This window comes from Streptomyces sp. NPDC088124, assembly GCF_040685895.1.
Classification (GTDB): domain Bacteria; phylum Actinomycetota; class Actinomycetes; order Streptomycetales; family Streptomycetaceae; genus Streptomyces.
In genome coordinates this window covers 56,921-151,927 of sequence record NZ_JBFBJB010000020.1, presented here as the reverse complement: position 1 = coordinate 151,927, position 95,007 = coordinate 56,921, and the positions used below count along the sequence as shown (strand labels likewise).

Annotated in this window: 73 protein-coding genes, 2 tRNA genes, 3 pseudogenes and 1 riboswitch (1 of these 79 running past the window's edge); of the genes and pseudogenes, 29 read left to right on the top strand and 49 right to left on the bottom strand. The window is 71.1% G+C overall.

What is annotated here, in order from left to right:
• The 4 genes from AB0P17_RS18680 to AB0P17_RS18665 all read left to right on the top strand — a co-directional run.
• A partial coding sequence (locus AB0P17_RS18680) for a LamG domain-containing protein (protein ID WP_365812230.1) occupies positions 1-1,782 on the top strand: 1,782 nt, incomplete at its 5' end.
• A 134-nt stretch (positions 1,783-1,916) separates the two neighbouring features.
• Positions 1,917-8,984 carry a polymorphic toxin-type HINT domain-containing protein gene (locus tag AB0P17_RS18675; RefSeq protein WP_365812228.1) on the top strand — a complete coding sequence of 2,356 codons (7,068 nt, stop codon included), beginning with the start codon at positions 1,917-1,919 and terminating at the stop codon, positions 8,982-8,984.
• A 16-nt stretch (positions 8,985-9,000) separates the two neighbouring features.
• Positions 9,001-9,468 (top strand): DUF4265 domain-containing protein, encoded by a 468-nt coding sequence (locus AB0P17_RS18670; RefSeq protein WP_365812252.1) that lies wholly within the window; start codon positions 9,001-9,003, stop codon positions 9,466-9,468.
• 127 nt (positions 9,469-9,595) lie between these two features.
• On the top strand, positions 9,596-10,084 hold the full coding sequence (locus AB0P17_RS18665) for a hypothetical protein (RefSeq protein WP_365812226.1): 489 nt from the start codon (positions 9,596-9,598) through the stop codon (positions 10,082-10,084).
• A 628-nt stretch (positions 10,085-10,712) separates the two neighbouring features.
• Here the strand turns inward: AB0P17_RS18665 and AB0P17_RS18660 are convergent.
• The 3 genes and pseudogenes from AB0P17_RS18660 to AB0P17_RS18650 form a co-directional block, all read right to left on the bottom strand.
• Positions 10,713-10,931 (bottom strand): annotated as a pseudogene (locus AB0P17_RS18660) (tyrosine-type recombinase/integrase); the annotation flags it as partial.
• Positions 10,932-11,126: 195 nt separating this feature from the next.
• Positions 11,127-11,318: a hypothetical protein gene (locus AB0P17_RS18655; RefSeq protein WP_365812224.1), complete on the bottom strand. Its 192-nt coding sequence runs from the start codon at positions 11,316-11,318 to the stop codon at positions 11,127-11,129.
• 11 nt (positions 11,319-11,329) lie between these two features.
• Complete coding sequence (locus tag AB0P17_RS18650; protein ID WP_365812222.1) at positions 11,330-12,181, bottom strand: helix-turn-helix transcriptional regulator; 852 nt, start codon at positions 12,179-12,181, stop codon at positions 11,330-11,332.
• 254 nt (positions 12,182-12,435) lie between these two features.
• On the opposite strand from AB0P17_RS18650, the gene AB0P17_RS18645 reads away from it, so the two are divergent.
• The gene (locus AB0P17_RS18645; RefSeq protein ID WP_365812220.1) at positions 12,436-12,960 is read left to right on the top strand and encodes an ATP-binding protein; all 525 of its coding nucleotides are present in this window, start codon (positions 12,436-12,438) and stop codon (positions 12,958-12,960) included.
• A gap of 19 nt (positions 12,961-12,979) precedes the next feature.
• Here AB0P17_RS18645 and AB0P17_RS18640 read toward each other — a convergent pair whose 3' ends face one another.
• From AB0P17_RS18640 to AB0P17_RS18625, 4 genes are all read right to left on the bottom strand, one after another.
• Entirely contained in the window at positions 12,980-14,521 is a 1,542-nt protein-coding gene (locus AB0P17_RS18640) for a glycoside hydrolase family 3 protein (RefSeq protein ID WP_365812219.1), read from the bottom strand.
• Positions 14,522-14,529: 8 nt separating this feature from the next.
• Positions 14,530-15,387: a carbohydrate ABC transporter permease gene (locus tag AB0P17_RS18635; RefSeq protein WP_365812250.1), complete on the bottom strand. Its 858-nt coding sequence runs from the start codon at positions 15,385-15,387 to the stop codon at positions 14,530-14,532.
• Between the two features lie 20 nt (positions 15,388-15,407).
• Entirely contained in the window at positions 15,408-16,424 is a 1,017-nt protein-coding gene (locus AB0P17_RS18630) for a sugar ABC transporter permease (protein ID WP_365812217.1), read from the bottom strand.
• A gap of 109 nt (positions 16,425-16,533) precedes the next feature.
• Positions 16,534-17,817, bottom strand: a complete 1,284-nt coding sequence (locus tag AB0P17_RS18625) for an extracellular solute-binding protein (protein WP_365812215.1) — start codon at positions 17,815-17,817, stop codon at positions 16,534-16,536.
• A gap of 248 nt (positions 17,818-18,065) precedes the next feature.
• Between AB0P17_RS18625 and AB0P17_RS18620 the strand changes: the two genes are divergently transcribed.
• The 6 genes from AB0P17_RS18620 to AB0P17_RS18595 all read left to right on the top strand — a co-directional run bounded on the left by AB0P17_RS18620 (position 18,066) and on the right by AB0P17_RS18595 (position 25,882).
• Positions 18,066-18,830, top strand: a complete 765-nt coding sequence (locus tag AB0P17_RS18620) for a GntR family transcriptional regulator (protein ID WP_329829689.1) — start codon at positions 18,066-18,068, stop codon at positions 18,828-18,830.
• A gap of 179 nt (positions 18,831-19,009) precedes the next feature.
• Entirely contained in the window at positions 19,010-21,259 is a 2,250-nt protein-coding gene (locus AB0P17_RS18615; protein ID WP_365812214.1) for a carbon starvation CstA family protein, read from the top strand.
• Positions 21,256-21,492 carry a YbdD/YjiX family protein gene (locus AB0P17_RS18610; RefSeq protein WP_365812212.1) on the top strand — a complete coding sequence of 79 codons (237 nt, stop codon included), beginning with the start codon at positions 21,256-21,258 and terminating at the stop codon, positions 21,490-21,492. Before AB0P17_RS18615 ends, AB0P17_RS18610 begins: the two co-directional genes overlap by 4 nt.
• Positions 21,493-21,608: 116 nt before the next feature.
• Complete coding sequence (locus AB0P17_RS18605; RefSeq protein ID WP_365812210.1) at positions 21,609-22,133, top strand: GNAT family N-acetyltransferase; 525 nt, start codon at positions 21,609-21,611, stop codon at positions 22,131-22,133.
• Positions 22,134-22,142: 9 nt separating this feature from the next.
• A riboswitch (cobalamin riboswitch) is annotated at positions 22,143-22,311 on the top strand.
• Positions 22,312-22,457: 146 nt separating this feature from the next.
• Complete coding sequence (locus AB0P17_RS18600; protein WP_365812208.1) at positions 22,458-24,872, top strand: ribonucleoside-diphosphate reductase subunit alpha; 2,415 nt, start codon at positions 22,458-22,460, stop codon at positions 24,870-24,872.
• The gene (locus AB0P17_RS18595) at positions 24,872-25,882 is read left to right on the top strand and encodes a ribonucleotide-diphosphate reductase subunit beta (protein ID WP_365812206.1); all 1,011 of its coding nucleotides are present in this window, start codon (positions 24,872-24,874) and stop codon (positions 25,880-25,882) included. The genes AB0P17_RS18600 and AB0P17_RS18595 overlap by 1 nt, the downstream gene beginning before the upstream one ends.
• Positions 25,883-26,498: 616 nt before the next feature.
• Here AB0P17_RS18595 and AB0P17_RS18590 read toward each other — a convergent pair.
• The 4 genes from AB0P17_RS18590 to AB0P17_RS18575 form a co-directional block, all read right to left on the bottom strand.
• Positions 26,499-27,248: an SDR family oxidoreductase gene (locus AB0P17_RS18590; RefSeq protein ID WP_365812204.1), complete on the bottom strand. Its 750-nt coding sequence runs from the start codon at positions 27,246-27,248 to the stop codon at positions 26,499-26,501.
• Positions 27,249-27,375: 127 nt separating this feature from the next.
• Positions 27,376-27,975 carry a DinB family protein gene (locus tag AB0P17_RS18585; RefSeq protein ID WP_365812202.1) on the bottom strand — a complete coding sequence of 200 codons (600 nt, stop codon included), beginning with the start codon at positions 27,973-27,975 and terminating at the stop codon, positions 27,376-27,378.
• Positions 27,976-28,064: 89 nt separating this feature from the next.
• Complete coding sequence (locus AB0P17_RS18580; protein ID WP_365812200.1) at positions 28,065-28,943, bottom strand: LLM class flavin-dependent oxidoreductase; 879 nt, start codon at positions 28,941-28,943, stop codon at positions 28,065-28,067.
• 78 nt (positions 28,944-29,021) lie between these two features.
• The gene (locus AB0P17_RS18575; protein ID WP_365812198.1) at positions 29,022-30,041 is read right to left on the bottom strand and encodes an aldo/keto reductase; all 1,020 of its coding nucleotides are present in this window, start codon (positions 30,039-30,041) and stop codon (positions 29,022-29,024) included.
• A gap of 410 nt (positions 30,042-30,451) precedes the next feature.
• On the opposite strand from AB0P17_RS18575, the gene AB0P17_RS18570 reads away from it, so the two are divergent.
• Both AB0P17_RS18570 and AB0P17_RS18565 read left to right on the top strand, forming a co-directional pair.
• Complete coding sequence (locus AB0P17_RS18570; protein ID WP_365812248.1) at positions 30,452-30,967, top strand: TetR/AcrR family transcriptional regulator; 516 nt, start codon at positions 30,452-30,454, stop codon at positions 30,965-30,967.
• Positions 30,968-31,088: 121 nt separating this feature from the next.
• Complete coding sequence (locus AB0P17_RS18565; protein WP_365812196.1) at positions 31,089-32,219, top strand: hypothetical protein; 1,131 nt, start codon at positions 31,089-31,091, stop codon at positions 32,217-32,219.
• Positions 32,220-32,333: 114 nt separating this feature from the next.
• Here AB0P17_RS18565 and AB0P17_RS18560 read toward each other — a convergent pair whose 3' ends face one another.
• The 3 genes from AB0P17_RS18560 to prcB all read right to left on the bottom strand — a co-directional run bounded on the left by AB0P17_RS18560 (position 32,334) and on the right by prcB (position 35,170).
• Positions 32,334-33,323, bottom strand: coding sequence for a GNAT family N-acetyltransferase (locus AB0P17_RS18560; protein WP_365812194.1), 990 nt, complete (start codon positions 33,321-33,323; stop codon positions 32,334-32,336).
• Positions 33,320-34,225, bottom strand: a complete 906-nt coding sequence (locus tag AB0P17_RS18555) for a phosphotransferase (RefSeq protein ID WP_365812192.1) — start codon at positions 34,223-34,225, stop codon at positions 33,320-33,322. Before AB0P17_RS18555 ends, AB0P17_RS18560 begins: the two co-directional genes overlap by 4 nt.
• Before the next feature lie 90 nt (positions 34,226-34,315).
• Positions 34,316-35,170 (bottom strand): proteasome subunit beta, encoded by an 855-nt coding sequence (gene prcB / locus AB0P17_RS18550; protein WP_365812190.1) that lies wholly within the window; start codon positions 35,168-35,170, stop codon positions 34,316-34,318.
• Between the two features lie 572 nt (positions 35,171-35,742).
• On the opposite strand from prcB, the gene AB0P17_RS18545 reads away from it, so the two are divergent.
• On the top strand, positions 35,743-36,708 hold the full coding sequence (locus tag AB0P17_RS18545) for a helix-turn-helix domain-containing protein (RefSeq protein WP_365812188.1): 966 nt from the start codon (positions 35,743-35,745) through the stop codon (positions 36,706-36,708).
• Positions 36,709-36,968: 260 nt separating this feature from the next.
• Positions 36,969-39,185, top strand: a complete 2,217-nt coding sequence (locus tag AB0P17_RS18540; RefSeq protein WP_365812186.1) for a transglycosylase domain-containing protein — start codon at positions 36,969-36,971, stop codon at positions 39,183-39,185.
• On the opposite strand, the gene def is transcribed toward AB0P17_RS18540, so the two are convergent.
• The 8 genes and pseudogenes from def to AB0P17_RS18500 all read right to left on the bottom strand — a co-directional run bounded on the left by def (position 39,161) and on the right by AB0P17_RS18500 (position 47,363).
• Positions 39,161-39,817, bottom strand: coding sequence for a peptide deformylase (gene def, locus AB0P17_RS18535; protein WP_365812184.1), 657 nt, complete (start codon positions 39,815-39,817; stop codon positions 39,161-39,163). The genes AB0P17_RS18540 and def overlap by 25 nt on opposite strands.
• Before the next feature lie 269 nt (positions 39,818-40,086).
• Positions 40,087-41,091, bottom strand: a complete 1,005-nt coding sequence (locus tag AB0P17_RS18530) for a hypothetical protein (RefSeq protein ID WP_365812182.1) — start codon at positions 41,089-41,091, stop codon at positions 40,087-40,089.
• A 107-nt stretch (positions 41,092-41,198) separates the two neighbouring features.
• Positions 41,199-42,497 carry an HD domain-containing protein gene (locus AB0P17_RS18525; RefSeq protein WP_365812181.1) on the bottom strand — a complete coding sequence of 433 codons (1,299 nt, stop codon included), beginning with the start codon at positions 42,495-42,497 and terminating at the stop codon, positions 41,199-41,201.
• Positions 42,498-42,877: 380 nt separating this feature from the next.
• A pseudogene (locus tag AB0P17_RS18520) lies at positions 42,878-44,188 on the bottom strand (HD-GYP domain-containing protein); the annotation flags it as partial.
• A gap of 250 nt (positions 44,189-44,438) precedes the next feature.
• A complete protein-coding gene (gene rsrA / locus AB0P17_RS18515) occupies positions 44,439-44,795 on the bottom strand; it encodes a mycothiol system anti-sigma-R factor (RefSeq protein ID WP_365812179.1) in 357 nt (118 codons plus the stop codon).
• Positions 44,792-45,451 carry a sigma-70 family RNA polymerase sigma factor gene (locus tag AB0P17_RS18510; RefSeq protein WP_365812177.1) on the bottom strand — a complete coding sequence of 220 codons (660 nt, stop codon included), beginning with the start codon at positions 45,449-45,451 and terminating at the stop codon, positions 44,792-44,794. Before AB0P17_RS18510 ends, rsrA begins: the two co-directional genes overlap by 4 nt.
• A 249-nt stretch (positions 45,452-45,700) precedes the next feature.
• Positions 45,701-46,408, bottom strand: coding sequence for an alpha/beta family hydrolase (locus tag AB0P17_RS18505; protein WP_365812246.1), 708 nt, complete (start codon positions 46,406-46,408; stop codon positions 45,701-45,703).
• 139 nt (positions 46,409-46,547) lie between these two features.
• Positions 46,548-47,363, bottom strand: a complete 816-nt coding sequence (locus AB0P17_RS18500) for an SOS response-associated peptidase (RefSeq protein WP_365812175.1) — start codon at positions 47,361-47,363, stop codon at positions 46,548-46,550.
• A gap of 149 nt (positions 47,364-47,512) precedes the next feature.
• On the opposite strand from AB0P17_RS18500, the gene AB0P17_RS18495 reads away from it, so the two are divergent.
• The 4 genes from AB0P17_RS18495 to AB0P17_RS18480 all read left to right on the top strand — a co-directional run bounded on the left by AB0P17_RS18495 (position 47,513) and on the right by AB0P17_RS18480 (position 51,296).
• Positions 47,513-48,226: a M50 family metallopeptidase gene (locus AB0P17_RS18495; RefSeq protein ID WP_365812244.1), complete on the top strand. Its 714-nt coding sequence runs from the start codon at positions 47,513-47,515 to the stop codon at positions 48,224-48,226.
• 167 nt (positions 48,227-48,393) lie between these two features.
• Positions 48,394-49,743, top strand: coding sequence for a 3-phosphoshikimate 1-carboxyvinyltransferase (gene aroA / locus AB0P17_RS18490; RefSeq protein WP_365812173.1), 1,350 nt, complete (start codon positions 48,394-48,396; stop codon positions 49,741-49,743).
• Between the two features lie 4 nt (positions 49,744-49,747).
• Entirely contained in the window at positions 49,748-50,758 is a 1,011-nt protein-coding gene (gene rsgA / locus AB0P17_RS18485) for a ribosome small subunit-dependent GTPase A (protein ID WP_365812241.1), read from the top strand.
• Between the two features lie 214 nt (positions 50,759-50,972).
• Entirely contained in the window at positions 50,973-51,296 is a 324-nt protein-coding gene (locus tag AB0P17_RS18480) for a multidrug efflux SMR transporter (RefSeq protein ID WP_365812171.1), read from the top strand.
• Here the strand turns inward: AB0P17_RS18480 and AB0P17_RS18475 are convergent.
• Entirely contained in the window at positions 51,262-51,999 is a 738-nt protein-coding gene (locus tag AB0P17_RS18475; RefSeq protein ID WP_365812169.1) for a TetR/AcrR family transcriptional regulator, read from the bottom strand. The genes AB0P17_RS18480 and AB0P17_RS18475 overlap by 35 nt on opposite strands.
• 138 nt (positions 52,000-52,137) lie before the next feature.
• Between AB0P17_RS18475 and hisN the strand changes: the two genes are divergently transcribed.
• Positions 52,138-52,938, top strand: a complete 801-nt coding sequence (gene hisN / locus AB0P17_RS18470) for a histidinol-phosphatase (RefSeq protein ID WP_365812167.1) — start codon at positions 52,138-52,140, stop codon at positions 52,936-52,938.
• Between the two features lie 193 nt (positions 52,939-53,131).
• The gene (locus AB0P17_RS18465; RefSeq protein WP_365812165.1) at positions 53,132-53,533 is read left to right on the top strand and encodes a CBS domain-containing protein; all 402 of its coding nucleotides are present in this window, start codon (positions 53,132-53,134) and stop codon (positions 53,531-53,533) included.
• Positions 53,534-53,620: 87 nt separating this feature from the next.
• Here AB0P17_RS18465 and AB0P17_RS18460 read toward each other — a convergent pair.
• From AB0P17_RS18460 to AB0P17_RS18445, 4 genes are all read right to left on the bottom strand, one after another.
• Positions 53,621-53,694 (bottom strand) — tRNA-Met (locus AB0P17_RS18460).
• A 78-nt stretch (positions 53,695-53,772) separates the two neighbouring features.
• A complete protein-coding gene (locus AB0P17_RS18455; RefSeq protein WP_365812163.1) occupies positions 53,773-55,815 on the bottom strand; it encodes a tetratricopeptide repeat protein in 2,043 nt (680 codons plus the stop codon).
• A gap of 193 nt (positions 55,816-56,008) precedes the next feature.
• Positions 56,009-56,082: transfer RNA gene (locus AB0P17_RS18450), tRNA-Met, on the bottom strand.
• A gap of 43 nt (positions 56,083-56,125) precedes the next feature.
• On the bottom strand, positions 56,126-59,101 hold the full coding sequence (locus AB0P17_RS18445; RefSeq protein WP_365812240.1) for a UPF0182 family protein: 2,976 nt from the start codon (positions 59,099-59,101) through the stop codon (positions 56,126-56,128).
• Between the two features lie 125 nt (positions 59,102-59,226).
• Between AB0P17_RS18445 and AB0P17_RS18440 the strand changes: the two genes are divergently transcribed.
• On the top strand, positions 59,227-59,787 hold the full coding sequence (locus AB0P17_RS18440; protein ID WP_365812162.1) for a PPA1309 family protein: 561 nt from the start codon (positions 59,227-59,229) through the stop codon (positions 59,785-59,787).
• A gap of 24 nt (positions 59,788-59,811) precedes the next feature.
• Here AB0P17_RS18440 and AB0P17_RS18435 read toward each other — a convergent pair whose 3' ends face one another.
• From AB0P17_RS18435 to AB0P17_RS18420, 4 genes are all read right to left on the bottom strand, one after another.
• The gene (locus tag AB0P17_RS18435; RefSeq protein WP_365812160.1) at positions 59,812-60,900 is read right to left on the bottom strand and encodes a PDZ domain-containing protein; all 1,089 of its coding nucleotides are present in this window, start codon (positions 60,898-60,900) and stop codon (positions 59,812-59,814) included.
• A 103-nt stretch (positions 60,901-61,003) separates the two neighbouring features.
• Complete coding sequence (locus AB0P17_RS18430) at positions 61,004-61,174, bottom strand: hypothetical protein (RefSeq protein ID WP_365812158.1); 171 nt, start codon at positions 61,172-61,174, stop codon at positions 61,004-61,006.
• Between the two features lie 222 nt (positions 61,175-61,396).
• On the bottom strand, positions 61,397-61,855 hold the full coding sequence (locus tag AB0P17_RS18425; protein WP_365812156.1) for a molybdenum cofactor biosynthesis protein MoaE: 459 nt from the start codon (positions 61,853-61,855) through the stop codon (positions 61,397-61,399).
• A gap of 74 nt (positions 61,856-61,929) precedes the next feature.
• Positions 61,930-63,042 carry an SDR family oxidoreductase gene (locus AB0P17_RS18420; RefSeq protein ID WP_365812154.1) on the bottom strand — a complete coding sequence of 371 codons (1,113 nt, stop codon included), beginning with the start codon at positions 63,040-63,042 and terminating at the stop codon, positions 61,930-61,932.
• A gap of 238 nt (positions 63,043-63,280) precedes the next feature.
• Between AB0P17_RS18420 and AB0P17_RS18415 the strand changes: the two genes are divergently transcribed.
• Both AB0P17_RS18415 and AB0P17_RS18410 read left to right on the top strand, forming a co-directional pair.
• Positions 63,281-64,756: a zinc-dependent metalloprotease gene (locus AB0P17_RS18415; protein ID WP_365812152.1), complete on the top strand. Its 1,476-nt coding sequence runs from the start codon at positions 63,281-63,283 to the stop codon at positions 64,754-64,756.
• Positions 64,753-65,301 (top strand): NUDIX hydrolase, encoded by a 549-nt coding sequence (locus AB0P17_RS18410; RefSeq protein WP_365812150.1) that lies wholly within the window; start codon positions 64,753-64,755, stop codon positions 65,299-65,301. The genes AB0P17_RS18415 and AB0P17_RS18410 overlap by 4 nt, the downstream gene beginning before the upstream one ends.
• 72 nt (positions 65,302-65,373) lie before the next feature.
• On the opposite strand, the gene AB0P17_RS18405 is transcribed toward AB0P17_RS18410, so the two are convergent.
• The 4 genes and pseudogenes from AB0P17_RS18405 to AB0P17_RS18390 form a co-directional block, all read right to left on the bottom strand.
• Complete coding sequence (locus AB0P17_RS18405) at positions 65,374-66,132, bottom strand: AIM24 family protein (protein WP_365812148.1); 759 nt, start codon at positions 66,130-66,132, stop codon at positions 65,374-65,376.
• A gap of 16 nt (positions 66,133-66,148) precedes the next feature.
• Complete coding sequence (locus AB0P17_RS18400; protein WP_365812146.1) at positions 66,149-66,829, bottom strand: AIM24 family protein; 681 nt, start codon at positions 66,827-66,829, stop codon at positions 66,149-66,151.
• Between the two features lie 13 nt (positions 66,830-66,842).
• Complete coding sequence (locus AB0P17_RS18395; protein WP_365812144.1) at positions 66,843-68,447, bottom strand: TerD family protein; 1,605 nt, start codon at positions 68,445-68,447, stop codon at positions 66,843-66,845.
• A 342-nt stretch (positions 68,448-68,789) separates the two neighbouring features.
• Positions 68,790-69,347 (bottom strand): annotated as a pseudogene (locus tag AB0P17_RS18390) (M48 family metallopeptidase); the annotation flags it as partial.
• 222 nt (positions 69,348-69,569) lie between these two features.
• Here AB0P17_RS18390 and AB0P17_RS18385 point away from each other — a divergent pair.
• A complete protein-coding gene (locus tag AB0P17_RS18385; RefSeq protein WP_365812142.1) occupies positions 69,570-70,715 on the top strand; it encodes a ThiF family adenylyltransferase in 1,146 nt (381 codons plus the stop codon).
• Positions 70,716-70,757: 42 nt separating this feature from the next.
• Positions 70,758-72,221, top strand: a complete 1,464-nt coding sequence (locus AB0P17_RS18380; RefSeq protein ID WP_365812140.1) for an AarF/ABC1/UbiB kinase family protein — start codon at positions 70,758-70,760, stop codon at positions 72,219-72,221.
• Between the two features lie 174 nt (positions 72,222-72,395).
• Here the strand turns inward: AB0P17_RS18380 and AB0P17_RS18375 are convergent, their stop codons facing one another.
• From AB0P17_RS18375 to AB0P17_RS18360, 4 genes are all read right to left on the bottom strand, one after another.
• Entirely contained in the window at positions 72,396-72,719 is a 324-nt protein-coding gene (locus tag AB0P17_RS18375; protein WP_365812138.1) for a hypothetical protein, read from the bottom strand.
• Positions 72,716-73,084 carry a WhiB family transcriptional regulator gene (locus tag AB0P17_RS18370; RefSeq protein ID WP_365812136.1) on the bottom strand — a complete coding sequence of 123 codons (369 nt, stop codon included), beginning with the start codon at positions 73,082-73,084 and terminating at the stop codon, positions 72,716-72,718. The genes AB0P17_RS18375 and AB0P17_RS18370 overlap by 4 nt, the downstream gene beginning before the upstream one ends.
• Before the next feature lie 172 nt (positions 73,085-73,256).
• On the bottom strand, positions 73,257-73,592 hold the full coding sequence (locus tag AB0P17_RS18365; RefSeq protein WP_365812134.1) for a hypothetical protein: 336 nt from the start codon (positions 73,590-73,592) through the stop codon (positions 73,257-73,259).
• A 183-nt stretch (positions 73,593-73,775) separates the two neighbouring features.
• Positions 73,776-76,007 (bottom strand): ATP-dependent DNA helicase UvrD2, encoded by a 2,232-nt coding sequence (locus AB0P17_RS18360; protein WP_365812132.1) that lies wholly within the window; start codon positions 76,005-76,007, stop codon positions 73,776-73,778.
• Between the two features lie 210 nt (positions 76,008-76,217).
• Between AB0P17_RS18360 and AB0P17_RS18355 the strand changes: the two genes are divergently transcribed.
• Positions 76,218-76,475 (top strand): mycoredoxin, encoded by a 258-nt coding sequence (locus AB0P17_RS18355; protein ID WP_365812130.1) that lies wholly within the window; start codon positions 76,218-76,220, stop codon positions 76,473-76,475.
• A 105-nt stretch (positions 76,476-76,580) separates the two neighbouring features.
• Here the strand turns inward: AB0P17_RS18355 and nudC are convergent, their stop codons facing one another.
• From nudC to AB0P17_RS18320, 7 genes are all read right to left on the bottom strand, one after another.
• Complete coding sequence (gene nudC / locus AB0P17_RS18350) at positions 76,581-77,525, bottom strand: NAD(+) diphosphatase (protein ID WP_365812128.1); 945 nt, start codon at positions 77,523-77,525, stop codon at positions 76,581-76,583.
• Positions 77,526-77,611: 86 nt separating this feature from the next.
• On the bottom strand, positions 77,612-79,006 hold the full coding sequence (locus AB0P17_RS18345; RefSeq protein WP_365812126.1) for a dipeptidase: 1,395 nt from the start codon (positions 79,004-79,006) through the stop codon (positions 77,612-77,614).
• A gap of 10 nt (positions 79,007-79,016) precedes the next feature.
• On the bottom strand, positions 79,017-82,835 hold the full coding sequence (locus AB0P17_RS18340) for an ATP-dependent DNA helicase (RefSeq protein ID WP_365812123.1): 3,819 nt from the start codon (positions 82,833-82,835) through the stop codon (positions 79,017-79,019).
• 50 nt (positions 82,836-82,885) lie between these two features.
• Complete coding sequence (locus AB0P17_RS18335; RefSeq protein WP_365812121.1) at positions 82,886-83,137, bottom strand: type II toxin-antitoxin system RelE/ParE family toxin; 252 nt, start codon at positions 83,135-83,137, stop codon at positions 82,886-82,888.
• Positions 83,134-83,409, bottom strand: coding sequence for a type II toxin-antitoxin system Phd/YefM family antitoxin (locus tag AB0P17_RS18330; RefSeq protein WP_365812120.1), 276 nt, complete (start codon positions 83,407-83,409; stop codon positions 83,134-83,136). The genes AB0P17_RS18335 and AB0P17_RS18330 overlap by 4 nt, the downstream gene beginning before the upstream one ends.
• Positions 83,410-83,504: 95 nt before the next feature.
• Positions 83,505-86,858 (bottom strand): ATP-dependent DNA helicase, encoded by a 3,354-nt coding sequence (locus tag AB0P17_RS18325; RefSeq protein ID WP_365812118.1) that lies wholly within the window; start codon positions 86,856-86,858, stop codon positions 83,505-83,507.
• A gap of 371 nt (positions 86,859-87,229) precedes the next feature.
• Complete coding sequence (locus tag AB0P17_RS18320; RefSeq protein ID WP_365812116.1) at positions 87,230-87,682, bottom strand: MGMT family protein; 453 nt, start codon at positions 87,680-87,682, stop codon at positions 87,230-87,232.
• Positions 87,683-87,846: 164 nt separating this feature from the next.
• On the opposite strand from AB0P17_RS18320, the gene AB0P17_RS18315 reads away from it, so the two are divergent.
• Entirely contained in the window at positions 87,847-90,648 is a 2,802-nt protein-coding gene (locus tag AB0P17_RS18315; RefSeq protein WP_365812115.1) for a lysylphosphatidylglycerol synthase domain-containing protein, read from the top strand.
• Positions 90,649-90,770: 122 nt separating this feature from the next.
• Positions 90,771-92,381 (top strand): alpha/beta hydrolase, encoded by a 1,611-nt coding sequence (locus tag AB0P17_RS18310; RefSeq protein ID WP_365812113.1) that lies wholly within the window; start codon positions 90,771-90,773, stop codon positions 92,379-92,381.
• A gap of 135 nt (positions 92,382-92,516) precedes the next feature.
• Here the strand turns inward: AB0P17_RS18310 and moeZ are convergent, their stop codons facing one another.
• The 3 genes from moeZ to AB0P17_RS18295 form a co-directional block, all read right to left on the bottom strand.
• Positions 92,517-93,695 (bottom strand): adenylyltransferase/sulfurtransferase MoeZ, encoded by a 1,179-nt coding sequence (gene moeZ, locus AB0P17_RS18305; protein ID WP_365812111.1) that lies wholly within the window; start codon positions 93,693-93,695, stop codon positions 92,517-92,519.
• Positions 93,696-93,767: 72 nt separating this feature from the next.
• Positions 93,768-94,658: a spherulation-specific family 4 protein gene (locus tag AB0P17_RS18300; RefSeq protein ID WP_365812110.1), complete on the bottom strand. Its 891-nt coding sequence runs from the start codon at positions 94,656-94,658 to the stop codon at positions 93,768-93,770.
• Positions 94,646-95,007, bottom strand: partial view of an NAD-dependent epimerase/dehydratase family protein gene (locus AB0P17_RS18295; RefSeq protein WP_365812108.1) — the 3' portion only. 619 nt of this gene lie beyond the right edge of the window; 362 of the gene's 981 nt are visible here — the last part of the coding sequence; its start codon lies beyond the right edge, outside the window; it ends in the stop codon at positions 94,646-94,648. The genes AB0P17_RS18300 and AB0P17_RS18295 overlap by 13 nt, the downstream gene beginning before the upstream one ends.

Sequence of the window (95,007 nt, the reverse complement as noted above, 5' to 3'; positions counted from 1 at the left end):
TTCGAGCTGTACTACTCCAAGTCCTACGACCGCTGGGTCTTCAACCAGTACCTCTCCGACACCCCGGAATCGAACGCGGTACGCGTCATGTCGGCGACGCCCGGCGACGCGAAGGCCGGGACGTGGACGCATCTCGCCGGGACGTACAGCCAGACCGACGGCGAGCTGAAGCTGTACGTCAACGGCAAACTGGTCGGCACCACCCCGTACACCACCCCGTGGGACGCGCGCCGCGGCCTCCAGATCGGTGCGGGCTCGTACAGCGGGCAGCCGGCCTCGTTCTTCCCCGGCACCATCGACGACCTGCGCATCTACGACAAGCCGCTCACGGCGACCGAGGTCACCCGGCTCCACACCAAGCAGCCCATCGGCACCGGCCGCCCCGCCCGCGCGGTCTTCCCCCTCGACGAACCGGCCGACGCGACCCGCGTCACCGGCCGCGCCGACGTCCACCCCGCGATCCTCAGGGGCGGCGCCACCCCGGGCCGCGCCGGGATGACCGGCAAGGCGCTGACGCTGGACGGCAAGGACGACTACGCGACGGCCGCGGCGCCGCACGTCAACAACCGGCGCAGCTTCACCGTCTCGGCCTGGGCCAAGCTTTCCAAGACCAAGCCCGACCACGCGGCGATCATCGCGACGCAGGCCGGGGAGCACAAATCCGGCTTCGAGCTGTACTACTCCAGCGCCTACGACCGGTGGGTCTTCAACCAGTACATCTCCGACACCTCCGACTCCAACGCCATCCGTGCCATGCAGGCCGAGGGCAGAACCGCGCGCGGGGGCGAGTGGACCCACCTGGTCGGCGTCCACGACACGGTCGCCAACCAACTGACGCTCTACGTCAACGGCGCCGAGGCAGGCCGCGCGACCGTCTCCGAAACCTGGTACGCCGGAGGCCAGGTCCAGATCGGCGCGGGCTCCTACGAGGGCGCGCCCGACTCGTTCTTCCCCGGCCAGATCGACGAGGTGAAGATCTTCGACCGCCCCGTCTCGGCGGACGAGGTAGGGCAGTTGTTCAAGCAGAGCCCCGTGGTCAAGGGCCGCTGGACGTTTGAACAGGGTAGCGGGAACAGCACCCCGGACGCTTCCGAGGAAGGGAACGACCTGACACTCGGCGGTGGCGCCCGGACCGGATCCGGCTGGGTGGACGGCGGACTCGTCCTGGACGGCGTCGACGACTACGGGACCACCGCGTCTGTACCGGTGGACACCGGTACCAGCTTCACCGTCACCGCCTGGGCACAAGCGGCGGCACTACCGAAATCCGAAGTGACACTCCTCAGCGTGCCCGGCGCACAGAAGAACGCGTTCTCCCTCCGCTACGTCCCGAGCGCTACACCGGACACGGACGCCGGACGTTGGAAGATCGCCCTGGCCGACCAGGACAGTGCTTCGGCGGTTTCCGCCGAGGTGGAGAACGGACAGTTCTACGGCCCCACGGACTGGACGCACCTGGCAGTGGTCTACGACGGATTCAGCAAGGAACTCCGGCTCTTCGTGAACGGCGAATTGGAACAGACCGCCTGCGCCGACGAGGACGAGAACGGGGAGGCCGACGACGGCTGCGTCGACCGGGCCTCCTGGGCCGAGGACGTGCTGTCGTTCAAGGCGAACCAGCCGCTGCACATGGGGCGCGTCAAGAACGGCTCCTCCTGGGGGCAGTTCTGGCCGGGAGCCCTCTCCGACGTCTGGGCGTTCCAGGGCACGTTGACGGATGCGCAGATCGGCCAACTCGCCGTCGGCGCACCCGGGATGGCTACGGACGTACCCGCCGGCTGACCGGTGGAGCGGGCATGGACGGCGCGTCCGCCCATGCCCGCGGCAGGTGTGTGTTCACTCCGCTGAAGGACTTCCGCTCCGCCTTGTGCGACGTCTGTCGCCGGGTGGCTGCAGTGAGAGGTTGAAGAACAGGCATGAACGGCAGACAAGGCTCACGGTTCCGTTCTCTACGGCGTCGCGTCGCACTGGCCTCCTCGGTGGTCATGGTCGCCACGCTTCTCCAGGGGGTGGTCCAGGCGACCGCCGCCGTGGCGGCCGAGGGGATGGAAGGGGTTCCTCTCCCCGCGTCGGAACGCGTCGTACCCGGCGGGCCGGGTGAGGTGAAGCCGCGTGCGGTGATGAAGGGGCCGAGAACCCCCGACCGGCATCCCAGCGACGCGTGGCCGAAGGCCGCTGCCGCCCGGGTCCGCCTGCCGGACGCCACCGCGCGTGCCACGGAATCCAACTCCGTGGCCGTTCCGGGCGTGCCCATGTCCTTGGCGGTTCCCAAGGCGGAGAAGGACCGTGCCGCTCGTGGAGAGGTCGAGGTGCGGGCACTCGATCGCGCCGCCTCGGAGAAGGCAGGCGTGGACGGCCCTCTGTTCAGCCTGCGTTCCCTGCCCACCGTCCGGCAGGGCACCGCGGAAGGCGCCGCCGCCGGGGCGAAATCCGGTGCTCCGGCGAGCCCCTCCCGTACCGGCGGATCGGTCCGCGCCCAGGTCGACTACTCGTCGTTCGGCCAGGCGTACGGCGGCGGATACGCCTCTCGCCTCCGGCTTGTCGAACTGCCCGCGTGTGCGCTGACGACTCCGGGCGACGCGAAGTGCCGTACGGGGAAGGTGCTGCCCGCCTCCCACGACACCGAGCGGAACACGCTCACCGCCGACGCGGTCTCCCTCAGCTCCACCGGAGCGACGGTACTGGCGGTCCAGGCCGACGCCGAAGGTGACAAGGGAAGCTACAAAGCCACGTCGTTGTCGCCCTCGGGGGCCTGGAACACCAACCTGAACACCGGTGACTTCACCTGGTCGTACCCTCTGTCCGCCCCGGAGGTCCCGGGAGGGCTGAAGCCCGGCGTCGGGCTCTCGTACTCGTCCGGCGGGATCGACGGTCGTACCGCCAATACCAATAACCAGTCGTCCTGGGTCGGCGACGGCTTCGACCTCTCCCCCGGTTTCATCGAGCGCCGGTACAAGCCGTGCGCGGACGATGGGGTGAAGAACGCGGACGGCAACAAACCCGGCGATCAGTGCTGGGGCTACGACAACGCGTTCATCTCGTTCAACGGCAAAGGCGGCGAACTCGTCCCCGCGGGCGACGACATATGGAAGCTGAAGGACGACGACGGCACCGTCATCGAGCACCGTAAATCCACCAACCGCGGGAACGGCGACAACGACGGCGAGTTCTGGCAGCTTACCGACCCGGGGGGCATCCGCTACTACTTCGGATTCAACCGGCTGCCCAACTGGGTCGAGGGAGACGAAGCGACCGACTCCACCTGGTCTCTGCCGGTCTACGGAAACGATGCCAACGAGCCCTGTCACGCCACGACGTTCGCCGACTCCTGGTGTCAGCAGGCTTGGCGCTGGAATCTGGACTACGTCGTCGACACGCGCAGCAATGCCGTCGCGTACTACTACAACAAGGAACAGAACTCGTACGGGCGGAATCTGAAGGCGGACGACAACACCCGTTACACCCGGGGCGGTTACCTCGACCGGATCGAGTACGGTCTGAAGTCCTCCGCGATGTACACGAGTAAACCGCTGGCCAGGATGGATTTCATCAGCGGCGAGCGCTGTCTTCCCGACGACCGGACGACGTGCGGCTCCATCGGCACGGACGCGGCCTACTGGTACGACACCCCGTGGGATCTGAATTGCGACACGGGCGAGAAATGCGACGACGGGCGGCTCTCCCCTGCGTTCTTCACCCGTAAGCGGCTGACGGGTGTCGACGCGCAGGTATGGGACGGCAGTGCGTACCAGAAGGTCGACTCGTGGAAACTCGGCCATCGCTGGGGCATGGCCGACACCGACTACCAGCTCCTGCTCGACTCCGTCCAGCGCACCGGCCACACCGCGAGCCCCGCGATCACCCTGCCGAAGACGACGTTCGCCTACACACAACTCGCCAACCGCTTGGACAGGACCGGTGACGGCTTCGCGCCGTTCATCAAGAGCCGTCTGTCGTCGGTCGATGACGAATCAGGCGGCCAGGTCTCGGCCAACTACTCCGACGCCGCCTGCGACTGGAACGCGCTGCCGACACCCCAGTCGAACACCACACGCTGCTTTCCGCAGTACGTGGGCGGCAGCACCACCGAGGACCCGACGCTCCAGTGGTTCAACAAGTACGTGGTCACCTCCGTCACCTCCACCGACCGGACCGGCGGGGCACCCGACCAGGTTGCCCGCTACCAGTACCTCGGTTCCGCCGCCTGGCACTACGACGATGACGACGGCCTGACGGAGGAGAAGCAGAAGACCTGGTCGCAATGGCGCGGATACGGCCACGTCCGCGTGCAGACCGGTGGGCAGGGCGGCGCCGCCGCGATGAAGTCGCAGACCGACACCTACTTCCTGCGCGGCATGGACGGGGACCGCAAGGACACCCAGGGCGGTACGAAGACCGTCGCGGTCTCGCTCGACGCGGGCGAGGGGGACGCGATCACGGATCACCGGTCCGCGGCCGGTTTCGCCTATAAGAACGTCACGTACTCCGGTCCCTCGGGGAAGATCCTGAGCAAGACCGTGAACCGGCCGTGGCATCACGAGACCGCGAAGAAGGTACGGGACTGGGGCACGGTCACCGCCAACTTCACCGGGAGCGCGAGTTCCAAGGTGTGGACGTCGCTCGATGACGGGGCGGGTGCATCGTGGCGCGTCACCGCGTCGTCCACGGCGTACGACACCGTCGCCGGGCGGCCCGTCCGCACGGATGACTCCGGCGACCAAGCGACAACGGCCGATGACCGCTGCACCACCATCGACTACGCCACGAACACCGAGAAGAACATCCTCACCCTGCCGTCGCGGGTCGAGGTGGTGGCCAAGCCGTGCGGCGCCGATGTCTCGCGCCCCGCGGACGTGGTCTCCGACGTCAGGACCGCGTACGACGGCGGCGCGTACGGCGCGGCGCCGGCCAAGGGCGACGCGACCGCCACCGCCCAGCTGAAGAAGTACGACGGCACCACCGCCGTCTACCTGGAGTCGGGATCCACCTTCGACTCCTACGGTCGCGCGCTCACCAGCACCGACCTGACCGCCGATGTCTCCGCGACGGCAGCGGGGGTGGTGACCCGGACCGCGCGCACCGACGGGCGGACCACCGTCACCGAACGCACTCCCGCGACGGGCTTCACCACCAGTGTCCGTGTGACGAGTCCACCGGCCGTGGCAGGTGACGCCGCCACTGCGCAGACCTCGGTCACGGCCCACGAAATCCTGCGTGGCCGGCCGCTGACCCAGACCGACACCAACGGCGGGGTGACGACCTTCGCCTACGACGCGCTCGGCCGCTCGACCAAGGTGTGGCTGGCGGACCAGCGCACGAGCCAGACGCCCGCCTACGAGTTCACGTACAGCGTGGGCGAGGGCCAGCCCGTCGTGGTCGGTACCAAACTGCTGGGCAACAGGGGCGTGCAGCGCACCTCGTACACCATCTTCGACGGACTGCTGAGGGAACGGCAGGCTCAGGAGCCCGGTCCCGACGGCGGACGCGTCATCACCGACAACTTCTACGACGAACGCGGACTGCCGACCAAGCGTTTCGCCCCCTACTACACGACCGGCAAGCCGGCTGCGGGCAAACCCTTCGAACCGGACAACGCGCTCTCCGTCGAGACACAGACCCGCTCCACCTTCGACGGACTCGGGCGGCCGACGGAAACCCGTCAGATCGCCGGAAACGGGGACGGCGGCACGGTACTGGCCACCACCAGGACGATTTACGGTGGCGACCGCGTCACGGTGATCCCACCCGTCGGTGCCACCACCACGACCACCCTCACGGACGCGCGCGGCAAGACCACCGCAGTGCGCCAGCACCAGCAGCGGACGGCGGACTCCGCCTACGACTCACTGTCCTACGCCTACACCAACCGCGACGAACTGTCCGAGTTCACCGACACCGCCGGCAACAAGTGGACGTACACGTACGACCTGCTCGGCCGCCAGACGAAGAGCGAGGACCCGGACAAGGGCACCACCAGCAGCACGTACGACGACCGCGGCCAGTTGACCTCCACCGAGGACTCGCGCAACACCACCCTCGCGTACGTGTACGACGGCCTGGGCCGCAAGACCGAACTGCGCGAGGGATCCGCCACCGGCGCCCTGCGTGCGAAGTGGGCGTACGACACGATCAGCGGGGCCAAGGGACAGCCGTCGGAGTCCACCCGCTATGTCGGCGGCCAGGCATACACCTCCAAGGTGGTCGCCTACGACCGTCTGTACCGGGTGCTCCGGTCCAGCACGACGATCCCCGCCACGGAAGGGGCGCTGGCCGGCACCTATCTGTCGACCAATTCCTACAACGTGGCGGGTGACGTCGAAGGCGTCGGCTACCCGAAGGCGGGCGCCCTCTCCGCGGCGACCGTCGCCTACACGTACGAGGACGACACGCAGCGGCCGATAGCGACGACGGGCAGCGCCGAGGGCGTGAAGTCCGAGGTGAGCTACAGCTACACGGGCAAACCGCTCCAATACCGGTTCCCCGGCATAGCCGGCAAGCAGACGCAGGTGACCAACACCTACGAGTGGGGAACCCAGCGGCTGTCGACCGCCCGCGTGGACCGTCTGAACATCGCCGGTGTCGACCAGTTCAGCACCTTCCGCTACGACGAGGCGGGCAACGTCCTGGCCGTCTCCGACGTGGCCCGCGCCGGCAACGACACCCAGTGCTTCACCTACGACCATCTCCGCCGCATGACCGAGGCATGGGCGCAGGGCCAGTCGAGCTGCGCCGCTCAGCCGAGTGGCAGTGCCCTCGGCGGACCGGCGCCGTACTGGAACTCGTACACCTATGACCAGGTCGGCAACCGCCGCACCGAAACCGTCCACGACACGGCCGGGAACAGCGCCAAGGACATCAAGCGCACCTACGCCTATCCGGCACCCGGAGCCCCGCAGCCGCACACACTGACGTCGGTCACCTCCACCGGCCCGACGGGCACCGCTCAGGACACGTTCACGTACGACAAGACCGGCAGCACCGCCACCCGCACCCTCAGCGGCGACAAGCAGACGCTCACCTGGGATGCCGAAGGCAGGCTCACCAAGGTGACGCAGCCGGTGGAAGGCTCCGCCGACAAGGTCACCGAGTACCTCTATGACGCCGACGGCAACCGGCTCATCGGCCGTACCCCGGAGGGCACGACCCTCTACTTGGGCGGCACCGAAATCGTCCTGCCCAAGGGTGTCTCTACGCCCAAGGCCACGCGCTACTTCGACCTCGGTGGCGGTCACCAGGCCATCCAGGAGAACGACGGCAAAGTCTCCCTCACCATCGCCGACCACCACGGCACCGCCCAACTGGCAATCGACGCCACCTCCCACCAACTCAGCCAACGCCGCACCCTGCCCTTCGGCGGGACCCGCGGCGCCCAGCCCGCCACCTGGCCCGGCACGAAGGGCTTCGTCGGCGGCACCACCGACACCTCGACCGGCCTGACCCACCTCGGCGCTCGCGAGTACGACCCCGCCACGGGCCGCTTCCTCTCCGCCGACCCGGTCATGAACCTGGCCGACTCACAGCAGATCAACGGCTACACCTACTCGGGCAACAACCCGCTGACCTGGTCCGACCCGTCGGGCCTCTGCTACGCGGACATGTGCGGAATCGGCTACGCGATCGGCGGCACGGGCCAGGTGCCGGGCGACCCGACCCGCTATGTCACGGACGACTCGGGAGCAAAGGCCCGGTACGAAGTCGGCAGCGGGGGCGGGGGCGGCGGCAAGAGCGGTGGGGGCGGGGGCGGAAGGAGCGGCGGCAAGAGCTCCACGAACACGCAGGGTGCGGGCGGATCATCGAGCCAGCAGCCGGTCATCGCCGGAGTACGGGTCCCCACGCAGGAAGAGCTCTTCGCGAGAGGCCATGGCGGAGCCTATCCGGATGCCTCATACAGCGAAATGCTGGTGAGCTGGGCAGGGGAACAGTGCCAAGGCGCGGTGGACGGAGAGCTCTGTTCAACGCTCCACGAACTCGGATGGGTCAAACCAACAGCGGACTTCCTCGAACTCATCGGAGTCCGCGACGTACAGCGCTGCGTCAACGGAAGCGTCAGCGGATGCGTCTGGACGGTTGCCGGACTCCTTCCAGTAGGAAAGATCGGCAAGGCTGCCAAGCTCATTAAGCAGGGTGACCATGCGGCAGCGGCAAAACTCGGTGATTGCAACAGCTTCCTCCCCGACACTGAAGTACTGCTGGCCGACGGAACACGTAAGAAGATCGCCAATGTAAAGATCGGCGACAAGGTTCTGGCGACCGACCCTAGAACCGGAAAAACAGTCGCAAAAACAGTGACAGCCGAAATAATCGGCAAGGGCCTCAAAAAACTGGTTAGTGTCACCATCGACCTGGATGGGAAAAAGGGCACCAAGACCGCCTCGGTCACAGCAACGGCCGGCCACCCCTTCTGGGTCCCGGAGCTCGCCGAGTGGATCGACGCCACCGACCTCCGCACAGGCCAGCAGCTCCGTACGAGGAACGGAGACCACGTTCAGATTGCCGCGGTCAAGCGCTGGACCGAGTACGAGACGGTCCACAACCTCACGGTGACGGACCTCCACACGTACTATGTAATCGCGGGACAGACGCCAGTCCTGGTTCATAACGCCAGCCCTGGTCCCGATGGGTCCTGCCAGCTACCGCTCTTCGTGCTCCGCGATGGTGAGACATCATCCGCTGGGCAGATAGCGAACAGCACACCCGGTGGCGGAAGCAGGGCTGGCCAAGCTACCGTCCGTCAAGATCTGCTCGACGCCACGGATGGGGATTTTCAGTGCTGGAGATGCGGCATGGAAACCAAGAACCCGGCCAACATGCATCTCGGTCACAAGAATGTTCCGACGTCCAAAGGCGGAAATCTCAGGTCCGACAATGTCTGCCTAGAGGGTGCAGCTTGCAATCTCAGCGCAAACAATCGAGGTGGACCGGGCGCTGGTCGATCATGCGCGGATCGAGGTAGCTGTGGGGCCCCGTACGGAAGAAAAGACTAGGAGAGCAGTGAGCTCAATGGAAGAATCGGCGAATCCGCGAACCATTCGATTGCTGGCTGGCAAGAAATCTTCCGGCGATCCGGTGTTCGAGGAGGTTCGCGTCGAGGAGTTGGGCACCCCTGGAGATTATCGGTTGATGGCGTCACCGGGACTAGTCCTCGGAATCGCCTCGGGAGATCTACTAAGAGTGGACCCCAAGACCGGTAAATTTGATGTCCTCGACCGTGGGGGGAACATCTGCATCCAGCTATACGGTCCGCACTCCGTGAGCGATTCTGTAGCCTCGGCCATTGAGTCCCTTGGCGGCTGGATGGATGGCAGGTCGACAAAACTCACGGTCTTCTCACTTCCGGCAACGTGCGGATTCACCGAGGTGGAGAAGGTGTTGAACTCCACAATGGAGGAAAACTCCGGAGTCGAGTGGTACTACGGAAATGTGTACGACGAATCAGATGGCGTCACACCACTGAATTGGTGGAAGTAGGAACTTAGTTCTGATTTTCTCAACGGGCCGCCGGATTCTCCGGTGGCCCGTTTAATTTGCACATTGCTCCCAGCCGGCCGCCGGGGAAGACGCGTACTGACTGGATGCGGGAACCCCCGAATCATGGATGACCCTGCTCACCGACGACGGCACCACGGTCATCGTCACCGGGAACCGCGCGTTCGATCAACGCGCCAGAACGTACAATCTGACCGTCGCCGACATCCGCACGTACTATGTACTCGCTGGCGAGACGCCGATATTGGTGCACAATGCAGGCGGTAGTGATCCAGGTCCCGGAATGGCCAACGTTGGACGCTGGATGTCGTCAGACGAATATCAAAAGATATTGAAGACGGGAATGGTTCAGGAGGGGGCGGGTGGTTTGACCTATGTGGTTAGCCCGGGGAATCCGGACGCGTACAAGCCTACGTACCGATGTTCCATTTATGTGGAATTTGAAGTTCCTGAATCGTCCCTACTTCCTGGCGGTCGTCCTGGCGACTATAAGATGGCAAACGCCGACACACTGATGGGGCGCTACTTGGCCAAGAAGGGCGGCACCCCCGGTATGCCGGAAGCGAAGAACATTCGTTTGGGCGGTGGCGGATGCTAAGGGGCTCCCCGCTTCTGGCCGCTACGCTTGAGGCCGTAACACAAATTCAGTCTGATGAGTCCCTGGTTGGAGCGGAGTCAGCGACCAAGCGGTCCCCTGATGATTGGCCAAACAGATCCGTCTCCTGGACCGTAGAGGTGGGCGCTTTGGGCGGTCAGGTTACTGTTTGGGAGGACGGGAGTGCAGAGCTTGACCTGATCGACATGGTGGCCGGTGATGCACATTCCGAGCACCGACAGCTAGACGACTTGGACGGTATTCAAGTCGTGGTAGAGGTCGTTCGCGACTGGGTAGTTGGACGTCGGCTGCCTACAACTGAGTAACGAAGTCGACCTGAAGGTTCACAGCCGACCATTGGCGGAGCGGGTGCAGGTCGGGGCGGCGAATTTCTCGTCTACCTAAATGGGAAACTGATCTCTGACGCGAAGCTTGGCCGCCCAGCTGAGAGAATTCCCCGTCGACAACGGCCAGCGATAACCCCAGAGGCCCCACCGGAATGATGTCCCGGTAGGGCCTCTGGGCTGTCGGGCGACAGCAGTTGACGGCAACGTCAGTGGACGGGGGTTGCGCAGGAGGGTGGTTCGTTGCCGTCGTCGGGCTTGCTGGTGCTCTCGGTGGGGTTGCGGAGGGCGTGGCCGAGGAGTTCTTTGATGACGACGAGATCGACGCCTTGTTCCAGGAGCAGGGTCGCGGTTGAGTGCCGGAGGTCGTGGAAGCGGATCGTCCGGAGTTCCGCACCGTGGAGGAGTCGCTGAAAGCGTCGGGTGAGGTTGGTGGGGTCGAGCGGACTGCCCTTCGGGGTGGTGAAAACGAGCCCGTTGTCCGTCCAGCCCGTTCCGGCCTGCCTCCGTGCCGGGCGCCTTGCCGCACCTCTCGGCCTGGGCCCGGTTCGGGCAGGACCCGACGGCAGGCCCGAGCGGCGGAGCAGGCTCGAACGGCCCCTCCCGGTACCCCGACACTCGCACCTGGAGGGCGACCTCGCGGTAATCAGCCCGCCCGGCCCGCCGGTTGCTTTTTCGCCGGCCCGCAGGCGGAGTCCGGCCTACAGCAGGTGGTCGGCCTTGCCGGCCTTGATGTCGCGGATGAGGGTGGCGAGGGCTTCCCGGGTGTCGGTGAGGTACGTGTCCTCCTGACCGGCGAGGGCGATGTAGGCGTTGCCGTTCGCGTCGGTGCCGATGCGGAAGCAGTTGTTGCCCGCGCCGCAGAACGGATCTTCCCAGGTGATCTCGGGCATGGCTGGATTCCTCACAGTTCGCGGATGATGCCGTGGATGACGTCCCGTGATGCCTGCGGCGACAGGCATGCCTCGGCCATCCAGTCCAAGTGTGCGCGGTACTTGGCCAATTGTGGCTCGGTGTGCATAAATTCTGGACCGTGTGCCGAATCGAGCTGCACCGTGTCGAGTTGGGCAACGGACCCCTCGGCGTAGAGCAGGGCGTGTCCGGCGCCGGGGAAGCTGCCGCCTTCGATGGGCACTATGCGGACGGTGACGTTGTCCCGTTCTCCCGCTTCGATCAGTGAGTTGAGCTGCTTCTTGGTCACCTCGCGACCACCGAAGCGCATCCGCAGGGCGGCCTCGTGCACATAACCCGTGTAACCGATGGGGTGTTCGCGGCTGAGCACGCGTTGCCGGTCCATCCGGTGGGCCACATGCAGCTCGACTTCGAGGCGCGAGAAGGCGGGGAGCACCGCATCGAAGACGCTGCGCGCGTACTCTTCGGTCTGGAGCAGGCCGGGGATATGAACTGTCTGGATGGTCTGGATCCGGAGCGAATGCCATTCCAGTTCGGCGATGTCCAAGAAGCCCGAGGACAGCTTGCCCCGGTACTCGTCCCACCAGTTCCGCTGCGGAAACCTGGCGAGTTCCGCGAGAGCGTCCACGTAGCGTTCATCCGCGCACTCGCAGTGGGCGGCCAGGGCGCGCAACCGTTCAGGGCTGATGTTGCGGATACCGGCCTCGAAGTTCGAGATCTTGCCCCGGTCGACGCCGAGCAGCCCCGCGGCGTGCTCGGCGGTCATGCCCGCGCTCGTGCGCATCTTCCGGACCTCGGCGCCGAGTCTCTTCTGTCGCTGCGTGGGGGTGGTCCGCGGAGGCATGGAGATCCTTCCTGTCTGACTGCCGCTCAGTCTGCCGGGCACCACGATACGGGGCCAACTGTGGTTAATTTTCCAATGGCGCCTGGTGCATGATGCGCGGGATGCTCTACCTTCTGTAGTGCGACGCTCACGCACAGCGAAATTCAAGAGCATCGCGCGAGCCTGCCCGCACACTCCGGACCAGGGAAGCCGCAGCATGCCCGCAGGTGTCCACAGACGCCACAACAACCAGCGCGCCAACGAGCGGAGTTGTCATGCCCGAGAACGAGATCCTCCCCGGACTCCCCTACGCCACCCCGCGCCTCACCCAATGTCCGCCCCCGCTCCAGGACCTGGGCGAGCCGAATCCGGGGAATCTCCTGTACGGGTTGACGCTGCCCTCCGCCATCGCCTCGCCGGCCGTCGCCCGCGAGGCCGCCGAGGTCATCCTGGATGTCCATGGCGTGGCGGATGCCCTGATCGACCCGGCCCTGCATCTCGTACGTGAACTCGTGGGCTACGCCTGTCGGTTCACCGGTGCCGGGGAGCAGGTCCGCCTCTCCCTGCGGCATGACCTCGGGGGCGCGCTCCGGATCACCGTGCACGACACCCATGCCGCGCACGCCCACCCCCGTCTCGCCGAAGTGTGCGACGGACGCCGTCTGGACGCGCTCGACGGCGTGCCCGGCCTGGTGGAGAGCCACCGGGGAGGGTGGGGCTTCACCAGCGCGCGCCACCCCGGCGCGGGAACCCGCACCTGGGCGACGCTCGTGCACTCCCCGCGTCGCTGGGCCGCCTGAGAGGCCGGCGCCCCGGGGCTCACTCCCGGCCCGCGATGACCTCCGCCGCCGCTTGGGCGCAGACGCGGGCCGCGCCGTGGGTGGCCACGTGGAGGGCGCCCCTCGGCGGGGCTTCGTTGAGGCCCATTTCCACCACCACCGTGTCGGGGCGCGCCGCGAGCAGGGTGTCCAGGGTGGCCGTCATCCAGGGGTGGCGGTGGGCGTCGCGGACCACCGCCACCGTGGTGCGGTCACCGGCCGCCGTCAGGATGCGGGTCGGCAGCTCCGGGGTGGGGGTGTCGGGCGTCGGCACGTCGCCGTACGTGGCCGTCTCCGTGCCCGGGAGGAGGCGGGCCAGTTCCGTGGCCAGGCCCCAGGGGGTCTCCTCGCCGACCGCGATGTTCGCCGCCGGGGTGAGGACCGCTACGTACGGGGCCCGGGTGAGCGGGGTGGGCGTGCCCGTGACCCGGAGGGCCCTGCGGGCCGCCAGCAGGCCGATGCCGGGGTCGCCGGGCGCGGTCCCCTCCTGTGTGGCCGCGCCCGGCGCCCCGGCCCCGGAGGACACCCTGACCCGGCGCGTCCAGTCGGCGAGGCCGCGCACCCGCGCGGCCGCGTCGGCCAGTCGTTCCTCGGGGAGTTCGCCGGTGCGTACGGCGGTCACCAGGGCGTCCCGCAGCCGCAGTACGATCCCCTCGTCGGCCAGGCCGCCGCCGACGCAGATGGCGTCGGCGCCCGCCGCGATCGCGAGGACGGAGCCGCGCTCGATCCCGTACACCGAGGCGATGGCCCGCATCTCCATGCCGTCGGTGACGATCGGGCCCTGGAAGCCCAGCTCCTCGCGCAGCAGTCCGGTGAGGATCCGCGGGCTGAGGGTCGCCGGGTGCTCCGGGTCGAGCGCGGGGAGCAGGATGTGCGCGCTCATCACCGATCGGGAACCCGCCGCGATCGCCGCGCGGAAGGGCCGCAGCTCGCGGGCGTGCAGGGTGTCGAGGTCCACGTCGATGCGGGGCAGCGCGTGGTGGGAGTCGACCGCCGTGTCGCCGTGGCCCGGGAAGTGCTTGACGCAGGCGGCGACCCCTGCGGCCTGGAGTCCCTCGACGTACGCGGCGGTGTGCCGGGCCGCCAGCTCCGGGTCGGCGCCGAAGGACCGTACCCCGATGACCGGATTGTCCGGGTTGGAGTTGACGTCGGCGGAGGGCGCCCAGTTGAGGTTGACCCCGCACGCGGCGAGCCGCCGGCCCAGCTCCCGGGCGACCTCGCGGGTGAGGTCGGGGTCGTCCACGGCGCCGAGCGCGTAGTTGCCGGGGAAGGACGAGCCGTGCCGTACCTCCAGGCGGGTGACGTCGCCGCCCTCCTCGTCGATCGCGACGAGGATGTCCTCCCGTTCGCGCCGCAGCCGCCGGGTGAGCGCCGCGAGTTGTTCCGGGTCGGCGACGTTACGGCCGAACAGCCCGACCGAGGTGAGCCCGTCGCCGATCGCCCGCAGCAGCCAGTCCGGCGCCGTGGTGCCGACGAAACCCGGCTGGAGGACGGCGAGGGCGTCGCGGGTGAGGGTGTCGGTGGTGGATACGAGTGTCGTCATCGGTCCTTCTAACCCTTCACTGCGCCGGCCGTCAGACCCGCTGCCATCTTGCGCTGGACGAGCAGGAACAGAATCACGATGGGAACGGCCATCATCGTGGAGCCGGCCATCATCGGGGCGAACTCCGTCCCGTGCTTGGTGGAGAAGTTGGAGAGCCAGACGGTCGCGGTCTGGTTCTGCTGGCTCATCAGCATGAGCGCGTACAGGTACTCGTTCCACGCCTGGATGAAGCCGTACACGGAGGTGGCGACCAGGCCGGGCGCGAGGAGCGGGAAGACCACCCGGACGAAGGCGCCGGTCCGGCTGCAGCCGTCGACCATGGCCGCCTCCTCCAGCTCCTTCGGGATGTTGACGATGAAGCCGCGCAGGGTCCACACGGTGAAGGGCAGGATGAAGGTGAGGTACGTGATGACCAGGCCGGAGAGCCGGTCGTACTGACCGAGGTCGTTCAGCAGCAGGAAGACCGGGATGATCATGGCGACCAGCGGGACCATCTGTACGGCGAGGATCCCGACGATCACGATCTTGCGCCCCCGGAACGCGAACCGGGAGATGGCGAGCGCGGCGAGCAGCCCGACCGCGACCCCGATGACGACCACGACGGACGAGACGAGCATCGAGCGCCCGACCGGGCCCCAGAAGTCGGCGATGTCCAGCGCCCGGCGGAAGTTGTCCAGGGTGAACGTACGGGGGAAGAAGTGCGGGTCGGGGTCGATGGCGTCGCCGGCCGGTTTGAACGCCGTGTTCAGCATCCAGTAGACGGGGAAGCCGAGGACGACGAAGACGAGCAGGCCGAGCGCGTTCCAGCCGGCCTTGCGCCTGCCGGGGGCCGACGGCCGGGGGGTTCGCGTCCGGGGGACCTTCACCGTGGCCGGGGTCGTCACGCTCACTCCACCTCTCCGATCTTGAGCATCTGGCGCATGTAGACGGCGATCACGCCCAGCAGGAGCAGGACGGTGAGCAGCGCGATCGCCGACCCCTGGGAGTAGTCGTTGACGACGAACGCCTTGTCGTACGAGTAGGTGGTGAGGAGCTGGAACTCCGCCTCGGGGTGGCCGTTGCGCATCACGAACACCTGCGGGAAGACGCCCATGTCCCAGATGACCGAGAGCGTCGCGAGCATCACGATGACGGGCTTGAGGATCGGTACGGTGACATGGCGGAAGACACCCCAGGCGCTCGCCCCGTCGAGCCGGGCGGCCTCCTCCAGCTCCGCGGGGACCTGGGTGAGCCCGGCGGAGAGGGTGATGGCGACGAACGGTACGGCGCCCCAGACCACCAGCAGCATGATCACGGCGAGGCCCTGGGGGCCGCTCGCGAACCAGTTGTGGCCGATGAGGTCGACTCCGGGGATCCGGGACAGCACCCAGTTGAGGACCCCGTAGTCGGTGTCGAACATCCACTTGAAGATGGTGACGGCGACCAGGATCGGCATGCCCCAGCTCGCCACCAGTGCGATGTTGATCAGGGTCTTCACCCAGCCGGAGACCCGCTGCTGGAGCAGGGCGATGAGCATGCCGAGCACCATGGTGAGGATGACTGCCCCGGCCGCGAAGACGATCGTACGGAGGACGACCGCCCAGAACTCCCCGTCGCCGAGGACCGCGGTGAAGTTGTCGAGGCCTGCGGACTCCGGGGCCTGGAACCCCCAGAGCTGGGGCTGCCCGAACTTCTGGAAGGAGAGGGTGACCAGCCGGGTCAGCGGATAGCCGAGCACCAGCGCGAGGACGGCCAGGCAGGGCGCGAGCAGCAGCCAGGGGACGCCGGCGCCCGCCGGAGTCCGGCGTCGGCCCCCGTTCCCGCCGGGTCTCGTCCCGGACGGGGAAGGACCCGTGGGCGGATCGTGCCGCGTGGGCGGATCACCGGCCGTCGTCGCGGTCGGCAGGGTTGTCGTCGGCTTCATGGCACTGCCACCGGTACTCGTAGGGGCACTGGCACTCATCACGCGCTCCTCAGCGGGCCGGACGGGGAGTCCGCCGGCAGATCGTGCCGGCGGACCCCCCGCCCTCAGGTCACTTGCTGTTGATGACCTTGTCGATGGCGGCGTCCGCTTCCTTCGCGGCCGCCTCGACCGACTGCTTCCCGGTGCCGATGGACTGCAGCATCGTCTGGAGCACCTGGGCCTTCTCGACCTGGCCCCAGCCCGGCGCCATCGGCACGAACCAGCTCGACTCGGCCGCCGTGGCCGGGACCGCGGTCGCCGGGTCGTTCTTCAGCGTCGCGAGGTCGGTCTTGTTGTTCGGCAGGTTGCCCTTCGCCATCAGGCCCTTCTGGCCCTTGGCACCGGTGTAGGCGTTGATCCACTCGGCGGCGGTGGCCTGCGCCTTCGACTTGACCGGTACGGCCAGGTCGGAGCCGCCGAGGAAGACAGGCATGTTGGCGCCGGACGGACCCGGCATCACGAAGCTCTCCAGGTTGCCCTTGAGCTTGCCGGTCTTGTCGCTCTTCGGGTCCTCGGCGGTGGCGCCCTCCCAGGCGGCCCCGAAGATCATGCCGGACTGGCCCTGGCCGTACACGATGTAACGGTCGGACTCGTCCTTGGTCTTGTCCGCGTTCATGTACGCGTCCAGGATCTTCTGGTACTCCTTCAGCCCCTTGAGGGACTCGGGCGAGGAGAGGTTCGCCTTGAACGTGCCGCCGTTCTCCTCGGCGATGGAGCCGCCCGCGTCGTATACGAAGGACATGGCCGCGTACCAGTCGCGCGTGGGCTGGTACCAGGCGCTGAACTTGTCGCCCTGCTTCTTCTGGATCTTGTCGAGCCCGGCGGTCAGTTCGGCGTAGGTCTTCGGTACGGCGGTGACCCCGGCGTCCTTGGCGACGTCCTTGCGCCAGTTGGCGACGCGGCCCCCGGCGTAGTACGGCACGCCGTAGGTCTTGCCGTTGTACGTCACCGACGACTTGAGGCCGTCGAGCCAGGCGTCCGAGTTCTCGAACTTCGCGGGGTCGAGCTCGGCGAAGGCGCCCTTGACGGTGTAGCCGAGCATCTCCGTGTTGCCCATCTCGACCACGTCGGGGGCCTTGTCGGTGGCGAGTACGGCGTCGAGCTTGGCGTTCTTGTCGGGCCAGCCGTAGTACTCGTGCTTGATCTTGATGCCCGGGTTCTTCGCGACCACGGCGGCATCGGCGGCCTTGACCAGCTCCGGCCAGTTGTTCTGGGCGTCCACCGTCAGCCAGACGGTGAGTTCCTTCGCGGACTCTCCCCCGGCCGCCCCGCCCTTCGGATCGTCGGAACCACAGGCCGCGAGGCCGATCACCATGCCTGCGACGCCGACCGCCGCGATGAGCTTGTGCTTCACGCCACCCTCCTCAGGGACACTGCAACCCCCCTGGCCCGTTTAATGGTTTAGACCATTTGACCAGTAGGGAGTGAGCTTGGCCTAGACCTTTAGGGGTGTCAAGGGTGTATAAGAAGGGCTGTCGTGTCCGTTATCGGACCGACACCTGAGAGAGGGCGACGACTCGTGCCCGGACCGTGCCACCATGTGAGCCGCGACAGACGGAGGAGCCGGTGACGGCAGCAGCGCAGGAGTCGGGAAGGCAGGCCATGGCCACGGACGGGGTCGGCACGGAGACCGAGGGCGGACCCGCCACCCGTACGGCCCGCGTGCCCAAGTATTACCGCCTGAAAAGGCACTTGCTCGACATGACCGAAACACTGCCGCCCGGTACGCCCGTACCGCCGGAGCGCACGCTGGCCGCCGAGTTCGACACCTCGCGCACGACCGTGCGCCAGGCGCTCCAGGAACTGGTCGTCGAGGGACGGCTCGAACGCATCCAGGGCAAGGGCACCTTCGTCGCCAAGCCCAAGGTCTCCCAGGCCCTCCAGCTCACCTCGTACACCGAGGACATGCGCGCGCAGGGCCTCGAACCGACCTCGCAGCTCCTCGACATCGGGTACGTCACCGCCGACGACACCCTCGCCGGCCTCCTCGACATCACGGCCGGCGGGCGCGTGCTGCGCATCGAACGGCTGCGGCTGGCGAGCGGCGAGCCGATGGCCATCGAGACCACCCACCTCTCGGCGAAGCGCTTCCCCGCCCTGCGCCGCTCACTCGTCAAGTACACGTCCCTCTATACGGCGTTGGCGGAGGTGTACGACGTCCACCTCGCCGAGGCCGAGGAGACGATCGAGACGTCCCTGGCCAATCCGCGCGAGGCCGGGCTGCTCGGTACGGACGTGGGCCTGCCGATGCTGATGCTCTCGCGCCACTCGCTGGACGCGGCCGGCGAACCGGTGGAGTGGGTACGGTCCGTCTACCGCGGCGACCGCTACAAGTTCGTGGCCCGCCTCCAGCGCCCCCGCCCCTGAGCGGGGCCCCGGAACGAAAACCCGCCACGGCGACATAAACCCACCGTGTGCGGGCAGTTAACGTTCCGGGATATGGGCTGGTGGTGGCGCGTCCCCGGATGGTCCCCTAGATTTCCTGCGCATTACGCGTCAGGTACTACGCAGATGACCAGCGGTGACCAGTGAGGGGACGACTCACCATGCCAGAACCCGCACCGAAAGACGCCCCGTCGGCCGACACCCCGTCGACCGATCCCGCGTCGACCGGCACCCCACCGAGGACCGGGGGTCTCACCCCGAGATCCGTCGCCATCTGGACACTGGTCGCGCTGGTGGGCGCGGCGGGCTGGGGGGTGCTCGCCCTCTCGCGGGGCGAGGAGGTCTCGGCCGCCTGGATGCTCGCCGCCGCGCTCGGCTCGTACGCGATCGCCTACCGCTTCTACTCCCGCTTCATCGCCCACCGCGTCCTCAAGGTCGACAAGACCCGGGCCACCCCCGCCGAACGGCTCGACAACGGGGTGGACTTCCACCCCACCGACCGGCGCGTGCTGTTCGGCCACCACTTCGCGGCCATCGCGGGCGCCGGGCCGCTGGTCGGCCCGGTACTCGCCGCGCAGATGGGGTATCTGCCCGGCACCATCTGGATCGTCGCGGGCGTCATCTTCGCCGGCGCCGTCCAGGACATGGTGACGCTGTTCTTCTCCACCCGCCGCGACGGCCGGTCGCTCGGCCAGATCGCCCGGGACGAGATCGGCCCCTTCGGCGGCGCCGCGGCGCTGATCGCCGTCTTCATGATCATGATCATCCTGCTGGCCGTGCTGGCGCTGGTCATCGTCAACGCGCTGGCGGACTCGCCGTGGGGCGTCTTCTCCATCGCCATGACCATCCCGATCGCCCTCTTCATGGGCGTGTATCTGCGGGTGCTGCGCCCCGGCCGGGTCAGCGAGGTCTCGCTCATCGGGGTGGCGCTGCTGCTGCTCGCCATCGTGGCGGGCGGCTGGGTCGCCGAGTCCTCGCTCGCCGACACCTTCACGCTGGAAGCGGGCACGCTGGTCATCTGGATGATCGCGTACGGCTTCCTCGCCTCCGTGCTTCCGGTGTGGATGCTGCTGGCGCCGCGCGACTACCTGTCGACCTTCATGAAGGTCGGCACGATCGTGCTGCTGGCGCTGGGCGTGGCGATCGCCCTGCCCACCATGAAGATGGAGGCGATCACCGACTTCGCGAGCCGCGGTGACGGCCCGGTCTTCGCCGGGTCGATGTTCCCGTTCGTCTTCATCACCATCGCGTGCGGCGCGCTCTCGGGTTTCCACTCGCTGATCTCCTCGGGCACGACGCCGAAGATGGTCCAGAAGGAGACCCAGATCCGGATGATCGGTTACGGCGCGATGCTGACCGAGTCGTTCGTCGCGATCATGGCGCTGATCGCCGCCTGCATCATCGACCCGGGCCTGTACTTCGCGGTCAACTCCCCGGCCGGGGTGATCGGCGGTACGGTCGAATCCGCCTCGCAGGCCGTCGCCAACCTGGGCTTCACCATCTCGCCCGACCAGCTCGCCCAGGCGGCCAAGGACGTCGAGGAGACAAGCCTGCTGTCGCGGACCGGCGGGGCGCCGACCTTCGCCCTCGGCATGGCGGAGATCTTCTCGTCCGTCGTCGGCGGCACCGCCATGAAGGCGTTCTGGTACCACTTCGCCATCATGTTCGAGGCGTTGTTCATCCTCACCACGGTGGACGCGGGAACGCGCGTCGGGCGCTTCATGCTCCAGGACATGCTCGGCAACGTGTACAAGCCGATGCGCGAGGTGAGCTGGAAGCCGGGCGTCTGGTTCGCCAGCGCGGTGGTGGTCGGCGGCTGGGGCTACTTCCTCTGGGTCGGCGTCCATGACCCGCTGGGCGGCATCAACCAGCTCTTCCCGCTCTTCGGCATCGCCAACCAGCTCCTGGCGGCCGTGGCGCTCGCCGTCTGCACCACGCTGCTGGTCAAGTCCGGCCGCCTGAAGTGGGCGTGGGTGACGGGCGTACCGCTCGCCTGGGACGCCGCCGTCACGCTCACCGCGAGCTGGCAGAAGATCTTCTCGGACGACCCGAGGGTGGGCTTCTTCACCCAGCGGGACGTGTACCAGTCGGCCATCGACCGGGGCGAGGTGCTGGCCCCGGCCAAGACCATGGACGACATGCACACCGTGGTCACCAACTCCACGGTGGACGGGGTGCTCTCGGCGCTCTTCGCGATCCTCATCCTCGTGGTCATCGCGGACGCCGGACGCGTCTGCTTCAAGGCGATCCGCGATCCGGAGGGCGTCCGGCTGGCGGAGGTCCCGTACGTCGAGTCGAAGATCGTCGCCCCGGCCGGCCTGATCCCCACCCAGGAGGAGAAGGCGGAACTGGCCGCAGCCGAGGCCGCCAGGGAGCGGGAGAGCGTCCCGGCGGGAACGGGCCCGGCATGACCCGGCCGGATGTCGCGAGCCGGGCGGAGCGGGTACGGCAGGTGGCCGGGCGGATCCGCTGGTACGTACGGGAGTTCACCGGCGAGTCGGCGTACGAGCGCTACGTGGCCCACGCCCGGGCCCACGCGGACGAGGGTGACCCGACGGGCGGGATCATGACCCGCCGCGCCTTCGAACGCAGCCGCACGGACGCCCGCGAGGCCGACCCGCGCGAGGGCTTCCGCTGCTGCTGAGCGGCGACAGAGCCGAGCTGAGCCGCTGCTGAGCCGAACGGTGGACGGGCCGCCGGGCCATCCCATACGGGGAACCCGGCGGCCCGTCCGTCATACCGGGGAGGCAGACTCGTGGCATGGACATAACGATCAGAGAGGCCGAGCCCCGGGAGTACCAGCGGCTCGGTGACCTCACGGCACAGGCCTATCTGGCGGACGGTCTGCTGGAGCTGGACGCCGAGGACTCGTATCTGCTGACCCTGCGGGATGTCGCGCGCCGGGCCGCCGCGTCGGAGGTGCTGGTCGCCGTGGACGCGGACGGAACGCTCCTCGGCGGTGTGACTTTCGTCCCCGGGAGCGGACCGTGGGCCGACATCGCGGGCCCCGGCGAGTCCGAGTTCCGCATGCTGGCAGTCGACCGTTCGGCGCGCGGACTGGGCGTGGGCCAGGCTCTGGTGGACGCGTGCGTGGCGCGCGCACGGGCGCGCGAGGGATGCGTACGGATCGTCCTGTCGACCCAGCGGAGCATGCGCGCGGCGCACCGGATCTACGAGCGCATGGGCTTCGTCAGGACTCCGGAGCGGGACTGGGAGCCCTATGCGGGGCCCACTCTGATCACCTACGCCCTGGGCCTCCAGCCCTCTGCGGCCGTGGACGGCTGACCGGGTACGACACAACATCTGGGGGGTGGCGCGGCGCGCGCCCCCCAGATGTATGCTCGACCTCGCTGTCGACGCAGGGGAATCCGGTGTGAATCCGGAACTGTCCCGCAACGGTGTACTGTGGCGCGCTTTGTCGCGCCCGTCAGTCCGAACACCTGCCGGCAGTGCGTCCGGCTCGACCGATCCGGGCGCCCAGACGTCCGGGCCTCGCGGTTGGGCCGGTGGACGCGGCGCGGTGTGCCGCCCTGCGAAGGCATGGGGTACGTCCGTGCGCGCGGACCCGTGCCTCCTCGTGGCCCAGAGCCGAGCGAGGGAGAGCACCACGTGACCATCGCGCCAGCGGATCCGGTTTCAGTTGTCTCGGAGGCACCGTCCGAGAACGGGGTGGCGACCGTCACCGGGCAGGCCGACGCCCCCGGCACCGCGCTGCTGCGGACCCTGACCGAGCTGACCGCCGATCTGCCCGACGCCGACCCGGGCCGGATCGCCGCCGCCGCGCTGCGCGGTCGTAACGCCCGCTCGGACGAGGCCGAGCTGCGCGAGCTGGCCACGGAGGCGGCGGCCGGACAGATCTCCGAGGACCCCGCGTACTCCCGGCTCGCCGCCCGGCTGCTCACCCGTACGATCGCCGACGAGGCCGCGTCCCAGGGCGCCGTGTCGTTCTCCGCGTCCGTCGCCGTCGGCCACCGCGAGGGCCTGATCGCGGACCGTACGGCCGCATTCGTCGCGCTCCACGCCGGGCGCCTGGACGCGCTGATCGACCCGGCCGCCGACGACCGCTTCGGCTACTTCGGGCTGCGCACCCTCTACAGCCGCTATCTGCTCCGGCACCCGCTCACCCGGCAGGTCGTCGAAACGCCGCAGCACTTCCTGCTGCGCGTCGCCGCCGGGCTCGCCGAGGACGAGAGCGCGCACGCGCTGGACGAGGTCGCCGCCCTCTACCGGCTGATGAGCCGGCTGGACTACCTCCCCTCCTCCCCCACCCTCTTCAACTCCGGCACCCGCCACCCCCAGATGTCCTCCTGCTACCTGCTGGACTCGCCGCTGGACGAGCTCGACTCGATCTACGACCGGTACCACCAGGTGGCGCGGCTCTCGAAGCACGCGGGCGGGATCGGGCTCTCGTACTCCCGTATCCGCTCGCGCGGTTCACTGATCCGGGGGACGAACGGGCACTCCAACGGCATCGTCCCGTTCCTGCGGACCCTCGACTCCAGCGTCGCCGCCGTCAACCAGGGCGGCCGGCGCAAGGGCGCCGCCTGCGTCTACCTGGAGACCTGGCACGCGGACCTGGAGGAGTTCCTCGAACTGCGCGACAACACGGGCGAGGACGCGCGCCGTACGCACAACCTCAACCTCGCGCACTGGATCCCCGACGAGTTCATGCGCCGGGTCGAGGCGGACGGCGTCTGGTCGCTCTTCTCCCCCGTGGACGTGCCGCACCTGGTCGACCTGTGGGGCGACGCCTTCGACGCCGCGTACCGCAAGGCGGAGGCCGACGGACTCGCGCGCAAGACCCTCAAGGCCCGTGAGCTGTACGGCCGGATGATGCGCACCCTCGCGCAGACCGGGAACGGCTGGATGACCTTCAAGGACGCGTCGAACCGTACGGCCAACCAGACCGCCGAGCCCGGCCACACCGTCCACTCCTCCAACCTCTGCACCGAGATCCTGGAGGTGACGGACGACGGCGAGACGGCCGTCTGCAACCTCGGCTCGGTCAACCTGGGCGCGTTCGTGGACGCGGCCACCGGCGACATCGACTGGGCGCGGCTGGACGAGACCGTCCGTACCGCCGTCACCTTCCTCGACCGGGTCGTCGACATCAACTTCTACCCGACCGAGCAGGCGGGCCGCTCCAACGCGAAGTGGCGCCCGGTGGGCCTGGGCGCGATGGGCCTCCAGGACGTCTTCTTCAAGAAGCGGCTGCCCTTCGACTCCCCCGAGGCCGCCGCGCTCTCCACCCGGTTCGCCGAACGGATCATGCTCGCCGCGTACGAGGCCTCCTGCGACCTCGCCGAGCGCGACGGCCCGCTCCCCGCCTGGTCGAAGACGCGCGCGGCGCGCGGGGTGCTCCACCCCGACCACTACGACGTGGCGCCGCACTGGCCGGAGCGCTGGGCGGCGCTGCGCGCCCGGGTCGCGGAGACCGGCATGCGCAACTCCCTCCTCCTCGCCATCGCGCCGACGGCGACCATCGCGTCGATCGCGGGCGTGTACGAGTGCATCGAGCCGCAGGTCTCGAACCTGTTCAAGCGCGAGACGCTCTCCGGGGAGTTCCTCCAGGTCAACTCCTACCTGGTGGAGGAGTTGAAGCGGCTCGGCGTCTGGGACGCCCGGACCCGCGAGGCGCTGCGCGAGGCGAGCGGCTCGGTGGCGGACTTCGGCTGGATCCCGGGGGAGGTACGGGAGCTGTTCCGTACGGCGTGGGAGATCCCGCAGCGCGGCCTGATCGACATGGCGGCGGCCCGTACGCCGTTCCTGGACCAGAGCCAGTCGCTCAACCTGTTCCTGGAGACGCCGACCATCGGGAAGCTCAGCTCGATGTACGCGTACGCCTGGAAGAAGGGGCTCAAGACGACGTACTACCTGCGCTCGCGCCCGGCGACCCGGATCGCGCGCGCGGCCGGCTCCACTCCGGCTCCCGCCCCCACCCCCATCCCCGTACAGGCACCCCCGGCCGACGAGGCGATCGCCTGCTCCCTGGAAAACCCCGAGTCCTGCGAGGCCTGCCAGTAATGACGACGGAAAAGAATCTCCTGGACCCGGGCTTCGAGCTGACGCTCCGCCCCATGCGCTACCCGGACTTCTACGAGCGCTACCGCGACGCGATCAAGAACACCTGGACCGTGGAGGAGGTCGACCTCCACTCCGACGTCGCCGACCTCGCCAAGCTCTCCCCCGGCGAGCAGCACATGATCGGCCGGCTGGTGGCGTTCTTCGCGACGGGCGACTCGATCGTCTCGAACAACCTGGTGCTGACGCTCTACAAGCACATCAACTCCCCGGAGGCGCGGCTCTATCTCTCGCGCCAGCTCTTCGAGGAGGCCGTGCACGTCCAGTTCTATCTGACCCTGCTGGACACCTACCTCCCGGACCCCGAGGACCGCGCGGCGGCCTTCGACGCGGTCGAGGAGATCCCGTCGATCCGCGAGAAGGCGCGGTTCTGCTTCCGCTGGATGGACTCGGTGGAGAAGATCGACCGCCTGGAGTCCCCGGCGGACCGGCGCCGCTTCCTGCTGAACCTGATCTGCTTCGCGGCGTGCATCGAGGGCCTGTTCTTCTACGGGGCGTTCGCGTACGTCTACTGGTTCCGCTCGCGCGGCCTGCTGCACGGCCTGGCCACGGGCACGAACTGGGTCTTCCGCGACGAGACCATGCACATGAACTTCGCCTTCGAGGTCGTGGACACGGTCCGCGAGGAGGAGCCGGAGCTCTTCGACGACGCCCTCCAGCAGCAGGTCACGGACATGCTGCGGGAAGCGGTCGAGGCGGAGCTGCAGTTCGGCCGCGATCTGTGCGGCGACGGACTGCCGGGCATGAACACGGAGTCGATGCGCGCGTACCTGGAGTGCGTCGCCGACCAGCGGCTCCAGCGCCTCGGCTTCCCGCCGGTCTACGGATCGCAGAACCCGTTCGCGTTCATGGAGCTCCAGGGTGTCCAGGAGCTGACGAACTTCTTCGAGCGGCGCCCGTCGGCGTACCAGGTGGCGGTGGAGGGCACGGTCGGCTTCGACGACGACTTCTAGGGCGTGTTTCGAAAGTAGCGCCGTCCGCCCGCAGGGCGGGGCTTGCGGCGTCTGGTGCGTGCGATCGCAAGGCGGAGGATCGTCCTCGTACTGGACGTACTTGGACGACTCCGACAACGCAGCGAGCGTGCGTGCCAGGCGTCGCGAGCCAGGCGGGACTTTCGAAACACGCCCTAGGACCCCGAGATCTTCACACGGTCCGCCCCATGACGGCCCGCCGGTTCAAGTGAACTGGCGGGCCGTCGCCCATAACTGGCCCGCTCTGCGGAGAAGTACTCGGCGGCGCTGTACCCCACCTCCGCCCAGACCGTCTTGGTGTACCGATCCCGTACGCCCCACCCCCACCGGTCGGCATGGGCGGCGACCAGCAACAGCCCCCGCCCGCCGGTCGAGTCCCCGTCGGGCGGCGGAAAGATCCCGGGCGCGCGGGGCAGCCGGTCGGGCCGGGCACCGCGATGGCTGGAACCGAGCCCGATCCGGGAGACCGGGAAGAGCGGCGAGAAGGCCGGCGGCGAGCCCGGCCCGGCGAGGGGAATTTCCGACTTCGGCGCCGGGCCCGCCCCCTCCCGGGTTTGATGTTGGCGGTTCCGGGCGGGGGAAGGGTCCCGAACCCAGGTCACCAGGGCAGCGGGTGGTGGCTCAGGTCTTCGTCTGCGGTGACGGCTGTTCCTGACGGGCCGCCGGGGGGCAGGGTGGCCATGCGGATGGGGAGCAGGGCTCCTTGCGCGGCGGTCAGGGCGCCCACGTGTCCGTTCTGGTCGGTCGCCACGGATCCGGGGGAGACCGCGTTGACGAGGATCGGCTCCGCGCGCAGTTCGTTCGCGTACGTCACGGTGAGGGCGTTCAGCGCGGCCTTCGAGGAGTTGTAGGCCAGCAACTGCGGAAACGCCTTGTTGGACGCGGCGAGGGAGACGGAGCCGAGGTTGCTCGTGAGGTTCACTATGCGCGCGGCCGAGGAGCGGCGGAGCAGCGGCAGCATCGCGTTGGTCACCGCCACGACACCGAACACGTTGATCTCGTACGTTCCGCGCATCTCCTCGACCGAGGTGCCGCTCGGCCGGTGGATGGGGGTGGCGAGCACACCGGCGTTGTTGACCAGGATGTCGAGTCCGCCTGCCTCGTAGGCGATCGTCTCCGCCGCCGCGTCGACCGATGCCTGGTCGGTGACGTCGAGTTGGACGAATCGCGCGTCGTATCCACGCGCGGCCAGGGCGGACACGGCCGATGTGCCACGGTAGGTGTCACGGGCGCCGAGGTAGACCGTCATCCCCAGACCGAGGAGCCCTTCGGCGACCGCGAACCCTATGCCCTTGTTGGCGCCGGTCACCAGGGCCAGCCGCTGAGTGGGATTGATATGAGTATCCATGATCTGCCCATACTGGCCGACCGGCCCTGCTCAGGTGGGTCGGTTGCGCATCCCGGTCCCTGGTAACCGGAGATCACCTCCGTCGCACTGCCGGGCCCGTCCCCCGCCGGGTCGCGGCGGGGCGGGCTCAGCCCTGGCCGGCTTCTCGCGCCACGCGCTCCAGGCCGCTGCGGTACGTCTCCCACCAGGCCTGATCGCCCGGTGGCATGTTGTCCTTCTGCTTCAGCAGTCCGGCGGTCCCGTCGATGAGCTCGCGCACGATGTCGGCGTGGCCGGCGTGGCGTTGGGCGTCGGAGATGACATGTACCAGGATGCGGTGCAGGGTCACCTCGCGCCGCTCCTCCGGCCACCACGGCACGTGGCCGATCGCGTCGAGGGGCAGCTCCGCGATCGTCTTGTCCGAGTGCTCCCACGCCCGGTGGTACAGCCCGACGATGTACTCGCGTGACTCGTCCGCGCTCGCAAACATGTCCGCGTTCGGATCGGCGTCCTCCGTGTACCACCAGGGCGGGGGTTCCTCTTCGAAGAACGGCCGTCCGAACGTTTCGCCGAAGTACCCCATCTCCACGGAGGCGACGTGCTTGACCAGGCCCAGCAGGTTGGTCCCCGTGGGGGTCATGGGGCGTCGTATGTCGTACTCCGAAAGCCCTTCGAGCTTCCACAGCAGCGCGTCGCGGACTTCTTGCAGATAGCGGAGAAGGTCCGCTTTGGGGTCGGGTTCAGTCATGCCGGGCAGTCTCGCACGCGGCACTGACAGTCCGGCCTGGCGCCGGAGGAGATCCGTACGGACGGGGCCCGACGGACGGACGGGGCCCGTCAGTTCGACGGCGTGATGAGTTCGTCGGTGACCCAGCGGGCGACACCGGCGGGGTAGGGCGTCGGCAGTCCGAGGACGATGTGCCGGAAACCGGCGTCGGTCGCCTCGCCGATCGCGTCCCGGGTGGCGCCGGGCCGGTCGTACGAGACGGGCAGGTGGATGGAGCGGGTGATCGAGGCGGGGTCGCGGCCGATCTCGGCGCAGTAGCGGTCGAGCAGCGCGCTGCGGCCGACGACGTCGTCGATGTCGCCGCCGGGGATGTTCCACAGGTCGGCGTGGGCGGCGACCACACGCAGCGTCGAGGACGCGCGTCCGCCGATGAGGAGGGGCGGATGGGGGCTCCGCTGGACCGGCTTGGGGTTGCAGAACGCTCCGGTGAGCCGGACGTAGGTGCCATCGAAGTCGAACGGCTCGGTCTCGGTCCACAGCCGCCGGATCACCGTGCACGCCTCGTCGAGGCTGCCCACGGCGTGCGCGGCGTCGTGGAAGGGCAGCCCGTGGGCGTCGTACTCGCGGCGGGCCAGCGGGTGACCGGGCCGTGAACCGGCGCCGATCCCGAAGTCGAGCCGGCCGCCGGAGACGATGTCGACGGTCGCGGCGATCTTGGCCAGCATCGCGGGCGGCCGGAAGCGGTTGCTGGTCACGAGCACGCCGAGGCGCAACCGCACGGTCCCTGCGGCGAGGGCGGAGAGCAGTGTCCACCCTTCGTGGGCCGTTCCGCCCGGGGCGCCGGCGATCGGCATGAGGTGATCGAACAGCCACGCGTGCTCGATCTCCGGGATGGCGTCCGCCTCGCGCCAGACCCGCAGGATGTCGGCGTAGTCGACCTGTTGAGGCGCGGTCATGATCCCGAATCGGGGCCGGGTCGGTTGTGGCATGGAACTGCTGGTCCTTTCAGCACCGGGCGCGCCGGGTACGAGCGCGCCGCTTCCGGAAGAGTGCGGGGCCCCGGCCGGTCAGCGGCGCCGCAGGGAGGCGTCGAGCAGCGCGGGAGGGGTGTCGAACTTCTCGTGTGCGGCGAGGTCGGCACCGGGGGCGACGATCGCGTCGATCGCGTCCAGTACGTCGGCGGGGAGCACGGTGTCGGCGGCGGCGAGCTGCGAGCGCAGGTGGTCCGTTGTACGGGGGCCGATGAGCGCGGCGGTCACGGCGGGGTGCGCGGTCACGAATCCGAGCGCGAGCTGGATCATCGTGAGCCCGGCGCCGTCGGCGACTGCGGCCAGTTTCTCGACCGCGTCGAACCTGGCCCGGTTGGCGGGGAGCGTGGCGTCGAAACGTTCCGGCATGAACGTCGAGCGGTGGGTGGTGAGGGACCGGCCCGCCCGGACGGCGCCGGACAGCCAGCCCGAGGCGAGCGGGCTCCACGCCAGCACACCGAGTCCGTACTCCTCGGTCACGGGCAGGACATGGGCCTCGATCCCGCGCTGCAGGATCGAGTAGCTGGGCTGTTCGGTGACGTAACGGCTCAGGTGGCCGTCCCGGGCGGCCCACTGTGCCTGCACGATGCGGTACGCCGGGAAGGTCGAGGAGCCGAAGTACCGGATCTTTCCGGCACGTTGCAGGTCGGTCAGGGCCGACAGCGTCTCCTCGTCACTGGTGCTCGGGTCCCACCGGTGGATCTGGTAGAGGTCGACGTGGTCGACACCGAGGCGGCGCAGGCTGTTGTCCAGCTCGGTGACGAGCCAGCGACGCGAGCTGCCCCGGTGGTTGCGCTCCTCACCCATCGGCATGGTCGCCTTGGTGGCCAGCACGATGTCGTCGCGCCGCCCGGCGATGGCCTTGCCGACCATCTCCTCCGACTCCCCCGCGCCGTACATGTCGGCGGTGTCGATGAGGTTGATCCCGCCGTCGAGGGCGGCGTCGACGATGGCCGTGGCCTCGTCCTGGGTGGTGCGTCCGATCGCGCCGAAGTTCATCGCGCCGAGCGCGAGCGAGCTGACCTGCACGCCGGTACGGCCCAAGGTGCGGTACTGCATGGCTGTGTTCCTCCATTGCGGGTGACATGTGGTGGCGATAAGCGTGGTGGCGATGGGTGAGGGCTGTCCGGGATGCGGTACGGGGTGGCGACGAGCCGTCGGGCGCCGCGGTTGGGCCGCCGGGCCCCGCTCTGGCACCATAAGCAAACGGAACCCCGTTCCAGAAAATATACGGAACCTTGTTCCGTTTGGCAAGCGGGGAGACCGGAAGACATGAGCACGCCGGGCCCGAGCCCGACGGCGGAAGGAGTGGCACGGTGAACGACGACGACAACGGGGGTACGGAACCTGCGGGCAGGCAGCCCACGGGTACGGAACCCACGGGTACGGAACCTACGGGCACGGAACCTGCGGGCAGGCAGCCCACGGCCCGGCCCAAGCGCACGGACGCCCGGCGCAACAAGGAGACACTGCTCGACGCGGCGGCCGCCGTCTTCGTCACGTCGGGCGTGGAGGCGCCCGTACGCGACATCGCGGCCAAGGCCGGCGTCGGGCTGGGCACGATCTACCGCCACTTCCCGACGCGCTCGGATCTCGTCATCGCCGTCTACCGGCACCAGATCGAGGCCTGCGCCGAGGCCGGTCCCGCCCTGCTGGCGAGCAGCGCGACCCCGCACGCCGCGCTGGCGCGGTGGATCGATCTCTTTGTCGACTTCGTGGTCACCAAGCACGGACTCGCCTCCGCGATGCGCTCCGACGACACCGGCTTCGAGGCGCTGCACGCCTACTTCCTCGACCGCCTGCTGCCCGTGTGCGGCCAACTGGTCGAGGCCGCGGCCGCCGCCGGAGAGATCCCGCCGGACCTGGAGCCGTACGAACTCATGCGCGGCGTCGGGAACCTCTGCATCGGCGCGGAGAGCGATGCCCGCTACGACGCGCGCCGGCTGGTCGGGCTCCTCGTCGCCGGACTGCGCCGGCCGCACTGACCACCGGCAGCCACGGACATCGGCCCTTTACACTCAACCTCACGAATCCGACCACCGGAGACAGGGAAACTCCGCTGGAATTCCGGTAGTTGTTGTCGGGCTAAAACTTCACCAGTGGGTCGTGGCGCGGCCGGGAGGAATCGAGAGACGCATGCACGCACCTCACGAAAAACCGCAACAGTCGAAAACGCCGGCGAAGAAAACGGCGGCGGCGAGCACGCCGTCGCCCGGTGCCGATTCCACGGCGTACGGGGCGCACACGACGTACACGGCGTTGCAGCGCAGTGCGGGAAACGCCGCGGTGGTCAAGATGATCGAGCAGCGCGGATCTGCTCACGGACCCGGCTCCGGCCACGGCCTCGGCCACGGCCCCGGACCCGGTGCCACGGCGCAGGCGTCCTCAGGCCGGGCCGGCCTGACCGTGCAGCGTGCTGTCGACTACTCACAAGCCCCGTGGTCCAGGCAGCATCTCGCACCGGACGCGTTCACCGCTCTGCTGAGCCAGGCATCGGGCGGGGAGCAGCCGGGGAAGGACTTCTCCATCCCGTACCGCGATCTGTTCGAGACGCTGAACGCTTCCCCCCAAACGGTCGCGATCAACGAGCAGGCAGGGCCGTCGGCCGGTTCGCGCGCGCTGTTCGCCCTGGCCCCGGAGGGGGTCGGCGGCACGCTGCAGGTCGCACCGCCGGGGGCCGATGCCTCCGCGGCGGAACTGCGGACGTTCGCCGCGACCATAACCCACGAGATGCAGCACGCCCTGGACTCGGTCGAGGCGCGCTACGGCTCCAAGGAAAAGCCGCAGAACGTGAGACAGCGCAAGATCTCGACCGAGTTGCGGGCGTTCGGCCGGGAGGCCGCGGCGGCGCTGAAGCTCGCCATGGGGGACACGTACGACCGGGGCAAGGGGACGCTGACTCAGATCCTGTCGAGTACGTCCGCGGAGCGACTGACCCCGGAACGCAATCAGCTCGCCCGCGAATTCCACATCCTGGACAGCTATCACCGGGCGAAGAAGCCGATCCGCGCGGCCTTTGCCGAGCAGGCGCAGGGCTTGCAGATCGGGATCAAGTCAAGTCTGCTCCTCGAACGCCTGGCGGGATATCTCTCCCAGTACCAGCTCGTCCAGCCGACCCCGAACAGCCATGAGGCGCTGCAGTGGCTCATGAAGGAGGAGAACGCGGAGGTACTGCAGAAGGGGCTCGTGGAGGGCATCGATCTGTTCCACCAGAACCGCCCTGAAAAGGGTGAATGACCAACCCGTCGCCGGGGCGGCGCATGGAGCAGGGGCGGTGCACGGGGTCGAGGCGTCGGCATGGAGCCGTAGCGGCCTCGTCGCCCGGCCGCTACCCGAAGTGCCCGTCGGCCGCTACCCGAAGTGCCCGTAGTCCAGGCGCTCTTCGGCCCACGCCACGCGGGAGTCGATGAGCCGCCTGAGCTTGAACCGCGCCGGGACCATGCCCCGGCCGCGCCAGAACGCGTCGCTGACCGGGTTGGCCGACGACCACTCGGCACCGTACGCGTCGAAGCCCCGGCCCGCCGCCCACTCCCCCACGGCGGCGACCAGCGCCGTGCCCACCCCGGTGGACCGGGACGACGCGGCCACCACCGCGAGGCCGATCGTCGCCGCGCCGGAGTGACGGGCGTCCGCGGCGGCCTGGACCAGGCCGGTCAGGCGGCCGTCCTCCTCGGCGACGAGAAGGAGCTGGGCGGCGTCCGTCAGCGCCGCCGACAGCGCCTCCCGGATCGGCCGCAGGTCGGAGAGGGCGGGACGCAGGACCGGCGCCGCGGTGTGGAAGCGCTGCAACTCCACGGCCAGCTCGAACATCGGGGCGAGATCGTCGGCCCGGGCCGCGCGCAGCCGGGTCCCCCGTGGGGGCCCCGCCGGCGCTTCCTGGCCGGTGACCGGGCAAAAGCCCCTGACCTGGTCGATCCCGAAGCCCAGCTCGAAGAAGCAGGAGACCGTCTCCCGGTCGTACGCCGGGACCTCCACGGCGTGGTCGTACGCGCCGATGCCGGCCAGCCGGCCGGAGAGCGCCCCGTACAGGCTCCGCCAGGTCGCGCGCCGCTCGTGCCGCCCGCACGCGTACTGGGGGAGGCGGATCCGCGCCCACTGCTCTCCGGGCAGGCGGGACACGGTCGCCGCCATGAACCCGGTCAGCCTGCCGTCCCGTACGGCGGCCACCCCCGGCCCCGATCCCTGCCACTCCGCCACCAGACGGCGGGCGACGTCCGGGTCCGCGAGATCCAGCACACCGGCCGGGCGGCCGGCCCCGCCGTCGGCATGGGACTCGGCCAGCAGGAGTGCGGCCCGCTCCGCGAAACCGCCCTCGAACGGAACGATCTCCAGGTTCCTCACCGGGGCAGGCCCGCCTTCCGCCACGACGCCCGCACCCGGTCGAGCGTCGCCCGGCCCGCCGGGCCCCAGGTCACCTTGCCACCCGGCAGGCCCCGGTCACCGGCCCGGCCGATGGCGAGGATGTTCATGCCGCGCAGCACCGCCCAGCCCCGCGCGCGCCGGATCATCGCCTCGTCGGCGCCCGCGTACCCGTGCAGGAAGCGGAGGTCCGCGCCGGCGGGCAGCAGCAGCCACGCGGCGGCCAGGTCCGTCGCCGGATCACCGGCGCAGAGGTCGCCGAAGTCGACGACACCCGCGAGAGTGCCGTCCGCGACGACGACGTTCGCCGGGTGCAGATCGCTGTGGAGCCACACCGGGGGTCCCTGCCACTCCGGAGCCGCGACCGCCTCGTCCCAGACGGCCCCGAGCTCACCGTCCAGGCCGCCGACGGCGTCGGCCGAACTCTTGAAGTGCGAGGTCAGCGCTGCGAGGGGCACTCCGCGGTGCGGTTTGACCGGCGCCTCGGCGGGCGCCTCCCGGTGGAGCAGCCGGAGGAACTCCGCCAGGGAGTCGGCCGCGGGCCCGCCCCGGGTGACCGGGGTCCGGTCGGCCGGTTCGCCGGGCACCCAGGTCGTGATGGTCCACGGGCGCGGGAAGCGCGCGGAGGGTTCGCCGACGCGCACCGGGACGGGGACCGGAAGGGGCAGGCGAGGGCCGAGTTCGGGCATCCAGCGGTGTTCGTTGCGCAACAGTGAGGGGGCCTGCTCGGTGCGCGGCATCCGTACGGCCAACTCGTCGCCGAGGCGCCACATCTGGTTGTCCCAGCCGCCGTCGACCGGTCGCAGATCCAGCCCGGCGAGATCCGCGTGCTGCTCACGCACCAGGGTGCGCACCAGATCATCGTCGATGTCGAAACGGTTCATGGGGTCAGAGTGTGGCAGTCGGAATCGCGCGCCGGGGGCCGGTCGGGTCGGAGCGCGGCGATCGGAATGGTGCGCCGGAGGGCGGTCGGCTCAGAGCGCGGCGGGGGGGCCGTCCGGGCGGTGCCGGCGCCCGGCGATCATCGCGTGGCTCAGAGCGGCCGTCTCGGGCTCGGGCAGCCGCTCGAAGCCGTCCTCCGTGATCACCGAGACGATGGGGTAGATCGCGCGGCCGATGTCGGGCCCGCCGGTGGCCGAGTCGTCGTCCGCCGCGTCGTACAGCGCCTGGAGCGCGGTCAGGGCGGCGTCGCGGCGGTCCATCCCCGCGCGGTACAGCTTCTTCAACGCGCCCCGGGCGAACGGGGATCCGGACCCCTCCACATGGAAGTCCCGCTTCTCCCACGGGCCGCCGGTGACGTCGAAGCTGAAGATGCGTCCCCGCGCGCCTTCCGGGGCCGTCTCGTCGTACCCGGCGAGCAGCGGCACCACGGCGAGGCCCTGCATCGCCTGGTCGAGGTTCTCCCGGACCATCCCGGCCAGCCGGTTCGCCTTCGCGTTGAGGGTCATGGGGATGCCCTCCATCTTCTCGAAGTGCGTCAGCTCGACCTGGTAGAGCTTGACCATGTCCACCGCGAGCCCGACCGTGCCCGCGAAGGCCACGGCGGTGAAGTCGTCGGTGGCGTGCACCTTCTCCAGATCGCGCTGCGCGATGACATTCCCCATCGTGGCCCTCCGGTCACCGGCGATCAGCACGCCGTCCCGGTAGGTGAGCGCCAACACCGTCGTGCCGTGCGGGAATTGATCCCCGGCAGGCCGCGCGCCCGGGGGCAGGAAGCGGCGGGTGCCCAGCAGTTCCGGGCGGTGGGCCGTCAGGAAATCGGTGAAGGAGGAATTTCCCGGAAGAAAGAACTCGTCCCCCGGCATGGAGCCGGTCCCCGTGCTCGCCATGCGTCTCCCCCTTCGAGCCCTTCGACCCCGTCGACCCCGTCGACCCCGTCGACCCCGTCGACCCCGTCGACCGTAGTCCCCGTCTCACTTCCTACCATGGGCGCGGGACGGGGAAACGCCCGTACGAACGACGGGGGGCATGGAACCGGCGGCGACACCAACTCCCTCCGTTCTCAACGGACTCGCCGTCAATCCGGCCCTCGCCGCCCAGTGAACGGGAGCCGGCGCGGGAGCGGGCCGGGGGTGGCGCCCCGCCGCCCGTGGCTCCTGGCGCCGCTCGCGCTCCGAGCTTTCCGATTCCTCCGTACGCTCCGAGCTCTCCGATCCCTCCGAGCGCACCGCACTCGCCGCACTCTCCGGGTGCTCCGCGCGGCGCAGCCGGCGGTCGACGGCCCGGTCCTTGAGGTGCCAGTACAGCGGCGGCGCGAGCACCAGAGCGAAGAGGGCGATAAGGGCGATAACCGTCACGAAGATGTCCATGCCCCTACTGTCGCCGTCCCGCACCCCCGACGGCAGTGGCAGGACTGTCATCAACCATCGAATTACTGCCAACGCCCTGGCACACTGGAATCATGCTGACCAATGTGGCCGCCGTCCTCCTCGACGGCGTGCACCCCTTCGAACTCGGGGTCCTCTGCGAGGTCTTCGGCCTCGACCGCAGCGATCAGGGCCTGCCCGTCCATGATTTCGCCGTCGTGTCGGCGGAGGGGCCCGTCCTGCGGACCCATGCCGGGTTCACCATCGGCGACCTGCACGGCCTCGACCGGCTGGAGGAGGCCGATCTGATCGCGGTGCCCGCCGGGCAGGAGTACGCCAACCGCGACTACCCGCCCGAGCTGCTGGACGCCCTGCGCCGCGCCGTCGGGCGCGGCGCGCGGGTGCTCAGCGTCTGCTCCGGGGTCTTCGTGCTCGGGGCCGCCGGGCTGCTGGACGGGCGGCGCTGCGCCGGGCACTGGCGGCACGCCGAGGAGCTGGCCCGCGCCTTCCCCCGGGCGGTCGTCGAGCCGGATGTGCTGTACGTGGACGAGGACCCGGTCATCACCTCGGCCGGCACGGCGGCCGGCATCGACGCCTGCCTCCATCTCGTACGGAAGGAGTACGGGCCGGAGGTCGCCAACGCGATCGCCCGCCGCATGGTCGTACCGCCGCACCGGGACGGCGGGCAGGCGCAGTTCATCGAGCGCCCGCTGCCCGCCTCGCCGTGCGACACGGTGGGCGAGGTCCTCGGCTGGATGGAGCGCCACCTCGACCGGGAGATGACCGTCGAACAGCTCGCCGCACGGGCGCACATGTCACCGCGTACGTTCGCCCGCCGCTTCCAGCAGGAGACGGGGACGACGCCGTACCGCTGGCTGCTGCGCCAGCGCGTGCTGCTGGCACAGGAGTTGCTGGAGGGGACGGACGAGACGGTGGACAGCGTCGCCGGGCGCTCCGGGTTCGGGAACGCGGCCGGGCTGCGCCATCACTTCCTCCGCACGCTCGGGACGACACCGCACGCGTACCGCCGCACCTTCCGGGGACCCTCCCACGTGGCCTGAAGGTCGCCCATGGCCTGAACACCCTGGGTGACAGGATCCTTAGGTCCGACCTTCCGGATAATCAAACCTGCCAGTTGTGAAGATTCCGTGGAGGGCAACAACCTCCACCACCCACCGGAACTCTCCATTCCAGAGTCCGAGCCACCACCTCCCCACGGTGGGGCTCTTGACCGAGGAGGAGGTCCGCACCGATGAGACTGCCCCACGCGCTCCGGTCGCGCCGCACCACACAGTCCCCGACCCGCACAGAACGTTCACATATGGGAGAAGCCGGAAAGCCCGGCGCTCCCGCCCGCAGACGGCTCATCGACTACCCCCGCCGCGGCCGGCGCGGCCTGCGGCGCTGGACACCGTCCTGGAAGCTCGTCTCCGGCGTCGCCCTGTTCTCGTCCGTGTCCCTGGGCGGCCTGCTCGCCGTCGTCTACGCCCAGGTCGAGATACCCGGCGCACACGACTCCGCCCGCCGCCAGGCCAGCGTCTACTACTGGGCCGACGGCAGCCGCATGGTGAGCGTGGGCGACGTCAACCGGCAGGACATCACGCTCGCCCAGGTCCCCGCCTCCGTGCAGAGCGCCGTCATCGCCGCGGAGAACGCCGACTTCTACTCCGACTCGGGCGTCTCCTTCACCGGCATCGGCCGCGCCGCCCTCAGCATCATCGAGGGCGAGGAGACCCAGGGCGGCTCGACCATCACCCAGCAGTACGTGAAGAACACGTACCTCACCCAGGACCAGACGGTCAGCCGCAAGGTCAAGGAACTCGTCCTCGCGCTGAAGATCGGCAACCGGAAGACCAAAGCGGAGATCCTGGAGGGCTACCTCAACACCTCCTGGTTCGGCCGCGACTCGTACGGCGTCCAGGCCGCCGCGTACGCCTACTACGGCGTCCCCGCCAAGGACCTGGACGCCGGCCAGGCCGCGCTGCTCGCCACCCTCCTCAAGGGCGCGGAGCTCTACGACCCCTCCCTCGGCCCCGCCAACCACCGCCGGGCCGTGGACCGTTGGAGCTGGGTGCTGGACCGTCAGGTCGAGACGGGTGTGCTGAGCGCCGCCGAACGCGCCAGGTACCAGGATTTCCCCGAGCCGAGAAAGCCCGTCAAGCCGACCAGTCAGGCCGGGCAGACCGGCTATCTGGTCGACATCGCCAACAAGTACCTCAAGAGCCGCGGCGGCATCACCGACAAGGATCTCGCGGGCGGCGGCTACCGCGTCCACACCACCTTCGAGAAGGACACGGTGGACGCGCTGGCCAAGGCGGTCGAGAAGGTACGGAAGGACGGCCTCGACCCGGAGAAGCGCCCGGCCGACCGCCATGTGGAGATCGGCGCCGCGTCCGTACGGCCCGAGGACGGCGCGGTCGTCGCGGTGTACGGCGGTGCCGACGCGATCACCCACTTCAGCAACAACGCGGACACCTCGGGCGTGCCCGCCGGGTCCGCGTTCAAGCCGTTCGTGTACGCCGCCTCACTGGAGTACGGCTCCGGCGCGGCGCCGCGCGCGGAGGACACCGGCGCACCGGGCCCGCGCGCGACGGACGCCCCGGTGGCGGTCCCGGCCTTCATGGGGTCGCCGCTGGCCAGGGCGATGCTGGGCACGGGGCACGCCCCGTTCGTGAGCGCGGGCGAGAAGGTCGGGCTGCGGAACGTCCGGCGGATGGCCATCTCGGCCGGGCTGCGCGAGGAGTCCATGGCGAAGCTGGAGCCGACGTTCTCCATCGGCACCTCGACCCCCAGCGCCGTCCGGCTGGCCAGTGCCTACACGACCTTCGTCAACCAGGGCAGCCGGACCGAGCCGTACTCGGTGGCCTCGGTCGAGCGCGACGGCGTCCCCGTCGACGGATTCGCCAGGCCGGAGCCGCGCCGCGCGATGAGGACCGAGGTGGCCGCCGAGGTCTCCGCCTCACTCCTGGACACGGGGCAGAACGCCCTCGCCGCACTGGCGAAGAAGGAGCTGGTGGAGCGGGAGGACCGGCGGGACCCGGATGACCGGGCGGCCGGCGAGGACCAGGGGGGACCGGCGGCCCGGCCGGCCGGCGCGCCCGTCTGGGCGGGCGGCACCAACGCGGGCGACTACATGCGCTCGGCGTGGTTCATCGGCTCCACGGAGAAGCTCTCGACGGCGATCGCGATGTTCCGTACGAAGCCGGACGCCCCCCAACTCCTCGGCATGCAGGGCGTCGGCGGCCCGGACACCGAGCGCGGCAACGTCTTCCCCGTACGGATCTGGGACACGTACCTGCGGACGGTGGACCCCAGGGCGCTGGAGCGCTCCGACGGCCTCCTCCCGCCGCGGGACGGGGCGACGTCCGGCGGCGTCCAGGACGCCCCGGACACCCCGGACACCCCGGACTCCGCCGAGCAGGCCCAGGGACCGGGCACCGCCCAGGGACCGGGCACCGCCCAGGAGTCCGGCACCGCTCAGGGACCAGGCACCGCTCAGGAGTCCGGCACCGCTCAGGGGTTGGGGACGACCTCGTAGCGCGGCGTGTTCTCCGCCATCTGTCGCAGCGCGTCCTTGCGGTCGCGCTTCGACAGCCGGTCGATGTAGAGGTAGCCGTACAGATGGTCCGTCTCGTGCTGGAGGCAGCGCGCGAAGTAGCCGGTGCCCGCGACCCTGATCGGCTTGCCCTGCGCGTCCTGGCCGCGGACCACCGCGTAGTCGGGGCGCGCCAGCGCGGCGTACGCGGTCGGCACGGAGAGGCAGCCCTCGTTGGAGTCGTCGAGATGACGCTCCGACGGGGGCAGTTCCTCCAGCACCGGGTTGCAGACGGCGCCGACGTGCCGTACGCCGTCGTCGTCCGGGCAGTCGTAGACGAAGACCTTCAGGTCCACGCCGATCTGGTTGGCCGCCAGGCCCACGCCCTCGGCCGTGTGCTGGCTGGCGAACATGTCGTCGATCAGCCGGGCCAGCCCGTCGTCGAACTCCGTGACGTCCCGGCACTCCTTGTGGAGCACCGGGTTCCCGACGACGGTGATCGGGCGGGACGTGCCGCGCTCGCGGTGCGCCAGCTCACGCGCCGCCGCGTCCTCCGTGTCCACGACGAACCCGTCCCCCGGTTCCGCCACCGAGGTGCCGCTCTCGTATCCCTGGTCCGTCTCCTGCTGCGCCATGTCCGCAGTACGCCTTCCTCGGTACCGATGCTGCTTGCACGTTCCCGGGCCGTGTGCCGGTGTGCCCGTACAGCCTAAGGGCAGCCCGCGCAAGGCTCACCAGGTCGTGGACCCGGCGGGTGACCGGGCGGACGGCCCGCCGGTGCCCCGGCGGACGGTCCCGTGGGGCCCGGCGGGCGGTTCGGCGGGTGACCGAGGGGGCAGCGGACCGGGCCCTCCGGCGCCGGCCGGGCCCTCCGGCACGCTCCGCTGCCGTATCCGCCCTGCGTTCAGCACACCTCTTCGAGGTCGCGCCACTCCCGGCTGTCCGGGCTGTCGGCCACCCATCCGTCCAGCAGGCCGCGCACCAGCCCGGGCGGCGCCGCGATCCCGCACTCGCGCTCCGGTGCCCACAGCTCGCCGGCCGTACGGTGCCCCAGCGGCCCCGGGTGGCCCGGCTCGCTGTGGTCGTGCGGATCGAGGTGCTCGCCGTCGCCCTCGGCGCTCGGCATCGTCGACTCCGAGCAGGAGCGGCAGAGCAGCCGTACGGAGGAGGACCAGTCCTCGGCGGCGAAACCGGCGTCCGCGGCCAGCCGTTCCAGGGCGTCCCTGTCCCCCTCCGTGGCCGCTTCGAGCAGCACCACCCAGGTGGGCACGGGCGAGGGGGCCCACAGCTCGATCTCGTCGAAGACCGGGTAGGCGCGGACGGCCCCGTCCGGGCTCGCGGAGGTCGTGCGCTCACCGTTCGGCACGCCGTCGTGGAGGACGACCTCGCCCCAGCGGCGGCCCGACGAGGGCAGCGGGATCGACAGCACCTCGATACGCGCCGGGTCGATCCGGCGGCCCCAGACCACCTCGGCCTCGCCCTCCGGGGAGAGCCGGACGGCCGCGCTGCCCAGCACCATGCCCTCGGGCTCGCCGTTCGCCTGGACGCTGTGCGGATCGCCCGGCACCCGCAGCCCGTACGCCTGCCAGGCGCGACGGGCCAGCGGCCAGTCCTGGAGCGCGGTCGCGGCGATCCCGACGTTCCACCAGTCCGGGGCGCCGGTCTCCTTGTCGAGCAGGGCCACGGCGCGCAGTCCGGCGGCGCGCGCCTGCTCCCAGTCGTGCCGGAACTTGTGCAGCAGCGCCAGATTGAACCAGGACTCGGAGAGCCACGGTTCCAGATCGGCGGCGCGCGTCAGCAGCGCGCCCGCGTCCTCGTACCGGCCGTCACCGATCAGCGTGAACGCGCGGTCGGTGGCCTGCCGCCACGAGGCGGAGGGCCGATGCCGTACCTTCCCGAAGATCTTCACGATTCCCGCCTGCCGGTCGTCGGGCAGTGCCCCCTGACACCCTCTTCTTCCACCCTCTTCTTCGCATCCAACCATGCCCGGTCGGACGCTCGCTCATTACCCATGGGTTACCCCGCCCCACCAGCGGCCGGGCCGCCCCGGGAGAGGACGCGCGCGAGGGATTCGACCACCTCGGGCTGGTAGTCGTGCCCCGTGCCGAGCCGCAGCCGCTCCAGCGCGCCGAGCGGTCCGCCCGCACTGGCACTTTCCCCGGCGAGGTCGTCGTACGCATTCACGGCGCGGATGATCCGGGCGGGGAGGGGCTGTTCGCGGTACGGATCCGCCTGGCGCTCCACCACCATCGCGACGGCGGCGGGCACTCCGGTCTGCCGGACCACGGCGCCGCCGAGCAGGGCGATACGGCGCTGCTCGGCGACCGGGAGCGGCGCCGTGGCGCCCTCGGGCACCGGGTCGACGAGGGAGAGCTGGCCGATGTCGTGCATGAGGGCGGCGTACTCCAGGACGGTCAGTTCGGGCCCGGAGAGCCCCAGCTCGCGGCCGACGGCCCGGCTGAGGTCGGCGACCCTGCGGGCGTGCCCCTGCCGGGTGTAGCCGGCGATCTCGGTGGCGCGGGCGAGCGAGGCGATGGTCTGGGCGTAGGTGGCGCGTACGGCCGCGTACCGGCGGAAGGAGAGCTGTGTGAGCAGCAGCGGTACGCAGAACACGGGCAGCGCCCAGAGCCCGGCGACGGCGACGCCGAGGGCGATCACGGCGCCGGTGGCGCAGACGGCGGAGCCGATGTGCAGCAGGGCCCGCAGTTCGTCGCGGAGCAGCGGGCCGAAGGGGTGGCGGGTGCGGGCGCGCAGCATCAGGGCGGCCAGTACGGCGTCGCAGAGCGCGGTGAGGACCAGCAGGACGAGGAGCAGGAGCGCGTGGCCAGGCCCGGCGCCCACGTGTTCGCGCAGTTCGCCGGAGTTGTAGAGCGGCTGGAAGCAGACGGCGGCGAAGCCGACGGTGAGCACCCGCCGGACCAGGTGGTCGGGGGTGGGGCCGTGACCGCGCGCGACATGGGGGGCGGCCCCGGCGAGGGTGGCGGCGAGGGCGACGGCGACGGTCTGCAGGACGCCGTGGGTGGTCTCCTGCCCTGCGTTCTCGCCGAGCAGGGCGTAGCCGAGCGCCCCGGCGGCGGCGAGCGGCGCGGGCTCCCGTTCGCCGGGGAGCGCGCCCCAGCGGGCCAGTTCGCCGACGGCGACGAGGACGCCGAAGGCGAGGGCGACCCGGGGTTCCGCGAGACCGTGCCAGAGGGTCGAGCCGAGGCCGGCGGCGGTGAGCAGCCCGGCCGCGCCGTACAGGGCGACGACGGTGAGGGGGAGGGCGCGGGTGCGGGCGTGCCCCTCCGGCGCCTGGACGGTGGTGGCGGCGGTCATCGTCGACCGCCACGGGGCACGCCGCCGGGCCCCCGGGTGTCGCTGGTCGTACGAGGCTCGGCGGTCGCCCGGGGGTCGGTGGTCGTACGGGTGCCGGTGGTCGTACGGGTGCCGGTGGTCGTACGGGTGTCGGTCGTCGTACGGGTGTCGGTCGTCGTACGAGGCTCGGTGGTCGTACGAGGCTCGGTGGTCGTACGAGGCTCGGTGGTCGTACGAGGCTCGGTGGTCGTACGGGTGCCGGTCGCCCCGGTGTCGGTCGTGCGCGGGCCGGCCGTGCGGTACGCGCCGGCCGCCGCGCCCGGTTCGGTGGTGTGGGACGAAGGGACGTTTCCGCGCGGACCCGGGGCGGGTGGGGAACCAGGGGCGGACGGGGCGGTCTCCTCGTCCGCCGTGACCGCCGTCCGCCAGCCGTGCCGGTCCAGCGCCCGCACCAGCGCCCGCACCATCGCCGGGTCGAACTGCGTCCCCGCGCACCGCTCCAGCTCCGCCACCGCCGTCGCGACCGGCCGCCCACGCCGGTAGGAACGGGTCGAGGTCATCGCGTCGAAGGCGTCCGCCACCGCCACCACCCGGGCGAACTCGGGAATCCGGTCCCCGGCGAGCCCGTACGGGTAACCGCTGCCGTCCAGCCGCTCGTGGTGGTGGAGGATCGCGCCGCGCGCCTCGCCGAGGAAGGCGATGCCCCGGACGATCTCGTGCCCGTACTCGGGGTGCAGTTCGATGACGCGGCGCTCCTCGGGCGTCAGGGGGCCGTCCTTGCGGAGCACCCGGGTCGGCACGCCGAGCTTGCCGACGTCGTGCAGGATCCCGGCGAAGCGGAGGACTTCGATCCGCTCCCGCTCCATGCCCATCTCCCGGGCGATCAGCACGGAGGCGTGTCCCACGCGCTCGCTGTGCCCCCGGGTGTACGTGTCCTTGATGTCGACGGCCTGGACGAGCGCCCTGATCGTGGCCTGGTGGGCGGCGCGCTCGCGGTGGTACTGGGTGAAGACCCAGCAGGAGATGTACATCGGCAGCAGGACCAGCAGCGCCGACAGCGGCCCGTACGGGCTGCGCCACAGGACGGCCATCATCAGTCCGGCCAGCCCGTGGGCGGCGTGCGGGGCGAGGGAGCTCGCCAGCAGTCCGCGCCAGGCGGTGCGCGGGTCCATCCGCTCGGCGACGACGAGGATGGAGCCGTCCAGCGCGGTGACCACCAGGCAGAAGGCGAGGGCCGCGGCGGCCGCGGGGAGCAGGACGTACGGGAAGTCGGGCACGGTCAGCCCGTACCCCCCGCCGCCGAGGGCGACGGGACCGCCGAAGACCATCTGCGCCCGGGCCGCCGCCCAAGTGGCGAGGGCGAGCTGGGCCGCGCGCCAGATCCGCCGCGCGCTCCGCGGCCGCTGCTCGATCCGGCCGAGCAGCGCGCCCGGCACGGCGACCAGCGCCGCGGCGGCGGGCGGCAGCAGCAGGGCGGCGGCGAGCAGCACGGGGAAGAACGACCCGGCCGCGACGGGTACGGAGCCGTTCAGCGAGCGCCCGAGGACGCGGCAGCGGGCGGGCAGCTCACAGAGGGCGTAGAGCGCGGCGAGCAGCCCGGCGGCGAGCCAGGGGGTGGAGTCGGCGTCGCGCAGGGCGGGCTGGACACAGGCGGCGGCGCAGAGCGCGGTCACCAGAATGTACGCGTGCGCCGCACCCGGTATGGCCCTCACGCGTCCCAGCCCCCTCCCTCGACGCCGCCCAAACAGAGGGTCAGGCTAGCGAGTTGGGGGGCGATCATCGGGTAATTGGCGCCGATTAGCACCTTCGGGTGAATAAGGTGCTATGGACCATGACGGGGGCGCACCGCGCAACGCGCGATACGCCCCCGTCATGGTCCGCCGACATCCCGAAGGAGACGGTCCCGAAGGAGACGGTCCCGAAGGGGAGAATCCCGGAGGGGACAGTCCCGAAGGGGACGCGTCACTCCTTGGCGACTCCGGGCACGCCGGTCCCCGGCAGCTCGCCGCCGGCCGCCGTGGTCACGGCCGTCGTCGCCGCCACGTCGTGGTCGGGCACCGTCTCACCCGAGCGGATCAGGTCGATCCGCCCCAGTACCTTGGCGCGCAGGTCGGCCGGTACGTCGTCGTGGCCGCAGCACCGTTTCACCAGCTTCTTCACGGCCTGCTCCAGGCCGTACTTCTCCAGGCACGGGGAGCACTCCTCGAAGTGGACCTCGAACTTGGTGCAGTCGCTGTCGGGCATCTCCCGGTCGAGGAACTCGTAGAGGTGGTCGAGAACCTCGGCGCAATCCGTCTCATGCGGCTCTCCGCAGCTCATGAGCCCGAACCTTTCCGATCGTCCGACGACTCCCCGGCACCTGCCGGGACGAGCCCGCGGTCACGGGCGTAATCCTCCAGCATGCCGCGCAACTGGCGGCGGCCACGGTGGAGTCGTGACATCACCGTACCGATGGGTGTCCCCATGATGTCCGCGATCTCCTTGTACGCAAAGCCCTCTACATCGGCGAGATAGACGGCGATCCGGAACTCCTCCGGAATCGCCTGGAGCGCCGACTTCACATCGGAGTCCGGGAGGTGGTCCAGCGCCTGCGACTCGGCGGAGCGCAGCCCGGTCGACATGTGCGACTCGGCGCGCGCGAGCTGCCAGTCCTCGATCTCCTCGGCGGCACTGCGCTGGGGTTCGCGCTGCTTCTTGCGGTACGAGTTGATGAAGGTGTTCGTGAGGATGCGGTACATCCACGCCTTGAGGTTGGTGCCCTCACGGAACTGGTGGAAGGACGCGTACGCCTTGGCATAGGTCTCCTGCACCAGGTCCTCGGCGTCGGCCGGATTGCGCGTCATGCGCAGCGCGGCCGAGTACATCTGGTCGAGGTAGCCCAGGGCGTCCCGCTCGAAGCGGGCGTTGCGCTCGGCTGTGGTCTCTTCGATGTGGCCGTCGTCGGTCGCTCCGTCGGTCCCAGTGACCGGACCCACCTCCTCCAATGCCCCGGCGGATCCAAAAGCGGACCCACTCGAATCGGAGAATAGTCGACCTTGCCGGGACGGGGCCTGTCGGTCCGCTCCGGCGCCGACCCGCCCCGGGGCGTTCCGGGCCGCGGAAAGCACCGTCCACTCCAGGTCAGTGGCGTCCTTGCGGCGCGGGCAGATGGTCGAACCCATACGACGGACTCCCTCTCGATGCGCTGTGTACCGACGTTCGTCACAACAGCGACCCCTCGCGCATCATTCCCGCCGGGAACCGCCCAGGGCCGCCAGCCACCGGGCGACGCCCCCGGTGATCACTTCCAGGGTGCCGTCCGGTCCGAGAGGTGCCTTCTTGGGTACGGCGAAAGAGTGATCCCCGTACGGCACCTCAAGCAGCCCGTAACCGCCTCCGGAGGGTTCCGGCGGCCGCGCCGCCCCCTCCGCCGTCTCCCCGGGCGCCCACACCACCGCGCCCTCGGGGAACTCCGCGGGCTTCCCGAAGGGATCGTTGCCTCCCTGTACGACCAGGGTGGGCACCCCGGAGCCCAGCAGCTCCGCCGCCCGGGACTTCTCGGGGCGGCCGGGCGGATGCAGCGGGAAGCTCAGCGCCAGTACGGCGCGGGCGCCCAGCTCGCGCGCCGTACGGCAGGCCACGCGCGCCCCGGCACTGCGTCCGCCCGCGACGAGGCCGAGCCCCGGCCGCTCCAGCGCGGGCCACACCGCCCGCCAGCCGGTGTCGAGGGTCGCGGGCGCGGGCGCCACCTTCTTCCCCGCCACCCGCCAGGGCTGCTCCACCAGGGCGACGGTCACCCCGAGCGGCGGCAGCGCCACGGCGAGGGCCCGCAGGTCACGCGCCTCGATCCCGCCGCCCGCGCCATGGCCGAGGGCGAGGACGAGGCGCGGGCGCGGGGCGGGGTGCCAGGTGATCCTGGCGTCCCCGGCGGGGGTCTCCACGGTCTGTGCCACGGCCGACTCCGCGGCCGGGGCCGGGGCCGCCGTCCGGATCCCGGCCCGGTCCCGGGGCGTGTCACGGGTCACACGGTCATCCTGAGTCACAGAGCCATCCTCCTGCCCCTGGACGAGTCGCTGGACCGGGGCACGCTCCTCAGAACAGCGTGCTCTCCTCCGGCGCGGACAGTTCCTCCAGCAGCTCGGGCCCGTTGTTACGGACATTGCTGACCGCCGTCGCGACCGGGTACGCCCGCATCAGCCCGGCCGGCGGCGGCTCCAGCAGCCCCCGCAGGCCGTCCGGGTCCGTACGGGCCGGGTCCAGCCAGGCGTCCCAGCGGTCCGGGGTGAGCATCAGCGGCATCCGGGGGTGGATGTCCGCCAGCGCAGCCGGCCCCTCCGCGGGCGCCACCGCGAGCGGGGTCCGCTCCGCCTCCGTGGTGATCACCGAGCAGGTCGCCCACCAGGCCAGCGGATGGTCGGGCGGCAGGGTCGGGTCGCGCCAGAACTCGTACACCCCGGCCAGCGCCATCACCGAGCCGTCGGCGGGGGTGACGAAGTACGGCTGCTTCCGCGTCCGCTTCTTCCTGCCCTGCTCCTCCAGCTGCCGCTCGTCGGAGCCGGTGACCCACTCGTAGTAGCCGTCGGCCGGCAGGATGCACCGCCGCGAGACGAAGGGCCGGCGGAAGGACGGCTTCTCGTGGACGGTCTCGGCCCGCGCGTTGATCATCCGGGCGGCGCCCTCGGGCGTCTTCGACCAGGACGGGACGAGCCCCCACCTGAGCCGCCGCAGCTGGCGCACCGGACGGGGCGTGGCCGCGTCCTTCAGGGAGCGCTCAAGGATCGCGTAGACCTCTTTGGTGGGCGCCACGTTCCAGTCCGGGGCGAGCGTCTCCTCCGGCTCCCACTTCTCGATGCCGAAGATCCCCTGAAGGTCCTCGGGCCGGCGGCTCGCCGCGTACCTGCCGCACATTCCCCATCAACCACCTTATGAACTGCCTGTGCGTTTCCCGGCCGCCGGAACGGTCGGCGGCGGCTGAGCGTCTTTCCCCCGTACCGCGTATGAGTGCCAGACTGCCACGACGTACCCCCAGTTGAGGAGCCGCCCGAGAAATGGCAAGCATCGACCCGACCTCGCTCGGCGATCTCTGGGATCGCGTCTTCGGCACCCAGTCGGCACCGGACGAGTGGCTGGTGATCGCCACGGCGGCCGTCGCGCTCGCCGTCGTCGTCCCGCGCGTGCTGTGGCGGCTCTCCCGTAACGCCATCACCATCGCGCACGAGGGCGGGCACGGGCTGATAGCCCTGCTGACCGGGCGCAGACTCGACGGGATACGGCTGCACTCCGACACCTCGGGCCTCACCGTCAGCCGGGGAAAGCCCACCGGCCTCGGCATGATCCTCACCGCCGCCGCCGGCTACACCGCGCCGCCCCTGCTGGGGCTCGGCGGCGCCTGGCTGCTCGCCGCGGACCACATCACCCTCCTGCTCTGGCTGACGACCGCGCTGCTGCTCGCGATACTGGTGATGATCCGCAATGCGTACGGGGCGCTCTCCGTGATCGTCACCGGTGCCGCCTTCCTCCTCATCTCCTGGCTGACCAGCCCCGACGTCCAGGCGGCCTTCGCGTACACCGCCGTCTGGTTCCTGCTGCTCGGCGGCGTGCGCCCGGCGTTCGAGCTCCAGTCGAAGCGGCGGTACGGCGGCGCCGGGGACTCGGACGCGGACCAACTCGGCCGGCTCACCCACACGCCGCCGATGCTGTGGCTGCTCTTCTTCCACGCCGTCTCGCTCTGTTCCCTGATCGGCGGCGGACGCTGGCTGCTGGGCCTGTGACACTCCGCGCCCGGCCGTCCGGAGGCACCGCCCCGTTCCGAGGCGCCGAAGCTCCGGGGCACCCGAAGCTCTGAGGCGCCGAACCGCCTATCACCTTCACATTACGTCCGGGTTGCTGCGCATTTGATCAGGATCCGGCACCGTCAAGAGCCACTAAAGTGTGGGTCATGACCGAAAGCTCCGTGCAGTCCGCCCTCTGGCCCGCCCCCTACGCGAGCGGGGCCGTCGACGCGACGGTCACCGTGCCCGGATCGAAGTCGGTCACCAATCGTGGCCTCGTCCTCGCCGCGCTGGCCGCCGAGCCCGGCTGGCTGCGCCGTCCGCTGCGCTCCCGCGACACGCTGCTCATGGCCGAGGCGCTGCGCGCGATGGGCGTCGGCATCGAGGAGACCGTCTCGTCCAGCTCCGGCGGCGGCCCCAGCGGCGAGGCGTGGCGCGTGATCCCCGCCGGGCTGAGCGGCCCTGCCTCGGTCGACGTCGGCAACGCCGGTACGGTAATGCGCTTCCTGCCGCCCGTGGCGACCCTCGCCGACGGGCCTGTCCGCTTCGACGGCGACCCTCGTTCGTACGAGCGTCCGCTGCACAGCGTCATCGACGCGCTGCGCGCCCTCGGCGCCCGGATCGACGACGACGACCGCGGCTCGCTCCCGCTGACCGTGCACGGCGGCGGCGCGCTGGACGGCGGCACGGTCGAGATCGACGCCTCCGCCTCCTCCCAGTTCGTCTCGGCGCTGCTGCTCTCGGGGCCGCGCTTCAACCAGGGCGTGGAGGTGCGCCACACGGGCTCCCGGCTGCCGTCCCTGCCGCACATCCGGATGACCGTCGACATGCTGCGCGGGGTCGGCGCGCAGGTGGACGAGCCCGAGACGGGCGGCGAGCCGAACGTCTGGCGGGTCTCCCCCAGCGCGCTCCTCGGCCGCGACCTGACGGTCGAGCCCGATCTGTCCAACGCCCAGCCGTTCCTGGCCGCCGCACTGGTCACCGGCGGCCGGGTGACCGTCCCCGACTGGCCGGTACGGACCACCCAGCCGGGCGACGCGCTGCGCGAGATCTTCACCGCGATGGGTGGCTCCTGCGAGTTCACCGAGACGGCCGGGGGCACCAGCCTCACCTTCACCGGTACGGGCCGGATCCACGGCGTCGACCTCGACCTGAGCGAGGTCGGCGAGCTGACACCCGGCATCGCGGCGGTCGCCGCGCTCGCCGACTCGCCGTCCACCCTGCGCGGCGTCGCCCATCTGCGGCTCCACGAGACGGACCGGCTGGCCGCGCTCACCAAGGAGATCAACGAACTGGGCGGTGACGTCACCGAGACCGCGGACGGTCTGCACATCCGCCCGCGCCCGCTGCACGGCGGCGTGTTCCACACGTACGACGACCACCGCATGGCGACGGCGGGCTCGATCATCGGCCTCGTCGTGGCCGGTGTGGAGATCGAGAACGTCGGCACGACCGCCAAGACCCTGCCCGACTTCCCGCGGATGTGGACAGAGATGCTCGCGGGAGCGGGTGCCTGAGGGCATGCGGCGCTACGGCAAGAACCCCGACGAGGACGACATCCGCTCCCGCCCCAACCCCAAGGGGAACCGGCCGCGTACGAACATCCGGCCCAAGCACGAGGACGCGTCGGAGGGCATGGTCCTGACCGTCGACCGGGGGCGGCTGACCTGTCTCGTCGAGGACCGGGTGGTCGTGGCGATGAAGGCGCGCGAACTGGGCCGCAAGGCCGCCGTGGTGGGGGACCAGGTCTTTCTCGTCGGGGACCTGTCCGGCAAGAAGGACACGCTCGCCCGGATCGTACGGATCGAGAAGCGCCGCTCCGTGCTGCGGCGCACGGCGGACGACGACGACCCGTACGAGCGCGTGGTCGTCGCCAACGCCGACCAGCTCGCCGTGGTCACGGCGCTCGCCGACCCGGAGCCGCGCCCCCGGCTGATCGACCGCTGTCTCGTCGCGGCCTTCGACGGCGGGCTCGAACCGCTCCTGGTCCTGACCAAGTCCGACCTCGCGCCGCCGGACGAACTGCTGGAGACGTACCGGGCGCTGGGCATCCGTCATGTCGTGACGCGCCGCGACGAGCTGATGAGCGGTCACGCGGCCGATCTCGTACGGGAATACCTCGACGGCCGGGTCACGGCCTTCGTCGGCCACTCGGGCGTCGGCAAGACGACCCTGGTCAACGCCCTCGTGCCGGACGACAGGCAGCGGATCACCGGTGACGTCAACGCCGTGACGGGGCGCGGCCGGCACACCACCACCTCGGCGCTGGCGCTGCCGCTGGCCAAGGCGGAGGGCTGGGTGATCGACACCCCCGGCATCCGCTCCTTCGGCCTGCACCATGTCGATCCCTCGCGCGTCATCCTGGCCTTCCCCGACCTGGTGCCGGGTACGGAGGGGTGTCCGCGCGCGTGCAGCCACGACGAGGCGGAGTGCGCGCTCGACGCGTGGGTGGCCGAGGGGCACGCCGATCCGGCCCGGCTGTACTCGCTCCGGCGGCTGCTCGCCACGCGCGAGCGGCACGAGGGCGACTGACCGCGCCGCGCCGCGCCGTGGCCGGGTCGCCGGCCCGGGACCGTGTTGGCCGGCCCGGGACCGTGCGGGCCGGGCCATGGCCGTGTTTGCGGACCGCCACGACTGGTAAGGGCATAATCACCATCAGGAGGGACAGCCCTGTCACAGTTGGTCACAGACGGTCGCCGGAAGGCCCGACGCGCCAGGCGGTCACTGACGTGGGGAGACGTTTGACATGGCGTGGCTGCTGGTCGTGGTGGCGGGAATCCTGGAGACGGGTTTCGCCGTCTGTCTCAAGCTCTCCCACGGATTCACCCGTCTCTGGCCGACGATCGCCTTCGCGGCCTTCGCTCTCGGCAGCTTCGGACTGCTGACGCTCGCCCTGAAGAAGCTCGACGTGGGCCCGGCGTACGCGGTGTGGACGGGCATCGGCGCGGCCGGTACGGCGATCTACGGCATGGTCTTCCTCGGCGACCTCGTGTCCGTACTCAAACTGATCTCCATCTCGCTGGTGATCGTGGGTGTCATCGGGCTCCAGCTCTCGGGCTCGGCGCACTGAGCAGCGCGGACGGCGGGGCCGTGACGGCGGTGCGGACCAGCGGTCCCACGGGTTCGGCGCCGGGCGCGACGAGATGGGCGAGCGCGAGCCGCATGGCCAGTTCGCATCGGTAGAGCAGTTCCGTACGGCCGTACGCGGTGAACCGGCTGTGGCCGACGGGTCCGGTGTGGCCCGCGTGACCGTGCTCGCCGCGGCCGTGCTCCGGACGGCCCGGATCCGGGCGCCCGTGGTCCTTGCGGGTGGGGTCGAGCGCGGCCGCGGATCTGTCCCGTACGAGTGCCACGAGCTCGGTGGTGGCGGGCGGTCCCGCGTCGGCACGGCGCTGCGCCGGGATGCCGGACGGGGTGGCGTCGGGCCGTGCGGGGCGCGGGGCGGGCAGCCACTCGCCCCAGCAGCCGGTGAGCAGCGCCCGCAGCAGCGGCCGGGCGCGCGCCTCCCCCACGGTCCACTCGGCGACCGCCACCAGCCGGTCGGCGGCGTCCGCGCGTTCGCGCAGCAGCCGTTCCACTCCGTGCAGATAGCGGTCCGCCTCGCGCCGTACCAGGGCGCGGGCGAGGCCGTCCTTGCTGCCGAACTCGTTGTACAGGGTCTGCCGGGAGACCCCGCCCGCCGCCGCCACGTCGACCATGCGCACCGCGGACCACGGCTGGTCGGCGAGGGCCGAAAGGGCAGCACTGAGCAGGGCTTCACGCGCGCTGGGCATCGTCGCCTCCGGGGCCGTGCGGCTCTGCGCACAGAGTTGACGGACCGTCGCTCACTGTCAAGACCGTCGTCGGGTTCCGGCCGACCGGGCCCAGGGGTCCGTGGCAGCCCCACCGCCCCGGTGGATACTGTGGCGCCCATGCCCGATTACCACGATGACCTGCGTCTCGCCCACGTACTGGCGGATGCCGCCGACGCCGCGACGATGGACCGGTTCAAGGCTCTGGACCTGAAGGTCGAGACAAAACCGGACATGACCCCGGTGAGCGAGGCCGACAAGGCGGCCGAGGAGCTGATCCGCGGCAACCTCCAGCGGGCGAGGCCGCGCGACGCGATCCTGGGCGAGGAGTACGGCGTCGAGGGCACGGGCCCGCGCCGCTGGGTCGTCGACCCGATCGACGGCACCAAGAACTATGTACGCGGGGTACCGGTCTGGGCGACGCTGATCTCGCTGATGGTGGCCGGTGAGGGCGGTTTCGAACCGGTCGTCGGCGTGGTCTCCGCACCGGCGCTGGGCCGCCGCTGGTGGGCCGCGAAGGGCGGCGGCGCGTACACGGGGCGCAGTCTGTCGTCCGCGACGCGGCTGCGTGTCTCGAACGTGTCGCGCGTACAGGACGCGTCGTTCGCGTACTCCTCGCTGACCGGCTGGGAGGAGCAGGGCCGGCTGGACGGTTTCCTGGATCTGTCCCGGGCGTGCTGGCGGACGCGCGGTTATGGCGATTTCTGGCCCTACATGATGGTCGCCGAGGGCTCGGTGGACATGTGCGCGGAGCCGGAACTGTCGCTGTGGGACATGGCCGCGCCCGCGATCGTCGTCCAGGAGGCGGGCGGCAGCTTCACGGGCCTCGACGGCCGTCCGGGCCCGCACAGCGGCAACGCCGCGGCGTCGAACGGGGTCCTCCACGAGGAACTCCTCGGCTACCTGAACCAGCGCTACTAGGGCTACGAGCGAGGGGTTGTTTGTCCGCTTTACGGGCGCCCCCGCCCCCGCGCCGCCCGCCCCCTTGTTGACTCAGGGCAACCGTGTCACCCTGAGAGTCCCCCCACTTGTGAACTTGTGAATCGTTTCTCCAGGTCCTCCGCTCCCCCGCGGGACCCCGGAAGCCGGCTCACCAAGGAGGTGGCTCCACCCCATGCTTGTCCGTGACGCCATGAGCTCGGTGGTTCTGACCATCGGCCCCACGCATACGCTCCGCCAGGCCGCCCGGCTGATGTCGGCCCGGCACGTCGGCGCCGCCGTCGTCCTCGACACCGATCACTGCGGCATCGGCATCCTCACCGAACGTGACATCCTCAACTCGCTCGGCGCGGGCCAGAGCCCGGATGTCGAGACCGCCTGCTCCCACACCACGACCGCCGTCGTCTTCGCCGCACCGGCATGGACGCTGGAGGAGGCCGCGGCGGCCATGTCGACCGGCGGCTTCCGGCATCTGATCGTGCTCGACGAGCGCGAGCCCGTCGGCATCGTCTCCGTACGCGACATCATCCGCTGCTGGGCCCCGACCCGGCACGAGACGGCCGTCCTGGCCGGCTGAGACAGGGGAGGGCGCCTCCCCCGCGTCGCGGCCCACACGCCTGAGGCCCGGATCTCGTGATCGAGATCCGGGCCTCAGGACTTTCAGTAGCGGGGACAGGATTTGAACCTGCGACCTCTGGGTTATGAGCCCAGCGAGCTACCGAGCTGCTCCACCCCGCGCCGTTGAATGCAACATTACGTCACGGTGCCGAGCGGCGCAAATTCGTATCCGTCCCCCGCGACGGCCGTCCACGCAGGTCACGCGGTCAGTTCCTGGTGCAGTGCCTCGCGCAGCCGGGCCGCGCGCTCCGCGACCTCGGCCGGGCCCAGCTCGACGGCGCGGGCGCACCAGCGCTGCCCCTCGGTCAGCTCACCCCGGCGCGCGGCCAGCAGCGCGAGCCGCAGCGCGGCCCTGCCGTGTCCGGCCTGGGCGGCCCTGGTCCACCAGAGCGCGGCCTCCCGCTCGCCGCCCTCGCGGGCCAGGAGCAGCCCGAGGTTGAAGGCTCCGTTGCGGCTGCCGGCCTCCGCGGCCTCCCGGTACCAGCGGGCGGCCTCGGCGGTGTCACCACGGCCGGCGGCGAGCATGCCGACGCGCACCTGGGCGCGGCGGTGGCCCTGCTCGGCGGCGCGCTCGTACCACTGCTCGCACTCGCTCTTCACCCCGTACGGCTCGCCGAGCGCGGGCGGCCCCGGCGGCGGCTCGCGCGAGTCGAGGACGGTGGCCAGCCGGAAGGCGGCCTCCGCGCTGCCGCCGCCGGCGGCGCAGCGCAGGTGGCGCTCGGCGGTGCGGTCGTCGCCGTCGCGCAGGCAGGCGATGCCGACCTGGAGGGCCGCCTCGGTGTGCCCGGCGGCGGCGGCGCGTTCGTACCAGCGCAGGGCCGCGCCGTCGTCGTCTCGGCCCGCGTACAGGATGCCGAGGTTGAACGCGGCGTCCACGCTCCCCGCCTCCGCGGCCTTGGAGAACCAGGGCTCGGCGCCCGTCGGGTCGTCGGCCTGGAGGAGCAGGACGGCGAGCGCGTTGGCGGCCTCGCGGTGGCCCGCGTAGGCGGCGCGGCGGTACCACTGCTCGGCCTGGACCGTACGGTCCTGGGAGGCGCAGAGCAGCCCGAGGTTGTACGCGCCGTTGACGTCGCCCGCGTCCATGGCGGCGCGGTACCAGCGCTCGGCGGTCTGCGACTCGCCCCGGGCGGCGTGGAGCGCGCCGAGGGCGTTGGCGGCGTTCCCGTCGCCGTCCTGGGCGGCGCGCAGCCACCAGACGGCGGCGCTCTCCTCGTCCCCGGCGTCGCGCAGCAGGAAGCCGAGGGCGCAGGCGGCCCGCGCCTCGCCGTCCTTGGCGGCGCTCAGGTACCAGCGGCCGGCCTCCTTCAGCTCGCCGCGCCGCTCCAGGATCGCGCCGAGGTGCAGGGCGGCGCGGCGGTGGCCGCGCGCGGCGGCCTGCCGGTACCACTGGGCGGCCTCGCCGACCAGGGAGGCCGCGGGGCCGGAGCCCGTGGTCGCGAAGCCGGACGTGCCGGGGTCTCCCGTCCTGGGACCGTGCGGCCCCGGCGTCGCGGGCCCCCACGCCCCGGAACCCCGTGTCCCGGTGTACGCGGGCAGCCGGGGGTCGGTGCTGGTCACGGGGTCCAGGGAGAGCAGCGGCTCCTGGCCCGTACGGCGGCCTCGCGCGCCGGGGGCCACCGGACCGGTCCGGTAGACCACGTCGGCGCCGGAGCGGGCCGTCTCGCGGGCTCTGCGCTCCAGCGCGCGGGCGAGCCGGTACGCCGCCTCGCGGTGCCCCTGCTCGGCGGCGGCGCGCAGCCAGCGCTCGGCCCCGACGTCGCTGCGGTGCTCCAGCAGATCGGCGAGGGCGTAGGCGCCCAGCGCGTGGCCCTGCTCGGCGGACTGGCGCAGCCAGTACTCGGCCGCGGGCTCGTCGCCGAGTTCGCGGTAGTGGCGGCCGAGCGCGTGGGCCGCCGGGGCGGAGCCGGCGACGGCGGCGATCCGCCACCAGCCGGCCGCCTCGTCGACGTAGCCGCGCTGGTGCAGCAGTACGCCCAGGTTGTTCGCGGCGGCGCGCTCGCCCTCGGCGGTCGCGGCCCGCAGATACGGCTCGGCGCCGTCGAGATCGCCGCGGCGCAGCAGCAGCGCGCCGAGGACGCTCATCGACGCGGTGTCCCCGGCGTCGGCGGCGCGGCGGTGTCTCTCCTCGGCCTCGGTGTCGGCCCCGTCGGCGGCGCCGATCCCACCGGTCGCGTCGTTCACGTGTGGCTGCACATACCGCCCTGTCTCCAACAGAGTTGCCCTATCCCCCATATTTTCCATCGTCGCACCACCCGCCGGCCGCGTACAGCCGGTATACCGCGCCCCGCAAGGTCACTACAGCGTTTTGTCGACATGCCCACAGAGAGACACATCAAACCCACTGCCGACCAACTGGGCCGAGCTGAAACCCAGTTGCAGCGGGCACATGGCAAGGGCCCGGATCCTAGAAGGATCCGGGCCCTTGACTTCGCCGTAGCGGGGACAGGATTTGAACCTGCGACCTCTGGGTTATGAGCCCAGCGAGCTACCGAGCTGCTCCACCCCGCGTCGTTGTGTGCCAACCGTACCACGGGGTGGAGGTGATGCCAGGTCAGCTCGTATCGCCACCGCCGTCCGCGCTGTCGGCCTTGTCGCCGGGCTGGTCAGCAGCCTTGTCTGCGGCCTTGTCTGCGGCCTTGTCGCCCGGCTTGTCGGCGGATCCCGACTTCGCCGCGGCCTCCGCGTCGGCGGCCCGCTGGAGCGCGTCCTGCAGGTCCTTCTGGGCCTTGCCGTACGCCGTCCAGTCCTGCTTCTTCAGCGCCTCCTCGCCCGCGTCGTACGCCTTCTGGGCGTCCGAGATGGCCAGTTGGAGGGCCTGGTCGCCGGTGGCCGGCGGGGTGGTGGTGCCCGGCGGCTCGGTCGTCGGCGGCGACGTGCTCTCCTCACCGAAGACCGCGTTCAGCGCCTCCGGCAGGCTGTCCTTGAAGACCGGCTTGCCTCCGTAGGAGACGGCCACCTTCTTCAGCAGCGGGTAGTTGGCACTGCCGCCTCGCGCGTACACCGGCTCGATGTAGAGGAAGCCCCCGTCGAGCGGCACCGTGAGGAGGTTGCCGTACTCGATGTCGGAGTCGGTGCCTCTCAGGTTCCTGACGAACTCGGCGACCTCCGGCACACCGTTCAGCTCGCTCTGCACCTGCTGCGGGCCCTGGACCGTGGACGTCACTCTCAGCACTCTGATCTTGCCGTAGTCCGTGCTGGTGGCATCGGCGTCCACCGCCATGAACGCGCCCAGGTTGGGGCGCCCGTTGGGCGTGAAGGTGGTGGTCAGCGAGAACTTCTGGTCGTCCTGGCCGGGCATCTTCAGGCTGAGGTAGTACGGCGGGACCGAGTTGCTGTCCTTGGTGGTCGGGTCGTCCGGCACCTGCCACGCGTCACTGCCGCTGTAGAACTGGGCGGGGTCGGTGACGTGGTAGCGGGTGAGCAGTTCGCGCTGCACCTTGAACATGTCCTGCGGGTAGCGCAGGTGCGACAGCAGCGTCGAGTCGATGTCGCCCTTCGGCTTCACCGTGCCGGGGAACGCCTTCATCCAGGTCTTGAGGACCGGGTCCTTGGTGTCCCACTGGTACAGATTGACCGAACCGTCGTACGCGTCGACGGTCGCCTTCACCGAGTTCCGGATGTAGTTGACCTGGTTCTGCTGGGCGACGACCGCGCGCTGGCTGTCGGTCAGCGAGTCGGCGGTCGTGTCGCCGAGCGTCGTACGGGACGCGTACGGGTAGCCGTTCGTCGTCGTGTACGCGTCGACGATCCACTGGATCCGGCCGTCGACCACGGCGGGGTACGCGTCACCGTCGATGGTCAGCCAGGGCGCGACGGCCTCGACGCGCTCCTTGGGCGTGCGGTTGTAGAGGATCCGCGAGCCGTCGCCGATGGCGCCGGAGTAGAGCATCTGGGGCTCGCTGAAGGCCACGGCGTACGCCGCGCGGTTCAGCGGGTTGGAGAGGTCGACACCGCTCCTGCCCTTGTAGCTCGTGGTCTGCTCGCCGTTCTTCTCGTAGTCCAGTTCCTTCTGCGGACCGCCCACGATCGAGTACTGCTCGGTCTTCTCGCCGTAGTAGACGCGCTGTTCGTACTTCGGGAGTTCGCCGCTGGTCGGCAGGCCCGACTCGGTGAAGTCGGGGGCGCCGATCGTGCCCTCGTTGTCGTCCGTCACCGTGTTCGTGCCCTTGGAGGCGATCAGTCCGTACCCGTGGGTGTACGTGAAGTGATCGTTGATCCAGTTGCGCTTCGGGATACCGGTGATGTTCAGCTCGCGCAGACCGACCACCGTGTCCTGCGGCTTGCCGTCGGGACCGGGGTACCGGTCGACGTCGAGCGTGGAGGGGAACTGGTAGTACTTACGCTCCTGCTGAAGCTGCTGGAACGCGGGCGAGACCACATTCGGGTCGACCAGCCGGTAGCTGGCCGCCGTGTCGGCCGCCTGGCGCTGCTCGGCCTTCTTGTCCGGGTCTCCCTTGCCCCCGTAGTCCTGCACATCGGCGGCATCGATGCCGTACGCCTGGCGCGTGGCGTCGATGTTCTTCTTGATGTACGGGGCTTCCTTGGCCTGCTCGTTCGGCTCAACCTGGAACTTCTGGACGATCCCCGGGTAGAGGCCGCCGATCAGGATCGCCGAGAGCACCATCAGGCCGAAGCCGATCACCGGGAGCTGCCACGTACGGCGCCAGAGCGTCGCGAAGAACAGCAGGGCGCAGATGACCGCGATGCAGAAGAGGATCGTCTTGGCGGGCAGGAACGCGTTCGCGTCCGTGAACCGCAGGCCGGTCCAGTTGCCCGTCGCCTTGAAGTCGCTGGACTTCACCGCCAGGCCGTACCGGTCGAGCCAGTACGCGACGGCCTTCAGCGAGACGAAGACGCCGAGCAGCACCGAGAGATGCCCGGTGGCCGCGGCGGTCGCCCGCGCGCCGGGGCTGGTGATCCGCAGCCCGCCGTACAGGTAGTGGGTGAGCGCGGCGGCGATCAACGACAGCACGGTCGTCGCGAAGCCGAACGCCAGCAGGAAGCGGTACCAGGGCAGGTCGAAGGCGTAGAACGCCACGTCCAGCTTGAACTGCGGGTCCTTCTGCCCGAACGGCACCCCGTTGATCCACATCAGCCACGTACGCCACTGACCGGCGGCGGAGGCTCCGGCGATCAGCCCGACCAGCGCGGTGATCCCGAGGAGCACCCACTTCTTGAACGGGGCGATGCCCATCCGGTACCGGTCGAGGTTCTGCTGCTCCATGGACATCGCGCTGAGCGGCGGCCGCAGCCGGTGCGCCAGCCAGATGTTCAGCCCCACCGCGAAGGCCATCAGCAGCCCGAAGACCGCGAAAAGACCGATCTTGGTCCAGAGGGTGGTGGTGAAAACCGATGAATACTTCACCGAGCGGTACCAGAGCCAGTCGGTCCAGAACCCCGCGAACATGACGAAGAGCATGGCCAGCACGGCCAGCACGCCCAAAGTCATGAGCAGGGTCCGGGCCCGACGGGAGGGCCGGCCCACTCTGATCCGTGGCCCGGTCGGGCCTCCGCCGCGGTCCGGCATCTGGAAAGCCAACGTGCGCACCTCAAAGTTCGCGGTCGTGTGAATTCGTAGGGTTCTGCTGGTTCAACTTACTGAGGCTTTACCTAGTTCCCGCACCCGGGTCCGAAGGAGGCAGGATATTGACCATGTCCACTGTTTCTCCTTCAGGTACGCCCATGGCCGCCGGCCCTCTGACCCGCGCCGTGCTCGAAATCGACGAGTACGCCTCCACGCTCGGCTGGGATCAGCCCGCCCGGCTCTTCGCGCTGGTCGACACCGCACGGCTGCGCGCCGACGAACCCTCGCTCGCCGCCCAGTTGGGGCTCGACGAGGACGGCGCCCCCGCCGCCCCCCTCACCCCCGTCGAGCAGGACGAGATCCCGGCGGGCACCCCGCTGGACGAGTTCCTCGGCACCATCGCGTGGCCCGACGCGGTGGCGGGGTGCGCGATGACCGTGGAGCGACTGATGCTTCCGCCGTCGGCAGAAGCATCCGTACCGGACAATCTGGACGAAACGGCGCTCGCCGCGTGGGTCGCCTCCCACCCGGAGCGCCAGGAGGTCCGGATGACCGTGGCGGTGCTGCGGGACGGCGCCCGGGAGTCCGCGCTGCGGCTGCGCGAGAAGGACTCCCCGAACGAGGTCCTCACGGGCTCCGGGCTGGTCCCGGGGCTGGCGGAGGCGCTGTCGGCCACCTTCGAGTCGTAACGGCCCTTCCGGGGACGTGGCCGGTCAGCTTGCCGAACAGCTCGGCAGGCCGGCCGCGTCCCCGGTGCGGATCTTCTCCAGCGACGCCGTCGCGTCCTCGATCGTCTTCACCCGGACCAGGGTGAGGCCGTCGGGGATGTCGGAGGCCGCGGCGGCGCAGTTGTCGTCGGGCGTGAGGAAGTAGCGCGCCCCCGCGTTCCGCGCGCCGACGAGCTTCATCTCGATGCCGCCGATCGGGCCGACCACTCCCTTGTCGTCGATCGTGCCCGTCCCCGCGACGAACTTGCCGCCGGTCAGCGAGCCGGGGGTGAGCTTGTCGACGATGCCGAGGGAGAACATCAGCCCGGCGCTCGGACCGCCCACGTCGGCCAGCTTGATGTCCACGGTGAACGGGAACGTGTGATCGGTCCCCGCCTGGATGCCGACGATCGCCCGGTCGCCCTCGTCGGACTTCCGGGTGGTGACCGTGACCTTCTCGGTGGCCGTCGGCTCCTTGCCGGACTTCTCCGCCGCCTCCGCCTCCTTGGCGGGAACGATGGTGAAGACGACGTCCTCGCCCGGCTTGTGCTTCGTGACGAGCTTCGCGACGTCCTCGGGGGCCTTGACCTCCGTGCCGTCCACGGCCTTGATCACGTCTCCGGCGTGCAGGGTGCCCTCGGAGGGGCTGTCCTTGACCACCGAGGAGACGATCGTGCGGGAGGAGACCGGGATGCCCAGCTCGCCCAAGGCGGCGACCTTGGCACTCTCCTGGGACTGGCTGAACTCCTCGGCGTTCTCCTGCGTGGACTGCTCTTCCGTCTTGCCGTCCGGATACAGGGTGTCGTGCGGCACCACGACGCTGTCGTGGGCCAGCCAGCCGTAGACCGCCTCGACGATGTTCATGTTGTAGTCCGCGCCGGTGACCCTGACCGTCGTCATATTGAGATGGCCCGACGTCGGGTATGTCTTGCGACCGGAGACCTGGAGCACGGGCTCACCACCGGCCTCACCCAGCGTGTTCACCGTCGGTCCGGGGCTCATCTCCGAATACGGGACCTTGATGAGCACACCCGCGCAGAGCAGCGCGATGAGGACGAGGGTGGAAGCGAGCATCGTCGCGGTGCGGCGTGGCATGGAACGACAGTACGGGAAGGCTCTGTCAGTGCACCCCCGGGGCCGGTCCGTACGAGGTCACAGGGGGCATGACCCCGGACCGATCGGCCCGCGGGCCGACGGATCAGACCGGATCGGAGCTGGTCTCCGCCTTCTCCATCGCGTCACGGAACCGGGCGTAGCCGTTCAGCTCGGCTATGTCCCCTATCGTGCGGTCCCTGGAGACCCAGCTTCCCCATATCGCCGCGCCAATGACAGCGAACAGCGGGATCAACAACCAGGCAAGTACGGCCATACCGACCTCCCGACCGAATGAGTGTCTGCGAACTGACCGATCAGCAGATTAATCATCTGCAGCACCAACGCTGCTGGCCGGGAGGCGGTTACGCAAATCGAGTGGGCGGGGCGGGGGCGGGGGCGCTACGCGCCCACCCGTCGCCCGACCACCACCCCTCAACGAGGCGCTACGCGCCCACCCGCCCACCCGTCGCCCGACCACGGCCCCTACAACGAGGCGCTACGCGCCCACCCATTCCTCTGTGCCGTCCGAGAACTTCTGGTGCTTCCAGATCGGCACCTCGTGCTTGAGGTCGTCGATCAGCTTCCGGCACGCCTCGAACGCCTCCGCCCGGTGCGGGCAGGAGACCGCGACGACGACCGCCAGATCCCCGACCTCCAGATCACCCACACGGTGGACGGCGGCCAGCGCGCGCACCGGATGACCGGCGACGATCTTCTCCGCGACCCGCCGCAGCTCCGCCTCCGCTGACGGGTGGCAGGAGTAGCCGAGGGAGTCGACGTCCGCGCCGCCGTCGTGGTTGCGCACCGTGCCCACGAAGAGCGCCGTGCCGCCCGCCGCGTCGTCCCCCACCGCGCGGAAGACCTCGTCGACGGTAAGGGGGGTTTCACGGATCGCGAGCAGCCGGATGGGGTCCTGCGCCGCCTGCTCGCCCGGGTGGGAACGCGTACTCGCCATGGGGCCATCGTGCCGTACCGCACCGGTTCCGTGGAACAGCCGTTCCCCCGGGGCGGGCCGCCCGCGCGGTGGGCTCAGATCCGGCGCCGCGCCTTGCGGGCCCGCCGTACCAGCGCGGCCGTACCGAGCAGTGCGACGGTCGCCCCCGCCGCGCCCGCCGCGGTGGCGTCCTTGCGGCCCAGGCGGCGGCCGGCGACGGTGTGGCGGCCCTCGACCTCTTCGAGGAGGGCGGCGAGCACCTCCTCGTTGGTCCAGCGCGGCCGCCACCCCGCGTCGTGCAGCCGGCTCACACTGACCACCCAGGGGTGCATCGTGTACGCGAGATCGCCGGCCGGGGAGGGCGTGAGGCCGATCCGGTGCAGCCGGGCCGCGGCGCCCAGGGCGACCGCCGAGGGCAGCTCCATGCGGCGGATGCCGCTCAGCTCCTCGACCTCCTCCTGTTCCAGCCAGCCGTCGCAGCCGACCGCGAACTCCCCGTCGGCCTTTTCGAGCGCGGCGTACTCCAGCGCGCTCACCAGGTCCTCGACATGGCAGAACTGCCAGGTCGGGCGGGATCCGGCGACGACGAGCAGCCGGGGCGACTCGAAGTAGCGGGTGAGCGCCGTGTCCGTACCGCCGACGAGGACGGCGGGCCGTACGACCGTCACATTCAGGCCGGGGTGCGCGCGGGGCGCGCGGCGGCCCAGGCGTTCGATCTCCAGCAGGTCGCCGACGCCCGTGGCCTCGGCGGTCGCCCGCAGCTCGGCGTCCTCGGAGAGCGGGATGTCGTTGTCGGGCAGCGCGCCGTAGACCATGGCCGAGGTGCAGAGCACGACACGGTGCACCCCGGCCGCCGCGGCGGCCGTCAGCACGGTCTGGGTGCCGCGCACGTTGTACGCCGTACGGGCGGCGGCGTCGGTCTCCAGGTCGAGGTCGAGCGCGAGGTGCACCACGACGTCCGCCCCGCGCAGCTTCTCCGCGATGGCCGGGTCGCGGACGTCGAGGATGTGCCACTGTGCCTCGGAGACCTCCCCACGGCGCTCGTCGATGGCGATGACCTGCTTGATCTCCTCGGACGCCGCCAGGCGCCGGGTGAGCAGGTCACCGACGCCTGAGGCGGCGCCGGTGACCGCGACAACGGGGCCGCGGGACGAGGTCGGGGTTGAGCGGTTTCGCGCTGCGCGAACCTGCGGATCTGGGGAACTCACCGGGCGTCTCCAGCGGTTGTCTTCAATACGTACGCGAATGACGCGTACGTACCAGGAGACGTCCATCCTGCCGCAGGCCACCGGCCGACGGAGCACCGAGCCCGGAAGCCACCGGGGTGTCGGTCCCGTTCCGACCCGCGGCACCGCCCCCGCACCCGCTGTGCCGCTTAGGCTGGGAGGTGCAGTCGGGCAGCCGCCGCCGGCAGGAAGCCGGTGGCCCTACGAGCCGAGGAACCCCGTGAGTGACACACCATTCGGATTCGGCCTTCCGCCGGAGGAGCCGGAGGACGGCGACGGCAAGAAGAAGGACCCTGCCGGAGGTGGTCAGGGTTCCGGTGGCCAAGGCGGCCAGGGCAACCCCTTCGCAGGATTCGGGATGCCCGGTGGCGGCGGCCCGGGCGGCGCGGACAATCCGTTCGCCGCGATGTTCGGTTCGCTGAACCCCAACGACCTGGGGGCCGCGTTCCAGCAGCTCGGCCAGATGCTGAGCTACGAGGGCGGTCCCGTGAACTGGGACATGGCCAAGCAGATCGCCCGCCAGACCGTCGCCCAGGGCACCCCGGACGGCACGAAGGACGCGAGCGTCGGCCCCTCGGAGCGCGCGCAGGTGGACGAGGCGGTGCGGCTCGCGGACATCTGGCTGGACGGCGTGACCTCACTGCCCTCCGGTGCCAACGCCTCCGTCGCATGGAGCCGCGCCGAGTGGGTCGAGGCGACGCTGCCCGCATGGCAGCAGCTCGTCGACCCCGTGGCGGAGCGGGTGGGCACGGCCATGGGCGAGGTGCTGCCCCAGGAGATGCAGTCGGTGGCCGGTCCGCTGATCGGCATGATGCGCTCTATGGGCGGCGCCATGTTCGGCCAGCAGATCGGGCAGGCCGTGGGCGTGCTGGCCGGTGAGGTCGTCGGCTCGACCGACATCGGACTGCCGCTGGGCCCGGCGGGCCGGGCCGCGCTGCTTCCGCTGAACATCGAGGCGTTCAGCAAGGACCTCGGCGTGCCCAAGGACGAGATCAGGCTCTATCTGGCGCTGCGCGAGGCCGCCCACCAGCGGCTCTTCGCCCATGTGCCGTGGCTGCGGTCCCACATGTTCGGCGCGGTCGAGGGCTATGCCCGCGGGATCAAGGTCGACACCTCCAAGCTGGAGGACGTGGTCGGCCAGTTCGACCCCAGCCACCCCGAGGAGATCCAGGAAGCACTCCAGCAGGGCATGTTCCAGCCGGAGGACACGGCGGAGCAGAAGGCCGCGCTCGCCCGGCTCGAAACGGCGCTGGCGCTGGTCGAGGGGTGGGTGGACGCGGTGGTCCACGAGGCCGCGAAGGACCGGCTGACGGCGGCGGGCGCGCTGCGCGAGACGCTGCGCCGGCGCCGGGCCTCGGGCGGTCCGGCCGAGCAGACGTTCGCCACGCTCATCGGGCTCCAGCTCCGGCCCCGCAGGCTGCGGGACGCCTCCCGGCTGTGGGCCTCGCTCACCGACGCGCGGGGTGTCGACGGGCGCGACCGGCTCTGGGAGCACCCGGACATGCTGCCGACCGCTTCCGACCTGGACGACCCGGACGGCTTTGTCCACCACGAGCAGCTCGACTTCTCCGAGCTGGACAAGATGCTCGGCGAGGCGGCCGGCAACGGGCCGAACCTCCAGAAGGACGCCAAGGACGCCAAGGACGACAGCGAAGCCAAGGGCGGCACCGGCACCAAGGACGACACCGACAAGTGAGCCTGCACGACAACGCGGTCCTCGTCCTGAAGGCGTACGCGGGGTCCGAGGGGTCCGACCCCGCGCAGCGCGAGCTGAGCGGCCTCTATCTGGACCATCTCGCGGCCCGTCCGGACGGGATGTGGAAGGCGTGCGAGGCCGGGCACCTGACGGCGAGCGCGCTGGTCGTCGACCCGGAGCGCGGCCGCGTCCTGCTGACCCTGCACAAGAAGCTCGGCATGTGGCTCCAGATGGGCGGCCACTGCGAGCCCGGCGACACGACGCTGGAGCGCGCGGCGCTGCGGGAGGCCAGGGAGGAGTCCGGGATCCTGGAGCTGACTCCCCTGGCGGGCGGCCCCGTACAGCTCGACCGGCACCCGATTCCGGCGCCCTGTCACTGGCATCTCGATGTCCAGTACGCGGCGCTGACCCGGCCGGGGGCCGTCGAGTCGATCAGCGAGGAATCCCTGGACCTGCGCTGGTTCGCGTACGACGAGGTGGCGGGGGTGGCCGACGGTTCGGTCGTCCGGCTGCTGGAGCGTACGCGCGCGGTCCTGGGCGCCTGACCCGATCCGGTGAGGGGCGGGTCCCACACGGACACGCCAACGGTGTCCCACACGGGCCCGCCCCTCTCGGGATCACCTGCTCCAGTCGTTGGCCTGGTTCTGCCCGTACGCGCCGTTCCCCCCGACGCCGTACTGCGCGGCCAGCCCCTGGCCGATCTCCGCGTGCTGCGGCGGCATGACCTCGCTGGGCTGGACGAGCGCGAACCCCTCGCCCAGGAAGCTGAGCTCCCAGCCCTCGCCGGTGGAGCCGCGCCGCCGCCGTATGCCCGAGGAGTGCGTCTGTGCCTGCATCTGCACCCGCAGGGCGGAGGACCAGGCGACGACCGCGTCGGCGTCGGCGTTGACGTACTTGTCGGGCGTGACCTCCATCATCAGCGGCTGTCCCGAGGTCATCAGGGCGACCTTGCCCCGCCCGGAGATGTTGAGCTGGTACTTGCCGGATCCGGAGATCCCGTACTCGCTGTCCACGGCGACGACCTCGCTGTGCAGCGTGGAGTCGAGCGCCAGCACATAGGCGCCGTCCACGGTGATCCCGTCGTGGTCGACATCCACCACATGGATGTACTGGGCGAGGTTGGCGAAGTACACCGTGCCCTGCCCGGAGCAGCGCATCAGGTCCAGGCCCTCGCCGGTGACCGCGCGCGTCTGGCGCTGTCCGTGCGACTCGTACTCACCGTCGAACTCGATGAGCCCCTGGTACGCGACCATCGCGCCCTTGCGGGCGAGGACATCGTCGTGGCCGGTGAGCGCGACCCGCAGAAGCTGCGGGTTCTGGACGGCGTAGCGGTCCTGGGACTGCTGTTCCGTGTAGGCGAAAAGCGGACTCTGCATGGGTTCCTCGCTCCCCTCAGCCCCGGACCCGCAGGCGGTCCGTGCTGTCCTCGCTGGGCTGTACGACGACGATGCCCTGGCCCGAGAAGGCCATCTGGTAGGCCTCTCCGCTGCCCCGCCCGATCAGCGAGGACACCGTGAAGCTGCGCTTGCCCTTCACCTTGAGCGCGGGTGACCAGGCGACGAGCGCGTCGGGGTCGACGTAGGTCTCGTCCTCGCCGCGTCCGCAGTCGACGACGACCGGGGTGCCGCGCGAGGTCAGGGCGACCCAGCCCGTCCCGGAGATCTGTACGTTCCACAGTCCCTGGCCGGTGAACTTGGCCAGCCCCTTGACGCGTTCGACGCCCCACTGGAGGTGGGCGTCGAAAGCGAGCAGGTTGGAACCGTTGACGGAGAGCGCGTCGTTGTCGAGGTTGATGACGACGACGTCCGCGCCGTAGTCGGCGAGATAGAGCAGACCGTCACCCGCGCACTTCATCACGGGCGTGGTCTCGCCGGTGACCCACTGCGAGGCGATCTGGCGGACTGCGGGCGGGTTCGGCTCGTACTGGACGAAGCCCTCGTAGGCGACCATCGAGCCGGTGCGGGCGTAGAGGTCGTGTCCGGAGGCCATGGCGACCTTGAGCATGGAGCGGCCGTGATTCTCCATCCGGGCCGCGACGGGGGTCGGGGCGAAGCCCGCGAGTTGCTGGTTCATGATCCGGGCTCCCTCAGACCTCGTACGGCTGGACGACGATGAAATTGCCGGGCGCTCCGCGGAACTGGAGGTTCACGGTCTCGCCGCTGTGGCCTGGGTAGGCGTTGCGGCGCAGCCTGACCTGGCTGGAGATGATCACCTGCGCGGCCGAGGACCAGGCGACGACGGCGTTGCTGTCGGCGAAGGTCGTGGGCGTGACGGGCAGCACCACCGGGGTGCCGTGGGTCTTCACGACGACGGTGCCGGTGCCCTGGAACTGCATGGTGAACAGGGCGCCGCCGGGGATGCCGTGGCCCTCGATGCGGCGGACCTCGTACTGGAGGCTCTCGTCGAAGGCGAGGACGTTCTCCGCAGAGACGCAGATGCCGTCGCCCTGGAGTTCGACGGGGTGGAGGTGCGCGCCCTCCTCCGCGAGGAAGACCTGGCCGCGTCCGGTGCAGCGCATGAGCTGCATCTCCTGGCCGGTGGCGTTGCCGACGACACGGCCGACGAAACCGGCGCCCTTGTAGCCGAAGTCGACCTTGCCCTGGTACATGACCATGCTGCCCTGCCGGGCGAGCACGGGGCTGCCGTCCTCACCGAGGTCGACCCGGACGAGCTGGCCGTTCTGCGAGGTCCAGCGCTGTCCGGTGGGCGCCTCCTTGTACGGCTGGAGAGCCGCGGCGAGACCGGCGCCGCCCGCGGGGACACCCTGCGGGATGCCCTGGGGGGCGCCGGGCGGCTGCTGGCCGAAGGGGGCGGGCATTCCGTACGGGGACGGCGCGGCGGGCGGCTGGGTGCCGGGAAGCTGTCCCGGGACCTGGCCGAACTGTCCCGGGGCCTGGCCGGGCACCTGGCCGAACTGGGGCTGCTGCGGGGGCGGGGGCGGCTGGCCGTACGGGGACGGCGCGGGCGGCGGCGGTACGGTGCCGCCCGGCGGGGTCATCGGTGCCACGATGGTCTGCGCGGCGTGCACGGGCTGCGGCGCCGGGGCCGGGGCCGGTGGCGCGACGGGGGCGCCGAAGGACGGTGCGGGCGCGGCGGGCCCGGCGGGCGGGGCGAAGCCCGGGACCGGGCCGTCGGCGGCCGGCGGCGGGGCGGCGGGCTCCTCCTCGGCGACCTCGCCGCCGAAGTTCTTCAGAAGCGCGTCGAGTCCGCCGTCGAACCCCTGGCCGACGGCGGCGAACCGCCAGACGTCCTTGAGGTAGAAGTCGCCGAGCATGACGGCGCGCTCGGTGGTGAACTCCGAGCCGGTGAAGGCGTATCGGACGACTTCCTCGCCGCCCGCGACGATCCGGATGTATCCGGGGCCGACCTGCGACATCTGTCCCGCGCCGTCGATCGTGGCGGTGAACGACAGCTTCTGGACGGCGGCCGGGACACGGTCCAGCGTGACCCGGAAGGATTCCGTGTCGCCGGCCTGCGGGCCGAGCAACTGGATCGATTCCTCGGGGGACTTCGGCTGGTTGAAGAAGATGAAGTACCGGTCGTCCGAGAGCTGTTCGTCGGCGTCGAGCCCGAAACAGCTGATGTCGAAGGTCAGTCCCGGACCCGCGATCTGCACCCCCACGTACAGATCCGTCCCCGCCGTGAGATCACTGATCTTGGCCTTGTGGCCACGCTGGAATTCCCGTGCCATACGTAACGACCGTCCCCCATCCCGAATGTCAATGCGTCGCGCCAGGCTAACGGCTGCCTCGGACAATCGGCCAAGCCGGTACAGACTCGGGACAGGAACGGTGAACGGGCGCTTCCCCGGCGGCGGTCAGCGACCCGACCCGCGCGGAAGGTGCTCTTCCGGACGGAGCCGGCGCTCACGCACGGGCTTCGCCATCCCCCGCTACGACCGCGTGGCCCGCTTCGGCGTGTCACCGGCGCCGTCGGTGACATCGGCGTCGTCCATGACATCGGCGTCGTCTGTGACATCGCCGTCGTCCATGACATCACCGCCGGTGTCCTCGCCGTCCGCTCCGTTCCCGCCGCGCGCGAGGGGCAGATGCGGGAGCCGTTCGGCCGCGACCACGCCTTCGAGATAGCCGCGGGCCCGTTCGGTACGCGGGTACGCCTCCAGTAGCCGCCAGAAGCGCGGGCCGTGCCCCGGCACCAGCAGATGGGCCAGTTCGTGGACGAGGACGTAGTCGACGACGTATTCCGGCATGCCCTGGAGCCGGTGCGAGAGCCGGATGCTTCCCTCGGCGGGGGTGCAGGAGCCCCAGCGGGTGTTCTGGTTGGTGACCCACCGGACGGAGGCGGGCCGCACCCTCCCGTCGAAATACTGCGCGGAGAGCCGCTCGGCCCGCTCGGTCAGCGCGCTGTCGCCGAGGACCCGTCTGCTCTCCTGGGCGGCGAGCTTGTCGAGCATGACCGAGACCCAGCGGCGCTCCTCCGCCTCCGACATCCGGGCGGGGATGAGCACGATCGTGCGGTCGCCCTCGCGGTACGCCGAGACCGTTCTGCTGCGGCGGGCGCTTCTGCGGACCTCGACAGCGCTCGTCCCCGAGCCACGGAGCGGGCGACTGACGGAAGGGTCGGCGGGCACGCCCCGACGTTACCCGCTCGGTGTGGCGGAAGTCCCGCCCCCTGGAGGGTTCCCCCCTGATCCCCGTGATTGCCGCGCCGGATCCCCTTCTTCCCCGCGAGAAGCACACCATTCGAACGACTAATACCCGGGGCTGTGGATAACTTTCGGCACCGCCGGCCGCCGTCCTGCACGCTGAGATCACGAACGCGGACACGGATCAGCGGGAACGGGGAGGCCGACATGCATCCGATGATGAAGCCCGCGCTGCGGCGCGCCTGGCGGGACCGGCAGACGGTGCAGTTCGGGGTGACGCCCGCGCACGCGGTGGTGATGGGCCCGGTCGACACGGCCACGGGCAGTTTTCTGGAACTGCTGGACGGGACGCGCGGGCTGCCGCTGCTGCGGGAGGAGGCCCGCGCGATGGGGCTGCCGGACGGACTGGTCGAGGCGCTGGTACGGCGGCTCACCGCGGCGGGGGTGCTCGACGACCCGGGAGCGGGCGGTCCGGCGGCCGACGCGCTGCGCGGCAGGACGGGGGAGGTCGAGCGGCTGCGGCCCGATCTGGCGTCGCTCTCCGTCCTGCATCCGGAGCCGGGCGCCGCGGCGCGGAAGCTGGCCGTACGGCGGCTCGCGCGGGTGCAGGTCAGAGGTGCGGGCCGGGTCGGCGCCGCCGTCGCCGCGGTCCTGGCGGCTTCGGGGGTGGGGCGCGTCGATGTGCTGGACGGCGGGTGTGCGACGGCGGGGGACGTGGCGCCCGGCGGGCTGCCGGACCACTCGGTGGGCGAGCGGAGGGACCTGGCGGCCCGGCAGCTCGTCCGGCGGTCCGCGCCCGGCAAGCCACCGGGAGCCGGGGAGTCGCGGGGGTCCGCGGTGGGAGAGCCGCCGCTCTCCCTGGTGATCGTCGCGCCGCGGGACGGGCTCGCGGCGTACGCACCCGATGCGGTGACGGCCGAGCCCTGGATGGCCACGGGCACGCCGCACCTCTACGCCGGGGTGATCGAGGCCACGGGGCTGGTGGGGCCGCTGGTGCTGCCCGGCGGGACGGCGTGCGCGGGGTGCCTCGCGCGGGTCCGGGCCGATCACGACGCGGGGTGGCCGAGAATGCTGGCCCAGTGGCGTTCCGGGCGCGGGGCGCGCGCCGTTCCGGCGTGCGATCTGGCGCTCGCCACCACCGTGGCCGGGCTGACGGCGGCTCATGCTCTTTCGTTCCTCGACGGGGAGCTTCCGGCGAGTACGGGTGCACGATGGGAGGCGGCACTGCCGCTGCTGGACTGGCGTCCGGAGCGGATCACCCCTCATCAGGACTGCCCGTGCGGGGCGGCCGGACCGCGAAGGGGGGAGCGCGTCGCCGGGACGGGCGCGCCACACGACACAATGGCCGGGTAACCGCCGTACGCGGCGCGGCTGTCTGGGATTAGGAGGGGCTTCATGTCTGATCTTCCCCGGAAGGCGGTCACCCGCACCGCGAAGCTGGCCACGCTGCCACTGGGCTTCGCGGGCCGGGCCACATGGGGGCTGGGCAAACGGATCGGCGGCAAGTCGGCCGAGATCGTCACCCGGGAGCTCCAACAGCGCACGGCGGACCAGCTCTTCAAGGTGCTCGGGGAGCTGAAGGGCGGCGCGATGAAGTTCGGGCAGGCCCTGTCGGTCTTCGAGTCGGCGCTGCCCGAGGAGATCGCCGGGCCCTACCGGGCGGCGCTCACCAAGCTCCAGGAGGCGGCGCCGCCGATGCCCACGCGCACGGTGCACGCGGTGCTGGCGGAGCGGCTGGGCGAGGAGTGGCGTGACCTGTTCCTGGAGTTCGAGGAGAAGCCCTCGGCCGCCGCGTCGATCGGCCAGGTGCACCGGGCGGTGTGGCACGACGGACGCCAGGTCGCGGTGAAGCTGCAGTATCCGGGGGCCGGGGAGGCGCTGCTCTCCGATCTGACGCAGCTCAGTCGGTTCGCGGTGCTGCTGGGGCCGCTGATCCCGGGGATGGACATCAAGCCGCTGATCGCCGAGTTGCGTGACCGGGTCTCCGAGGAGCTGGACTACGCGCTGGAGGCGGAGGCCCAGCGGGCGCACGCGGCGGAGTTCGCGGACGATCCGGACGTGGTCGTGCCCGAGGTGGTGCACCAGGGCGAGCAGGTGCTGGTGAGCGAGTGGATCGACGGGGTTCCGCTGTCGGAGGTGATCGCGGACGGCACACCCGAGCAGCAGGACCGGGCGGGGCAGCTCCTGGCGCGGTTCCTCTTCTCGGGGCCGGCGCGCACGGGGCTGCTGCACGCGGACCCGCATCCCGGGAACTTCCGGCTGCTGCCGCCCGCGGAGGGCGGGGAGGCACCGGACGGGAATCGGGAGGGCGCGTACCGGCTGGGGGTGCTGGACTTCGGGACGGTGGACCGGCTCCCGGGCGGGCTGCCCGACATCATAGGTGAGGCGCTGCGGCTGGCGTTGGCGGGCGACGCCGAGGCGGTGTACGACCGGCTGCGCGAGGAGGGGTTCGTCAAGGAGTCCATCGATCTCGCCCCGGACGCCGTGCTGGAGTATCTGCTGCCGATCATCGAGCCGGCCGCGGTGGAGGAGTTCGCCTTCACCCGCAGCTGGATCCGTACGCAGGCGGCGAGGATCGCCGATCCGCGGTCGCCCGCCCACCAGTTGGGCAAGCAGCTCAATCTGCCGCCGTCGTATCTGCTGATCCACCGCGTCACGCTGAGCACGATCGGGGTGCTCTGCCAGCTCGACGCGGCGGTACGGCTCAGGGACGAGTTGGAGGAGTGGCTGCCCGGGTTCCTGCCGGAGCAGGAGGCAGCGGATGCGGCGGAGGGCGCGCCTGGCGCGGATGCTGTCGACGAGGTGAAGACGGCCAAGGCCGCCGGGGCCGCCGGGGCGGCGGTGGACGCGGGGGCCTGAGCGGCCTCGCGCGTGTCATCAGCGGGCCGGGTGGAGGTCGAGTCTGCTCGGCGCACGACGACTACCCCGCCGGGCATACCGGCGCAGGACAACGCACCGCGGGGGCCGGTCCCGAGGGACCGGCCCCCGCGGTGCGTGGGTGGTGGCTGACGCCCATGGCCTGGTGAGGCCGTGTTACTGCATGACGGCCATGGCCAGCGCGCGGCGCGCGCGCATGGACACGCGCTCGGCACGGCGCTGCATGCGCCTCGCGGCGACCAGGCGCACGGCCCGGCGTTCCGCGTTGGCCTCGCGCAGGCGCTCGTTCATATGCGCGCGAGCCAGGGCTTCTGGGATGAGTTGCATCTCGCGGGTCCTGTTCTGACGCGAGTCGTTCGCGCCCATGGTGGAAACAACGGGGGTGGCGGAGCCGGACGGCTCGCTCAGGGAAGAGGTCATCGGGGCCTGCTTCTGGGGATCGTGCGTGAAGGGACGGTCGATCGTTCCGGCGGCGTTCATGCCGTGACCGGGTTCTTGCGCGGACGGCCACGCGGCCGCTTGCGCGCCACGACGACCCCCTGGACGAAGAGTTCGCCACCCCAGACACCCCACGGCTCACGCCGCTCCTTCGCGCCGGCGAGGCAGGCCTCGATCAGCGGGCAGGTGCCGCAGAGCGCCTTGGCGTACTCGACGTCGGCCGGGGACTCGGCGAAGAAGACCTCCGGGTCGTAGGCACGGCAGGGAACGGGTACGCCGAGGTTCTCGATGGCGTCGTCGAGCGCGGTGAGCGCGGTCAGCGGGGTCAAGGTGGAGTCCTCCGTGGGGACGGGCGGGGAGATCGATTCGGAAGGCGGTACGGACGGGGCGTGCGCTTCGAGTTGCACGGGTTTCGTTCCTCGTCTGGTCGGTCCGGCCTGGTCGGCCAGTTGTCGGCTGGTACCGGGTGGTGCGTGTCCCGAGGCCCCTTCGCTCCGGCTGTCCCGTTCGGGACAAACAGAAGGGCCGCGGATCCCGGGTGGGGTTCCGCGGCCCTGAAGGCGCCGGCCTGATCGTCGATCAGGCTGGATCACTCCAGGGTTCGAGCCCACGGAAGGCCCACATCAGGTGATGCGTCTGCTGCTTCGTTTCGGCACCGGTCGCCGCAAAGGCATAGGCATTGCCTGCTGCCGCTGCTACTCCTGCTTCCAGTGCCTTGGCCGGTCGCTCATCGCGGACCACGACGGACCGCTCACGGGTCGGCAGACCCGAGAGACCGGCGGGCTTGGCGGCGGAGGCGCCGGACAGACCACTGGCGATGAGTTCGGTGCGGGAGAGGCCGAGCGAGCAGGCGGAAGCGACCGGACGATCGGTCATTTTGACGGTGCTGATGAAGCTGAAGTCGATGCTGATCACTGGAATCGCCTCCTCTCGGCGTCTCAAGGACAGGTCCGAAGATCTGTCACACGTATGTGTGGACATGTACTGCTTAACAAGTAGAGCACGGGGACCGGGCTTCGGAGAAGCCCGCCGTTCCGTGGTTAAGAACCTATGGGGATTCCCCGCGCGGGCGCAAACTATTTTTTCGACGAGTTTGGCTCAGTCGTCGCCGTCCTCGCCCACACCTTCCTCACCTGCGCAGATGGCCAGCACATCGGCTCCGAAGCGATCCAGCTTGCGGATCCCGACGCCCGGGATACCGGTCAGCTCTCCCGCGCTGCCGGGCACGGCCTCCGCGATCGCCATCAGCGTCTTGTCGGTGAACACGCAGTACGCGGGCTGACCGATCCGCCGGGCCTGACCTGCGCGCCAGTCCCGCAGCCGCTCGTACAGCCCCTCGTCCATGTCGGAGGGGCACTCCTCGCAGCGCATCAGCTTCATCTCGCCGGCGTCCGTGAGGGTCCTGCCGCACACCCGGCAGCGGGCCGGGCCCCGCCGCTTGCGCCGAGTGGCACCGGTCGGCGCCTCGGCGGTGGCTCCGCCGCGCTCGACGGAGCCACCCGCTCCCGGCCCCGCGGCGCGGGCTCCGGGGGCCGTGGAGCCCGGCCGCAGCCCGTTCAGGAAGCGGGTCACCCGCCGGGAGGCCCGGCCGCCCGGAGAGCGCGAGAGGGACCAGGAGAGGGTGAGGTGGAGCCGCGCACGGGTGACCCCCACATAGAGCAGCCGGCGCTCCTCCTCGATCTGCTCGTCCGTCTTGGCGTAGGTGATCGGCATCATCCCTTCGGTGAGGCCGACCAGGAACACCGCGTCCCACTCCAGGCCCTTCGCCGCGTGCAGCGAGGCGAGGGTGACGCCCTGCACGGTGGGCGCGTGCTGGGCGGCGGCTCGTTCGTCCAGTTCGGTGACGAGGTCGGCGAGCGTCGCCGACGGCTTGGCCCGTACGAAGTCCTCGGCGAGCCGGACGAGCGCGGCCAGCGACTCCCAGCGGTCCCGGACCGCGCCGGACCCGGCCGGCGGCTCGGTGGTCCAGCCCTTGGTGGAGAGCACGGCCCGCACCTGCGAGGGCAGCTCCACCACATCGTCCAGCAGCGCGTCGTTCCCCCCGAAGCGCGCGGCGCCGCGCAGGGCCGCGCCCGCCTCCCGGACCTCCTGGCGCTCGAAGAACCGCTCGGCGCCCCGGAGCTGGTACGGCACGCCCGCGTCGGCGAGCGCCTGTTCGTACACCTCCGACTGCGCGTTGATGCGGTACAGCACCGCGATCTCACCGGCCGGGACTCCCGCGGCGATCAGATCGCGGATCCGGCGGGCGGTGCCCTCGGCCTCGGCGGGTTCGTCCGCGTACTCCGTACAGACCGGCTCGGGGCCCGGGTCGCGCTGCGAGATCAGCTCCAGGCGGTGCTCGGCGGCGCGGCCGCGCGCCTGGCCCAGCAGGCCGTTGGCGAGATGGACGACCTGCGGCGTGGAGCGGTAGTCGCGGACCAGCTTGACCACGGTGGCGCCCGGGTGCCGGGTGCGGAAGTTCAGCAGATGGTCGGGGGTGGCGCCGGTGAAGGAGTAGATCGTCTGGCTGGCGTCCCCCACCACACAGAGGTCGTCCCGGTCGCCCAGCCACAGGTCGAGCAGCCGCTGCTGGAGCGGGCTCACGTCCTGGTACTCGTCCACCACGAAGTGCTGGTACTGGCGGCGGACCTGGTCCGCGATGTCGTGGCGGTCCTGGAGGACGCCCACCGTGAGGAGCAGGACGTCCTCGAAGTCGATCACCGAGCGCTCGCGCTTGAGCTGCTCGTACATCCCGTAGATCTGGCCGATCTCGGCCGCGTCGCGCGGGGCGTCGCGGTGGGACTTGGCGACGGCCGCCGGGTAGTCCGCGGGCACGGTCTGGGTGACCTTCGCCCACTCGATCTCGCCGGTGACATCGCGCAGTTCGTTACGGTCGAGCCGGACCCGGCAGCGCGCGGCGGCCTCCGCGACGAGCTGGACCTTGCGGTCGAGCAGCCGCGGCAGCGAGCCGCCGACGGCCTTGGGCCAGAAGAACTGGAGCTGACGCAGCGCCGCCGCGTGGAACGTCCGGGCCTGCACGCCGCCCGCGCCGAGCTGCCGCAGCCGCCCGCGCATCTCGCCCGCGGCGCGGTTGGTGAACGTGACGGCGAGCACGCTGGCGGGCTGGAGTATCCCCGCGCGCACCCCGTACGCGATCCGGTGGGTGATCGCGCGCGTCTTGCCCGTGCCGGCCCCCGCCAGCACGCACACCGGGCCGTGCAGGGCCGTCGCGACCTCGCGCTGCTCGGGGTCGAGCCCGTCGAGCACGGCGTCGGCGTCACGCGGCGGAGCCACGATCTGGCCGCCGGCGGATTCCCGCGGGAACAGTGAGGAGTGCGTTGCTGCTGTCACCCCGCCATGCTGCCAGGTCCCCCGGGGCGGGTGCGGTGGTTGTCCACAGGGGTGCCGCACCGGTCGTACCGATCAGATCATCCGCCCGCGATACCGGCCGCGATACCGGCCTCGGGAATGGCCGCCGGATCGGTTACGTTCAGCACTCTGCGGGCGCCGTACCGGTACGACGGACGACGCATCCAGCGAGACAGAGGAGTGCGAGAGACCATGCCGGGCACTGTGACGATGTACAGCACCACGTGGTGCGGATACTGCCGTCGGCTCAAGGGCCAGATGGACCGCGAGGGCATCGCGTACACGGAGATCAACATCGAGCACGACCCGGAGTCGGCGGCCTTCGTCGAGAAGGCGAACGGTGGCAACCAGACCGTGCCGACGGTGCAGGTGGTCCCCGTCGGCGGGGGCGCCGAGGTCGTGATGACCAACCCGAGCCTCGCCCAGGTGAAGCAGGCCCTCAGCGCCTGATCCTCGCACCGCAACGGCCCCCGGTCGCCTCGTGAACGGCGGCCGGGGGTCTCTGCTGTGCGGGATGCCGACTCCGGTGGGGCGGATATCGCCGTGCCGACGTGGTCAGTTCAGCGGCTTCGGCAGGGGCTTGCCGTACCACAGTTCCACCAGGCGCGCGGCGATGGAGATGCCGAGCGGGGGCAGGATCTCGCCCGTCTCGATCGCGGTGCGCAGGTCCTCGCGGGAGAACCAGCGCGCCTCCTCGATCTCCTCGCCGTCCACGGTGATCTGCGACGAGGTGGCGCGGGCCATGAAGCCCAGCATCAGGCTGGACGGGAAGGGCCACGGCTGGCTGGCGATGTACTCGACCTCGCCGACCGTGACGCCCGCCTCCTCGAAGACCTCACGGGCCACCGACTGCTCGATCGACTCGCCGGGCTCGACGAAGCCGGCGAGCGTGGAGAACCGGCCCTCGGGCCAGTGGACCTGTCGGCCCAGCAGCGCGCGGTCGTCCTCGTCCGTCACCAGCATGATCACCGCGGGGTCGGTACGCGGGTAGTGCTCGGCCCCGCACGCCGGGCAGCGGCGGATGTGGCCGGCCGCCGCGATGACCGTACGCTCGCCGCAGCGGGAGCAGAAGCGGTGCAACCGCTGCCAGTTCTCCAGCGCCACGGCGTGCACCATGAGACCCGCGTCACGCGCGGAGAGCAGCACGCCCGCCTCACGCAGCCCCGCGGCGCGCGCGGACTGGTCCATCCGCCCGGGGAGCGAGTCCTTCTGGAGCGCGAAGTAGCGTACGCCGTCCCCGTCCGTGCCGAGGAAGTAGCGGTGGGTCTCGGTGAGGGGAGCCTCGAAGGACGGGGTCATGACCAGTTCGGTCCGCCCGTCAGGGGTGTCGTCGATCAGCACCTGGCCGCCGGACACCACGAAGACCCTGGTCGTCGGGTGGCTCCAGGCCGCCGCAAGCCATGCCTCGTCGAGACGGTGGTGCGCCGCGCGGTCGACGCCGCTGTGCGCGGTCAGGCCGATGGGCTGGTGTGCGGTGGCGTCACTGCTGATGGTGCTCACTGGTTCTTTCTACTCCCCCGGGGCGGTGTGGGTGTCTGGTCAGCGGAGTGGTCGGTGGAGTCGTCGGCGGAGTGGCGGGCGCGGGGTCAGCGCGGGGTGGCCGCGAGCTCGCCCCACAGGTAGGCGGTGGTCTCCACACCCTTGAGGAGCAGGTCGATCTCGACCTTCTCGTTGGGTGCGTGCCAGCCGTCGGACGGCACGGAGATACCCAGGAACAGTACGGGTGCGCCCAGCACGTCCTGGAGATCGGCGGCCGGTCCCGAGCCGCCCTCGCGGGTGAAGCGGATCTTCTGCCCGAAGGCACGGGTCATGGCCCGGACCACCGACCGGAGCGCGGGGTGGTCCAGCGGGGTCAGACAGGGGCGCGTGGCCGCGCCGAAGCTGATCTTGTGCCGGATCCCGGCCGGGATCCTCGCCTCGGCCCAGGCCCGCACGGCCCGCTCCACCTGGTCGGGGTCCTGCCCGGCGACCAGTCGGAACGAGAGCTTCAGGTGGGCCGAGGACGGGATGATCGTCTTGCCGCCGGGGCCTTGGTACCCGCCGCCGATGCCGTTGACCTCGGCGGTGGGGCGGGCCCAGACGCGCTCCAGGGTGGAGTGGCCGGTCTCGCCGAGGGTGCCGTGGGACGCGGCCGTACGGAGCCACTCCGCCTCGTCGAAGGGCAGCTCGGCGATGAGGGCGCGCTCGGCGTCGGTGAGGTCGGCGACGCCGTCGTAGAAGCCGGGAACCGTGACGCGTTCGTCCTCGTCGTGCAGCGCACCGACGAGGCGGGCCGCGATCGTGGCCGGGTTGGGGACCGCCCCGCCGAAGGAGCCGGAGTGGATGTCCTGGTCGGGGCCGTACAGCTCGATCTCGCAGTCGGCGAGGCCCCGCATGCCGGTGCAGACGGTCGGGGTGTCCTCGGACCACATGCCGGTGTCCGAGACGATCACCACATCGGCGGCGAGACGCGCGGCACGCTGCTCGGTGAGGGCGCGGAAGTGCGGGGAGCCCGACTCCTCCTCGCCCTCGACGAGGAGCTTCAGGTGGACCGCCGGGGTGGTGCGTCCGGTGGCGGCGAGATGGGCGCGCACGCCGAGCGTGTGGAAGAACACCTGCCCCTTGTCGTCGGCGGCGCCCCGCCCGTACATCCTGCCGTCCCGTACGACCGGCTCGAAGGGGTCGGTGTCCCAGCCGTCCTCGACGGCGGCGGGCTGCACGTCGTGGTGGCCGTAGACCAGCACGGTCGGGGCGTCCGGGTCCTCGGAGGGCCACTCGGCGAAGACGGCGGGGGCGCCCGGGGTGTCCCAGATCTCGGTGACCGGGAAGCCGGTCTCCTTGAGCTTGGCGGCGAGCCAGTCGGCACTGCGCCGCACGTCAGCGTCGTGTTCGGGGTCGGCGGAGACGGAAGGGATGCGCAGCCAGTCGGCGAGGTCGTCGAGGAAGGCCGTGCGGTGGGTCTGGATGTACGTACGGACGACGCTGTCCGGCATGTCGCTCATGACGTCGAGCCTAACGGGCCCGGCGGGCTGTCTCGTCTGCCTGTCGCGAAGATCGCTCGTCCGTGAGGCTGCCGGGGCCCTCATCGCCGCCGCGGCCGCCGTCCGCGTCGTACGGGGCGTCCGCGGTGAGGATCCGTTCCAGCTCCGCGCGGCCCGGGAGCCGGCCGGGGCGGACGACCTCGCCGCTCCGTACGTAGAGGAACGCGGCCGACACGGCCTCGGGCGGGAGCCCGTGCTGCTCGGCCCAGGCGAGGCGGTAGACGGCGAGCTGGAGGGGGTCGCCGCCGGTGCGGCCGGTCTTCCAGTCGACGATCTCGTACGTGTACGGCTCGGCGTCGGCGCCCTGCGCGGACGCGTCGGGGCCCTGCACTGGCGCGTCCGTGTCCGGCGCGGACGCGTCCGTGTCCGCGGGGTGACGGTAGACGGCGTCGATACGGCCGCGGATCATCCGGCCCGCGAGGGTGAGATGGAACGGCGCCTCCACCCGGTACGGCGTGCGTCGGGCGTACGGGGTGCGCTCGAACGCCTCCTTGAGGGCGGCGAGGTCGCGTTCGTCGGCGATCTCGGGTTCGTCCTCGGCGCCGCCGGGCAGCTCGTCGGGGCCGAGCATCGGGAGCGGCAGCTCCTCGAACCGCGACTCCACCCAGGCGTGGAACCGGGTGCCCCGGCGCGCGGCGGGCTGCGGGGGCCGGGGCATGGGCCGCGCCAGTTCGTGGGCGAAGGCGTCGGGATCGGCGGCGAGGCGCAGCAGCTGGGAGGCGGAGAGGGACGGCGGTACGGGGACGTCGCGGACGGTGGCGCGGGCCCGGGCGAGTTCGCCCGCGAGGGCGTCGAGGTCGCGGTCCCAGGAGGCGAGGGTACGGGCCTCTTCGGGGGTCGGTCCCTCCCCCGCCCCGCCCCGCCCGGGAACCGGCGACCGGGGGGCCGGGAGGAAGGGCGGGGGCGCGGTCTCCCGGGGGCCGGGGTGGTCCTCCCAGGGGTCGTCCTCCGGATAGTCCTCCCAGGGGTCCGGGGCGTCCCAGGGATCCTCGTCGGACGGAGCCGGCGGAGCGGACCGGACCGGATCGCCCGGGTCACCCGGGCCGCCCGGATCGCCCGCGTCGCCGGTGGGGTCGGAGTGGTCGCCGGGATCAGCGGAGTCGAAGAGGCCGTTCCAGAATTCCGGGTCGTCGGGGTCGTCCGGGTCATCCGGACCGTCCGGATCGTCGCGGTCATCGGGGTCATCGGGGTCGTCCAGCTCATCCGCGCCCTCCCGGGCGCCCGGGGCTCCCGGCTCCCGCGGGGCGTTCGCCGCCCCTGACTCCTGGCCCCGGAGTTCCTCCAGGTGGGCCAGGACCGTGTCCGCGGCCTCCCGGCGGCGGACCAGGGACTCCGCGTCCAGGGGCAGCGGCCAGGGGTGCGGGGTGGTCCCGTCCGCCAGGGACGGGTTCTCCTCGGACTCCTCCGGCTCGTCCGCCCATGCCTCGATCTCACCGTGCCCCGCCGCGCAGTGCTCGTACAACGCGTGCAGGAAGTCCGACGGGCCCCTCGTCCGCTTCTGGGTGGGGCCCCACCAGTGGCCCGAGCCGAGCAGCAGGGAGCGCGGGCGGGTGAAGGTGACGTAGCCGAGGCGGAGTTCCTCGGTGTGCTGGTGTGCCTTCAGCTCCTCCTTGAAGGACTTGAGTCCCCTCGCGTCCCAGGACGCGACCTCGGGGAGGGTCGGCGCGTCCCCGCGCAGCGCGTGCGGCAGGACCTTCGGCTGGGCGGTCCAGGCCTCGCGGGCCTTGGTGTTGGGGAACTGTCCGGTGACCAGCCCGGGGACCGCGACGACATCCCACTCCAGGCCCTTGGACTTGTGCGCGGTGAGCACCTTGACCGTGTTCTCACCGCCCGGAAGCGCGTGGTCCAGGCCCTTCTCGTACTGCACCGCCGTGCGGAGGAACGCCAGGAAGGCGAGCAGCCCGGCCTCGCCGTCGAGCGCGGCGAAGGAGGCCGCGATGTCGAGGAAGTTGCCCAGGGTCTCCCGGCGGCGGGCGGCCAGGGCGTGCGGGGACGCGGAGAGTTCGACTTCGAGGCCGGTCGTGGCGAGGACGCGGTGCAGCACGTCCATCAGCGGGTCGGCCAGGGAGCGGCGCAGCTCGCGCAGTTCGGTGGCGAGGCGGGCGAAGCGGACCCGGGCGGCGGCGGAGAAGGGCAGATGGTCCGCCGGGGCCCCGGCCGGTTCCAGGAAGGTGTCGAGGGCGTCCGCGAGGGAGATCACCTCGGCCGGGTCGGTGCCCTCGACGGCCGCGGCCAGCCGCGCCTCGGTGTCGTCCGGCTCGCCCTCCGCCGGGCCGCGGTGGACGAGCAGCCGGGCGCGGCGGCCGAGCAGCGCCAGGTCGCGCGGGCCGATGCGCCAGCGGGGGCCGGTGAGGAGGCGTACGAGGGAGGCGTTGGCGCCGGGATCCTGGAGGACCTCGCACATGGCGACGAGATCGGCCACCTCGGGGAGGTGCAGGAGCCCCGACAGGCCGACGACCTCGACGGGGATGTCACGGGCCACCAGCGCGCCCTGGATCTCCGGGAAGTCTCCCGCCGTACGGCAGAGCACGGCGATCTCGCCGGGCTCCTTGCCGGTGCGGACGAGATGGGCGAGGGAGTCGGCGAGCCACTCGATCTCCTCGGCGTGCGTCGGGAGCAGGGCGCAGCGTACGGAGCCGTCGCGCTCGGCGCCGGGGGCGGGGCGCAGCGCCTCGACGCCTTCGTGCATGGCGCGCAGCGGTTCCGCGAGGCCGTTGGCGAGGTCGAGGAGCCGGCCGCCGCTGCGGCGGTTCTCGCTGAGGGAGAAGCGGGCGGCGGGGGTGCCGTCGGCGGCCGGGAAGTGGGCCGGGAAGTCGTCGAGGTTGGCCACGGAGGCGCCACGCCAGCCGTAGATCGCCTGGCAGGGGTCGCCGACGGCGGTGACGGCGTGTCCGGTGCCGCCGCCGAAGAGTCCGGAGAGCAGGAGCCGCTGGGCGACGGACGTGTCCTGGTACTCGTCGAGGAGGACGACCCGGAACTCGTCCCTCAGCAGGGCGCCGACCTCGGGGCGGGTGGTGGCGAGTTCGGCGGAGAGGGCGATCTGGTCGCCGAAGTCGAGGAGGTCGCGGGCGCGCTTGGCGGCGCGGTAGCGGCCGACGAGGTCGAGCAGCTCACGGCGGGCGACGGCCGTCTCGGGAACCTTGCGCAGGTCGGCGTTGGAGAGCCGCGCGCCGTCGAGGGTGCGCAGCAGGTCGGTGTCGTACGAGCCGAGGCGGCCGGGGGTGACGAGGTGTTCGGCCAGTTCGGCGTCGAGGGCGAGCAGATCGCTGACCAGGGCCGGGAGCGTCTTGGTCAGGGCCGGGTACGGTCCCGGCGCCTCCCGCAGGACGCGGGCGGCGAGCTGGAAGCGGGTGGCGTCGGCGAGGAGCCGGGCGGTGGGCTCAAGTCCTATGCGCAGCCCGTGGTCGGTGAGCAGCCGGCCGGCGAAGGCGTGGTACGTGGAGATGCGCGGCTCGCCGGGTGCGTGGTCGGCGTCGGCGCCGCCGGGGACCGTGGGGAGGGCGTCGGGGTCGGTGACGCCGGCCCGCACCAGCGCCTTGCGGACGCGCTCGGCCAGCTCGCCCGCCGCTTTGTTGGTGAACGTGAGCCCGAGGACCTGCTCGGGCGCGACCTGCCCGCTGCCGACCAGCCACACCACCCGGGCGGCCATCACCGTCGTCTTCCCCGACCCGGCCCCGGCCACGATGACCTGCGGGGCGGGCGGCGCGGTGACGCACGCCATCTGCTCCGGGGTGAAGGGGATGCCCAGCAGCTCCTTGAGCTGCTCGGGATCGGTGAGATGCACGGACACCTCAGGAAGGCTATCCGGCACCACTGACAGCGGACGGGGGGCGTGTCCGATCAGCGCGCGCGGCCGCCCTTGGTGACGACGATGGTGACGGTCTCGCCCTCCAGCCGGTAGAGCACACGCCGGTCCCCCACCGGCAGTCGCCAGTACCCCGAACCGCCAAGCGCCCGGGCCTCGGCCGGGCGCGGGTCGTCTGCCAGAGCGCGTACAGCTACAGCGCAGTTCTTCGCACCGATGGGATCAAGGTGCCGTAATCGGCGGAACTCGGTCGTGGCTTGGTGCTCCCACACCATGGCATGGGTCATGATGCGGCCGCCCGCGCATCCTCGGCATCCAACTGGGCCATGAACTCGTCATGCGTAATCGTCGGCCCGGTCGGCGCAGCCCTGCGGGCCTCGGCCTCCGCGATGTCGGCCTCGTCCCTCAGGCGGCGAAGTTCTTCCAGTTCCTCTATCGGCACCAGAGCCGCCGCAGGCCGACCGTATTCGCTGATCAGGATCTGCTCATGGCCGTGCCGCACCCGGCCCACAAGCTGTCCGAGCTGATTACGGGCTTCGACAAGGGGATATGTGTCCATGCCGGAACCGTACACAGTCGCCGATGAGTACTGCGCGACGATCGGGGCGAATTAACGGACAGCCACCTATACAGGTCACCACTCGCACTGGTGCCCTATTCCACGACCTGGCGGCCCTCCGGCTGCGCGCTGCACGAGGCACGGAAGGCGCAGTGGCCGCAGTGCTGGCCCGTGGTGGGGGTGAAGCGTTCGTCGAGTACGCGGCCGGCCGCCGTGGTGAGCAGTTCGCCGACCCACTCCCCCGTGAGCGGTTCCTGTGCCTGGATCCTGGGGAGCGCGTCGCCGCCTTCCTTCTTCGGCGCGGGCTGGCGGAGCTGGACGAGTTCGGCGCCGCCCGGTTCGGGGCGGTGGCCGTCGAAGACCTCGTCCAGGGCGCCTTCGCGGACCGCGAGCTGGTAGACGGCGAGCTGGGGGTGGTGGGCGACCTCGTCCTTGGAGGGGGCCTGTTTGCCGGTCTTGAAGTCGACGACATAGGCCCGCCCCTGTGCGTCCTGTTCGACGCGGTCCATGGAGCCCCGGATCCGTACCTCGTAGGCGCCCGCCTCCAGTGTCACGTCGAAGCCGTGCTCGGTGGCGGCGGGGGTGCGGCCGCCGCGGTCCGTGACGTGCCAGCGCAGAAAGCGTTCGAGCGCCGCCCGCGCCTGCTCCTTCTCCTGCTGGGACTTCCACGGGGCGTCGAAGGCGAGGGCGTCCCATACGGAGTCCAGCCGCTCCATGAGAACGGCGAGATCGGCGGGGGTACGGCCGGAGGCCACCTCGTCGGCCAGCACATGGACGACGTTGCCGAACCCCTGGGCGGCGGTGGCGGGCGCGTCCGCCTTCACCTCGCGGCCCAGGAACCACTGGAGGGCGCAGGTGTTCGCCAGTTGGTCCAGGGCGCTCCCGGAGAGCGCGACGGGCTGGTCCCGGTCGCGCAGCGGGACCGCGCTGCGGGTCGGCTCGTACAGGCCCCACCAGCGGTGCGGATGGGCGGCCGGGACGAGCGCCTGGCCCTCCTCGTCGCTGAGGGCCGCGAGCCGGGCGAGGCGGCGTGCCGCGGCGTCGCGCAGGCCCGGGGAGGCGGCCGGGTCGACGGTGGTCGCGCGCAGTTCGGCGACGAGCGCGGCGACGGCGAGCGGGCGGCGCGGGCGGCCGGTGACGTCCCTGGGCTCGACGCCCAGTTCGGTGAGGAAGCGGGAGGGCTGGTCGCCGTCGTCGGCGGGGGCCTTGACCGCGGTGACGACGAGCCGGTCGCGCGCCCGGGTGGCCGCCACGTAGAACAGCCGGCGCTCCTCCGTCAGCAGGGCGCCCGGAGTGAGCGGTTCCGCGAGCCCGTCGCGGCCGATCCGGTCGGCTTCCAGGAGCGAGCCCCGGCGCCGCAGATCGGGCCAGAGGCCCTCCTGGACGCCCGCGACGACCACCAGGCCCCATTCGAGCCCCTTGGCGCGGTGCGCCGTCATCAGCCGCACGGCGTCGGGACGTACGGCGCGGCGGCTGAGCGTGTCGGCGGCGATGTCCTGGGCGTCCAGTTCCTCCAGGAAGTTGAGCGCGCCCCGGCCGCCGGTGCGTTCCTCGGCGCGGGCCGCGGCGTCGAACAGGGCGCACACGGCGTCGAGATCGCGGTCGGCGTTACGGCCGCCGGCGCCGCCGCGCAGGGCGGAGCGTTCGAGCCGCGTGGGCCAGGGCGTGCCGTCCCACAGCTCCCAGAGCGCTTCCTCCGCGGTGCCGCCGCCGGCCAGCAGCTCGCGCGCCTTGCGCAGCAGCGCGCCGAGCCGCTGTGCGCCCCGGGCGTACGCGGGGTCGTGCGCCACCAGCCGCTCGGGCTCGGCGAGCGCGCGGGCGAGCAGCACGTCGGAGGCGGCCGGGATCCGGGTCCCGCCGGCCCGTTCCTCGTCGCGCAGGGCCCGGCCGAGGCGGCGCAGATCGGCGGCGTCCATGCCGCCGAGGGGCGAGGCGAGGAGGGCGAGCGCGGTCTCCACGTCGAGCCAGGTGGCGGGCTCAGCGATGGGGGTGGGTTCCGGCTCGGGGGCGGGCGCGGGCTCCGCTCCGGGCTCGGGGGGCTCCTCCGGCGGAGTGATCGACGCCGTCGCCACCGCCCGCAGCGCCGTCAGCAGGGGGGCGACGGCCGGTTCGTGGCGCAGTGGTACGTCGTCGCCGTCGACCTCCAGGGGCACGCCCGCCGAGGTCAGGGCGCGGCGGATCGAGGGGATCGTGCGGCCTCCCGCACGGACCAGGACCGCCATGTCCTGCCAGGGCACGCCGTCCTCCAGATGCGCGCGGCGCAGGATGTCGGCGATGTTGTCCAGTTCCGTCGACGGGGTCGGGAAGGTGTACGTCTCGATCCGCCCGCCCTCCCGTACCGCCGCCAGCTCACGGTGGGCCCGTACCTTCTCCGCCGGCAGCCGGTTCAGCGGCATACGGCGCGTCAGCAGCCGGGTGGCCGCCAGCAGGCCGGCGCCCGAGCGGCGGGAGGTGGTCAGGACCTCGACCGGCGCCGGGGTGCCGTCCGTGCGGGGGAAGGCGTGCGGAAAGTCGAGGATGCCGTTCACGTCGGCGCCGCGGAAGGCGTAGATCGACTGGTCCGGGTCGCCGAAGGCGACCAGCGTGCGCCCCCCGCCGGCCAGTGCGTCCAGCAGCCGTACCTGCGCCGGGTCGGTGTCCTGGTACTCGTCGACGAACACCGCGTCGTACCGCGCCCGCAGCTTCTCCGCGACCTCCGGGCGCCGGGCGAGCAGGTCCGCGCGGTGCACCAGTTCCGCGTAGTCGAGCACCCCCTGCATGTCCAGGACGTCCAGGTACTCGGCGAGGAAGTGCGCGGCGGCCGACCAGTCGGGGCGGCCCGTACGGCGCGCGAAGGCGGCCAGCGAGCGAGGGCCGAGGCCCAGTTCGCGGCTGCGCGCGAGCACCGCGCGGACCTCGTCGGCGAAGCCCCGCGTGGTCAGGCAGGCGCGCAGTTCGTCGGGCCAGCGGACGCGCCCCCGGCCGGCGCGGGCCAGCTCGATCTCGCCGGCGAGGAGGTCCCGTACGGCGACGTCCTGCTCGGGACCGGAGAGCAGCCGCAGCGGCTCCGTGAAGAGTTCGGCCTCCTGGTGCGCGCGGATCAGGGCGTAGCTGAACGAATGGAAGGTGGTCGCCTGCGGGCCCCTGGTGCCGCCGAGCCGTACCGCCGTACGATCCCGCAGTTCCACCGCCGCCTTGCGGCTGAAGGTGAGCACCAGGATCCGTTCGGGGGCGGTGCCCCGGGCGACGCGCTCGGCCACCGACTCCACCAGCGTCGTCGTCTTGCCGGTGCCGGGGCCCGCCAGCACCAGGAGTGGCCCGCTCCGGTGGTCAACCACGGCGCGCTGCGCTGCGTCCAGCACAGGAGGGGTCACCGGCACGGGCGGCGTACGCAGCAGCCGGTACCCGCCGGGGGGCCGCTGCCGTACCCGGCGGTGCGGGGTACGTCCGGTGGAAGAGGAGGAGCTCACGTGGTTCGCCGGTCCTGGAGGAAGTGCTGGTGGTGACGGGGCTGGCCTGGGTGCGCAGAACGCCGAGAACGCCGCGTACGCCGAGAACGCCGCGTACGCCGAGAACGCCGCGTACGCCGGCGACCCATGGAGCGTACGGAACGCCGGGGACGCCGCGGGCGCGTCCCGTCGACGCTACGCCGTCGGACGGCCCGGACGCGCACGCTCCGGTGTGGCTTCCGTCGCGCGCTCCGGTGCCGCTTCCGCGGCGGGCGCCGCTTCCGCCCCGTGGCGCGGCGCTCCCCCGTGGGCCGTGGAGCCGGTGGAGTCATCCGTACGGCGGGCGGGCCGGACGCCGGATCGCCCGCCGCGCGGTCCGATGGCGGAAGCTGTCATCTGTGAGTCACATCGCCCGTGTCCGTGCCCGGCCCCGCGCCGCCCTCGCCGTCCCAGCGCGCCCGCCTCATGTCCAGGCGCGGCACATGGCCCTCGGCGCTCCGCGCGGCCTCGCGCAGCGGGGTGCCCTCCTCGCGGTAGTGGGCCAGGGCGCGCAGTTCGTGCCCGGGCAGCAGCACGCCGTCGGACCGGACCACGCGCCACCAGGGCACCGCGGAGCCGTAGAGCGCCATCGCCCGGCCCACCTGGCGCGGCCCGCCGTCGCCGAGCCACTCCGCGACATCGCCGTACGTCATCACCCGGCCGGGTGGGATCAGCTCGGCGACGTCCAGCACCCGCTCCGCGTACTCCGGCAGCCCCGGGGGGCCGGTCGGTCCGGGCAGGTCGGGCGGGACCGACCCGTCGGGTGCCGTGGGGTCCTCGGGTTCCTCGCTCCTCATCCGGACCATCCTGCCGCACGCCACCGACATCGGCGGCGCCCCGGACCCGCGCGCCGGATGCCCCCGCATTGCACCCTGATGCCCCCCTCTGTCGGATGCTCGTGCCACCATCATCCGGGCGGTGACTGGTGATACGAGATCAAGAAGAGACGGATTCGGCAGAGGAGGGGGCCGTGCGGCATCCCGCGGCGGCACACACCTCCGGCGCTGAGCCGCGCCCGGAGGCCGGTGGGCCCTCGTCCTCCGGCCCGGAGAGCGATCAGCACACGGGCCCGGACACCGGCCCGGACGACGGCCCGGACGCCGCCCCCGGCACCGGCCGCGACGGCGACAGCGACAGCGACAGCGACAGCAACAGCGACGACACCGACGGCGGTGCCACCCGGGCCGACCGCGTCTCCGGTGACGAACCGCTGCTCGCCGCCCGCGTCCACCGCCCCTCCGATCTGCTGCGGCTGCTCATCGGTGTGCTGGCCATCGCCCTCGTCCTCGGCCTCTCCGCCTTCGCCCACGGCACCACCTCCGGCCTGGAACAGGACATCAGCAAGGGCACCGGCCAGGCCCCCGACCTGATCGTCAAGCTGGCCGGGCTGGTCTCCAGCATCGCCGTGCTGCTCGTCCCGGTCGCCTTCGCGATCGAGCGGCTGATCAAACGGGACGGGCTGCGCATCGCGGACGGAGTCCTCGCCGCCGTACTGGCGCACGGCGTCACCCTCGCCACCGACCTCTGGGTCGCCAGGGCCGCGCCCGAGTCGATCACGGACGCCCTGACGCGGCCCCAGCTCGGCGCCGGTTCCACCGACCCCGTCCACGGCTACCTCGCCCCCGTCATCGCCTACATGACCGCCGTGGGCATGGCCCGAAGACCACGCTGGCGGGTGGTCCTGTGGGTGGTGCTGCTGCTCGACGCCTTCGCGATGCTGGTCGCCGGGTACACCACACCGTTCTCGATCATGCTGACCGTGCTGATCGGCTGGACCGTCGCGTACGGCACGCTCTACGCGGTCGGTTCGCCCAACGTACGGCCGACCGGGCAGACCCTGATGGCGGGTCTGCGCCACGTCGGCTTCCGCCCCGTCAACGCGATGCGCGCCGAGGACGCCGCCGACGCGACCGAACAGGGCGACCGGGGGCGGCGCTATCTGGTCACCCTGGAGGACGGCCCGCCCCTCGACGTCACCGTCGTCGACCGCGAACAGCAGGCGCAGGGCTTCTTCTACCGGGCCTGGCGCCAGCTCACGCTGCGCTCCATCACCACCCGCAGATCCATCCCCTCCCTGCGCCAGGCCCTCGAACAGGAGGCGCTGCTCGCGTACGCGGCCATCGCCGCCGGGGCCAACGCGCCCAAACTGATCGCCACCTCCGAGCTGGGCCCCGACGCCGTCATGCTCGTCTACGAGCACCTGGGCGGCCGGTCGCTGGACTCGCTGCCGGACGAGGAGATCACCGACGAGCTGGTACGGGAGGCCTGGCGGCAGGTCAAGGCACTCCAGTCGCGGCGTATCGCGCACCGCAGGCTCACCGGCGACGCCCTGCTGGTGGATCGTTCCGGCAAGGTGATCCTGACGGAGCTGCGCGGCGGCGAGATCGCGGCGGGCGATCTGGTGCTGCGGATGGACACCGCGCAGATGCTCACCACCATGGGGCTGCGGGTGGGCGCGGAGCGCTCCGTCGCCGCGGCGGTCGAGGTGCTGGGACCGGACGCGATCGCCGACTGTCTGCCGCTGCTCCAGCCGATCGCGCTGAGCCGTTCTTCCCGCGCGACGCTGCGCAGGCTCGCCCGCGAGCGCTCGCAGCGCGAACGCGAGGCGGTCCTCGCGGCCTCCGAGCGGACCAAGCGCGCCAAGGCGGCGGAGGTGGCCGCCCTCGACAGGGGCGGCGACCGCAAGGCCGTACGGAAGTCCCTGCGCGCCGAGAAACAGGCCGAGAAGCGGGCCATAGACGACGCGCTGGACGAGGCCCGCGAGGAGGATCTGCTCTCCCAGATGCGGCAGCAGGTGCTGCTGATCAGGCCGCAGGCGCCGGTCGAACCGGTCCAGCTGGAGCGGATCAAACCGCGGACACTCCTCAGCTTCATCGCCGGGGCCGTCGCCGGATACTTCCTGCTGACGCAGCTCACCCAGGTGGACTTCGCCACCGTCGTCAGCGACGCGCACTGGGGTTGGGTGCTCGCGGCGCTGGTGTTCTCGGCGCTGAGCTATGTGGCGGCGGCGATGAGCCTGCTCGGCTTCGTACCGGAGCGGGTGCCGTTCGGGCGGACGGTCGTGGCGCAGGTCGCCGGCTCCTTCGTCAAGGTCGTCGCCCCGGCGGCGGTCGGCGGGGTCGCCCTGAACACCCGCTTCCTCCAGCGCGCGGGGGTACGGCCGGGGCTCGCGGTGGCGAGCGTCGGCGCGTCCCAGCTCTTCGGGCTCGGCGCGCACATCCTGCTGCTCCTCTCCTTCGGTTATCTGACCGGCACGGAGAAAACCGCGTCGCTCACCCCGTCCAGGACGGTGATCGCGGGGCTGCTGACCGTCGCCGTGCTGGTCCTGGTCGTGACCGCCATCCCGTTCCTGCGGAAGTTCGTGGCGACGCGGCTGCGCTCACTGTTCGCCGGGGTGGTGCCGCGCATGCTGGACGTGCTCCAGCGGCCGCTGAAGCTGCTCACCGGCATCGGCGGGATGCTGCTGCTGACGGGCGTGTTCGTGATGTGCCTGGACGCCTCGATCCGGGCGTTCGACAACGGCAACCAGCAGCTCAGCTACGCGAGCATCGCCGTGGTCTTCCTGGCGGGCAACGCGCTGGGCTCGGCGGCGCCCACCCCGGGCGGGGTCGGCGCGGTCGAGGGCGCGCTGACGCTGGGTCTGATCGCGGTCGGCCTGCCCAAGGAGGTGGCGGCGCCCGCGGTGCTGCTCTACCGGCTGCTGACGCTCTGGCTGCCCGTGCTGCCCGGGTGGCTGAGCTTCAGCCACCTCACGCGCAAGGGCGCCCTGTAGGAGCGGCACCGCACGGCGGCCGGCCGTCCGCGCCGGGAGCGGCTCCGCGGCCGTCCGGCCGCCGCCACCCGCATGGACCGCGGCCCCGCGCGGCGCGGGCCGACCCGGCGCACGATGGGTCCATGCCCCTCTCCCCCGAACGGCGGTCCGCGGCCCTCGCCGCCGTCACCGCCGTCGCCCTGCTGGCCGCCTCCGGATGCTCCACCACCCCGGGCTCCGACCGGGCGGACGCCACGGACGCCGCCCTCGGGACCGGCGGGAACGCCCGGGCCGCGAGCAGCCCCGGCGGCCTGGCCACCCAGCATCTGCGGTGGAAGGCGTGCCGGGCCCCGTCGGCCTCCGAGGGCGGCGGTACGGCACCCTCGCCGCTGCCCGGCGGCACGCGGTGGCAGTGCGCCACGATGAAGGCGCCGCTCGACTACGCGAAACCGGGCGGCGCCACGATCGACCTCGCCCTCATCCGGGCCAAGGCGCGGGACACCAAGCACCGGATCGGCTCGCTCATCTTCAACTTCGGCGGCCCCGGCGGCTCCGGCATCACCGGGCTGCCGGCCTTCGCCAAGGACTACGAGAAGCTGCGCTCCCGCTACGACCTGGTGAGCTTCGACCCGCGCGGGGTCGGCCTCAGCGACGGCGTCCGGTGCCAGAACGCCAGGCAGCTCGACGCGTACTTCGCCCAGGACGCCACGCCCACCACACCCGCCCAGGAGAAGACCTTCACGAAGGGGCTCACCGACTTCGCGGCGGCCTGCGAGAAGCACTCCGGCAGGATCCTCCCGTACGTCGGTACGACCAACGCCGCGCGTGACATGGAGCTGATGCGGCAGGTCCTCGGCGACAAGAAGCTGTACTACTTCGGGATCTCGTACGGCACCGAACTGGGCGGCGTCTACGCCCACCTGTACCCGAAGTCCGTCGGCCGGGCGGTCTTCGACGCCGTCGTCGACCCGACGCAGAACTCCGAGCAGAGCTCGCTCGGCCAGGCGAAGGGGTTCCAGCTCGCCCTCGACAACTTCGAGAAGGACTGCCTGGCGCGCGGCGCCGCCTGCCGGCTGCCCGGCTCGACGCCGAAGGAGATCCAGTCGTTCATCATCGATCTGCTCAACCGGATCGAGAAGCATCCCATCCCGGGGATCGGCGCCCGGAAGCTGACCGGGACGCAGGCCACCAACGGGGTGGCGCAGGCGCTCTACTCGAAGGACTTCTGGCCCTATCTGGAGCAGGGCCTCGACGAGGCGGACGGCGGCAACGGCGCACTGCTGCTCGCGCTCTCCGACTCGCTGAACGGGCGCGACCAGAACGGTCAGTACAGCAACCTCCAGGCCGCCAATGTGGCCGTCAACTGCGCGGACTCCAGGGAGCGCTACACCCTGGCGCAGACCAAGGAGAGGCTTCCGACCTTCCGCAAGGCGTCGCCCGTCTTCGGGGACTACCTGGGCTGGGGGCTGATGAGCTGCTCCCGGTGGCCGGTGAAAGGGCAGTGGCGTACGCCGGACGTGAGCGCGCCCGGCTCGGCGCCGATCCTGGTCGTCGGCAACACCGGTGACCCGGCGACGCCGTACGCGGGCGCGAGGGCGATGGCGACGGCGCTGGGCAAGGGCGTCGGGGTCGAGCTGACGTACCACGGGCAGGGGCACGGCTCGTACGACAGCGGCGACCGGTGCGTGCAGAGCGCGGTGAACAGCTATCTGCTGGACGGGAAGGTGCCGGCGGCGGGCACCGTCTGCAAGTAGGCGGAGCGCCGGAGAGGGGCCGGACCGCGCGTGACGCGCGGTCCGGCCCCTCTCCGGATGTTTACCGGACATGCCGGATGTCCCCGACGATGTCCCGGACGATGTCCCGGACGTGGTCTGCGAGACCCGGGGGACCTAGTAGACCGGCTTCTCCGGCTCGATCTGGTTGACCCAGCCGATGACCCCGCCGCCGACGTGGACCGCGTCCGAGAAGCCCGCGGACTTGAGCACCGCGAGGACCTCCGCGCTGCGGACGCCGGTCTTGCAGTGCAGGACGATCTTCTTGTCCTGCGGGAGGGTCGCCAGGGCGGTGCCCATCAGGAACTCGTTCTTCGGGATCAGCTTGGCGCCGGGGATCGAGACGATCTCGTACTCGTTCGGCTCCCGGACATCGATGATCTCGATGTTCTCCTTCTCGTCGATCCACTCCTTGAGCTGCTTGGGAGTGATCGTCGAGCCGGCCGCCGCCTCCTGCGCCTCCTCGGAGACGACGCCGCAGAACGCCTCGTAGTCGATGAGTTCGGTGACGGTCGGGTTCGCGCCGCAGACCGCGCAGTCGGGGTCCTTGCGGACCTTGACCTGGCGGTACTGCATCTCCAGGGCGTCGTAGATCATCAGCCGGCCGACCAGCGGGTCGCCGACGCCCGCCAGGACCTTGATCGCCTCGGTGACCTGGATGGAGCCGATGGACGCGCAGAGCACGCCCAGCACGCCGCCCTCGGCGCAGGAGGGGACCATGCCGGGCGGCGGGGGCTCGGGGTAGAGGCAGCGGTAGCAGGGGCCGTGCTCGGACCAGAAGACGCTGGCCTGGCCGTCGAAGCGGTAGATCGAACCCCATACGTACGGCTTGTTCAGCAGCACGCAGGCGTCGTTGACCAGATAGCGGGTGGCGAAGTTGTCGGTGCCGTCCACGATCAGGTCGTACTGCGAGAAGATCTCCATCACGTTCTCGGCCTCAAGCCGCTCTTCGTGAAGGATCACGTTCACATAGGGGTTGATGCCGAGAACGGAGTCACGGGCCGACGCGGCCTTGGAGCGGCCGATGTCGGACTGGCTGTGAATGATCTGACGCTGGAGGTTCGACTCATCGACCTCGTCGAACTCCACGATGCCGAGAGTGCCGACACCGGCCGCGGCCAGATACATCAGGGCGGGGGAACCGAGACCTCCGGCACCCACACAGAGCACCTTCGCGTTCTTCAGCCGCTTCTGCCCGTCCATCCCGACATCCGGGATGATGAGATGACGGGAGTACCTGCGGACCTCGTCGACGGTGAGCTCGGCAGCGGGCTCGACCAAGGGTGGCAGCGACACAGGGACCTCAACTAAGGGGTTGGCCGGTCATTCAGTAAGGTTGTTCTCCCTGTAACACTGCCACGGCCTTCCTCATTCCAAGACACACAGTCCGAGTCGCGAGACGAATTCGTCCCAGAAGCCGGGCAATGTCTCGAAAGGCGTGTTCTCCCCCGTTCGGCCCGGGAGTCCCATTGAGTCCGGGAGTCGCAGTGAGTCCGGGAGTCCCGTTGGGTCGGGGAGTCCCTTCCCTGCAGGGATGTCCGTACGGGCAGGGAGCGAGTCCGTGAAGAAGACCGTCCCGGCGCCCTGCCAGCGGGCGACGCGCAGCGCCTCGTCGAGATGGCCGCGCGGCACCCCGTGGACGAGATGGACGAAGCGCTCCGGCGGGTACTCCGCGGTCCACGCCGGCGCCTGCGACCAGCGGTAGTCGGTCCACGGCCCGGAGAAGGTCACCGACTGGTCGGCGGCGTCCAGGTATCCGGGGTGCGGATGGATCCCGTGCCCGAGGACGATGTAGCCGCCGTCCCGCGCGCTGTCGGGGGCCCCGTCGAGCAGCGCCTCCAGGGCCGCGGTCGTCCGCCGTACCCAGGGCAGCTCCGCCCGCCCCGCCGGGCAGCGGCCGAGGTAGAAGCCGCCGACCCGGTACCAGCCGAGGAAGTGCCGGGCGTCGGCGACGATCTCCGCCATGGGGCGGCCCCCGTACGCCAGGTCCAGATGGCCGAGGACGCGGAGCCGCGCGTTGGTGAGCCGCCCCGCGGCGTCGAGGCAGTGCGGGTCGGGGCGGTCGCCGGGGCCGTTCGCGACGTTGAGGACGGCCCAGTGCAGCGGGGTGGAGGGGCGGGTCAGCTCGGCCCACTCGACGGGTGCGACCAGGGGGTGCGCGTAGCCGGGGGCGCCGAGACCGAGCCGGGCCGTCCGGGCCGCGGGCGGCCCCTGAACGCCGGGGGGAGGGTGCGCGTGCCGGGGGGTCAGATACGACATGCCGCCTCCATCCAGATGTCGGCGAGGGATTCCTCCAGATTGATCCGGGGACGCCAGCCGAGCCGGTCGCGCGCGGTCCGTACGTCGGCCTGCTGCCAGGCGCCGCAGCCGTCGGGGTACGGGAACGGTCCGGCCCCCAGGTGCTCGGCCACCGTCTCGGCGCGGGGGGCGCCGATGGTGGGGTGCCCGGGGCGCAGTCCGGCCGGGCCCTGGGGCAGGTCGAGTTCGTTGAGGGCGCCGGCGAACCCGGCGACCCGCGCGAGTACGGCGGCGGCGTCCCTGAGCTTCACGGCGCGGCCGGTGCCGATGTTGACGATGCCCTGGGCTGCGGAGAGCGAGGCGGCGTGCA

Coding starts and splice junctions, on each gene's coding strand:
- AB0P17_RS18675 (WP_365812228.1), top strand. CDS start 1,917: ATGAACGGCAGACAAGGCTCACGGTTCCGTTCTCTACGGCGTCGCGTC.
- AB0P17_RS18670 (WP_365812252.1), top strand. CDS start 9,001: ATGGAAGAATCGGCGAATCCGCGAACCATTCGATTGCTGGCTGGCAAG.
- AB0P17_RS18665 (WP_365812226.1), top strand. CDS start 9,596: ATGACCCTGCTCACCGACGACGGCACCACGGTCATCGTCACCGGGAAC.
- AB0P17_RS18655 (WP_365812224.1), bottom strand. CDS start 11,318: ATGCCCGAGATCACCTGGGAAGATCCGTTCTGCGGCGCGGGCAACAAC.
- AB0P17_RS18650 (WP_365812222.1), bottom strand. CDS start 12,181: ATGCCTCCGCGGACCACCCCCACGCAGCGACAGAAGAGACTCGGCGCC.
- AB0P17_RS18645 (WP_365812220.1), top strand. CDS start 12,436: ATGCCCGAGAACGAGATCCTCCCCGGACTCCCCTACGCCACCCCGCGC.
- AB0P17_RS18640 (WP_365812219.1), bottom strand. CDS start 14,521: ATGACGACACTCGTATCCACCACCGACACCCTCACCCGCGACGCCCTC.
- AB0P17_RS18630 (WP_365812217.1), bottom strand. CDS start 16,424: ATGAAGCCGACGACAACCCTGCCGACCGCGACGACGGCCGGTGATCCG.
- AB0P17_RS18620 (WP_329829689.1), top strand. CDS start 18,066: ATGGCCACGGACGGGGTCGGCACGGAGACCGAGGGCGGACCCGCCACC.
- AB0P17_RS18615 (WP_365812214.1), top strand. CDS start 19,010: ATGCCAGAACCCGCACCGAAAGACGCCCCGTCGGCCGACACCCCGTCG.
- AB0P17_RS18610 (WP_365812212.1), top strand. CDS start 21,256: ATGACCCGGCCGGATGTCGCGAGCCGGGCGGAGCGGGTACGGCAGGTG.
- AB0P17_RS18605 (WP_365812210.1), top strand. CDS start 21,609: ATGGACATAACGATCAGAGAGGCCGAGCCCCGGGAGTACCAGCGGCTC.
- AB0P17_RS18595 (WP_365812206.1), top strand. CDS start 24,872: ATGACGACGGAAAAGAATCTCCTGGACCCGGGCTTCGAGCTGACGCTC.
- AB0P17_RS18590 (WP_365812204.1), bottom strand. CDS start 27,248: ATGGATACTCATATCAATCCCACTCAGCGGCTGGCCCTGGTGACCGGC.
- AB0P17_RS18585 (WP_365812202.1), bottom strand. CDS start 27,975: ATGACTGAACCCGACCCCAAAGCGGACCTTCTCCGCTATCTGCAAGAA.
- AB0P17_RS18580 (WP_365812200.1), bottom strand. CDS start 28,943: ATGCCACAACCGACCCGGCCCCGATTCGGGATCATGACCGCGCCTCAA.
- AB0P17_RS18575 (WP_365812198.1), bottom strand. CDS start 30,041: ATGCAGTACCGCACCTTGGGCCGTACCGGCGTGCAGGTCAGCTCGCTC.
- AB0P17_RS18555 (WP_365812192.1), bottom strand. CDS start 34,225: ATGAACCGTTTCGACATCGACGATGATCTGGTGCGCACCCTGGTGCGT.
- prcB (WP_365812190.1), bottom strand. CDS start 35,170: ATGGCGAGCACGGGGACCGGCTCCATGCCGGGGGACGAGTTCTTTCTT.
- AB0P17_RS18545 (WP_365812188.1), top strand. CDS start 35,743: ATGCTGACCAATGTGGCCGCCGTCCTCCTCGACGGCGTGCACCCCTTC.
- AB0P17_RS18540 (WP_365812186.1), top strand. CDS start 36,969: ATGGGAGAAGCCGGAAAGCCCGGCGCTCCCGCCCGCAGACGGCTCATC.
- def (WP_365812184.1), bottom strand. CDS start 39,817: ATGGCGCAGCAGGAGACGGACCAGGGATACGAGAGCGGCACCTCGGTG.
- AB0P17_RS18525 (WP_365812181.1), bottom strand. CDS start 42,497: ATGACCGCCGCCACCACCGTCCAGGCGCCGGAGGGGCACGCCCGCACC.
- rsrA (WP_365812179.1), bottom strand. CDS start 44,795: ATGAGCTGCGGAGAGCCGCATGAGACGGATTGCGCCGAGGTTCTCGAC.
- AB0P17_RS18500 (WP_365812175.1), bottom strand. CDS start 47,363: ATGTGCGGCAGGTACGCGGCGAGCCGCCGGCCCGAGGACCTTCAGGGG.
- aroA (WP_365812173.1), top strand. CDS start 48,394: ATGACCGAAAGCTCCGTGCAGTCCGCCCTCTGGCCCGCCCCCTACGCG.
- rsgA (WP_365812241.1), top strand. CDS start 49,748: ATGCGGCGCTACGGCAAGAACCCCGACGAGGACGACATCCGCTCCCGC.
- AB0P17_RS18480 (WP_365812171.1), top strand. CDS start 50,973: ATGGCGTGGCTGCTGGTCGTGGTGGCGGGAATCCTGGAGACGGGTTTC.
- AB0P17_RS18475 (WP_365812169.1), bottom strand. CDS start 51,999: ATGCCCAGCGCGCGTGAAGCCCTGCTCAGTGCTGCCCTTTCGGCCCTC.
- hisN (WP_365812167.1), top strand. CDS start 52,138: ATGCCCGATTACCACGATGACCTGCGTCTCGCCCACGTACTGGCGGAT.
- AB0P17_RS18465 (WP_365812165.1), top strand. CDS start 53,132: ATGCTTGTCCGTGACGCCATGAGCTCGGTGGTTCTGACCATCGGCCCC.
- AB0P17_RS18455 (WP_365812163.1), bottom strand. CDS start 55,815: ATGGAAAATATGGGGGATAGGGCAACTCTGTTGGAGACAGGGCGGTAT.
- AB0P17_RS18445 (WP_365812240.1), bottom strand. CDS start 59,101: ATGCCGGACCGCGGCGGAGGCCCGACCGGGCCACGGATCAGAGTGGGC.
- AB0P17_RS18440 (WP_365812162.1), top strand. CDS start 59,227: ATGTCCACTGTTTCTCCTTCAGGTACGCCCATGGCCGCCGGCCCTCTG.
- AB0P17_RS18435 (WP_365812160.1), bottom strand. CDS start 60,900: ATGCCACGCCGCACCGCGACGATGCTCGCTTCCACCCTCGTCCTCATC.
- AB0P17_RS18430 (WP_365812158.1), bottom strand. CDS start 61,174: ATGGCCGTACTTGCCTGGTTGTTGATCCCGCTGTTCGCTGTCATTGGC.
- AB0P17_RS18425 (WP_365812156.1), bottom strand. CDS start 61,855: ATGGCGAGTACGCGTTCCCACCCGGGCGAGCAGGCGGCGCAGGACCCC.
- AB0P17_RS18405 (WP_365812148.1), bottom strand. CDS start 66,132: ATGCAGAGTCCGCTTTTCGCCTACACGGAACAGCAGTCCCAGGACCGC.
- AB0P17_RS18400 (WP_365812146.1), bottom strand. CDS start 66,829: ATGAACCAGCAACTCGCGGGCTTCGCCCCGACCCCCGTCGCGGCCCGG.
- AB0P17_RS18395 (WP_365812144.1), bottom strand. CDS start 68,447: ATGGCACGGGAATTCCAGCGTGGCCACAAGGCCAAGATCAGTGATCTC.
- AB0P17_RS18385 (WP_365812142.1), top strand. CDS start 69,570: ATGCATCCGATGATGAAGCCCGCGCTGCGGCGCGCCTGGCGGGACCGG.
- AB0P17_RS18380 (WP_365812140.1), top strand. CDS start 70,758: ATGTCTGATCTTCCCCGGAAGGCGGTCACCCGCACCGCGAAGCTGGCC.
- AB0P17_RS18375 (WP_365812138.1), bottom strand. CDS start 72,719: ATGAACGCCGCCGGAACGATCGACCGTCCCTTCACGCACGATCCCCAG.
- AB0P17_RS18355 (WP_365812130.1), top strand. CDS start 76,218: ATGCCGGGCACTGTGACGATGTACAGCACCACGTGGTGCGGATACTGC.
- AB0P17_RS18345 (WP_365812126.1), bottom strand. CDS start 79,006: ATGAGCGACATGCCGGACAGCGTCGTCCGTACGTACATCCAGACCCAC.
- AB0P17_RS18335 (WP_365812121.1), bottom strand. CDS start 83,137: ATGACCCATGCCATGGTGTGGGAGCACCAAGCCACGACCGAGTTCCGC.
- AB0P17_RS18330 (WP_365812120.1), bottom strand. CDS start 83,409: ATGGACACATATCCCCTTGTCGAAGCCCGTAATCAGCTCGGACAGCTT.
- AB0P17_RS18320 (WP_365812116.1), bottom strand. CDS start 87,682: ATGGTCCGGATGAGGAGCGAGGAACCCGAGGACCCCACGGCACCCGAC.
- AB0P17_RS18310 (WP_365812113.1), top strand. CDS start 90,771: ATGCCCCTCTCCCCCGAACGGCGGTCCGCGGCCCTCGCCGCCGTCACC.
- AB0P17_RS18300 (WP_365812110.1), bottom strand. CDS start 94,658: ATGTCGTATCTGACCCCCCGGCACGCGCACCCTCCCCCCGGCGTTCAG.